The sequence below is a fragment of the Nocardia sp. NPDC005825 genome (assembly GCF_040630175.1).
Lineage (GTDB): Bacteria > Actinomycetota > Actinomycetes > Mycobacteriales > Mycobacteriaceae > Nocardia.
The window spans coordinates 112,941-226,166 of record NZ_JBEXXC010000006.1; the positions used below are offsets into that span (position 1 = coordinate 112,941).

A 113,226-nucleotide genomic window follows, 5' to 3' on the forward strand; every position below is an offset into this window, starting at 1 on the left:
TGGTGGCGTCCCAGCGGCCGCCCAGTCCGGTCTCCACCACGGCCACGTCCACCGGCGCTTCGGCGAAGGCCGCGTAGGCCATTCCGGTGAGCACCTCGAACTTCGACATGGCCGGGCCGCCCGCGGCTTTGGACTGCGCGTCGATCATCTCGATGTACGGCAGCAGCTCCCGGTACGTCTCGACGTAGCGACCCGGCGTGATGGGCGCGTTGTCGATCGCGATGCGCTCGGTGGCCAGCTGCAGGTGCGGGCTGGTGATCCGCCCGGTGCGCCGGTGCAGCGCGGTGAGCAGCGAGTCGATCATCCGGGTGACCGAGGTCTTGCCGTTGGTGCCGGCGATGTGGATGGCCGGATAGGACTGCTGGGGCGAGCCCAGCAGGTCCATCAGCGTCGCGATCCGGGACAGCGACGGCTCGATCTTGGTCTCCGGCCAGCGCTGGTCGAGTTCGGCCTCGACCAGCGCCATCTCGGCGAGATCCACCGGCGAGGTGCCGTGGGACAGCGGGCCCTCCGCGTACTGACGCTCCGGTTCGTCGTTCACTTGGCGGCCAGCTTGGCGATCTCGGCCAGGCGTGCGGTGACGCGCTCGACGTCGCCCTCGGCGATCTCCTTGCGCGCCTTGATCTTCGCGACCACCTCGTCGGGGGCCTTGGCCAGGAAGGCCTCGTTGCCGAGCTTGCCGTTGGTGCCGGCGAGCTCCTTCTGCGCGGCGGCGAGGTCCTTCTCCAGGCGGCGGCGCTCGGCGTCGAGGTCGACGGTGCCGGAGGTGTCGATCTCGACGGTCACGGTGGCGGCGGACAGGCGCACCTCCAGCGACGCGGTGGCGGCGAAGTCGTCACCGGCGGCGGTGAGCTTGGCCAGGTTGGCGATGCCGGCTTCCTGGGCGAGCAGGTCGACGGTGTCGATGCCGATCAGCTTGGCCGCCACCTTCTGGCTGTCGGACAGGCCCTGGTCGGCGCGGAAGCGGCGGATCTCGGTGATCAGCTTCTGGGTGTCGGCGACGCGGCGGGCGGCCGCGGCGTCGGCGGTCGCGCCGGAGACGGCCGGCCAGGAGGAGATGACGATGGACTCGCCCTCCGCGCCGTCGGTGAGGGCCTGCCACAGGGTCTCGGTGACGAACGGGACGGCCGGGTGCAGCAGGCGCAGCACGGCGTCGAGGACGGTGCCGAGCACGACGCGGGTGCTGGCGGCGCGCTCCTCGGAGTCGGCGAACTGAACCTTCGCCAATTCCAGGTACCAGCTGCAGAATTCGTCCCACGCGAAGTGGTACAGCCCTTCGAGCGCCTTGCTGAACTCGTAGCGGTCCAGGGCGCCGTCGACCTCGGCGATGACCTCGTCGAGGCGGTCCAGGATCCACAGGTCGCTGTCGGTGAGGGTGTCGCGGGCGGGCAGTTCGCCCGGCTGCGCACCGTTCATGAGCGCGAACTTGGTGGCGTTGAACAGCTTGGTGATGAAGCTGCGCGAGGCGGTGACGTGCGCGGTGCCGACCGAGAGGTCGCCGCCGGGCTGGGCGCCGCGGGCCAGGGTGAAGCGGGTGGCGTCGGCGCCGTACTCCTCGATCCAGTCCAGCGGGTCGATGCCGTTGCCGCGCGACTTCGACATCTTCTTGCCGTGCTCGTCGCGAATCAGGCCGTGCAGGAACACATCCTGGAACGGGACCTGCTTGGCGTCCTTGCCCGCGGTGAGCACCGGATCGTCGGAGACGAACATGCCGAACATCATCATCCGGGCGACCCAGAAGAAGAGGATGTCGTAGCCGGTGACCAGCACGCTGGTCGGGTAGAACTTGCGCAGTTCCTCGGTGGAGTCGGGCCAGCCCATGGTGGAGAAGGGCCACAGGCCCGAGGAGAACCAGGTGTCGAGCACGTCGGGGTCCTGGACGTAGCCCTCGGGGGCCTGCTCGTCGGGGCCGACGCAGACGATCTCGCCCTCGGGGCCGTACCAGATCGGGATGCGGTGGCCCCACCACAGCTGACGGGAGATGTTCCAGTCGTGCATGTTGTCGACCCACTCGAACCAGCGCGGTTCCTGGCTGGCCGGGTGGATCTGCACGTCGCCGTTGCGGACAGCGTCGCCGGCGGCCTTGGCGATGCCCTCGACCTTGACCCACCACTGCATGGACAGGCGGGGTTCGATGGGTTCGCCGGAGCGCTCGGAGTGGCCGACCTGGTGGATGTAGGGGTACTTGCGGCCGACCACGCGGCCCTCCGACTCGAGCCGCTCGCGGATCTTGACCCGGGCCTCGAAGCGGTCCATGCCGTCGAATTCGGTTCCGCTGTCGGCGATCTTGCCGGTGACGTCCATGATGGTCGGCATGGGCAGGTTGTGGCGCAGGCCGAGCTCGAAGTCGTTGGGGTCGTGCGCCGGGGTGATCTTGACCGCGCCGGAGCCGAACTCGGGGTCCACGTAGTCGTCGGCCACGATCGGGATCTGACGGCCGGTGATCGGGTGGTACACGGTGGTGCCGATGAGTGCCTGGTAGCGCTCGTCGTCGGGGTGCACCGCGACGGCGGTGTCGCCGAGCATGGTCTCCACGCGGGTGGTGGCGACGATCACGTGCGGCTCGTCGTCGTTCAGGGAGCCGTAGCGCAGCGAGACGAGCTCGCCCTCGACTTCCTTGTGGTCCACCTCGAGGTCGGAGATGCCGGTCTTGAGCACCGGCGACCAGTTCACCAGGCGTTCGGCGCGGTAGATGAGGCCCGCGTCGTAGAGGCGCTTGAAGATGGTCTGCACGGCGCGGGACAGCCCGTCGTCCATGGTGAAGCGGTCGCGGCTCCAGTCGACGCCGTCGCCGAGGCGGCGCATCTGGCCCTGGATCTGGCCGCCGGATTCGCGCTTCCAGTCCCAGACCTTGTCGACGAACAGTTCGCGGCCGAAGTCTTCCTTGGTCTTGCCGTCGACGGCGAGTTGCTTCTCCACCACGGTCTGGGTGGCGATGCCGGCGTGGTCCATGCCGGGCAGCCACAGCACCTCGAAGCCCTGCATGCGCTTGCGGCGGGTCAGCAGGTCCATGAGGGTGTGGTCGAGGGCGTGGCCCATGTGCAGGGTGCCGGTGACGTTCGGCGGAGGCAGCACGATGGAGTACGCGGGCTTGGCGCTGCCCGGGTCGGCGGTGAAGTAACCGGCGCCTACCCAGCGCTCGTACAGGTCGGCCTCGACGTCGCTGGGGTTCCAGCTCTTGGGGAGGGCATCGGCACGATTACGCGGGTTCTCAGAGGCTGCGCTGGTCACCGTGTGATTCTAAGGGCTGGGATTATCGCCCAACGACCGGGTTTTTCCCAGGGGTGATTTTGGATAGCCGAAGGGCGGGGCTCTCGGTGGATGAGGGACACCGAAAGCCCCGCCCTCGATGGCCAGCCTACCGTCGTTTCGGCGCATTCCCCCGGATCCTTGGCCAATTCTCAGGTTCTCACCCAAATGGGCCAGGGTAGACCAGGTTTCGTTGCATTCACGTTGTGTCGGACACATTGTTCCCGCGTCGTGACCGGAGTCGTTGCCGTGTCGTCACACGGCCTTTTCGAGGCAACCGACCGGTAGCCTGAAATCCATGAATCCGATTGTCACACGGTTGATGTCGACGGTCGCCGGCCAGCTGGGCCACCCCAGCGGCCTCCTCGGAAAGGGGGTCGCCCGCATGCTCAACCGCAGCAACCGCCCCCTGATCGAAGGCGCGGTCACCGCCGCCGAGGTCACCCCCACCGACGCGGCCGCCGATATCGGCTTCGGCGGCGGTCTCGGCCTCACGCTGCTGCTGGGCCGGGTCGGCACCACCGGCACCGTGACCGGCGTCGAACTCTCCGCGGACATGCTGTCCCGGGCCCGCGCCGAGTACTCGGCCGACGTGTCCTCCAACCGATTGCGCCTGGTCGAAGGATCGCTGACCCAGCTCCCCCTGGCCGACGACTCACTGGACGCCGTAATCACCTGCAACACCATCTATTTCGTGCCCGAGCTGGACGCGGCCTGCGCCGAGCTGGCTCGCGTCCTGAAGCCCAAGGGCCGCTTGGTGATCGGCATCGGCGACCCGGACGCAATGGCGAAAATGCCGTTCACTTCTTACGGATTCACGCTGCGCCCGGTCGCCGAGATCCGTGCGGCCCTGGAGCGGGCCGGCCTCACGGTCGATCAGCGCGAGGTCACCAACAGGCCGATGACGGGCTACCTGCTCATCGCCCGCCCGGCCTGAATACGACTGGCGCCCCACGCCTTTCGACGTGGGGCACCAGTGTGCACGGTTCAGGGGACGAGGACGTCCAGTACACCGGGGTGGGCGCGAAAGAGCGCCGGGAGGAGACCGGCCGGGTCGCCGTCCGCGGTGGCGGGTGCGCCGGGGGCGGTGAGGCGGATCTCACGGGCCTGGTACTGGACCGCGGCCGGGTGGTCGATGCGCTTGCCGGAGGACAGGGTGGGGAGCAGGCGCAGCATGTCCAGGCGGGACATGGCGCCGACGACGGTGAGGTCGAGCAGGCCGTCGTCGATCTTCGCGTCGGGGGTGATGAGCATGCCGCCGCCGTAGGTGCGGGTGTTGCCGACCGCCACCATGACCGCGTCGAGTTCGAGGACCGTGCCGTCCGGGTGGTCGGGAGAACCGGTCAGTTCGATGCGGTACGGCACCGCGAGCTTGCCCGCGAGTTCGAGCAGGGCGGCGACGGTGTAGCGCATCGGGCCGTTGGGCCAGCGCAAGGCGTTGGCGCGCAGGGTGACCCGGGCGTCCAGGCCGGTGCCGGTGACGGTGGCGAACCAGATGGCCCGGCCCGACTCCTCGGTCTCGACGGTGCCGAGGTCGATGGCGCGGGTGCGGCCGTCCAGGATGGTGGCCACCGCGGCGGCGGTGTCGTCGGGGACGCCGAGTTCGCGGGCCAGGTCGTTGCCGGTGCCGCCGGGGATCAGACCCAGCGGGACGCCGGTGCCGACCAGGGCCTGCAGCACCACGCCGACCAGTCCGTCACCGCCCGCGGCGACGACGGCGTCGGGGCGGGCGTCCGGGTCGGCCAGGGCCTTGCGGACCAGCCGCTCGCTGTCGGCGGCGGAGTCGCCGAGGATCTCGGTGACCTGGACGCCGAACTCGGCGAACCGGTTGGCCGCCTCGACGGCGACCGTGGCGCCCTTGCCGTGCCCGGACAGCGGGTTGGTCACCAGGGCGATGGAGCGGATGGTTCTCACGGAATCAGCTTCCCAGGGTTGAGGATTCCGGTGGGGTCGACGGCCTGCTTGACCGCGCGCAGCACCTGGACGCCCAGGTCACCGACCTCGTCGGTCATCCACGGGCGGTGATCCGCGCCGACGGCGTGGTGGTGGGTGATGGTGCCGCCGGCGGCCACGATGGCGTCGCCCGCGGCCTTCTTGGCCACGGCCCAGCCCGCGATCGGGTCCTCGGCCTGCTTGGCGACGATGGTGAAGTACAGCGAGGCGCCGGTCGGGTAGGTGTGCGAGATGTGGCACATGACCAGGGCCGGCTGTCCGAGCGCGTCGACCAGCGCCGTGGTCACCCGCTCCTTCAGGTTGGCGAGATTGCTCCAGGTGGTGGCGGTTTCCAGGGTCTCGCACAGCACGCCCACGTCCAGCAGCGCGTCCCGCAGGTAGGGGGCGGCGAAGCGGCCGTGCTCCCATTCCTCGGCCGGGCTCTCGCCCAGCGCGGTGCCGCCGGCGGCGGCCAGCAGGGCGGCGGCCTCGGTGCTGCGGGCGGTCACGTGCGCGGCGGTGCCCTCGAAGGTGGTGACGGCGAGGCAGCCGCCGACGGCCGCGCCGCCGATGTTCCCGGCGCGCGCCAGGTTCAGGCCGGTCTCGGCCTCGTCGGACAGCCGCATGACGGTCGGGGCGGCCCCGGCCTGGATGACCGCGCGCAGGGCGTTGGCGCCGGTGGTGAAGTCGGGGAAGGACCAGGCCTGGTAGCCGGTGGTCTCGGGGATCGGGTGCACGCGCAGGGTGACCTCGGTGATGATGCCGAGCGCGCCCTCGGAGCCGGAGAACAGTTCGCGCAGATCGGGTCCGGCGGCGGAGGCGGGGGCGCGGCCCAGGTCGAGATCGCCCGCGGGGGTGGCGATCCGGAGGCGCTGGATCATGTCGTCGAAGCGCCCGTACCCGGCGGAGGCCTGGCCCGAGGACCGGGTGGCCGCGAAGCCGCCGATGGTGGCGTATTCGAAGCTCTGCGGGAAGTGGCCGAGCGAAAGGCCGTGGCGGGCAAGCAGTTCCTCGGCCTGCGGACCGGACAGGCCCGCGCCGAGGGTGGCGGTGCCGCTGATCGGGTCGACGTCGGTGAGGGTGTCGAGGCGGCGCAGGTCGAGGGCGAGGACGGCGCCGAAGCCGCCGCGCGCGGGGTCGAGGCCGCCGACGACGCTGGTGCCGCCACCGAAGGGGACGACCGCGATGGCATTGGCGGCGCAGTACCGCAGGACCGCGAGGACCTGGTCGTGATCGGCGGGGAAGACGACGGCGTCGGGCGCGTCCTGTTCCCCGTCGGCGCGGCGGCGCAGCAGGTCGGGGGTGGATTTGCCGCCGGCGCGGAGCAGCCGGTCGCGGTGGTCGATGGAGAGGTGCTCGGCTCCGACCACCGCGACGAGCCCGGCGTGCTGGTCCGGGGTGAGCGCGGAGGCGCGCAGCGGCACGTCGCCCTCATCGCGACGGGTCACCGGTTCGCCGGACACCCCGAAAACCTGCGTGAGCAGTCCCCGGATCTGCTCGGACAGTGGTTTGTGTCCGGCCGGGGAGCCCCAGGCGTCCCACACCATACTCGGGCGGAGCTGCGGCTCGCCCGGGTTCGCAGTGGATGCGGAAGCTGCTTGTGTGTCGACCATGCGTTACAGTGTGACATAGAATGTCAAGCAGTAACGGCAACTACTCTCCCATGGTGGCAACCATGAGCTCTACCGAACCATCTTCCGCCGTCGACCGGGCGATCCTGGACGCGGCGCGCGCCTGCGTGGCCGAATTCGGGGTCCGGCGCACCACCCTGACCGAGGTGGCCCGCCGCGCGGGCGTCAGCCGGCCCACCGTCTACCGGCGCTGGGCAGACACCGGTTCCCTGGTGGCCGACCTGCTGGTGCGGGAGCTGCGCGAGATCATCGCCGACACCGCCCCCAGCACCGGCACCGGCCGCGAGCGCCTGGTCGGCGCGATCGTCGGCGGCGGCTCCATGATCCGGCGGAACCCGCTGTTCGCCAAGATCTTCCGCGCCGACGCCGACGTCATGCAGACCTACGTCTTCGAACGCCTGGGCCGCAACCAGCGCGCCCTGATCGACCTGTTCGCCGGAGGCATCCGGGAAGGCCAGGCCGACAACTCGATTCGCGACGGCGATCCGGCGCACCTGGCCGCCATGCTCCTGCTCATCGCCCAATCCGCGGTCCAGTCCGCGTCCGCCTTCGCCGTGGTGGTCGACAGCGACCACCTCGACGCCGAACTGACCCACGCCCTGCACGGCTACCTCGCACCCGCCCCCGGCGACTCCGGACCGCGATAACGCGTCCGGCGATCGACACCGCATCGAAAGGCCCTGATATGACCAGCAATCCGGCTCCGTCCCATTCCGCGCTCAATCGCGAGCGACGGCAGCGGGAGCTGACCGCGCTGGGCGACGGGTCCGCGATCGACCTGCTGGTGATCGGCGGCGGCATCACCGGTGTCGGTGTGGCGCTGGACGCGGCGGCGCGCGGGCTGCGCACGGTCCTGGTGGAGAAGCACGACTTCGCGTTCGGCACCAGCCGCTGGAGTTCCAAGCTGGTGCACGGCGGGCTGCGGTATCTGGCCAGCGGCGGCGTCGGGATCGCGCACGAGAGCGCGGTCGAACGCGACATCCTGCTCACCCGCACCGCCCCGCACCTGACCCGGGCGCTGCCGCAGGTGGTGCCGCTGCTGCCGAGTATCGGCACGGCGCAGAAGCTGCTGGTGCGCACCGGATTCCTGGCCGGTGACGTGCTGCGCCGGACCGCCGGGACGCCGGCGGCGGTGCTGCCGCGCTCGCGACGGGTGGCGGCCGCGGAGGCGCTGCGGCTGGCCCCGACGGTGCGGCGGTCCGGGCTGCGCGGCGGATTGCTGGCCTGGGACGGGCAATTGGTGGACGACGCGCGACTGGTGGTGGCCATCGCCCGCACCGCGGCGCGGGAGGGCGCGACGGTGCTGACCCGGGTCGAGGCCGTCGACGTCACCGGCACCTCGGCCACGCTGCGGGACACGCTGACCGGTGAAACCCTGTCCGTGACAGCGCGTTCGGTGGTGAACGCCACCGGCGTGTGGGCCGATCAGGTGGATCCGAGCATCGAGTTGCGGCCCTCGCGCGGCACCCACCTGGTGTTCGACGCGGCCGCGTTCGGCGGCCTGACCGCCTCGCTGACCGTGCCGATCCCGGGCAGCACCAGCCGTTTCATCTTCGCGTTCCCGGCCGCGCACAACCGCGTGTACCTGGGCCTCACCGACGAGGAGGCGCCCGGCCCGGTGCCGGACGTCCCGCACGCCACCGACGGCGAGATCGACTTCCTGCTCGACACCGTCAACACCGTGCTGCGGGAGCCGTTGCGCCGCAGCGATATCCGCGGCAGCTTCGCGGGCCTGCGGCCGCTGCTGCGCACCGGCGACGACAGCACCGCCGACATCTCCCGCGAGCACGCGGTGCTGACCTCCCCCACCGGCGTGATCACCGTGGTCGGCGGCAAGCTCACCACCTACCGGAAGATGGCCGAGGACGCCGTGGACGCGGCCGTCGGGCACGCGCGGCTCGCCGCCGGGCCGTGCCGCACGCGCGCGCTGCCGCTGGTGGGCGCGGTCTCCGGTGCGGCGCGCGACGCCATCGAGGCCCCGCCGCGGCTGGTCGAGCGCTACGGCAGCGAGGCGGCCGCGGTGCTGGAATTGTCGCGGCAGCATCCGACACTGGCGGCGGAGGTCGCCCCCGGCATGGATGTCACCGGGGCCGAATTCGCTTACGCGGTCAGCCATGAGGGCGCGCTGGACGAATCCGATCTGCTCGACCGCCGCACCCGGATCGGCCTGGTCGACACCGACCGCAAGGCCGCCGAACCGGCCGCGCTGGCCGCCGTCCTGTAGTTCCCGGCCGCCGTCCGGCGCGGCGATCAGCCGGTGACGGCGCAGCCCGAGCCCGTCGGCAGTCCGGTGCCCACCTGGATGTCGACGTAGGGGAAGACGTCCGGGGACCCGGCGTGGCGCTGCCAGATCTGGAGCCGGTGCGGTCCGGGCGTGGTGGGCGTCCAGCGGGCCTGTGCCAGCGAGCCGGAGGGGTTGGCGACGGCGAAGGGAACGCTGTTGTCGTAGAACACGACCGGGGTGACCGGGTCGTCGACGATCCCGTCGATGTCGTAGGAGCAACCGGTCCCGTAGTTGGTGGCCGGGCCGAAGCTGATGCCCGGATCGATGCCGACCCGGGTGCCGGTGGCCGCGGCGGGGGCGGCCAGTGCGGCGAGCGCGGCGACGGTGGCGAGGGTGGCCGCGGAGGCGGTGGTGGTCCTGATGATCGAGCCCGTCATGGTTCGGTCCTCATCGGGTGCCGCCGGGGCCGACTGCCCCGGCACGATGCCTCGATCCTGGCCCCCGGATTGCCGCTTCGGGCCGCATTGCCGCGATCCGCCCGATCACGTGTCGCCGCGAGCGGGCTGTGGAGCTGCCGGATACGCGGCTGTGGTCCGGCCATAGGCACGAGTGCGGAACGGTCATATGCTTGGCTGCGATGTTCCGAGCGCGGGGAGAGGCGCGGGCAGAGGGAGGCGCGGATGGGTCGGATTCCGATGAGGGTCGGGGTGATACCTGGGGCCGGACTGGTCGCCCGGTTCGGAAACGTGGTGATCGTCCTGCACGGCGAGAGCCCGTCCATGGACCGCATCCTCGGCGCGGCCGAGACCGCCGCGGGCGCGGCCGACCCCGGCATGGCCATCGCCCAGCGCCTGGCCGCCACCGTCTTCACCAGCAGCACCGCCCAGCCCCCGGCCTTCGGCGTGGTCGCCCCCACCGCGGGCGGCATCCTGATCCTGCTGCGCGGCTCGGTCACCGCCACCGTCGACGGCCCCGAGGGTCATCGCGTCCTCTCCGGCCAACGCGCCATGACCTGGGCCGACGAGATCATTCAGGACCCGGTCCGCCGCCTCACCCTGTCCGCCGACGGCGCGACGGGCGAGATCCCGCACAGCGACCTGCGCGCGGGCGTCGTGCCCGGCGGCGGCGTGGTCCTGCACGCGCCCGCCTCCGGACTTCCTTCCCAGCGCGGCGACTCACCCGCGAAGGCGGCGCACGCTCCCGCACCGGACTCCGCTCCCCCGCACAACCGCGCCCCCGATCAGCGTCCCCCGGCCACATCCGGCCCGGCGACACAACACCCGTCGGGTCCGTTCGTCGCGTCCGGTCCGGCGGCACCTCCTGCCATCCAGCACGGGTCCACACCGCCTCCCACCCAGCACGCCGCCGCGCCACCCACCCCGCACGCGCAGGGGCCAGGTCCAGGACCGAATGTGGACGTGACCCGACGTGTCACACCCACGCAGTCGCAGACCGGTTCCACCCCCGCCCCCTCCGCGGGCGTGGAAGCCGATCGCGGGCAGGCGGTTTCCCCGCCGGCGGCCGATTCGATGCCCACATCCGGGCCGATCCACCCCCGGAATGCGGCGACGACTCCGCGAGCCGGCGGCCCGGACATGACGAAGAAGCCCGCGGCCCCGTCGCAGCCCGCCGAGCGGCGGGACGATCGCCCGGTTCCGGAAGAGCAGCCGCCGACGGCGGCCTACGTGCCGGAGCCCGAGGTCGCCGAGACGCGGGCGGCGGGCGGTCCGCCGTCCACGTCCACGCTGGCGGGTCCGGGCGCGTCGCTCACGAGCGCGGAGGGTGAGACCTATCCGCTGGATCGCCCCTATGTGATCGGGCGCGATCCGATGATCGACGAGGCGGTGCGGCGAGCGGTGGCCTCGCCCATCGTGATCGCGCGCGACCGGCATGTGTCCCGGGTGCACGCGCGCGTGTTCGTCGAGAAGGGCCAGGTGTTCGTGCGCGACGCGGGCACACCGGGCGGCACCTATGTGGCGGCGCCCGGTGCGGCGGACTGGGTTCGGGTGGGTCAGCAGCCGATGGAGTTGAAGGTGGGCTGGAGCCTGCGGATCGGCGAGCGGGTTCTCACCTACCGCACGGCGTGAATCTCATTGCAGCGCTGACCAGTCCCCGCGCTGGAGGGCGTTGCGGGCGTTCGGCGGGATCGCGAGGCGGGCACGGACGGCCTGTTGGGCGGCGGCCACGTCGGTCGGGTGGTGGCCGAGGACGATCGCGCCGACCACCCGGCCCTGGGACAGGATCAGGCGCCGGTAGGAGGGCCGCGGCGACCCGTCGACGACGATCACCTCGTCGTGCTGCTCGGGTTCGACCCGGCCGATGCCGAACAGTTCCAGGCCGACGCCTTTGAGGATGGTCGCGGGTGTCTCCGCGGTGAGCACCTGCTGTCCGCCGAGCGCGTTGACGGCGGCGGCCTGCGCCTGTTCGGCCGCGATGGGCCACAGGCCCAGGACGCGGTCGCGGTGTTCGGCGACGTCCCCGGCGGCGTACACGTTGGGCGCGGCGGTACGCATCCGGTCGTCCACGAGAATGCCTCGACGGCAAGGGATTCCGGCTCGCACGGCTAGATCGGTGTTGGGTTTGATGCCGGTGGCGGCGAGGAAGACCTCGCAGGGCAGGACGGTGCCGTCTTTCAGAACGACACCGCGTACCGGGGCCGCCCGGTGCCGGTCGGCCGCGGATCCACTCGAGCCGCGGGTCCCACTGGTACTGGAATCTCCTGTCAGCGAGGCTGTTTCGGCCCGGTACCGGACTTCGATCTGCGCCCGGGTGAGGTGGTCGGCGACCATGGCGGAGGCGCGCGCGTCGAGCTGCTTGCTCAGCAGGCGGGAACCGCGCTCCAGCACGGTGACCCGCAAGCCCAGCTGGTGCAGCGCGTACGCCGCCTCGAGTCCGAGCAGGCCGCCGCCCGCGACCACGGCACGGGTACACGACCGCTGCTGGGCATAGGCCCGGATGTCGAGCGCGTCCCCGGCTTCCCGAAGCACGAAACTGCCCGGCCGGTGCAGGCCCTCGATCCCGGGCAGCGCGGCGGACGCGCCGGTGGCCAGGATCAGCCGGTCGTAGGGCAGCACATCACCGGTACCGAGGTGCACTCGTTGCGCACGCGGATCCAGGTGTGTGACAAGGGTATTGAGCCACGGCGTGATCCGGTGATCCTCGTACCACTGCTCGGGTTGCAGGTACAGCCCCTGCATGGCGGAGCGGCCGGGGATGAGCCGGGAGATGCCCATGCGGTTGTAGAAGTCGTGGGATTCCCGCCCGACCAGGTGGATCTCGCAGTCCGGGTGGCCGCGGCGCAGGAAGTCGGCGGCGGTGACGCCCGCGATGCCGGTGCCGATGACGACCAGGCTCACCAGGGAGCGGTCGAAATGGGCGGGCCGGTCGCCGGTGGCGCGGCCGGGCTGCGGGGTGAGCGAGACGCGCACTCCGCCTTCGGTGATCCGCGCGCAGCAGGCCATGCGGGTGTTGTCGGCGAATCCCAGTCGGCGCAGGGTGTTCTGCTCGTCACCGGTCGGTGCGCACAGTTTCTCGCCGCCCTCGAGGATGGCGACCGGGTCCGCGCCGCAGACGCCCATGCGGCAGCCCGACTCCAGCGGCAGGTTCGCCTTCTCGGCCAGATCGAGCAGGCTGACACCGATCTCGGCGGCCACGGCGCGGCCGTCGAACTCCACCGAAGCGCCTGGGGCCGTTGCCTTCTCGGCCTCGCGCGGGCGCGGGAACGGCAGCAGCACCGGTGCGGTGCGCGCCCCGGTGGTGAGTGCGTACTGGAGTTCACCGACCCGGGCGCGAGCCAGGAACAGCAGCGTCGCCGCCAGGACGAAGAGGCTGATCGGCCAGTGCAGCCAGGCCACGCCCCCGATACCGGTGACGGTGGTGAACGCCCCGAGCAGCACCGGCCCCGCGAACCAGTAGAAGCCGTTCAACGCGATCGCCGCGTACACCGCCGACAGCACGGCCGCGCTCACCCCGGTCAGCGCCTCGACCGCGAAGTAGACGCCCACCGCGACCAGCACGGCCGCCCCGAGCGCCAGATACCGTTGCGGCACAGCGACACCCGGATACCCGGCCAGCACCATGAATCCGAGGACGAATCCGGGCAGCGCGGCGGCGAACAGTTTGCGCGGCGCGCTCCAGCCGGGATCCGGGTCGGCCATGTCGGCCTGGTAGGCGGCGCGCGGTTTGAAGTCGAAGCAGTTCTTGGCGCAGCCCAGGCACGGCCGGCAGTGGTTGTTGGCGATGGTGACGAACGGCGTCTGCCCGTAGGCGCGCTGCAAGGGGAACAGCGGGCAGATGCTGGAGCACCACCCGCTCTTGCCCTTGAACGCGATGCCGCCGGTGAACGCGGCCAGCAGCACCGTGGAAAGCACTATGCCGGTGGCGATTCCGCTGCGATCGAGTCCGGCCACCCGGGATCCGGCGATGCCGAAGAACAGGGCGACCGCGATCAGATACCCGCGCTGCTGCAACCAGGCCGGTGCCGTGGCCCCGCGGGTGAAGCGCAGCAGCCGGGGCAGCTGATTGGTGGCGGCGAGCGGACAGGTGTTGCGCCACAACCCCGGTGCGATCAGGAACAGCCCCGGCAGCAGCGGCACCACGATCTTGAAGAAGACGAACAGCCCGCCCGCCGGCCGCACGAACAGCGTGACGATCAACGCCAGGTACGCGGTGATGCTCAGCACGCGCACGCCCTGCCAGACCCGCAGCGGGATCCGGCTGGGCAGTTCGGTGAAGGCGGGGAACAGGTTCCGCTGCCCGGTCGGGTCGAGGCCGAGGACCCGGTTGGCGACCGCCACCCAGCCGGGCGGCGGGGTGGGTTCCGCGCCGGGCGGCCGGGGAATCACGCCGGAGGGCCCGAGCACGGTCTCGGATCCGTCGAAGCCGTCGGGTTCGGCGGTGGGCATGTGCAGCACCAGGATCTCGCAGCGTCCCAGCCGCACCACGTCGCCGGTCATCAGTTCGCGCCGCCCGGTCAACGCCACCCCGTTGACGGTGGTGCCGTTGCGGCTTCCCAGGTCGACCACCGACAGCGCGGTCGGTGTGGGCACCAGCCGCAGGTGCTGCCGGGACACCCCGCCGTCGGCGAGCACCTCGTGGCTGCCGTCTCGTCCGAACACGATGGGCCCGTCCAGCATGCGCCGCCGCGCGGGCCGTCCCCATTCGCGGATCTCGATGACCGGCCGACCAGCCATGCTCCCACCCCTTCCCCGGCGCGGCCACCGATCGCGCCGCGCTCGTGTCTATATCGCCGATTTCCGGGCTCACCATTACCGTCGGGGCGGTATGTCATTGCCGCCGCGGCGCTGTCGTCATCAGCCGCCCCGGCGCTGTGTCCCGCGCCCGCGCCTGTTCGCGCCGGTCCGCGCCCGTCAGGCGCGCTCCCGTAGTCGCTGCACCCGCACGTAGCGGTACCGCTTCCCGACCCGCCGGCATCCGGTCGCGAGCGCCAGTCCCGTCGCCGCACCGCCTGCGGCACAGGCGATCACGCTGAGCAGCGTGGGTTCCCGCCCGAGCAGCACCCACGCCGCACCGACGGCCGCCACCCCCAGCAGTCCCATACTGATGGCCAGTCCGACGGTCGACGCGAACCGGGCGCTCCCGCGCCGCAGCGTCCGCGCGTTCGATTCGGCGTAGGCCGCCGCGAACAACAGCAGCAACGCCAGCCCGACCCCGGTGGCCGTGGTGGTCGCGGGCTGCCGTGTCCGCACCCCGAACCGGTAGGCCGCCGTCTGAGACCCATTGCGGGACAATGACAATTCCCCGGTCAGCCGTCCGGCGAGCACATACCGGTGCACCGGCGCGGCCACCTCCCCCGCGCCTCCGGCCAGCGTCGTCTCCCCGCCTCCGGCCCGCAGCCCGAGCACATTCACCGACAGCTTCGCGCCGTCGGCCGCCCCACCCGACACCGTGATCGGCACCGGCTCGGACAGATCCAGCACCACCGTCCCGGCGGCCGGATCGACCCCGCCGATCCGCACCATCCCCACCGGCGGCGCGTCCCGCCCGACGGCCCCGATCCCGAGCACCGCGGCCCCGCCGGTCACCACGGCCAGCAGCCCCGCCACCAGGAACGGAACCCGCGGCGACGGCAAGGTCACCACCTGCTGCACCGGCACCAGATCCGCCCGCGCCACCTCCACCAACCGCACGCCACCGTGCTGGATCGGCTCCCGAGGCCGCACCCGTTCCATCGGCAGCGTCGATCCGGGCCCGAACCCGAGACCCGCGGCCCCGCGGCCGTCCGTCCGTCCGCCACCTCCCGGCCCGGGAACCGGTCCCCCGGGCCTCGGCCCGCCATGACCTGCGGGAGGAACCCCTCCGGGCGCGGGTCCTGGGCCCTGCCCGGCCCGCATCGTGGGCGCGGAGCGTCGGTCGGCGTCGGACCGGTGCGGTGACCGAATCGGCTGCGGCCCAGGCGTTATCGGGCCGGATCCGGAGGCGCGCGTCGGCGCGTTCGGCGGCGGGTTCCCGGGTCCGGGTCGCGCAGCTCGCGGTGGCGTCATCGGGCCGGGCGCTGATCCCGTGCCGGGCGTGGTCCCCGGACCGGTTCGCATCCCCGGACCGGTCGGCATCCGGTCGCCGGGCGGTGGGGTGAGGGGGCCGTGGGGGCCGTGGGGGCCGTGGGGGCCGCGCATCGGAGGCGGGGTGTGGGGCGCGGGCCCCGAACGGGGGGTGCCGGTGGCCGCGGCGACGATGGTGTCGGCGCCGATGACGGGGATGCCCACGGGGGTGAGCCAATTCGTGCCCCACAAGTGGGCGGCGGTTTCGGCGATGGCGATGCCGAAGGTCTCGGCGGTGTCGTAGCGTTCGGCCGGGTCGGAGGCGAGGCCGCGCATGACGGCTTCGGCGATGGGGTGGGGGACGAAGGGGGCGACCTCGGTGAGGGGGACGGGGTCGGAGTAGGCGTGGGCGAAGAGCAGGGCCAGCGCGTCGGATCCGGTCGGGAAGGGCAGGACGCCGGAGAGGAGCTGGTAGAGCATGGTGGCCAGGGCGTAGACGTCGGTGGCCGGGGAGAGCCCTTGGCCGCGAACCTGTTCGGGGGCGATGTAGGAGGGGGTGCCGATGATCTCCCCGGCCTTGGTGACCAGGGTGTCCTCGCCGCCGACGATCTTGGCGATGCCGAAGTCGGTGAGTTTGAGCGCACCGTTGGCCGCGAACATCAGGTTGGAGGGTTTGACGTCGCGGTGCAGGATACCGATGCGGTGCGCGGCGTCCAGTCCGGCCGCGCAGGACAGGGCGACCGCGACCGCGGCGGTGGCCTCGAATCCCGCGGTGACGAACCGGTTCTCGACGGTCCCGCCGGGCAGGTATTCGAGGACCAGCAGGCACAGGTCGTCGTGTTCGACGTAGTCGTAGACCGGCACCACGTGCGGGTGGTCGAGCGCCGCCATCACCCGCGCCTCGTCGACGAAGCGCCGCCGCACCTGCATGTCGTCGGCGAAGTGCGGCGGAATCTGTTTGATGGCGACCCGCCGGTGCAGTCCGCGATGCACCCCCGCCAGCACCACCCCGCATCCGCCGCGCCCGATCTGCCCGCCGATCTCGTACCCGGGCAGCGCGGCCCGCACGCGCGCCACATCGGCGTCGCTGAGATTCCCCGCGCTCATCTCCCCGCGCCCTCCGGCCGGAATCCGCTCCCGCCGGGATCACCGCGTAGCGTCGGCTCGTCGTCGGGATCGGGCGTGCCGGGTCGTTGCACACCCGCCGGATACCCGGCGGTCTGCTCGCCGGTTCCGGCCGGACCCGTCCCGCCACCGGGGTCGCCGACGGCGGGCGCCCCGCCCGAGGGCAGCAGCGTCTCCGCGCCGACCTCCGGCCGCCCACCCGACCGCGGGGAATGCACCGTGGTGGTGGCGTTTTCGCCGGTGTCGGGCAGCATGGCGGATGCCAGTGGCCCGCCGCCCGGGTACGCGCCGCCGAATCCGGACTTCGAGATGCGGGTCGTCTCCCCGCTCCGGAACGCGGCGGGATCGGGCGTGGGCGCCGGGGCGGGACCTCCCGGGAAGACACGCATCGACCCGGGCGGCGCACCCGGTCCGGGCGGCGCCGCCGTGCCGGAACCGGCCGGCCCGTAGGGCACGAATTCCGTTGCCGCACTGGGCGGCTGGTTCCGGACATCGAGGTCGGGATAGGTGCCGCCCGGCCCGACCGGCCTCAGGTCGCGGAACGTGCCGCCGTAGGGCGGATTCGGGCCCACCGGCACGGCCTCGTGCGCCGGTTCGACCGGGCCGGGGAACGGCATCGGCGCGCCGCTCGCCTGGGGTGTGCCCATCCCGGGCTGCCCGCCGAACGGCACGCCCAAGCCGCGTGGCGCCCCGCCCTGCGGCGCGCCGAGCCCGACAGGCGCTCCGATACCGAGGGGTGAGCCGGACCCGGCGGGGAAGCCGCGGGCATCGAGTTCCTGTGCGGCGGCGAGATCTTCGGGATCCAGCCCGAGATCATCGGATTGCCGTGGCGTGGGCGAGAGGTACCCGGCCAGGAAGAACACGGCCGCCAGCACCCCGGCCAGCGACAACCACAGCACGGTCCCCGGCACCCACCACCGGGCCACCGACCCGGTGAACCCGATCATCAGCCCGATGCCGATGCCGGGCGCGAGCAGCCGCAGCCCGCGCTGCCAGCGATTGGCCGAGAGCCGGTGGCGCGCAACGGTCAAGGCCGCGTCGGCTATAGCGAGACCGGTCAGTACCGCGATGATGATCCCGAACAGTCCGTACACCGAAGCCAGGGACCCGCGCACGTCGACGACGGTGTGCAGGGAGGCCAACGGCTTGCCGTCCTGGCCGATCAGGGTCAGGTCGGAGCCGATCAGCCCGGTCGCCTGCCCGTCCAGTCCGGCCGGATCCAGCCGGTAGGTGAGCTTCTCGGTCTTGCCCGCCCCCACCGTCAATTCGACTGTCGTGGAATAGGAGTAGAAGTTCAGTCCCAGCACGTGCCCGGCGAGGTCGACCCGCCGGATCGACACCGAACCGGACGACTTGTTGGTCACCTCGACGACGACCAGGGACACCTTCTCGGGATCCAGCCGCACCGGATTCCCGGCGTCCGCGCCGCCGATGGCCCGCCCGTCCAGCGTGGCCGTCGCGCTGACCCCGCCCGCCGCGCTCGCGGGCGGGGCCGCGAACAGTAGTGCGGCGACGGCGAAGACGACCGCGGCCAGCCCGGCGTACACCGCCCGGCCCGGTCCCCGCATGCTTCGGGCACCGCGCGCGGTGAGCGGCGGTGCGGTGCGTTCGTTCATCGGGGCCTCCGTGCCGGGAGATGGGAGATCATCCGGTGGCCGTAGAACCAGCCGCCGATGAGCAGGAAGAACACCAGCACCGTCATGGTCGCCGCGCCGCCGCCGACCTGACTGACCAGCACGATGTCCAGGGGCGCGGCCAGTTTCTTGCCGCACTCGGCGGTGACCTCGTGCTGACCGATCTCGGTGCCGCCGGTGGTGAGCGTGGCCTGGAACCCGCCGTCCGCGCCGGCGGTGGTGTCGGCCGCGGCGGCCCCGCCGATCGAAAGCCGCACCGCCGCACCGGGATCACAGCCGCTGCCACTGGCCACCACGGGCGCGCCGGGCGGGACCGCGGGCGGATTCAGCTGCAATCCGGAAACCTGCGGGGCCACAGGCGGCTTGGTCTCGGTGGTCGGCGGTGTGGTGTCGGTCGTCGGCGGCGGTGTGGTGGTTGTCGTGGGCGGCGGCGGTACGGCGGTCGTCACCGAGGTGATCGGCGGCGGATTGCCGCCACCGGTAGCGCATTGACCGTTCGGGGGCTTGACCGAACCGTCGGGACATCGCGGTGGCTGGGTGGTCGGGCAGTCGCCGTTCGCAGGTTTGACCGATCCGTCCGAGCACGTGATCGGTGGATTCGTGGTGGGACAGTCACGATTCGGGGGTTTGGTCGAACCGTCCTTGCATGTCACCGGTGGCGGACAGGTGCTCCCGGCGGGCTTGGTCGTGCCGTCCGAACATTTCTCGATTGCCGGACACGACCCGCCCGCGGGCTTCCAGGAACCGTCCGGGCACTTGGTCGGGCACTCCCCGCCGGCGGGCTTCGTCGAACCGTCCGGGCACTTCGTCGGGCAGTCCCCGGTCGCGGGCTTCTGCGAACCATCCGGGCAGGTCGGGCGTTTAGGGCACTCGCCGCTCGGCGGCTGCACCGAACCGTCCCAGCAGTACACGATCGGCTTAGACGGGCATACGCCCGACGCGGGTTTCAAGGTGCCGTCATCGCAGTACACGGGCTTGTTGCAGTCGGTGCCGCAGCCGTCGCGGGTGCCGGTGTCGTCGCAGCTGTGGCCGCATTGCTGCTTCTTGGTGTCGCCGCCGCAGTTCTCGGCGACGGCGCATCTCGGTGGATTCGTCGTGGTAGGTGCGACTTTCACCGGCGGGCCGCCCTGGGGTGCGGGCTGCGGGACGGTGGTGGTGATCGGCGCCGGGGCGCTGATTCCCGGGTTGGCCCAACCGATTCCGGCCGGGAGCCCGAGCGCCAGGAGCGCTGCGAGCAGGAGAACAAGGTGTAAGGTCCGGGGTGAAAATCTCACCGCGCGGGCCAGTTTCGCGTGCCGGTCCCCACCAGCACGCCGAGTGGAATTCAGTGAAGTATTCATTCGGCGTGACCTCGCTTGTTCGATGGTAAGGCCAACCGCGCCCCCGCCGCCCTGTCTATCGCTGTGGCGATCACACCCGTTCACACTCGGGACCGACCGGTCCGCTGGGTCTCGGGTACCGCGCCCTACGATGGCGATGACCGACTGGGACGCTCCATCGCGCCGAGAGGACAATCGTCACCATGCATCGAGCCGCGCCTGTGAGCGATATCGACGAGTCCGCGCTCCAGGTCACCGCTCCGAAGACCGAGGCGGCCGGAGTCAAGGCGGTCACCGTCGCGCTGGAGCGCGCGGTCGAGGAGATGGGCGTGGTGCGCACGGCGCGCACGCTGGCCCGGCTGAATCAGCGCCACGGCTTCGACTGTCCGGGATGCGCCTGGCCGGAACCGACCGGTCGGCGTCGCCCCGCCGAGTTCTGCGAGAACGGCGCGAAGGCCGTCGCCGAGGAGGCGACCCTGCGCACGGTCACCCCCGAATTCTTCGCCACCCACTCGGTCGCCGACCTGGCCGCCAAGTCCGGCTACTGGCTCGGCCAGCAGGGCCGCCTCACCCATCCGATGGTGCTGCGCGAGGGCGACACCCACTACTCCCCCATCGCCTGGGACGACGCCTACCGCCTGATCGCCGACGCCCTGCGCGACCTGGACTCCCCCGACGAGGCCGTCTTCTACACCTCCGGCCGCACCGCCAACGAGACCGCCTTCCTCTACCAGCTGCTGGTCCGCGCCTACGGCACCAACAATCTGCCCGACTGCTCGAACATGTGCCACGAATCCTCGGGCACCGCCCTGGTCAGCTCGATCGGCATCGGCAAGGGCTCGGTCACCATCGACGACTTCACCAAGGCCGACCTGATCATCGTGGCCGGCCAGAACCCGGGCACCAACCACCCGCGCATGCTGTCGGCGCTGGGTGAGGCGAAGGCGCACGGCGCGACCGTGATCGCGGTCAACCCGCTGCCCGAGACCGGCCTCATCGGATTCAAGGACCCGCAGACCGTCAAGGGCTTCACCGGCGGCATCAGCATCGCCGACGACTTCCTGCAGATCCGCCTGGGCGGCGATATGGCCCTGTTCCAGGGCCTGGCCAAGCTGCTGTTCGACGCCGAGGACCGCGCCCCCGGCACCGTGGTGGACCGCGCCTTCGTGGACGCGCACACCGCGGGCTTCGCCGACTACGAGAAGCACATGCGCGCCGTCGATCTCGACACGGTCGTCGAAGCCACCGGGCTGACCCGCGAAGACCTCGACCGCACCGCGACCCTGCTGGCCGAGTCGAAGTCGACCATCATCTGCTGGGCCATGGGACTGACCCAGCAGGTGCACGGCGTCGCCACCATCGAGGAAGCCACCAATCTCCTGCTGCTGCGCGGCATGATCGGCAAGCCCGGCGCGGGCGTGTGCCCGGTGCGCGGCCACTCCAATGTGCAGGGCGACCGCACCATGGGCATCTGGGAGAAGATGCCCGAACCGTTCCTGGCCGCCCTGGACCGCGAATTCGGCATCACCAGCCCCCGCACCCACGGCCTCGACACCGTGAACGCCATCCGCGCCATGCGCGACGGCCGCGGCAAGGTGTTCTTCGGCATGGGCGGCAATTTCGTCTCCGCCACCCCCGACACCGAGGTCACCGAGGCCGCGCTGCGCACCTGCGCGCTCACCGTGCAGGTTTCGACGAAACTCAACCGCAGCCATGTGGTGCACGGACGCACCGCACTGATCCTGCCGACCCTGGGCCGCACCGACGAGGACGTCCAGGGCGGTGTGCGCCAACAGGTTTCGGTCGAGGACTCCATGTCCATGGTGCACCTGTCGACCGGCCGCCTGACCCCGGTCGGTGACCAGCTGCGCAGCGAGGTCGCCATCGTGTGCGAGCTCGCCCAGGAGCTGTTCGGACCCGAGCACGCGATCCCGTGGGGCGCGTTCCGCCGCGACTACGACCGGATCCGCGACGCCATCGCGCGGGTCGTGCCCGGCTGCGCCGACTACAACGCGAAGGTGCGCGGCCGCAACGGATTCCAGCTCCCGCACCCGCCCCGCGACGCCCGCGAGTTCCGCACCACCACCGGCAAGGCCAATTTCGCGGTCAACGACCTGCACTGGCTACCCGTCCCCGCGGACCGCCTCATCCTGCAGACCCTGCGCAGCCACGACCAGTACAACACCACCATCTACGGCCTCGACGACCGCTACCGCGGCATCCACAACGGCCGCCGGGTGGTGCTGGTCAACCCCGCCGACATCACCGCGCTCGGATTCGCCGAGGGCGACCTGGTGGACGTCGTCTCCGAGTTCGAGGACGGCACCGAGCGCAGCGTCGCCGGGTTCCGGCTGGTCGGCTACCCGACCCCGCGCGGCAATGCCGCCGCCTACTATCCGGAGACCAACCCCCTGATCCCCCTGGACCACGTGGCGAAACGCTCCAACACGCCCGTCTCCAAGGCCGTCACCGTCTGTTTCGAACCGCACACCCACGTCACCGCATGAACCGGGGCCCCGCATGAGCCGAGTCACCGCACGCCGCCGCACGCTGCGCATCTCCCCGAACGGCACCATCACCCGGCCCGACACCCTGGCCGTCGAGGAGCCCCTGGAGATCCGCACCGGCGGGCAGTCACTGACGGTCACCATGCGGACCCCGGGCGCGGACATCGATCTGGTGCACGGCTTCCTCTACGCCGAGGGCGTCATCGACACGGCCGAGGACATCGTCAGCGCCCGCTACTGCGCGGGCACCGACGAGAACGGACAGAACACCTACAACGTCCTCGACATCCAGCTGCGCAATCCGGTTCCGATCCAGCCCAGGCCGTTCCTGACCAACAGTTCGTGCGGCCTGTGCGGGAAGACGGCCCTGGACGAGGTCCGGACCCGGATCCGCCACGAGATCCCGGCGGGCGCGCCCCGCATCGACGTGCACACCCTGGCCAAGCTCCCGGCCGAACTCCGTTCCCGCCAGCAGGTTTTCGACGCCACCGGCGGCCTGCACGGCGCGGGCCTGTTCACCGCGGACGGCGAGGCCGTGGCGGTGCGCGAGGACATCGGCCGGCACAATGCCGTGGACAAGCTGGTCGGCTGGGCCCTGCGCGAGAATCGGCTCCCCGCAAGCGATCTCATCCTGATGGTGAGCGGCCGCGCCTCCTTCGAACTGATCCAGAAGGCCGTGATGGCGGGTATTCCGGTGCTGGGCGCGGTGTCGGCCCCCAGCTCGCTGGCGGTGGATCTGGCCGCCGATTCCGGCCTGACCCTGGTCGGTTTCCTGCGCGGGGAAACCATGAACATCTACACCGGCGAGGACCGCATCGCACTGTGATGCCCGCGGTGTTCCACAGGGTGAGGCAGCGGGGTCCTTTCCGCCGCTCCGGCTGCTAGTCTCCGCAATAGAACACGTTTCAATTCTGATGGGAGAACCCCTATGGCAGCGCAGCCCCGGGATGTCGTGGAGCAGTACGTCAAGCTGGTCGCGACCGGCCCGACCTCGGCGATCCTCGACCTGTACGCCGAGGACGCCGTGATCGAGGACCCGATCGGCAGCCCCGAACGTCGTGGCCACGAGGCCATCGGCGAGCTGTACAAGGCGCTGGAGAACCTCGAGCGCGAGACCGAGCTGCACACCGTCAAGGTGGCCGGCAACCACGTCGCGGCCCACTTCACCCTGGTCACCGTGTCCAACGGGCACCGCATGACCCTGGCGCCCATCGACGTGATGGAGCTGAACGACGAAGGCAAGATCATCAAGATGCGCGCCTACTGGGGTCAGGACGACCTGAAGATGGAGCAGATCTAGCCACGGGCTTGCCCCTCACCCCCGCCCGAATTACGGTGACAGCACAGTGATTCGGCGAGGGTGGGAGGGCCTGTGCGGATCTCGTTGCGCGGCACCGGTGACGGGGTGCGGATCAGCATGCGGCTGGAGATCAACCGGCGGCGCTGGATCGCCCTGCTCATCATGCTGGGGGTGCTCACCGCGACCGGCCTGATCACCGGACTGTGGGCGGTGATCGCCCCCGAATCGTTCTACGACAGCTATCCGGGATTCGGGCTGCACTGGGTGCGCGCCGACGGTCCCTACAACCACCATCTGGCCGCCGACGTGGGGGCCTTCTTCCTCGCGCTGGGCGCCGTCTCCGCCGCCGCGCTCTACTACCGCGACAGCGTCATCGCCCGGGTCTCCGGACTGGGCTGGCTGGTCTTCGGCCTGCCGCACTTCCTGTACCACGCCTTCCACCGGCCGGACGCGCTCAGCGGCCTCAGCTACGGGCTGTCGCTCTTCGCGGCCCTGCTGCTCCCGGCGCTCGGCCTGGCCGTCCTGCTGGTCGCCCCGCGCGAGCGGTTCCCGGTCCCGGAACCGGCCCCCTTCACGTTCAAATTCCCCCGCCGCGGCAACACCGCCCAGCGATGAATTCCCCGTGGTCGCGTCGTCGTAACAGGTGACCCGAACGCACCGATTTTCGGAGTAGCGGAGTAAAGGTTCAACGGCGAACCACGGAGGATCAACGGCGATTCTCGACACGGGCACAGTCGGCTCACCCCGACCGTCACCGACTCCACGGCGATCCGGAAACGGACGAGCCCACAGTAGAAAACACCAACGAACGGTCGGTCACCCAGTTCGTCCCCGTGGACGGCGCCTGCCAGGCCCTGGATGCACCGGAGGAAGTTCCGAGCGGGGGTTCGCGCACGGCGGCTGGTCAGCGCCCGGCGCAGCGACCTACGACGACTTCTCCGCCGACCGACCCATAGCGGCACAAAAGAACCGGCTCCGCGAGAGGAATCTCGCGGAGCCGGTTTCGTTCGGGTCGGGCTACGCCGACTTCTCGCGACGCTCCGGGGCGGAGCGCTTGCGCGGCACGATGGTCGGCAGCACGTTGTCGTTCACCGTGTCGGCGTTGACGACCACCTTGGCCACGTCATCCCGGCTGGGGATGTCGTACATGACCGGGAGGAGGACCTCCTCCATGATGGCGCGCAGACCGCGGGCGCCGGTGCCGCGCAGGATCGCCTGATCCGCAACGGCTTCCAGGGCGTCCTGGGTGAACTCCAGATCCACGCCGTCCATCTCGAACAGGCGCACGTACTGCTTCACCAGGGCGTTCTTCGGCTCGGCCAGAATCCGGACCAGGGATTCCTTGTCCAGGTTGGTGACCGAGGCGACGACGGGCAGACGGCCGATGAACTCGGGGATCAGACCGAACTTGATCAGATCCTCGGGCATGACCTCGGCGAAGTGGTCGGCGGTGTCGATCTCGGCCTTGGACCGGACCTCCGCGCCGAAACCGATGCCGCGCTTGCCGACCCGGTCCTGCACGATGCGCTCCAGGCCCGCGAACGCGCCCGCCACGATGAACAGCACGTTCGTGGTGTCGATCTGGATGAATTCCTGGTGCGGGTGCTTGCGGCCGCCCTGCGGCGGCACCGAGGCCTGGGTGCCTTCCAGGATCTTCAGCAGTGCCTGCTGCACGCCCTCACCGGAGACGTCACGGGTGATGGACGGGTTCTCCGACTTGCGGGCGATCTTGTCGACCTCGTCGATGTAGATGATGCCCGTCTCGGCGCGCTTGACGTCGTAGTCGGCGGCCTGGATCAGCTTGAGCAGGATGTTCTCGACATCCTCACCGACATAGCCGGCCTCGGTCAGCGCGGTGGCGTCGGCGATGGCGAACGGCACGTTCAGCATCTTCGCCAGCGTCTGCGCCAGGTAGGTCTTGCCGCAGCCGGTGGGGCCGAGCATCAGGATGTTGGACTTGGCCAGCTCGACCGGTTCACCCCGCGAGTCGCGGCCCTTGTCGCCGGCCTGAATACGCTTGTAGTGGTTGTAGACCGCCACCGCCAGCGTCCGCTTCGCGGAATCCTGCCCGATCACGTACTGCTCCAGGAAGTCCCGGATTTCCGCGGGCTTGGGCAGTTCGTCGAGCTTGACCTCGCTGGACTCGGCGAGCTCTTCCTCGATGATCTCGTTGCACAGGTCGATGCACTCGTCGCAGATGTACACCCCCGGTCCCGCAATGAGCTTCTTGACCTGCTTCTGGCTCTTTCCGCAGAACGAGCACTTCAACAGATCGCCGCCATCACCGATGCGCGCCATCTCCTGGGTCCCTACTTCCTTGTCCGCGTGCAACCATCTGTCCCCGGTTGCCGGCGAGCTGCCTTCTTCGAGCGTATGCCGCGACCCCTGAATTTGCGGATCCGGCAATTCGGCTGTGTATCCAAGTTCGAACCAAAAGCAGAGCCGACAACCACGAGCAAAGGTCCCTAGAGTGACCGTACCCGTTTCGCGTGACCGAGGTCGACAACTTGGGCACGTTTCTCGCCGGACATGTGCGTGGACTCACCTCTGCCCGGGTGGCGGGGACGTTCGCGGCACGCCGCGACCCCGCCACCCGCCCAGCTCACTTCTGGGCGCTGAGCTTGCGGTACTCGAACACCGTGTCCACGATCCCGTAGCCCTTCGCCTCTTCGGCGGTGAGGATCTTGTCGCGGTCGGTGTCCTTGCGGATGACGTCCGAGTCCTTGCCGGTGTGGCGAGCCAGCGTGGTCTCCATGAGGCGACGCATGCGCTCGATCTCGGCGGCCTGGATCTCCAGGTCGGAGACCTGGCCCTGGATGCCGCCCGAGGTGGACGGCTGGTGGATCAGGATGCGGGCGTTGGGCAGTGCGGCGCGCTTGCCGGGGGCGCCGGCCGCGAGGATGACCGCGGCGGCCGAGGCGGCCTGGCCCAGGCAGACGGTCGCGACGTCGGCGCGCACGTACTGCATGGTGTCGTAGATGGCCATCAGCGCGGTGAACGAGCCGCCGGGCGAGTTGATGTACATGGTGATGTCGCGGTCCGGGTCCTGGGACTCGAGCACCAGCAGCTGCGCCATGATGTCGTTGGCGGAGACATCGTCGACCTGGTTGCCCAGGAAGATGATTCGCTCCTCGAACAGCTTGTTGTACGGGTCGGAGGTCTTGACGCCGAAGCTCGTCTGCTCGGTGAACTGCGGCAGGATGTAGCGCGACTGCGGCAGGTTACCGGCGGCGGCGAAGGTGATGCCCGCGGCCCGCGGATCGATCATGTTGGACATAAACGTCTCTCCAAAGTCTGTGTGGTGGGCTGCGGAACTACTTGCTGCTGCTGCCGTTCGCCTGGCTGGCGTGGGTGACCACATGGTCGATGAAGCCGTAGTCGAGCGCCTCGGCGGCGGTGAACCAGCGGTCGCGGTCGGCATCGGCGGTGACCTGCTCGATGGACTTGCCGGTGTGCTGGGACTGCAGCTCGTTCAGCTCACGCTTGGTGTAGGCGAACTGCTCGGCCTGGATCGCGATGTCGGCGGCCGAACCACCGAGACCGGCCGACGGCTGGTGCATCATGATCCGCGCGTGCGGCAGCGCGTAGCGCTTGCCCTTGGTGCCCGCGGCGAGCAGGAACTGGCCCATGGAGGCGGCCAGGCCCATGCCGACGGTGCGGATGTCGCATTCGGCGAACTGCATGGTGTCGTAGATGGCCATGCCGGCGGTCACCGAACCACCCGGGGAGTTGATGTAGAGCGAGATGTCCTTGGTCGGGTCCTCGGCCGTCAGCAGCAGGATCTGCGCGCACAGCTTGTTGGCGATGTCGTCGTCGACCTGAGTGCCCAGGAAGATGATGCGCTCGCGCAGCAGGCGCTCGTACACCGAATCACTGAGGTTCAGACCAGCAGTCGCGGATGTCATGCGCACCCCTGCCTGATGAATTGTCACGGATACCTGCCCTCTCTCAACGGCTCGGTTAACAAGCCCCTACTGATTCGCTGACACAAACCCTAACGAAGCAGGGCGGTACCGAACTCCCGGTACCGCCCTGCTTCGCTCACAGCGCAAACTTACGTCAACGCTTCGCGTTCCGGTGTACGGGGGTTCTCGGGGGTGTCACCCCGAGAACCCCCGTACACAGGGGTGAGATGAAATTCTTTACTTGGCCTCGGCCTCGGCGGCCTCGGTGGCGTCGGCGACGGTCGCCAGCTCCTCGGCGGAGACCTCCTCGGCCTCTTCGGCCGGGTTGCCGAACATCTCGGCGGTGTCCACGGTGTTGCCGGCGGTGTCGGTGACGGCGGCCTGGACCACGACACCGGCGAGGGCCTTGCCGCGACGCACGTCGGCGAAGACGGCGCCGAGCTGACCGGCCTGCTGGATCTGCTGGATGAACTGGTCCGGGCTCATGCCGTAGCGCTGCGCCTGGAAGATGATCCGCTCGTACAGCTCGTCCTGGCCGACCTGGGTGTTCTCGGCCTCGGCGACGGCGTCCAGCAGCAGCTGGGTCTTGACCGACTTCTCGGCGGCCTGCTTGGTGTCGGCCTTGAACTCCTCGAGCGAGGAGCCCTGCGCCTCGAGCGCCTCGGCCAGCTTGGCCTCGTCGTGGTCGAAGCCGTGGACGGCGTCGTGCTCGACGGCGTCGATCTCGGCCTTGACGACGCCCTCGGGCAGCGGGATCTCGACGGTCTCGAGCAGCTGCTCGAGCACCTTGTCGCGGATCTCGCCGGCCTGGGTGACCTTCTTGACGCGCTCGACGCGGGTCTTGAGGTCTTCCTTCAGCTCGTCGATGGTGTCGAACTCGCTGGCCAGCTGGGCGAACTCGTCGTCGGCCTCGGGCAGCTCGCGCTCCTTGACCGACTGCACGGTCACGGTGATGACGGCTTCCTTGCCCGCGTGCTCACCGGCGACCAGCTTGGAAGTGAAGTCCTTGGACTCGCTCTCCTTGAGGCCGATCAGGGTCTCGTCCAGGCCCTCGATGAGCTGGCCGGAGCCGACCTCGTGGGACAGGCCGGTGGTGGAGGCCTCCTCGACGGCCTCGCCGTCGACGGTGGCGGACAGGTCGATGGAGACGAAGTCGCCGTTCTCGATGGCCCGCTCGACCGCGGTCAGGGTGCCGAAGCGCTGACGCAGCGACTGCAGCTGCTCGTCGATGTCGGCGTCGGTGATCTCGATCGGGTCGACGGTGACGGCGACGGCCGAGAAGTCCGGCAGAGTGATCTCCGGGCGGATGTCGACCTCGGCGGTGAAGGCCAGCTCCTGGCCGTCCTCGATCTTGGTGATCTCGATCTCCGGCTGACCGATGACCTTCACCTCGGTCTCGATCACGGCTTCGCTGTAGCGCTTGGGCAGCACGTCGTTGACGACCTGCTCCAGCACGGCGCCACGGCCGACGCGGGCCTCGAGAAGCTTGGCCGGCGCCTTGCCCGGACGGAAGCCGGGGATACGGATCTGCTGCGCGAGAGCCTTGTAGGCGCGGTCGAAGTCCGGCTTGAGCTCCTCGAAGGGCACCTCGACATTGATGCGGACCCGAGTCGGGCTCAGCTGCTCGACGGTGCTCTTCACGGACATGCTCCTTGTTCGTTGTTCATGGTTGACGTCTAGGTTCCCCCCGAACGCATCCCGACCAGGTTAGTTGACGGCCCGGGGGGCCGTGTAACCGGTCGTCGCGCAGGGGGTGCCCGATTACTGCGCAGGGCACCGGGACGGCCGGTCGGTGGACCGGTCGCCCTGGTACTCGGGGTTTTGTGTCAGCTACCGACCTTGACGGCGTCGGTCACGAAGACCAGCGTCTCGCCCGGCTTCATGCCGCTCGGCGGGCGGTCGCCGTAGCCGAGGGCGGGCGGGATGATGAGCAGCCGGCGGCTGCCCTCCTGGATCCCGACCAGGCCCTGGTCCCAGCCCTTGATGACCTGGCCCGCGCCCAGCGTGAGGGGCAGCGGCTTGCCGCGGTCGAAGGAGCTGTCAAGCTTCTTCTGGTTGGACCAGGTGATCAGCGTGTAGTTGGTGCTCAGCTTGTCCCCGGCCTTGGCCTCGGGGCCACTGCCCACGACCAGGTCCTTGGTGATGAGCTCCTTGGGCGGATCGCAGTCGGCGGGCAGCGTGATGGTCGGCGCGGTGCCGAAGCCGCCGTCCACCTTGATGTCCTCGGCGGTGCACTCGCGGCCCTTGCTCGCGGCCGTGGTGGCGGCCGCGCTGGTCGAGGCAGCGGCGGCGGTCGTCGTCGTGGTCGACGACGCCTTGTTGTCGCTGCTGCCGCCGCAACCGGCCGCCAGCATCGTGGCGGCCGCGACCGCACCGATCACACCGACCTTGCCCACCAAGCGCATTCCCGCTCCTGTCCGTCAGTCCGGTTGTCGCACAGATTGCGACGCCGCGCCGAACCTACACGGCTTCGGGCGGTCGAGCCGGTCGGGGCGCGCCCGCAAGGCTTTCGGCGGCGCGCCGGGCGCGGTCAGCGGGCGCTGACGAGGACGGAGTACTGGGCCGCGGCCATGTGGTGGACGGCCGATTCGCTGGGGCCGGACACCGTAGCCAGATAGCGACCGTCCAGTACAAGGCAGGTGTATGCGGTGCTCGACTCGGCATCGGCATCGGCATCGCGCAGGCAGACAGCTTCCGGAACGCCGTCGGGCGCGGATACGACGGTTCGGGTGGCGGTCGGCTCCGAGAGCCGCTGAAAGGCGTGCCGTGCGCTGACCGCGTCGGAAAAACGCAGCAGCCGTGTGGAATCCGTGACGGCCGCGGCCTGCACCGCGAGGCTGTTCTCACCGGGACGGTCGATCAGCAGCCCGGCGACGACCGGGCCGTAGACGACTCCGGTGGCGCGCCGCGGCCCGCCCCAGCCCGCGATGAGGCCGTATTCGTCCTGGAACAGCCTGGGATACGGCCAGTGTCCGGGCTCGGCGGGCAGCAGCCGCGACAGCATGCCGTCCGGGTCGAGGGTCAGCGCCGGGAGCGCTTCGGGCGCGGTGGCCGTGAAGGCGTCCAGCCGTGGGAGTTCCGCGTCGAAGGCGCGAGTGGCGAGGGTCTTCATGGCGGCGCGGTCGGTGGCCGGATCGACGATGAAGAGGCTCACGACGTACGGGCCGTGGGCGAGCGTCACGGCCATGGTCGGAACCCTCGGACGCCAATGCCCGTGTGTCGCGAAGTATTCGGTGAACGGGACCGTGACATTGTCGCGGTTGACCGCGGCGTCGGCGGCGTCGATCTCGCGGGCGGTGTCGATGGCCGCCATCGGGTCGCGCATGCGCAGCACCGTGATCCGCAGTCCGGTGGCCGCGCCCTCGGTCGGGCTGCCGCTCGGGTCGTCGGTGCCGCCGATGCTGAATCCGGCCAGCATGCCGTGCGCGGTGAGGGTCGGCCGGGTCGCCTCGGCGAGGATGCCGACCGCGTCCGTCGGCGTCGGCACCGGGATGGCCGAGAGCCGGGACAGGACGGGGTCGATGTCGCGCGGCGAGACGACGGCGTCGGCCATGCGCACCGATTCCAGCAGCCGCGCATAGGTTTCGCCGGTATCCCGGGGCGCCGCCAGTGGCCGTCCGCTGTAGCCGCCCAGATCCAGGGAGCGCAGTTCCGGTGTGGCCGCGCGCGGTGCGCCCGCGATGGCGCAGGCGCTGACCAGCACCGCGACGGACACCAGTGGAATTCGCCCGGCCTTCCCCCGCCGGTTCGCCGGATCACCTCGGTGCATACCGCCACCCCCGTAGCCGCTTGATTTCCGAGTGTGGGCGCACCGATTACCCGCGGCAACCGGTTATCGGGACATCGCGACCGGTCCGTGACAATTCGGGCCCGCCGCAACGGCTTCCGTAGACGGAAAATTGTTTGCGACCACCCCTGGCCTACGGGAGCATCTCAGGATGCTGTTGACGATCTCTTGTACGCGCCCCACGGGAGCCGAGTGGCCCGCCACCGATCTGGGGTACCTGCTGCACAAGAATCCTTCGCGCAGACAGACTTTCGAGCAGTCCTACGGTGTCGCGCACGTCCTCTACCCGGAGGCGAGCGACGACCGTTGCACCGCGGCGCTCCTGCTGGAGATCGACCCGGTTCGGTTGGTTCGCGGAAAAACCAAGGGCACACCGGACTTCAGCCTCGGCCAGTACGTCAACGACCGGCCGTACGCGGCGTCGTCGCTGCTGTCCGTGGCGATCTCGACCGTGTTCGGCACCGCGCTGCACGGCCGCTGCGCCCAGCGCCCCGAGCTGGCCGAGACGCCTCTGGACCTGCGGCTCGAACTTCCGGCGGTCCCGTGCAAGGGCGGACCCGAGTACGCCGAGCGTGTCTTCGCGCCGCTCGGCTGGACGGTCGTGGCCACTCCCCTGCCGTTGGATCCGGCCTTTCCGGAGTGGGGCGACTCCCACTACGTCCGTATCGAACTCACCGGCACGCTGCGCCTGGCGGACGCGCTGGCCCATCTGTACGTCCTGCTCCCCGTCCTCGACGGCAGCAAGCACTACTGGCTGGACGCCGCCGAGATCGACAAACTCCTGCGCTTCGGCGAGGGCTGGCTCACCGGCCACCCGGAACGCGAGTGGATCACCCGCCGGTATCTGACGCGCCGCCACACCCTGGTCCGCACCGCCTTGGCCCGTCTGGCCGAACTCGACGACGCGGCCCCGGAAGAGCTCGACGCGATCGAGACGGACGACGACGCGGCCGAGGCGGACTCCGCGGCCGAAGCGCCGAGCGATGCCGCCGCCGGAATCGGTGACGCCGCGACCGCTGCCGAATCAGCCGAGGCCGGGGAGCGCGCCCCGTCGCTGGCGGTGCTGCGACGCGCCGCCGTGCATCGGGCCGTGCTGGCGACCGGGGCGAGCCGGGTGCTCGATCTCGGATGCGGTCAGGGTGCGCTGCTGCTGGAGCTGGCGGCGGATCGGGCGTTCGGCGAGATCGTCGGCATCGATGTGTCGATGCGGGAGTTGAAGATCGCGGCACGACGGGTGCGGCGGCTGCCGGAGTGGCAGGCGCGGCGGGTCACGGTCCGGCAGGGCGCGCTGACCTACACCGACGCCTCCCTGCACGGGTACGACGCGGCGGTGCTCATGGAGGTGATCGAGCATGTGGACGCGACCCGGTTGCGGGCGCTGGAGCAGGCGGTGTTCGGGGCGGCGGCCCCGGGCGCGGTGGTCGTGACCACGCCGAACAGCGAGTTCAATGTCCGCTACGACGGTCTGGCCGCGGGTGCGTTCCGGCATTCGGATCACCGATTCGAGTGGACCAGGGCAGAATTCGCGGACTGGGCACACCGGGTCGGTGCGGCGCACGGGTACGCCGTGCGCTTCGAGCCGGTGGGACCCGTGGATGCGGAAGTGGGGGCCTCGACACAGATGGCTGTGTTCACCAGGAACAACGGGTTCACCGAGAACCACGGCGGCGACGAGAGGGGAGCCGCGTAATGGCGGAACTGTCCATCCCGGCGCTGTCGCTGGTCGTCTTGATCGGCAGCAGCGGTTCGGGCAAGTCCACGTTCGCGCACAAGCATTTCCGGTCGACGGCGGTGCTGTCCTCGGACGCCTATCGCGGTCTGGTCAGCGATGACGAGGCCGATCAGTCGGCCACCGCGGCCGCGTTCGAGTTGCTGCACCATGTGGCGGGCGTACGGTTGCGGCGCGGGCTGCGCACGGTCATCGACGCCACCAATGTGCAGCCCAAGGCGCGGCAGTCGCTGGTGGAGCTGGCGCGCGCCCACGACGTGCTGCCGGTGGCGATCGTGCTGGATGTGCCCGAGAACGTCTGCGTGCAGCGCAATGCCCAGCGCGTGGATCGCGCGGATCTGGGCCCGCACGTGGTCGGCCGCCACCAGCGGGATCTGAAACGCTCGCTGAAGTTCCTGGAGCGCGAGGGTTTCCGCACCGTGCACGTGCTGCGCGGCGTGGCGGAGGTCGAGGCGGCGACCATCCGCGACGAACGGCTGTGGAACGACAAGACCGATCTCACCGGCCCGTTCGACGTGATCGGCGACGTGCACGGCTGCCGGAGCGAACTGGAGACGCTGCTCGGCGAGCTCGGCTACGTCCTGACCCGCGACGACGCGGATCGCCCGGTGGACGCCCGCCACCCCGACGGCCGCACCGCGGTGTTCGTCGGCGACCTGGTCGACCGCGGACCCGACACCCCGGGCGTGCTGCGCCTGGTGATGGGCATGGTGGCGTCCGGGAACGCCCTGTGCGTCACCGGCAACCACGAGTTCAAACTGGTGCGCGCCCTCGACGGCCGCCGCGTCAGCGTGCAGCACGGCCTGGCCGAGTCGCTGGCGCAGCTGGAGGCCGAGGATGCCGAATTCCGCAAGGCCGCACAGGAGTTCATGCGCGGTCTGGTCAGCCACTATGTGCTCGACGGCGGCGACCTGGTGGTCGCGCACGCCGGTCTGAAGGAGGAGTATCAGGGCCGCACCTCCGGCCGAGTGCGCGAGTTCGCCATGTACGGCGAATCCACCGGCGAGACCGACGAATACGGGCTGCCGGTGCGCTACCCGTGGGCCAACGACTACCGCGGCAAGGCGCTGGTGCTCTACGGCCACACGCCGATGACCGAACTGGTGTGGGTGAACAACACCCTGTGCCTGGACACCGGCGCCGTGTTCGGCGGCCGGCTGACCGCGCTGCGCTACCCGGAGCGGGAACCGGTATCGGTTGCCGCCGAACAGGTCTGGTTCGAGCCGGTGCGCCCGTTGCAGGCCGCGACCTTCGCCACGGGCGAGGCCGTGGTGCGGCGGGATCCGGGCGTGCTGGACCTGGACGACGTGCTGGGCCGCCGGGTGGTGGAGACCCGCCACCTGGGCCGGGTCACCGTGCGGGAGGACGCCGCGAGCGCCGCGCTCGAGGTGATGAGCCGCTTCGCCGTGGATCCGCGCTGGCTGGTGTACCTGCCGCCGACCATGTCCCCGTGCGCCACCTCCACCCTGGACGGCTTTCTCGAGCACCCGGCCCAGGCCTTCGAGTACTACCGCTCCGAGGGCGTGGACACCGTGGTGTGCGAGGAGAAGCACATGGGTTCGCGTGCGGTGGTGGCGGTTTCGCGGTCGGCCCGGGCGGCCCGGGACCGGTTCGGGGTGGAGGACGGCAGCACGGGCGCGGTGTACACCCGCACCGGCCGCCCCTTCTTCGACGATCCGGAGCGGACCGAGACCCTGCTCGCCCGGGTGCGCGCGGCGGCCGAAACCGCCGGGCTGTTCGAGGAATTGGGCACCGACTGGCTGCTGCTGGACACCGAGCTGCTGCCGTGGTCGGCCAAGGCGCTGGGGCTGTTGCGCTCCCAGTACGCGGCGGTCGGCGCGGCGGCCCGCGCCTCCCTCGCCGACGCTGCGTCCGTCTTGGCGGCCGCGGCCGAAAGAGGCGTGGAGGTAGGCGATCTCGCCGCGCGCACCACCGCGCGCCTCGAGGACGCCGACGCCTTCACCGCCGCCTACGGCCGCTACTGCTGGCCCACCGACGGCCTGGAGGGCGTGCGTCTGGCCCCGTTCCAGCTGCTGGCCGCCTCCGGCGCGAATTACGCCGGGCGCGAACACACCTGGCACCTGGAGCGCATCGACCGCCTGATCGCGGCCGACCCGGAGTTCTTCACCGCGACGGCCCGCCGCGTGGTGGATCTGTCCGCCCCGGAGGCCGAGGCCGCCGCGACGGCCTGGTGGACAGAGATGACCGCGGCCGGCGGCGAGGGCATGGTGGTCAAGCCGCTGGGCTCGCTGGTGTCCGGCGCCGGCACCCGCAGCGGCAGGCCGGTGCAGCCGGGCGTGAAATGCCGTGGGCCGGAATACCTCCGGATCATCTACGGCCCGGAGTACCTGCGCCCGGATCAGCTGGACCGGCTGCGGCAGCGCGGGCTCGGCGGCAAGCGGTCCATGGCCCTGCGTGAGTACGCGCTGGGTCTGGAGGCCCTGGACCGGTTCGTCGCCCGGGAGCCGCTGTGGCGGGTCCACGAGGCGGTGTTCGCGATCCTCGCGCTCGAGACCGAGCCGGTCGACCCGCGACTGTGAGTGGCGTCGCGTGGCACGCATCCGCGTGCCACGCGACGTGCTCAGCCGAGTTGGTCGCGCAGGCGGTCCAGGTAGGGCCGCTGCCCCTTGCCGAGTTTCTCGTGCGCGGTGTCGAGGTCGAACCAGTCGGCGCGGTCGATCTCCGGGAATTCCGCCATGCGCCCGGAGCGCGGGGGCCATTCCATTTCGAAAGTCCCGGGCACGACCCGCGCCGGGTCGAGATCGGCTTCCACGGCCCAGACCGTCAGTTGTTTCTTGCCCCGGCCACTCCCGTATTCCACGTCGCCGAGGGCGATCCACTCACCGTCGGGCACCGGTAATCCGAGTTCTTCGTCGAATTCGCGCCCGGCGGCCTCGCGCGCGGATTCCTCGTCGGGCTCGTATTCGCCCTTGGGGATGGACCAGGCGGAGGCGTCCTTCTTCGCCCACAGCGGGCCGCCCATGTGCCCGAGCAGCACTTCGAGGCCGGTGGTGCGGCGGAAGAGCAGGACTCCGGCGCTGTATCTGAGGCTCATGCAGACGAGTTTGCCGAATCGGCGGCGCGGGCACACTTCGGGCACTGTGTCGGGCACACTTCGGGCACTATGTTGAGCCACATTGCGGCAATCCGGATGTTAGGGATCATTTCCCGATAACGGACGAATAATTCGCAGCGTGGCTTCTTGCGCCCGAAACCTGCTCGGCACCATCGAATTCCATTAAGCTCCTGGGTTCGTATCGCCCTACATCTGTTGACGGATTGGATACCGCATGCAGTTCCGTACCGCCGCCGCGGCTACCACCCTGGTGATCGGAGCTTTTGCCACCCCGGCAGTCCTACCCCTGGCAACCGTCCCGGCGAACGCCCAGCCCGCCGACGCCCTCGGCCTCTCCTACTCGACCAAGCTGGTGAACGGCGCGGTGGTCACCACCCTCAAGGGCGGCACCTTCGAGCTGACTCAGAGTCCGGACGTCGTGACCGTGAAGGACGGCGACGGCACAGTGCTGCTGACGCTGCCCCTGGCATTCCATCTGGGGCAGACCGATATCCCGGTCAAGCCGGAGGTGCAGAAGGACGGCACCGTCCTGTCCCTCACCCCCGACAAGCCCGCCGGAGTGTCGCTGTCGCAGCCGCTGGCCGTGAAACCCGTTGCCTCGCAACTGGAGAACGACCGCGCCATGAACAACTTCAGCAGCCAGTTCGGCCTGGCCACCACCATCGGCGCCTTCGTCGGCACCGCCATCGGCGCGACCATCGGCTGCGTGGCCACCCTGTGGGCGGGCTGTCTCCCGGGCTTCATGACCGGCGCGACCGTGGGCGGCATCATCGGCTCGATCGCCGTGGGCGGCCCCGTCCTCATCGCCGACGGCATCGACCTGCTCACCACCATGCAGGCGGCCGACGGCACCACCAAGTGGGCCGACAAGACCATGCCCGCACCGACTCCGGCCCAGCCCGCCGAGCCCACCCAACCCGCCAACTGACCGTCCGGCCGGGAAGGCCGATACCGCCGTCCGTCGACGGGGTGCGTGACTAGACCCGCAGCCCGTCGACCAGGGCCAGCACCGCGGGTTCGGTTCGGGCGCGGGCGGATTCGGGGTCGTCGGAGTTGGCGATGAACATGGCGGCCTCGCCGAGGGCGGACAGGATCATCAGCGACAGCGGCCGGATGTCGAGGTCGGCGCGCAGCTGCCCGGCCTGGATGCCGGATTGCAGGCCCGCGACGATCAAGCCGAGGCCGTACTTCTCGTCGACCTCACGCCACTCCTGCCAGCCCAGCACCGCGGGGGCGTCGATGAGGGTGATGCGGACGCGTTCGGGGTCGACGCAGGAGAGCAGGAAGTTGTGCAGGCCCGCCTCGAGCACAGCCATGGCGTCGGTGGGCGGAGCCTCGGCCATGGTCTCGGCGATCTGTTGCAGGATCGCCTGCTGTTCCTGCTCGTAGACCGCGCGGAACAGGTCCTTCTTGTCCTTGAACTGGTGGTACAGCGCGCCGCGGGAGCTGCCCGCCCGCTCCACGATCTCGGGCGTGCCGACCGCGGCGTACCCGCGTTCGGCGAACAGTTCGCGCGCCGCGGCCATCAGGTTCGCGCGGGTCGACTCGGATCGTTCGGCTTGCCTGATCATCGACGCCTTTCTGAGCGGGGTAGGTGGATCGTAACGCCGAACCATTGAAAACAGGCAGCCTGTTTGTTAGTTTGAAAAGGTCTTCACCATCTCCACTCCAGAGGGAGTCCTACAGATGACGAACACCTTCTCCCCCCAATCCCCCGCGGCCTGGCGCGATCCGGCACTGGGCGCCCGCCGCGAACTCGCGCTCCCGCAGGGCACGCTGCCCGTCTTCGACAGCGGCAGTGGCGATCCCATCGTTTTCGTGCACGGACTGCTGGTCAACGCCAACCTGTGGCGCAAGATCATCCCCGCCTTCTCCGGCGAATACCGCTGCGTGGCAATCGATCTCCCGTTCGGCTCACACACCACGCCCATGCCCGACGCGGACCTGACCCCGCCCGGCCTGGCCGAACTGGTCATCGCCGCCATCGAGGAGCTCGATCTGGGCCCGGTCACCCTGGTGGGCAACGACTCCGGCGGCGCGGTCAGCCAGCTGGTGCTCGCCGCCCGCCCCGATCTCGTCGCCCGGCTGGTGCTGACCTCCTGCGACGCGTACGAGAACTTCCCGCCGTCGTTCTTCGACTACCTGGGCCTGGCGGCCCGCACCCCGGGCGCGCTCACCTCGCTGGCCGCGACCATGCGGCTGCGGCCCATCCGCCGCCTGCCCATCGCCTACGGCTGGCTGGCCCGCCGCCCGATCGACCGCGCGGCCAGCGACTCCTACGCGCTACCGGTCGGTGCGAAGGGCATTCGCGCGGACGTCCGGCGCGCGATCACCGGTCTTGATCGCCGGTACACCCTGTCCGCCGCACGGACTTTCGCGGACTTCAAGAACCCGGTGCTGCTGGCCTGGTCGGCGGGTGACCGCTTCTTCCCGGAGCGGTACGCCGAGCGGATGGCCGTCGACTTCCCGGACGCGCGGATCGAGTGGATCCACGATTCGGGCACCTACTCGCCCGAGGATCAGCCCGAACAGCTGATCCAGGCGATCCGGATCTTCCTGAACGATCAGAAGTCGCCGCCGTCGAATCCGCCGAAGTCGCCGAAATCGGTGCCGCCGCCGAAGTCCTGACCACCGAAGTCCTGGGTGCCGGGGTCGTAACCGCCCTGGTCATAGCCACCCTGGTCGTAGGAGCCCTGATCCGAGCCGCCGTCGGCATATCCGCCGTCGGCGGCGTCGAGGCCGTCCTGATAGCCGTCGCCGTAACCGCTTTCGAAGGCGGCCGCGTCATAACCGACGCCGGACATGCCGCTGAACAGGGCATTGAACAGTAGTGCGGACCCGACGCCCCAGGCGCCGGCGACGAGGGCGGTCTTCCACCACGGTTCGGAGTACCAACCGGCAGGTACCGGCCGGCCCGCGACCCGGCCACCCGGGTAATAGTTCGGCGTGGCCGGCGACGGCGTGGGCGAGGCCTCGACCCGGCGCCCCTCGAATTCGATGGCCCGATCCTCGGTCACCCGGCCGGCCGTGCGCTGCCCGTCCAGTTCGGGCACGGCCGGGCCCGGATCCATTCCCATGGCGGTGCGGGCCGCGCGCACGTAGTAGAGCCCTTCGAGCGCCGTCTCTTTCGCGAGCCGCGCCTGCGCGGCGGTCCCGGCCTGCTCGATCTGCGCGCCCGCGGCGTTGAACCGCTCCCCCGCGTCGGCGAGCGCCTGCTTGGACGCGTCGTCACCGCCGGTGAGGTTGTAGACCTGGCCGCCGAGGCGCTCGATCACCCGGCGCGCGTCCGCCTTGGCGTCGGCCAGCTCGGTCCCGGCCCGCGAGCGTTGCCCGCGATTGACCGCGACCACGGCCAGCAGCACGACGACGATGATCAGGAGAAGAACGGCGACGGTAGACACGCGACCAGCCTACGCGGCGAAATTCGCCAGCTAGTTGCTACTCGCTGGCGTTCGCCGAATCTTCGGCCCTATCCGGCTACCGCGGCGAAACGGGTCGTATGACCGGCTGGATCAACCTCCTCTTCGTCCGGCTCCGACACCGCGAACTGTCGTTTGCCAGCGGTTTTCGCCGAGTACATGGCGCGATCCGCACTACGCAGCAGGTCCGAGAAATCGCACTCGCGACCGGGCGGGCAGAACGCGGTGCCGACACTCGCCGACGCGGGCACGAATCCGGCGGCCGTGGGCACCGGCTCACACAGCGCGGCCAGCACCCGCATGGCCAGCTCACTGAGCGAATTGCGGCGCGCGGGCAGCGCCACCACGAACTCGTCGCCGCCGTAGCGGGAGATCACCGTCTCCGGCGGGCACGCCGCCCGCAGCCGCTGCGCGATACTGACCAGCACCTCGTCGCCGACGGTGTGGCCGTAGTTGTCATTGATCGCCTTGAAATCGTCCAGGTCGATGAGCAGCAGCCCGACACCGCGCGCCGGATCGGCGGCCATCACCCGCACCCGCTCCTGCAACAGCGAGCGGTTGGCCAGATCGGTGAGCGCGTCGTGGGTGGCCTCATGCCGCAGCCGGGTCTGCAGGGCCGCGATCTCCTGCACCCGCACCGACACCGCCTCGGACAGGCTGCGCTCCTGCTGGACCAGGGCGCGCTGCTGCAGCGCCTCGGCATAGGCGTCGATGGCCTGACTGGCGATGAACGACCAGCGGGTGGCGATCAGCGACCCGCGCACGCCCGGCGCGAGCCCGAGCAGCGCGCGGCTGGCGGGGGCGAGCATGCGGGTGCGCTCGAACGGGGCGTCGGCCAGGCTCCGGCCGATCCGGCGGGCCGAGCGCACCGGAAACGGTTCGGAGCCCGCCAATTCCAGCAGTTCGTCGATGACGCCGCCGAAGATGCGCTCGAGGTCAGCGGAGGGAACGCTGGGCGCCTGGCCCAGTGCGGCGCTGCTCGCGCCGGGGTGCACCGACCGCACCCATTCCCGGATGGTCGCCGCCACGATGGCGGAGGTTCGGGTATCGAGACGGATGGGCATGCGCGCTCACCCTGCGTACGTGATGCCAGGACCGGCGTGCGCGCCGGTCACGCCCTTCGGATCGAACTCACTACTTCGCGGTCGGCCACACCAGTGGTGCATGCTCACCGCCCCCTTTCCAGATACCCCCGTCCGGACAAAAAGGATCCTAGCAAGCCACCCGACATCGAAAACCCCTGATTCAGAACAGGTTCCCACTGTCTCGCGAATGGCGATCGGATGTCTCATCGCTGGCCGAGCTCCGGTGTTACACCCGATTTCGGCATGTTTTCCGCGACGCGCCGGAGGCCGGTCCCGACCGGCCGCGACGTGCGCAGACGCGACCTGATTGGCATTCCGGGAGTGAGGTTCGGTACAGTGCTGACGCACACGGCATCCACGGATGCGGTGACTGCGGGTGTAGTTCAATGGTAGAACCTCAGCCTTCCAAGCTGATGGTGCGGGTTCGATTCCCGTCACCCGCTCTTTCCCGTTCTGCGGGAGCGTCGATCCGACGCGCAACGGGGTGTAGCGCAGCTTGGTAGCGCATCCGCTTTGGGAGCGGAGGGTCGCAGGTTCAAATCCTGTCACCCCGACCATCTTTCGAGCCGCCCCACCCCGATTTCACTGGTGGAAGCGGACAATTCACTCCACTCGCACGGCGATCGTGGCGCGTCGCGCGTCCGCGGTCGCGGCTGTGTCCTATCTCTCTCATCGCTCGGGTGTGTCGAGTCACCCGGAAGCCGGATTCCGGTAACCGGATGTTGTGCCTCCGTTTGCACTGTGTTATCGATTTACGGTGCTGGTCGACGACAAGATGAACGTTCCCGGCTCGGCGCTGTCCGGCCGCGAGACCCGTTCTCGACTCGTCCCGGCCGCCGGGCTGGGTGTCGCGGTGCTTTTGCTGGCCATCGCGCAGGCATGGGCCTCGGCCCACGGCGTGATGGGACCGCTGCGCAGCCTGGTCGACGACTACTTCGCCAATCCGCAGTCGGCGGCGGTGTCGTGGGCGGGACTCGGGCTCGCCTGCATCGGGGTGCCCGCGCGCACGCGCGTGATCGCACTGGTTGCCGCGGGAGTGCTGGACCTGCTGACTTTGGGGCTGCAGGTGGCCTGCGGCTGGCATGTGTCGATCGGGACCGGGCCGACTCTCGCGCTCACCGCGCTGACAGTGGTCGCGCTCCGATGGGAGGGTGAGCGTCGCCGGACCGCCTTGCAGGCCATCGCGTTCGGCGTGTTGCTCGTCATGGCGTCCAAACTCGCCGACACCTGGCTGATGGTGAGCATCGTCGCCGGGCCGCGGGTGCTCGATCAGTACGTGCAGCTCGCGGATCGGGCGCTGGGGGAACCGGCGTGGGTGGTCGGGCGGCTGCTGGACACGCTCGGCCCGATCCCCTCGCATGTACTGCATGTCGTCTATATCCAATTGCCGGTGGCGGCGGTGGTCGTGGCCGTGTGGCAGTTGCGTCACGTGTCGACGAGTTCGTGGCCACGGCACCACCTGGTGCGAACGTTCTTGCTGCTGGGCGTGATCGGGCCGCTCGGGTACGTGCTGTTCCCGGTGGTCGGGCCGGTGTTCGCGTACGGGCCGCTCGGGCACGGGCTGGAGATCGGGGACTGGCCGCAGGTGTGGCCGGCGTTCACCACCGATCCGCAGCCGATGCTGTTCGACTCGGAGACGGCCCGCAACTGCATGCCGTCCATGCACACCGCGTGGGCGACCGCGCTGTTCATCCACTCCCGCCGCGGGCCGCGGTGGCTGCGCTGGGCGGGCACGTTCTGGCTGGTGTGCACGCTGCTGGCGACGCTCGGATTCGGATACCACTACGGCAGTGATCTGGTGGCGGGCGCGGTGCTGTGCATGACCGTGGAGTCGGCGCTGCGCGATCCCGAACGCGGGTGGGAACATCCGCGTGTCCGCATGGTGTCGCTCGGCGCGGCGGTACTCGCCGGATTGTTGCTGGCCTACCGGTTCCTAGCCAACACCATGGCCGCGTATCCGATCGTCGCGGGGGCGTTGGTGCTGGGCTCACTGGCGGCCGTATCGTTCCTCTTCTACGCGACCTGGTTCGCGCGTCCGGGCAGCCGGTTGGCGCACTGGGGAGGCCGAACACCCATCGACGGATTTGCCGTCGATTAACCACTCCCCCAACGCAATCCGGACATCTTTGCCCGAACCTTGAAAGGGTTACCCTCTCCCTGATGATCACTACGCGGGCGGGGCAACAGAGCTTGCTGCGCACTCTCAAGTCTGACGGCCGCGCGGGCCTGCCTCGCATTCCGATCGTGATCGGGATTCTGCTGACGCTGGCGATCACGGCGATCATCTCCGCCATGCACGGTTTCCTCGACCTGCAGGTGTATCGCATCGACACCCGCGGCTGGCTCGAGCACGGCACCCTCTACGGCCCGACCCTTCCCGTCGCCGGCCACACCGACCTGCCGTTCACCTATCCGCCGTCGGCCGCGGTCCTGATGATCCCGCTGGCGATCGTCCCGCTCTGGCTGGCCGAACTCCTGGTGACCGCCAGCTCGCTGGCCTGTCTCGGCGTCACCCTCTGGCTGGTCATGTCCCGCGTCCGCCCCGACCTGGACTCCCGCCTCAAACTGACCCTCACGGTGTCCGCCGTGGTGCTGATGCTGGCCGTCGAACCGGTTCGAACCACCTTGTGGTTCGGCCAGATCAACCTGGTCCTGATGGCCGCCGTCGCGCTGGACTGCCTCACGGAGAAGCCCCGGTGGCCCCGCGGCGTCCTGATCGGCATCGCCGCGGTCACCAAACTGACGCCCGCCGCGTTCATCCTCTTCTTCGTGATTCGCCGTGACTGGAAGGCCGCCGCCACCGCGACCGGCACCGCTGTGGGCGCCGTGGCCGCCGGATTCGTCGTGCTCCCCACGGAATCCCGCGACTACTGGTTCCACGCCGTCATCGACACCAACCGCATCGGCTCCCCCGACTACGTCGGCAACCAGTCCCTCAAGGGCATGGTCTTCCGCCTCCTGGGCCTGTCGTCCCCCGCCGCCACCGTGGTCTGGCTGAGCCTCGCCCTGCTGGTGGTCGCGGCGGGCGCGTACCTCATGCACCACCTGACCGGAATCGAGCGCAGGGACGCCGCCGAAGCGGGCGTCCCCACCCCCGCCCCCATGACGGTCCTCACGGTCGCCACCCTCCTGGTGAACGCCGCCGTTCTCCTCCTGATCTCCCCGGTGTCCTGGACCCACCACTGGGTCTGGGCGGCCCCCGCCCTGGTCGCGGCCATCGCCTGGACCACCACCCGCCCAGCCCCCGCCACCTACGCCCTCATCGCCACCTTCGCCCTCTTCTTCCTCATCGGCCCAGGCATAGTCCCCAACGGCAGACACCAAGAGCTCCACTGGCGCTGGTGGCAACACCTCCCCGGCGATATCTACATCCTCGCCACCGCCACCCTCCTCACCCTCGCCCTCACCCAACTCCTCAAACGCCGCAGTCCGGCCGTTTCCTAGGATCGGGCGAACTGGTAGGTGTGGAATGCCAGGCCGGTACCCAGCTTTCGGGTGTCGGCCAGGTGTAGCGGCTTCTTGTCGCCGGGCTTGTCGAAGATGCGCAGGCCGGTTCCGAGCACGATCGGGAAGACGACCAGGCGGAGTTCGTCGGCCAGGTCGTGTTCCAGCAGGGTGCGGACGAGCTGGTAGCTGCCGTAGACCAGGATTTCGCCGGTCACCGTGCGCTTCAGCTCCGAAATCTCCTGTGCCGCGTCGCCGGTGAGGATCGTGGTGTTGTTCCAGCGGGGCGGTTCGGGGGTAGACGACACGATGTGCTTGGGGAGACTGCTCATTCGGTCGGCCCACTCGGGGCTCACGCGGGCGGCCGCGACGCCGCTGGGTCGCAGCCGGGATTCGAACCATTCACCGGTCCGTCTGCCCAGCAGGAGCGCATCGACACTCCGCAGCTCCTGCGTTTCGCGGGCGGCCCAGGCTTCGAGGTCCTCGCGTCCCACGGATTGGTGGAACCAGCCGCCGTGCTCGAAGCCTTCCTCGCCGTCCGGGTCCTGGACCACTCCGTCGAGGGTGATGTTCGAGCTGATGATGATCTTTCCCATTTCCTGCTCCTCGGACAATGTTGTCGGTTGTCACAGGTGTGGACGTTGGGGCGTTGGCGAAGGAGGCGCTGCGCGGCCGCCCCTTTCGCGCACCGGCCGACGTCCGTACAGGATGGAATTGCCTACACGGAATGAGGTGGCGGGAGTGGATTCGGTGCGAACGGACCTGCTGTCGAGGGCGCGGGCCGGGGACGGGGAGGCGTTCCGGGCGCTGACCGAGCCGCATCGTCGCGAGCTGCAGGTGCACTGTTATCGGATGCTCGGGTCGTTCCAGGATGCCGAGGACGCTTTGCAGGACACGATGCTTGCGGCGTGGCGCGGGCTCGAACGGTTCGATGGGCGCGCGTCGATTCGCACCTGGCTGTACCGGATCGCCACCAATCGGTGCCTCGATGTGCTGCGCTCCGCGCGCCGGCGTCCCGCGAAGCAGTGGGATGTCCAGGGAATCGATCTGCCGGAACCCAGTGGGCTCGGCGAAATCCACTGGCTCGAGCCTTATCCCGATGCCCTGTTGGACGGCGCGATCAGCGTGCCGCTCGGTCCGGAGGCACGCTACGAGCAGACCGAATCCATTTCCCTGGCTTTCGTGACCGCCCTGCAGATCCTGCCGCCGCGTCAGCTCGCCGTCCTCATCCTGCGCGACGTCCTCGGCTTCCACGCGAACGAGGTGGCCGACATGCTCGACACGACAGTCGAATCGGTCAAGAGCGCCCTCAAACGCGCGCGGGCCGGAATGCAGCACCGCCTGCCGCCGACCACCGACCCGCGGCCGCCCGCCGCCGACTCACCCGCCGAGGACGCGATCGTGGCGAAGTTCGTCAGCGCCTACGCATCCGCCGACATCGACGCCCTGGTCGCGCTGCTGACCGACGACGTCTTCATGTCGATGCCCCCGATTCCGCTGGAGTACCGGGGACGAGACCACGTGGCCCGCTTCCTCGCCCTCATCTTCGGCTCGGCACAGCGATTCGACCTGTCGCCGACCCGAGCCAACGGCCAACCGGCCTTCGCGGTCTACCGCCACCCCTCCCTCGGCACCCACGGATCCGGCCTGTTCGTCCTCACCCTCGCCGGCGACCGCATCAGCGCCATGACCCGATTCGAGAACACGGTCCTCCCGGCCTTCGACCTGCCGCAATCCCTCCCCGGTGCGTGAGCATCGTCGCCGATCATGAGGTGTAGGCGGCAAGCACCAGCACACTTCCTGAAACTTGAAGGTAGGCACGGGTTTTGAACTCGGGAGTGACGAACTCCGCATCGAGCTCAGGACTCGTCCGGAATTCGCCGCCGGGCAGCGATGGTGCGAGCTGCACGCGGAGCCCGGGAACCGGATTCGCCGCAGCCGGGACGGGTGCGTCAATGGCGGTTCGCGTGCGAAGAGATTCGGCCACAGCGGGGTCGAGGGTGATGATGGCCTGGAGCCAGTAGTCCGACGGACCGGGGACATCGATCCGCGAGGGCGTGGTCTCCATACCCATGACGCCCGCGGCCCAGGTCGCGGACACGGGTTGCGCGAGGGCGGGGCCACCGGGATGTCAGGGGCTCGAGGTCGTGCCGGACCGCTTGGGCAGGCGCGGGCTCCGCCGGCGGGTTCGTGCAGGCCGACACCGCGGCCACCAAGGTCGTTCCGGCGACCAGCCTCAGCAGCCGCCGTCTCGTTCTGAGCATGTCGCCCAACATAATTCACTGGCCGGAGCCGGAAGGCACTCGATACGTTGCGTTTCGCGCGACCAGAGTCGAGACACAACGGACTGGAGACGGAAAGACGGCTGAATTGATCAGCGTGGGCTCTTATCTGAAAGACTCCGGCGGCGCGTTCGTGCCACTGGACGAGGTCGACTTCATCCCTTCGAATCCTCGATATGTGGAGGGCGCCATCGAGTTGACCATCAATCGCGTCCCGATTCTCGACAAGGCATTGTGGGACGAGCATCCCGGAGAACCAGCTCGTGTACGAGGCCACGATGGCTTTGATCCCGGATAGCTAACACGGCAGGTCCTTGGGCAGACTGACCGTATGAGCGCATACGTCAGGCGGGCTGTTCTCGACCGGCGGAGTGTGCCGTCCTTCGACGATTACCCGTTCTCGCTGCCGGTGGTGAGCGGGTTGTCGGAGTTGGAGTTGCATCCGCGGGTGACGTTCATCGTGGGTGAGAACGGGAGCGGGAAGTCGACGTTGCTGGAGGCGGTCGCCGCCACCTGGGGATTCAATCCTGAAGGCGGTACGAAGAATTTCAACTTCTCGACCCGTGGATCGCACTCGGAGTTGCACGAGTATCTGCGGTTGGTGAAGGCGGTGGAGCGGCCTCGGGACGGGTTCTTCCTGCGCGCGGAGAGCTTCTTCAATGTCGCCACGAATATCGAGGATCTGGATCGCGAGGGCCTCGGACGGCGGGTGATCGATTCCTACGGCGGACTGTCGTTGCACGAGCAGTCCCATGGTGAGGCGTTCTTCGCGCTGATGATGCACCGGTTCGGCGGACACGGATTCTATGTGCTGGACGAGCCGGAAGCCGCGTTGTCGCCGAGCCGTCAGCTGGCGATGATGGCCCGGATGCACGAACTCGTGCGGGCGCGATCGCAGTTCCTGATCGCGACGCACTCCCCGATCCTGATGTCCTATCCGGATGCCTGGATCTATCAGATCGGTGCGGACGGCTATGAACTCGTCGAGTACGAGGACACCGAGCACTATCGCGTGACGCGCACGTTCCTCGAGAACCCCGGCAAGTACCTGGACGAGCTGCTCGACTGACTCACGCAGGCGTTCAGGCGGCCTGGCAGGTGGGGCACCAGAAGAGGTTGCGGCCTTCCATCACCGCGTGGACGACGGTGGAGCCGCAGAGGCGGCAGGGTTCACCGAGTCGGCGGTAGACGTAGGTGCGGGGGCGGTCCGCGGCGTAGGAGGGTGCGCCGTCGTCGTGTTCGGGGCGCACGACGTGCATGAAGCCGCGGCGGACGCCGACCTTCATGAGCTCAACCAGGTCGGACCAGAGCGCGTCCCATTCGGTGCGGCTCAGGGACTTTCCGGGCCGGTGCGGTGAGATGTTGTGGCGGAACAACACTTCCGCGCGGTACACGTTGCCCACTCCGGCCAGGACCTTCTGGTCCATGAGGAGGGCGCCGAGGGGGCGCTGGGAGCGCTGGATTCGCGCGAACGCCCGGTCGGGGTCGGCGTCGCGGCGCAGCGGGTCGGGGCCGAGGCGGGCGGTGAGGGCGGCCACCTCCGGGTCGTGCAGGATTTCGCAGGCGGCGGGGCCGCGCAGGTCGGTGCCGTGCGCTTCACCGGAACGGCCCGCGCCGATCAGGCGCATGCGGACCTCGCCGACGGGAGCGTCCATGGGCACGGCGGATTCGGTGAATTTGCCGTACAAACCCAAATGGACGTGCAGGGTGACGCCCGAATCGTAGTGGTGGAGCAGGTGTTTGCCCCACGCTTCGGCGCGGGTGAGGACGCGGCCGTCGATGAGAGCCGCGCCGTCGGCGAAGCGGCCCTGGGGGCTCGAGACTCGGACCTGACCGCCGGCGAAGCGCTGGTCGTGCAGCTTCGCCAGGCGGTGCAGCGTATGGCCTTCCGGCACAGGTCAGTTCGGCAGCGCGGGGGCGACGCCGGTCTTCTCGTACTCGGCGAGGATGTCGATGCGGCGCTGGTGGCGCGGCTCGTCCGACCACTCGGTGGTCATGAAGGCGTCGACGATGGCGAGGGCTTCCTCGGTGGAGTGCATGCGGCCGCCGATACCGAGCAGCTGGGCGTTGTTGTGCTGGCGGGCGAGCTGCGCGGTCTCCACGCTCCAGCCGAGGGCGCAACGCGCGCCGGGCACCTTGTTGGCGGCGATCTGCTCGCCGTTGCCGGAGCCACCGAAGACGAAGCCCAGCGAGCCGGGCTCGGCGACGACGCGGCGGGCCGCCTCGATGCAGAAGGCCGGATAGTCGTCGAGGGCATCGTATTCCAGCGCGCCGCAGTCGACGACGTCGTGGCCCTGGCCCTCCAGGTGGGCCTTGACGTGGTTCTTCAGTTCGAAGCCGGCATGGTCGGCACCCAGGTATACGCGCATGGCTGCGATTCTGTCAGCCCCCGCGCGACCGCCCGCGCAGGGGGCTGTCACCGGCGGAATACGAGGTGTGAGCCACTCGTGGCGAGCACGACCCGCCGACGCGCGCGAACGTACTATCCAGGCATGACGTCCGACGACAGTTCATCCACGCCGAACGCCTACGGGGGGCAATCCGCTGACGGCGATCCGGGGCAGCCGCCGAGCGGCGAACAGCCCCAGCCGACGACTTCCTACCCCACCGCACAGCCCGCCGGCGCCCAGCCCGCGTGGAATCCCGTCACCGGCATGTCCGGCTGGGATCCGCGGGTGGGCCCGCCGGGATGGGCTCCGCAGCAACCGTATTCGCCGCCGCCCCCGCCGGTGGTGCAGACCGGCAGCCGCGGCCTGTCCCCGTTCGGGATGCCCGCGCGGCACAGCTGGGAGATCCCGCTGCTGGTGATCGTGATCATCGCCACCGTGCTGGCGTACCTGGTGGCGCTACTCGCACTGGTGTCGGGTAGCTCCAACCAGATCGTGCTGGTCCTGGCGTTCGCGCCGCTGCTGGTCTACCTCGGCCGCGGTATGAACTACGCCGCGCAGCGGGTGAACGGCGTGAAGATGTCGCCGACCCAGTTCCCCGACGGCTTCCGCATGGTGCAGGAGGCGGCGGCCCGCTTCGGCATGACCCAGGTCCCGGACGCCTACGTGGTCACCGGCAACGGCCAGATCAACGCCTTCGCCTCCGGGCACGGCTTCCGCCGCTACGTGGTCGTCTACAGCGACCTGTTCGAGATCAGCGGCGCGGCACGCAATCCCGAGGCGCTGGCCTTCATCATCGGCCACGAGGTCGGGCACATCGCGGCCGGCCACGTCTCGTACTGGCGGCAGCTGGGCATGTTCCTCGCCCCGTTCCTGCCGATCCTGGGCAGTTCGCTGATCCGCTCGCAGGAGTACACGGCCGACAATCACGGCTTCTGCAACCGCCCGCAGGGCGCGCCGACGGCCATGCAGACGCTGGCGGCGGGCAAGTACCTGAACAATCTGGTCAGTTTCGACGAGATGGCCGACCGCGCGCCGCGGGAGAAGGGCTTCTTCGTCTGGATGACCAATGCCATGGCCAGCCACCCGGTGCTGACCTGGCGCATGTGGGCGCTGCGCGATCGCAGCCGCCACGGCAAGATGTTCTGGCGTCCCGACGCCCCGCAGCGGCCCCCGGTGGCCGGACCCTACGGCCAACCGCAGCCGTACGGCGGCCCGCCACCCCAGTACGGCGAGACCGCCACGTACCACGAGTACCGGCCGCACTGATCACCCGAATCGGGCGGGGTCCGTTCCACGGACCCCGCCCGATCTGCGTCTCTATCGCCGAAAGCGCTGGGACTCAGTCGAAGGCCGGGTCCTCGGTGCGGGTCCGCTTCAGCTCGAAGAAGTGCGGGTAGGAGGCCAGCGCGACCGCACCGTCCCACACCTTGCCCGCCACCTCACCGCGCGGAATCCGCGAGAGCACCGGGCCGAAGAAGGCCACGCCGTTGATGTGGATGGTCGGCGTGCCGACATCCTGGCCGACCTTGTCCATGCCCGCGTGGTGCGAGGCCTTCAGCTCTTCGTCGTATTCGACGGAGGTGGCCGCGGCGGCCAGCTCGGCCGGCAGCCCGACCTCGGCCAGCGACTCGGCGATGATGACCTCGATCAGGTCGGCGCGCGGCCCGTCCTGCTCGTACTCGGCGCGACGGTTGTGGAAGCGCGTGCCCATGGCGGTGTACAGCGGCGCCAGCACCTTGTCACCGTGGTCGCGGGCGGCGGCGATGGCGACCCGGACCGGGCCCCACGCGGTGCGCAGCAGCTCCACGTACTCGGGCGGCAGGCCCTCGCGGCCGTCGTTGAGCACGCCCAGGCTCATGACATGGAAGTTGACGTCGATATCGCGGACCTGCTCGACCTCGAGGATCCAGCGGGAGGTGATCCAGCACCAGGGGCACATCGGATCGAACCAGAAGTCGACCCGGTCCTTTTTGGTGTCGCTCACAAGGAAGTCCTTTCACAGTCGACGGCCGACACACGACCGTTCCTCTAACGCAACAACTCGGATCGTTGCCGATATTTCCGCTCCGCCCGACTCACCCGGGTTTAGGGTCGAAATATCGGCCTCGCCGGGAGAACGGCCATATCCGGTGCAGCGATCCCGGCCGCGTGAGCAGGGAGGTTTCGTATGACCAGTTCCAGGTTCGTCATCGCGGGAGGCGGGCTCGCCGCGGCGAAGCTCGCGGAAGCCTTGCGGGCCAATGACTTCGACGGCGCGGTGACCCTGGTCAGCGCCGAGGAGCATCTGCCGTACGAGCGTCCGCCGCTGTCCAAGGAGCATCTGCTGGGCAAGAAGTCGCTGTCCGACTTCACCGTGGACCCGTCGCAGTGGTACCGCGACCATCACATCGAGCTGATGCCCGGCACCACCGTGACCGGACTGGACCGCGGCGCCAAAACCGTTGCGCTGCCGGACGGTACGACGCTGCCCTACGACAAACTGGCGCTGGCCACCGGGTCGCGCCCGCGCATGCTGCGCATGCCCGGGACGGACGTGCGGGGCGTGCACGTGCTGCGCACCATCGAGGACTCCGACGCCCTGCTGGCCATGTTCGGCGAGGTCCAGCGGCTGGCGGTGATCGGTGCGGGCTGGATCGGACTCGAGGTGACGGCGGCCGCGCGGGCGGCGGGCGTGGAAGTGACTGTGCTGGAAGCGGACTCGGTCCCGTTGCGGGCCGCGCTCGGCACCGAGATGGGCGAGGTGTTCGCGGGCCTGCACCGCGCGCACGGCGTGGATCTGCGCACGGACGTGAAGGTCAGCGAGATCACCACCGCCGACGGCCGCGCGACCGGTGTGCTCCTGGACGACGGCACCCGCGTCGAGGCGGACGCGGTGCTGGTCGCGGTGGGTGCGCGACCCAATATCGAGCTGGCCGCCGATGCCGGACTGGCCGTCGATGGCGGCGTCCTGGTCGACGAGAGTCTGGCCACCTCGGACCCCGATATCGTCGCGGTCGGCGATATCGCCGATCAGCGGCATCCGGTACTGGGTCGGCGAATCCGGGTGGAGCACTGGGCGAACGCGCTCAATCAGCCCGCCGTGGCGGCCCTGACCATGCTCGGCAGGCCCGCCGTGTACGACCGGCTGCCGTACTTCTTCACCGATCAGTACGACCTGGGGATGGAGTACACCGGCTACGTCTCCCCCGAGCAGCAGGCGCGCGTGGTGGTGCGCGGCGATCTGGCCGGACGCGAGTTCGTGGCGTACTGGCTCGATCCGAACAATCGAGTGCTGGCCGGGATGAACGTGAACGTGTGGGATGTCAGCGACAAGATCAAGGAGCTGATCCTGAGCGGCCGGGCCGTCGACCCGGCCGCACTGTGACCACCGTCACACACATTGGGCTGCGCGATACGTCGATCCGGCGTGCGGGGCTTCGACCTGTATGCGAGAGCGCCACCGCGGCGCACCGACGAAGGAGCCGACCATGAAGTACATGCTGATCAAGACCTACACCCCCGCCGCCTTCTGCGACACCCCGATCCACCAGTGGGCGCCCGAGGAGATCCAGGCGCACATCGACTTCCAGCGCACCCTGGGCGAGGAGCTGGCCAAGTCCGGCGAACTGGTCGAAGCCCAGGGCCTCGCCGACCCGGGTCAGGCGATCACCGTCAGTTCCGACGGGCGGTCCGCGCCGGTCGTCACCGACGGCCCGTTCCCCGAGACCAAGGAACTCCTGGCCGGGTACTGGATCATCGATGTCGACACCCCCGACCGGGCCGTCGAGATCGCCGCGCAGGCCTCGGCCGCGCCCGGCCCCGGCGGCAAGCCGATCGGCGAGTACATCGAGGTCCGTCAGATCATGTGCGCCCCCGCCGCCGAACTCTGATGCCGCACACCGCGATCGAGGACCTGCTGCGCGAACTCGCCCCGCAGGTCCTCGGCGCGCTCGTCCGCCGCTACGGCGATTTCGACGCCGCCGAGGACGCCCTCCAGGAAGCCCTGCTCGCCGCCGCCACCCAGTGGCCCGCCGACGGCCTGCCCGACAATCCGCGCGGCTGGCTCATCCAGGTCGGTGCGCGTCGCATGGTCGACGCCATCCGCGCCGACTCCGCCCGACGCAACCGCGAGACCGCCGACGCGATCCGCGACCCGGAACGCCTGGGCACGGCCACACCCGATCCGGCCGACGCGGTGATCGCGGCGCTGTCGGAGACCGGACTCGACCAGCTCGCCGAGGACCGGGACGACACGCTCACCCTGTTCTTCCTGTGCTGTCATCCCGCACTGTCGCCCGCGAGCGCGATCGCCCTGACCCTGCGCGCGGTCGGCGGACTCACCACCGAGGAGATCGCCCGGGCCTTCCTGCTGCCGGAACGCACCATGGCGCAACGGATCACCCGCGCCAAGAAGCGCATCGCGGAGGAGGACCGCCCCTTCGCCCTGCCTGCGGAGTCGAACGGTCAACGCGGGGAATGGAATACGCGCCTCGACAGCGTGCTGAGGGTGCTGTACCTGATCTTCACCGAGGGCCACACCAGCGGCGGTGAGCGACTGCGCCGCGGCGACTTGTCGAGTGAGGCCATTCGCCTGGCACGGGCGCTGAACCGGGTGCTGCCGGACAATCCCGAGGTCACCGGCCTGCTGGCCCTCATGCTGCTCACCGATGCCCGGCGCGCCGCCCGGACCGGGGAGCACGGCGAACTGGTCCCGCTCGCCGACCAGGATCGCGGACTGTGGGACCGCGAAATGCTCATCGAGGGCGTGCGATTGGCGACCGCCGCGGTGCGGAGCGGGTTGATCGGCCCGTATCAGATCCAGGCCGCCATCGCCGCCCTGCACGCCCAGGCGCTGCGGCCCGAGGACACCGACTGGCCGCGAATCCTCCTGCTGTACAACGCCCTCGAACGCCAGTCCCCGAACCCCATGGTCACTTTGAACCGGGCCGTCGCCACGGCCATGGTGCACGGTCCGCAGGCCGGACTGGACCTGACCGACACCCTCACGGAGTCGCTGGCGGGCAATCATCGTCTCGACGCGGTGCGCGGCCATCTGTACGAAATGGCCGGAGACCCAGAGGAAGCCATCGCGGCCTACACCGCCGCCGCCCGCCGGACCACCAGCCTGCCCGAACGCGACTACCTCACGATTCGGGCCGCCGGCCTGCGCCGCGGCTGACACGCCACCTCAGGCGGCGGCGGTCCGGAAGGCGGTCGGGCTGACGCCGCGGTGGCGTTTGAAGGCGGCCGAGAACCCGAACGGATCGGCGTAGCCGACGGATCGGGCGATGGTGGCGATGGTCAGGTCGGTGTCGGTGAGCAGTTCCTCGGCCTCGTCCATCCGTGATTCGGTGAGATAGGCCAGCGGCGGCTGCCCCATGACGGCGCTGAACCGTTTGGCGAACAGCGCCCGGGAGACACCGGCTTCGGCGGCCAGCGCGGCCACGGTCCACGACGTCCCGGGCACGGTGTGAATGGCGTGCAGCGCGGGCGCGACGACCGGATCGGCCAGGCCGCGGAACCAGGTGGGGGCCTCGGATCCGGCCCGGTCGAACCAGGTGCGCAGGGTGCAGACCAGGCTCCAGTCGAGCAGCCGGTCCATCATGGCCTGCGAGCCCGCGCTCTGCGCGACGGCGGACACGGCGGCCGATTCGAGCCAGTCGCAGGAGTCGGCGTCCTCGCGGACCACCAATACCGGTGGGAGCGTACGCAACAGGCGCTCGTGGCGGCGGAAGGTGGCGCGGTAGGCCCCGACGATCAGTGCGGTGGCTTCGGCGTCACTGCCCCAGTGGATTCCGCCGAGTTCCTCGACCGAGCATTCGGAATCGCTGGTGAAGCAGGAGATCTCGTATTCGGTCGGCGCGGGAGCACGATTCGATCCCCGGGCCGTGTGGGCATCGAGATCACCTGATACGAGCCGGAATTCGCCCGGGCCGCGCACCAGCGCCGTGTCCCCGGCCTCGAGCCGCCAGGTGGCACCACCGGGCAGCAGGAGCGTGCCGCCGCCCCGCATCACGGTGACCATCGTCAGCGGCGCGCGGTCGGCGAATCGAATCGTCCACGGCGCGGGCATGACCGCGTGCGTGACCACCGAGCCTTCGGCTCGAATGCCGCTCAGCAGTTTGCTCAGAGGATCCACTCGACCGAGGGTAGACGAATTCCTATCGGAAGGAGCGTTCCACCCATGGATCGTCTACGCCGGGGCGGGTGTACTGGGTTCACAGCAGGAACAACCGCCCCGATCCAGGAGGAATCCCTTGTCGCACGACATGCTCGACCGGCACACCCGCACCGCCCTGGTCGTGGTCGCCCACCACCGATCCGATTCCCTCACCGCACATCTGGCCGCCCGCGCGGTCGCCCGGCTGGAGACCGACGGCTACCGCGTCGACCTACTGGATCTGCGGGCCGAGGGCTTCGATCCCCGCATGATCGAGGCCGACCAACCGGACTGGGGCGATCGCGAGAAGATCTACTCCCCCGAGGTCCACGAGCACATGGACCGCATCCTCGCCGCCGACGTGGTGATCGCGGTCTTCCCCGTCTACTGGGCGAGCGTGCCCGCGCTGCTCAAGGGCTGGATCGACCGCGTGTGGAACTACGGATTCGCCTACGGCCGCAGCAAGCCTCGCCTGGCGGGCAAGCGCATCCTGTGGCTCGGCCTGGCCGGGATGGCCGCGGGCGATCCGCTGGTGGACTTCCTCCAGCAGTCGCTGGAGGGCCAGCTCAATATGGGAATCGCCTACTACTGCGGCTTCTCCCACTCCACCGTCGGCCTGCTGCCCGACGCCGAGGAACGCCGTCAGCGGCTCGACGCCGGCGGGCGACTGCTCTTCGACCCGGCCACCGTCGGCGCCGAACGCGTGGCCCAGTACGCCGAACTGGAGCGCCGGGCCGACGAGTTCGTCACGAACTTCCTTGCCGCCGAGGCGGTTCCGGCCTAGACGCCGGTCCAGGGGTTGCCGGTGATGAGTTCGTAGGCCTGCTTGTACTTCTGGCGGGTCACGTCGATGATGTCGGCCGGAATCTCGGGGCCCGGGTACTCCTTGTTCCACCCGGTGGAGGTGGACCAGTCGCGCACGAACTGCTTGTCGAACGACTTCTGCGGGCGGCCCGGCTCGTAGTCGTCGGCGGGCCAGAAGCGGGAGGAGTCCGAGGTCAGGACCTCGTCGCCGACGGTGAGAACGTCACCGTCCCAGCCGAGTTCGATCTTCGTGTCGGCGATGATGACACCATTGGCGGCGGCGTGGTCCGCGCCGCGCGAGTACATCTCGAGGGTCAGGTCGCGCAGCTTCTCGGCGACCTCCTTGCCCTCCTGGTTCACCACGTCTGCGAAGCTGATCGGCTCGTCGTGGCCCTCGTCGGCCTTGGTGGTGGGGGTGAAGATGGGTTCGGGCAGCTTGTCGCCGTCGCGCAGGCCCGGCGGCAGCGCGATGCCGGACACGGTGCCGGTGCGGTTGTACTCGGCCAGGCCGCCGCCGGTCAGGTAGCCGCGCGCGATGCACTCCACCTTCACCATCTTCAGCGGCTTGACGCGCACGCCGCGGCCCGCGAACTCGGCGGGCACGTCGGTGGTGGACAGAATGTGGTTGGGCACATCGGAGAAGAAGCCGAACCACCAGTTCGACAGCTGGGTGAGCAGCGCGCCCTTGTCCGGGATCGGGGTCGGCAGCACCACGTCGTACACCGACACCCGGTCGGATGCGACCAGGATCAGCGAATCGCCGTCCTCGTACAGGTCGCGCACCTTACCGGCGTGGATGTGCTTCAACGGTCCTCCTCGTGCTGGGCGATAGCTGCCGCCGCCCAGCCTAGTGGGTGGCCGTCGTCGCATCGGACACGCCCAACCGCCCGACCCCGGGCATGGCAAGCTGGCTACTGCCGCACAGTTCTCCGAGAGCTAAGGAGCCTCCTTGTCCGCACCGAATCTCACCCGCGAGCAGGCCATCGAACGCGCCGCCACGGTCCAGGTGGAGAACTACAAGGTCGAGCTGGACCTCACCGGCCAGCCCACCAGCGCCGACGCGCCTCGCAGTGAGACGTTCCACTCGAAGGCGACGGTGACCTTCACCGCGACGCCGGGTGCGCAGACCTTCATCGACTTCGTGGGCGCGGGCCTGCGCTCGGCCGTGCTCAACGGCGTCGACCTGGACGTGAGCGGCTACGACGAGGAGCAGGGCCTCACCCTGCCCGGCCTGGCCGCGACCAACGAACTGGTGATCGAGGCCGACGGCGAGTACTCCAACACCGGTGAGGGCCTGCACCGTTTCGTCGACCCCACCGACGACAAGATCTACCTGTACTCGCAGTTCGAGACCGCCGACTGCAAGCGCATGTTCGCCTGCTTCGACCAGCCCGACCTCAAGGCCACCTACGACATGGTCGTGACCGCGCCCGAGGACTGGGAGGTCATCTCCAACGGGGCCGTCGCCGACACCCACCGGCTCGGCGCCGTCGTCCGCCACACCTTCGCCACCACCCCGCGCATGAGCACCTACCTGGTCGCGCTCATCGCCGGGCCGTACGCGAAATGGACCGACTCCTACCAGGATTCGCACGGCGAGATCCCGCTCGGCATCTACTGCCGCGCCTCGCTGGCCGCGTTCATGGACCACGAGCGGCTCTTCACCGAGACCAAGCAGGGCTTCGGCTTCTACCACGCCAACTTCGGTGTGCCCTACGCCTTCGGCAAGTACGACCAGCTGTTCGTGCCCGAATTCAACGCGGGCGCCATGGAGAACGCCGGCGCCGTCACCTTCCTCGAGGACTACGTCTTCCGGTCCAAGGTGACCCGCGCGTCCTACGAGCGCCGCTGCGAGACCGTGCTGCACGAGATGGCGCACATGTGGTTCGGCGACCTGGTCACCATGAAGTGGTGGGACGACCTGTGGCTGAACGAGTCGTTCGCCACCTTCGCGTCGGTGCTGTGCCAGGTCGGCGCGACCGAATACACCAACGCCTGGACCACTTTCGCCAATGTCGAGAAGTCGTGGGCGTACCGGCAGGACCAGCTGCCCTCGACCCACCCGATCGCCGCCGACATCCCGGACCTGGCCGCCGTCGAGGTCAACTTCGACGGAATCACCTACGCCAAGGGCGCTTCCGTGCTCAAGCAGCTGGTGGCCTACGTCGGCGAGGAGCCGTTCCTGGCCGGCCTGCGCGACTACTTCACCGAACACGCCTACGGCAACGCCACTTTCGACGATCTGGTGGGAGCGCTGGAGAAGGCGTCGGGCCGCGACCTGTCCGACTGGGGCGCGCAGTGGCTCAAGACCACCGGCCTCAACATCCTGCGCCCCGACTTCACCGTGGACGCGGACGGCAACTTCACCTCCTTCGCGGTCGTGCAGGACGGCGCCGAGCCCGGCGCGGGTGAACGGCGCGTGCACCGGCTCGCCATCGGCATCTACGACGACCAGGACGGAAAGCTGGTGCGCACCAAGCGCGTCGAGCTCGACGTGGACGCCGCCGACCGCACCGACGTGCCCGAGCTGATCGGCGTCGGCCGCGGCAAACTGGTGCTGGTCAACGACGACGACCTCACCTACTGCTCGGTCCGCCTCGACGCCGACTCGCTCGACACCGTGGTGGCGCGCATCGCCGACATCGCCGAACCGCTGCCCCGCACCCTGGCCTGGTCCGCGGCCTGGGAGATGACCCGCCAGGCCGAGATGAAGGCGCGCGACTTCGTGGCGCTGGTGCAGCGCGGCGTCGGCGCGGAAACCGAGATCGGCGTCGTGCAGCGGCTTCTCATGCAGGCGAGCACCGCGCTCAGCGCCTACGCCGACCCGGAGTGGGCGCGCACCGAGGGCTGGGCCGCCTACGCCGACCGGCTGCTGGAACTGGCCCGCGCCGCCGGTGCGGGCTCGGACCACCAGCTGGCGTTCGTCAACGCGCTCACCGGAGCGCTGCTGTCCGAACAGCACATCCAGGTGCTGCGCCAGCTGCGCGCGGGCGACCCGGAGGGCGTGGACCTGCCGGGCCTGACCGTCGACACCGACCTGCGCTGGCGGATCACCCAGGCGCTGGCCGCCGCCGGAGCGATCGACTCCGACGGCATCGAAACCCCGGTCATCGACTCCGAACTCGCCCGCGACGACACCGCCGCGGGCCGCCGGCAGGCCGCCGCCGCCTCCACCGCCCGCCCGCAGGCGGCGGTCAAGGAATCGGCGTGGGACACCGTCATGGGTGACGACACGGTGGCCAACATCACCGCGCGCGCCATCGTCGCGGGCTTCGCGCCCGCGGGCCAGTCCGAGCTGCTCAGCCCGTACGTGGAGCGCTACTTCGCCGATATCGCCGGGGTGTGGGACCGCCGGTCCAGCGAGGTCGCCCAGACCGTCGTGGTCGGCCTCTACCCGCACTGGGCCGTCAGCGAGGAAGCCGTCGCCGTGGCCGACAAGTTCCTCGGCGGCGACCACCCGCCGGCGCTGCGCCGCCTGGTGGTCGAGGGCAAGGCGGGCATCGAACGCTCGCTGCGCGCCCGCGCCTTCGATCGCGGCTAGAAAGCACTGCCCGGCAAGATATTTCGACAACGGCCCCCTCTCGGAACTTCCGGAAGGGGGCCGCTTCTTTTTGTCGTCGCCCGGTGAACGCTGCTGTGAGCGGATCTGCTCACGGCAGCGTGGCAGGACTTCGCGGGCTGGGCTGCGGCACCGTGAAGGCATGGCAGACAACAAGACTCCGATGTTCAACTGGAGCACCAGGGAACAGCTCTTCGCCCGGCGAGTCCTGGTGCTGGACGGCGGGCTCGACGACGACAACGGCACGTTGCTCATGACCCAGCTGCTGACGCTGGCCGCGGAGGACCCGGAGGCGCCGATCTCGCTGTGGATCCACTCGCCCGGCGGTTCGGTGCCCGCCATGCTCGCCATCCGCGACGTGATGCGCCTGGTGCCCTGCCCGGTCTCCACCCTCGCGCTCGGATTGTCCTGCAGCGCCGGGCAATTCCTGCTCTCCGCCGGGACCCCCGGCCACCGCTACGCCCTGCCGCACGCCCGCATCCTCATGCATCAGGGCTCGGCGGGCATCGGCGGCAGCGCCGTCGAGGTGGAAGTCCAGGCCGACGACCTGCGCTACACGGTGCAGACCGTGCTCGGCCTGATCGCCGAGGACACCGGCCAGCCCTACGACCAGATCTTCGAGGACTCGCTCCACGACCGCTGGTTCACCGCGGAACAGGCCCGCGACTACGGCTTCATCGACCACATCGTGGACTCCTTCCACCAGGTGGTCCCCGCGCGACAGAAACTGGGGATCTCGGCATGAGCACCTACACGATTCCGAACGTCATCACCCGCGACCCGCGCGGCGAACGGATCATGGACGTCTACTCGCATCTGCTCAGCGAGCGCATCGTCTACCTCGGCACCCCCATCGACTCCGGCGTCGCCAACGCCCTCATCGCCCAACTCCTGCACCTGGACGCGGAGAGCCCCGGGCAGGACATCAACCTCTACATCAATTGCGAGGGCGGCGAACTGCCCGCCATGCTCGCCATCTACGACACCATGCAGCACATCTCGTCGCCCGTCGTCACCACCTGCGTCGGCCAGGCCATCGCCGTCGGCGCGGTCCTGCTCGCCGGTGGCGCGAAAGGCCGCCGCAACGTCCTCCCCCATTCCCGAATCGTCCTGCACCAGCCCGCGATCCGAGGCCAGGGCACCATCCCCGACCTCATCCTGCAAGCCGACGAAATCGTCCGCATGCGCGCCCAGATCGAAGCCATCCTCACCACCCACACCGGCCAAACCCCGGAAACCCTCCGCCGCGACACCGACCGCGACCGCGTCTTCACCGCCGCAACCGCCATCGACTACGGCCTCGCCGACCAACTCCTCGGCCCCCGTTGAAATCCGAGCGCCCGCGTCGACATGTCGACGCGGGCGCGATGCGGATCCGGCGCGCGGGTCAGGCGGCCAGCGACAGCATGACCTGACCGGCGTAGCGGTGCGGCACCGCGGGCGGCGCGGTGGGGGTCAGGCGGGTGCGCAGGAGTTCCTCGGCGACCTGGCGGGTGAGTCCGCCGACGCTGATGCCGAGGGCGCCGGCGAGGGCGGCGATCATCTCGCTCGAGGGTTCCTTGCGGCCGCGTTCGATCTCGGAGAGGTACTGCGGTGAGATACCGGCTCGCCCAGCGGTTTCGGTGAGCTTCTCGCCGAGGTCCAGCCGCAGCGAGCGCAAGCGCTCGCCGAGCGCCTCGCGCCACAGGGGTTCCCGGTCCGCGCGCTCGCGGGCGGGCGCGGGTGATGGTGTGGGGCGTACCGACCGGCCCGCTCGATCCAGACCACCGGGAAGCGCCTTCAGGCGCGGATGCTCGGACATACACCGAGCGTAAAGTGCCTGGCCCGGCCGTCGCGCATCGATCTGCTGAGAGCGAACTCCCCCATGACGCCCCGGCCGACACGAAAGGACGCCCGGGGCTCGAGCCCCGGGCGTCCGTCGTCAGATCGGAACCGGCTAGACGCGGCCGATGGCGGCGGCCATCACGCGCACCGCGGAGACCAGGCCGTCGATCAGCTCACCCTGACGGAAGGAGCTGGTGGCGGCGGTCGCGCCGAGCTGGCAGACGCGGTCGTTGGCGCGCTCGGCGATCTCGTGGCCGGAGCGGACCTCGACGGAGCTGGTGTTCGGGTCCACCGCGATCAGGACCGAGCGGGCGGCCTCCGGGGTGGCCGGGAACAGCGCGTCCACGCCGGCGGCGGAGTCGGCGCCCAGGTCGCCGATGTAGACGTTGAAGCGCACCTTGGTGGCGCGGGTGGCGTCGGTGAGGGCATTGTCCATGAGCAGCCGCTCACGGTCGCTGAACGGCGCTTCCTTGAAGACGTCGCCGGCCTCGTGCACGCCGGAGACGCGTCCGCTGGAGGTGAGGGCGTAACCGTGGGGTAGGTCGGCCTCGTTCACCGCGGGCCAATTAGAACTTGCCACTTGCCCGGCCTCCGATCAGCTCCGCGTTGGCGGTCTCGATAGCCGCATGATGTCCATGCGAATCAGCAGTGTCGTGGTGGCCGGAGCCGGTCACCTCGTCGGTCGCGCTCCACAGCACCGGAGGCTGGGTCCACTTCGCACCGAGTTCGTAGTGTTCCGGCTTCTCGCCGGGCAGCGGCTTGCCGAGGAACGACAATCCGGCGATCGCCAGATAGATCGCGACCGGGATGCCGACGTAGATCAGCACTGTCTGGAGAATGCTCACGGGCCAACGGTAGTCGATCGCGCCACGACTACTACGACCGGTAAGGGTTAGTGCGGCCGTGTCGTGACATTCACCTTTCGGACCGGCCGGAACCTCGCCGATCAGACCAACCAGGCCGTCGAGTTCGCCGGAAGTTTGCGATCGGCCAGCGGCGCGCTGGTCAGCAACACCTCCCCCGCCGGCAGCGGAATCGGCGAGTCGGTGGCATTGAGCACGCACAACAGCCCGCCCTCGCGCCGGAACGCCAGACAGCCCGGCGGGCTCCCGAACCACTCGAAACCCGACCCGGCGAATTCCGGACGGACGGCCCGCAATTCGATCGCCATCCGGTACAGCGACAGCATGGAATCCAGCCGTTCCAGTTGCCGCTCCACGCTCAGTCCCGCCCACTCCCGCGGCATCGGCAACCACGGCTCACCCGCCGTGAACCCGAACGGCGGCCGCGCGCCCTCCCACGGCAGCGGCACCCGGCAGCCGTCGCGCCCGCGCACGGTGTGACCGGACCGCTCCCAGGTGGGGTCGCGCAGCGCCGACTCCGGCAGATCGTCCACATTGGCCAGGCCCAATTCGGCTCCGTTGTAGACGAATACGGCACCCGGCAGCGCCAGCTCGAGCATGATCATGGCCCGCGCCCGGGCCTGCCCGACCGGGCCGTCACCGTAGCGGGTGACCTCGCGTTCGATGTCGTGATTGGACAGCGTCCAGGTCGGCGTCGCGCCGACGCCCGCCACCGCGTGCAGCGAATTGTCCACGGCCGTACGGATGTGGTCCGGGTCGAAGGGCGTCTGGGCGAGGCGGAAGTTGAAGGCCAGGTGCAGTTCGTCGGCGCGCACGTACTCACCGAAGCGGGCGTTGTCGTTGACCCACACCTCGCCGATGGCGACCGCGTGCGGATACTCGTCCATCACCTTGCGCACCCGACGGTGGATCTCGTGTACCCCGGCATTGTTGAACCGCGGATCGTCGTCCTCGAGGTGCAGCATGCGGGTGTCGATGCGCTCCATGTCCGGCAGGCCCGGGGGTTTGGCCATGCCGTGCGCGACATCGAGGCGGAAACCGTCCACGCCGCGATCCAGCCAGAACCGCAAGGTCTGCTCGAAATCGGTTGCGACCTCCTGGTTTTCCCAGTTCAGGTCCGGCTGCTCGGGCGCGAAGATGTGCAGGTACCACTGCCCGGGTCTGCCGTCGGGTTCACACACCCGGGTCCAGGCCGGGCCGCCGAAGATGCTCGGCCAATTGTTCGGCGGCAGTGCGCCATCCGGGCCGCGGCCGTCCCGGAACCAGTAGCGCGCCCGCTCCGGACTGCCCGGCCCGGCCGCCAGCGCCGCCTGGAACCACCGGTGCTGATCGCTGGTGTGATTCGGGACCAGGTCCATGGTCACCCGCATGCGCCGGTCGTGCGCCTCGGCGATGACCTCGTCCAGGGCGGCCGGACCGCCGAACAGCGGGTCGATGTCGCGTGGGTCGGACACGTCGTAACCGCCGTCGGCCATGGGCGAGCGCATCACCGGGCAGATCCACAGGGCGTCCACGCCGAGCAGCTCCAAATAGCCCAGCTTGTCCCGCAATCCGCCTAGATCGCCCACACCGTCGCCGTCGGAGTCCGCGAAGGAACGGGGATACACCTGGTAGAACACGGCCGATCGCCACCAGGGGTTTTCGGCGAGATTGTCCGTCACAGCGGTAATGGTGCCAAAGCACAGCGGCTTTCGCGGGTCCGTCGGAAGGACTTGTCCAGTTTCAGCAAATGATCAGCGGACAGCCACGACCGACCGGAATCCCCGCGGGAAGCTGCGACTTCTGCGGCGCGAAATCAGAAGGGCGAGTTCATGAGCGAATTGGCGGCCATCTCGAAGTAGTCGAGCAACTGCTTGCGATGCGCGTCGTCGAGCACCTCCGGCTCGATCTCCGCCACCGCGATGCGCATGGCCCGCAGCCAGGCATCCCGCTCGATCGGACCGACCTTGAACGGGTGGTGCCGCATCCGCAGCCGCGGGTGGCCACGCTCGTCGGAGTAGGTGCGCGGGCCACCCCAGTACTGCTCCAGGAACATCCGCAACCGACGCTCGGCGGGGCCGAGGTCCTCCTCCGGGTACAACGGCCGCAGCACCTCGTCCTCCGCCACCTCGCGGTAGAAGGCGGCCACGATCCGGTGGAACGTCGCCTGGCCGCCCACGGCCTCGAAGAAGGAAATCTGAGTCTGCTCGCCCGAAGTCACGCCCCCATTCTGCCGTGTCCGGTCCGGCCCGCACCCCGCCCGGGTCGGAATCCGCACCGTCCAGCTACCGGAAAATCCCCTGTCAACGCCCGGAAACCCCGGTCCGGGCGATTGTCACGCGGTGTTCATCCGAATGTGTCTGACAATGTGTCGAAAGAGATGGCATTGTGCGCCGTTCCATGGTCAACTGGGTGGCAGTCTGCCGAGATACCACACAATCGGACGAATACGAAACCGGGGTATGGCCCATGAAGCAGCGGCACGGCGCCCGTGAGGCGCGGACGCATCGACAACTCCAGCCCGCCGATGTCCACAATCGTGGGTCGGGGGCTACTCCGCTGCACTTACTGTCCGAACATTCTCATGCCGAGCATCATCCGGGCGCTCATCCCGAGCCCGCCCATCCGGGCGACCACCGCGAACACTCGCATCATCCACCCACCGCAGCACCCGTCCCCTCCTGGGCCAAACGCCGCGTGCTGCTGCTCAACGCCACGTACGAGCCACTCACCGCCCTGTCCGCGCGCCGCGCCATCGTGCTGCTGATCTGCGACAAGGCCGATACCGTGCACGACAATCCGGAAGGTCCGGTCGTGCATTCCGCCGGGACCTCGGTGTCGCTCCCCTCGGTCATCCGACTACGCAACTACGTGCGCGTTCCGTACCGGGCACGGGTACCCATGACCCGCGCCGCCCTCATGCATCGCGACCGCTATCGCTGCGCCTATTGCGGCGGCAAGGCCGAGACCATCGATCACGTCATTCCGCGCAGCCGCGGCGGAGCCCATTCGTGGGAGAACTGCGTGGCGTCCTGCGCGCCCTGCAATCACCGCAAAGCGGACAAGCTGCTGAGTGAACTGGGCTGGGCCCTGCACCATCCGATGGTCGCGCCCAAGGGCCCGCACTGGCGGCTGCTGTCGGCCAGCTCCGAACTGGACCCGACGTGGTTGCAGTACTTGGGCGAGGGCGCGGCCTAGCCGTCACTCGCCCGTCGGCAGCCCGGCGTCGGCGGCCAGTACGCCGAGCGCACGCTGTAATGCCGTGCGCTCGTGGGGCCGCAGTCCGGCGGTGAGCTCCGCGTCGAGCTCCCGCGCGGCCTCCTCACATGCCGCGAGCAGGGCATGTCCCTGTTCGGTGAGCGTGAGCACCTGCCGTCGGCGATCCGCGGGATCCCGCACGCGTTCGATCGCGCCCAGCCGTTCCAGGTGATCGGCCAGCGCCACCACCAGACTCGGCGCGACGCCGAGCCGGCCCGCCAACTCCTGCTGCGAGGCGGCTTCGCCGTGGCTCAGCGCGGTCATCAGGCCCGCGTGTTTGGGCTTGAGGTCGAGCGGTTCGATGCGTGCGGCGAAGCGGTCGGCGACCACCGCGCCGACGGTGCCGAGGCGGAACGCGACGGTCTTCGGGAGCCCGGTCGACTTCTTGACATCGTTCACGGGTCCGATGATACTTCTGCTCGAACCATTCAGAGTGTGAATGATTATTGGAGTGAACGACATGGACGCGTACACGGGAATCGCCATCGCCAATGGAGCGGTCGCCTTGATCTCCGGAATCTCCAGCGTGGTGGGCATGGCGCGGCCCGCCCTCGCGATGCCGGACGGCGGCCGGATCAACGCGGGGACAAGGTTTTTCGCCTACGGATATGGAGCCCGGGCGGTGCCGCTGAGCGTCGTGGTGCTGATCCTGCTCGCGGTCGGGGCGCGCGACGGACTCGCACCGGTTCTGGTGGTGGCCGGGCTCGCCCAGATCGGGGACGCGATCATCGGTGCGGGGCGGCGCAATTGGCCGATGGCCGCCACCTGCGTCGGGCTGGCGGCGGTGCATCTGCTGTCCGCCTGGTGGCTGGCGGTGCGGTGAAAACCCTGCGGCGCAGGGTTATTCGAGAATCAGCTGTATTCGCTGACGAGCAGCGCCCAGGTGCCCGGTTCGAGGGCTTCGAAGACGTGCGGCATATCGCCGGGGTAGCAGATGTAGTCACCCGGTTCGAGCTCGACCGGATCCTCCGCGGGACCGACCTTGGCGCGACCGGCGCACAGCACGATGTGTTCGACGACGCCGCGCGAGTGCGGGGCCGAGTCGCGAGGATGGCCGGGCTCGGCGGTGACGCGATATACGTCACGGCGCGCTGCGGGCGGGGAGGCCGCGAGCAGCGTGGTCCGGTACTCCGAGTGGGCCGAGGCGAGCACCGGGCCCTCGCCCGCGCGAATCACCTGCACCTGCGGCGTCGGCGGATCCAGCAGCCGCGAGAACTGGATGTCGAGCGCGATGCAGAGCGCCCACAGGGTTTCGATGCTCGGATTGCCCGCGCCCGATTCCAGCTGGGACAGCGTGGATTTCGCGATCCCGGCCCGCTTGGCGACCTCGGTCAGCGAGAGCCCGGAACGGGCGCGCTCCCGGCGCAGCGCGGCGGCGATCGTCTCCTGCGGAGACGGGGGGATCGCGTCGTGCGAGGACGCCGCGCCCCCCGCGGGAGACGCCGGTGCGGAGCGGTCGGGCTGCTGGGTCATGGTGGCGTTCACAGTACCGGCCCGGGCGGCCGCACCCTTTCCTCCGGCACGCCCCTTTGACGAACCCGGCCGGGTGTGTTCATTATAGAAAACATGCGTTCGGCATGGCGAACACTCGATCGGGGTGTGCTCACAGGAATCGCGGCGATCTGCCTGGCAGTCGCCATGATCGGCGTATCCTACGGCGCTACCGCGGTGACCTCGGGACTACCCGGCTGGCTGCCGGTTCTCCTGAGCGTGGCCGTGGTGGCCGGGGGCTCGGAATTCGTCTTCATCGGCATCCTCACCGCCGGTGGCGGGCTGGTCGCGGCGGTGCTGGCCGGACTACTGGTCAATGCGCGGCACGTGCCCTATGGGCTGTCCGTGCCCGATGTGGTCGGCACCGGCTGGCGGCGACTGCTCGGGACCCACGTCATGAACGACGAATCGGTCGCCATGGCGTTGGCCCAGCCCGACCGCGACCGGCGTCGCGCCGCCTACTGGCTGTGCGGACTGACTGTTCTGGCCGCGTGGCCGCTGGGCGCGGCCGTCGGCGCGATCCTCGGCTCGGTCGTGCCCGACCCGAACATCTTCGGATTGGACGCCGTCTTCCCGGCGGTGCTGTTCTCCCTCGTCCTCCCGGCCCTGCGCGACTCCCTCACGCGCACCGCCGCATTGGCCGGTGCGGCCGTGGCGGCCGCGACCACGCCGTTCCTCGGCGCGGGTCTGCCCGTGCTGCTCGCGCTGGGCGCGGTCCTGCTGGTCGCCCGCCGCGCCGGAACCGACGATGCCGAGGCCACCGCTGACGCGACCGTGAGCGCGGCCCGGTGACCAAGACGCTGTTGCTGGCCACCATGGCACTGGCCGTGGGCACCTTCGCGTTCCGGTTCGCCGGGCCGCTGTTGCGCAGCCGCATCCGGATCTCGCCGCGCACCATCCGACTGCTCGAGATCGCCTCGGTCGTGCTGCTCACGGCGCTGGCCGTGACCACGCTGATGCCTTCGGGCGGAAGTCAATTCGGGTGGGCGCTGCCCGCCGGGGTGCTGGTCGCGGCCGTGCTGGCCTGGCGGCGGGCGCCGCTGATCGTGGTGATCCTGTCGGCCGCGGTCGTCACCGCCGGGCTACGGATGCTCGGCGTGCACTGATCTCCCCTCGGGAACCTCAGCTCTCCACTCGGGAACTCAGCGACCGAGCAGGTCCGCGATGCGGGTCCAGGAATCCTCGGCGAGTTCGGCGCGGTACCAGTCGCGGCCCGGGTAGACGTAGCCGTGCGGGGCGTCCTCGTAGACCACGATCTCGTGCGGAATGTCATTGGCCGTCAAGGCTTCTTCGAGCTCGTCACGCGCCTCGGCGTCGATCAGCGGGTCCAGGCCGCCGAAGAACAGCAGGATGCGGCCGGTGATGCCGGGGGTGGCCTCGATGGTCGGCTCGGGGGTGGACAGCGGGATATCGGTGTTGGTGAGCCAGCCGGGATAGAAGGCGGCGGTGGCGGCCAGCGGGAGTTGCGTCGCGGCGTAGTAGGCGACATGGCCGCCCGCGCTGAAGCCGACCATGTTCAGGGAGGTGGCTTCCCGACCGCGCAGTTCGTCCAGGCAGGCGGAGATGTCCGAGAGCACGTCGGGACGGCTCAGCGTGCGCAGCAGTTCCAGCCCGCGCTCGCGACCCTCTCCCCCGAACTCCAGCTCGGCGCGCGGCTCCTCGCGATGGAACAGATCCGGCAGGATGGCGACCGCGCCGAGGGCCGCGATGCGCTCGGTGGCCTGCTTAGCGGTGGCGTGCAGGCCGTAGATCTCGTGTCCGACAACGACTCCCGGGTAGGCGCCGGGCTCGGCGGGGTGAGCCACATAAGCGCTCATCACGGTGTCTCCGACCTTCAGGTCGACCCACCCGGTCTCGATCGCGACAGCTGTCATATGCCAAACGTAGTGCGGCGAGCGGAGACACGGGCCATCGAACCGGCGATGTGTCCCATCGAACAGCCGATGGGACACATCATCTTTCGCAACTCGCCGGGCGGCTCAGTGCGTCAGCAGCGGCAGGGCGGGTCCGCGGCGGCGGGCCACCGATCCGTAGCGGGCGTCCAGGCGCAGCCAGGTGCGGGCCGCGCGGACCCGCACTATCTCGTCGACGGAGATGCGCCGGGAGTCGGTCTTCTCGCCGCCGTGCGGAATGAAATCCATGGCGGCCAGCGCGAACACCACTCGCATCGGCACCTCCACCCGCTCACCGGCATTGGAGACGGTGAGCACGGTCTGATCCAGCAGTGCGGCGGGCGGGCCGTGCTTCCCACCGTGCTCCTGCGCGACCTCCGCGCCGCGCTCGGCCAATTCCACGAGCATGCGCGCGGGCACATCCTCCACGTGGACGAACCCGTTCTCCGGCGGCAGGGCCCCGTGCCAGGCCGAATCCATGGCGAAGCCCAGCCCGAACGCGGCGCTCGCGCCGGGCCCGTGCAGCCCGGCGAGGACGGCGTCCGCGCTCACGGTCACATCGTCCATCCCGAGTTCGGCGACCACGGTGCGTACGGCCAGCGCCTCGAATCCGGTGGCAGCCCAGGCGGAGACGAAGCGGTCCCCGCGCCGGCGCAGGCGGATGACCGCGGCCGGGTCGAGCCGGACGGCGTGGGTGAGGAAGGTGGCCAGGTTCTCGCGTTCCGCGGGATCCGGAACGTGCAGGGTCAGCTGTCCCGACAAGACGGTTCTCGGGTCAGTCGGCCAGCCACAGCGACAGGTAGTCGCGTTCCTCGGTGGTGAGGCGGCGTAGGCGCTGGGTGTCGATGTCGAAGGCGGCGAGCTGGGTGGACGCGACCACCGCCGGCGGGGAGTCCGGGGCCGCGCCCGCGGCGCGCACCTCGTAGCCGACGGTGAAGTCCACGGCTCGCAGCCGCTCGATCCACATGGAGACGTCCAGCGGCGAATCCTCGTGGCGCAGCTGGCCCTTGTACTGCACCCGCAGGTCGGCCAGCACACAGCCGGCCCGCAGCTTGACGGTCGGTCGCTCGTCCAGGAACAGCCACGGAATCCGGGCTTCCTCCAGCAGGGTCACCATGCGGGCATGGTTGATGTGCTGGAAGGCGTCCATATCCGACCAGCGCACCTCCACCGGGGTGTGGAAGCGGCCGGGTGTGGCCGTGTCCGTCACACCCGAGCCTGCTGCTAGGTCGTTCAGCGAACCGATCGTCAACGCGGTACCTCCGATTGCGCACCCACCCCACTCACCATGCTGCGCACCTGCCGCGCCGCAACCGACAGCGTGGCCAGGTCGTGGGTTCCGGACTCGAAAAGTTCCGACAGGGCCGAGCGTGCGCGGCCCAATCGGGACTGATTCTTCGACTCCCAGTATGCAATCTTCTCCTCGGCGGTCTCTTCCGGGTCGCCGGCGGAGAGCACATCGAGGGTGAGCGAGCGCAGCGACCCGTACATGTCGTCGCGCAGCGCGAGCCGGGCCAGCGCGTGCCAGCGGTCGCCGCGTTCCAGGTGACTGACCGCCTGCAACAGCCAATCGATCTTCAGGTGGTCGTTGAGCGCGTAGTACAGCGCGCCCACCTCCTCACCGCCGCGATCGGTGATGTCGGCGATATCGAGCACGTCCAGCAGCGGGAACTGGTTCAGCAGCCCGAACACCGTGGTGGCCAGCTCGGCGGGCACGCCTTGCTCGGCGATGGCCTGCGACTGCTCGTTGAGCGTGTCGATGTGGTGTCCGCGCAGCCAGCTCGGCACCTTCGGCGCGAGCGTGCGCACGCCCTGCGAGTAGCGGTGGATCTCCGCGCCCACCGCGACCGGCTGTGGGCGGTTGTTGAGCAGCCAGCGCGAAGCCCGGTCCAGGGTGCGCTTGGTCTCCAGCTCCAGCGCGTCCTTCATCCCCGTGGAGACGTCCGCGTCGCGGATGGTCTTCCACACCGTGTGCAGATCGAAGATCTGGGTGGCGGCGGTGAAGGCGCGCACCGCGTCGGAGGCCGACGCCCCGATCTCCTCACCCAGCCGGAAGGCATAGGTGATGCCGCCCAGATCGACCACCTCGTTCACCAGCATGGTGCTGGTGATCTCGCGGCGCAGGCGGTGCCGCTTGATGGCCGTGCCGAACCGGGTGCGCAGCGGGGTCGGGAAGTACTGCGACACCCGCGCCGCGAAGTATGCGGTATCGGGCAGGTCGCTGGCCAGCAGGTCGGCCTTGAGCGAGAGCTTCACGTGCGCCATCAGATTCGACAGTTCCGGCGACGTCAGGCCCGCACCCTCCTCGATGCGCTGCTTCAGCTCCGTGTCCGCGGGCAGGGCCTCGAGCTCGCGGTCCAGGCCGCGGCGGTCCTCGAGATCCTCGATGAGCCGCTGGTGCACATTCAGCATGCGCGGGGCCTCGGCACGGGACATACCCATCAGATAGTTCTGGGACACGTTGTCCTGCAATACGAGCGCCGACACCTCGTCGGTCATCGACGCCAGCAGCGGATTGCGTTCGGCCTGGGACAGCTCGCCCGCCGAGACCACACCGTCGAGCAGGACCTTGATATTGACCTCGTGGTCGGAGCAGTCCACACCGGCGGAGTTGTCGAGCGCGTCGGTGTTCATCTTGCCGCCGTGCTTGCAGAACTCGATGCGGCCGTGCGCGGTGACGCCCAGGTTGCCGCCCTCGCCGATCACAGTGACGCGCAGCGCGTTCGCGTTCACCCGGACCGCGTCATTGGACTTGTCGCCCACCTCGGCATTGGTCTCCGTGGAGGCCTTGATGTAGGTGCCGATGCCGCCGTTCCACAGCAGCTGGGCCGGGGACAGCAGGATGGCGCGGATCATCTCCGGCGGGGACAGCGAGGTGATGTCGGCGGCCAGGCCCAAAGCCTCACGCACCTGCTCGCTGACCGGGATCGACTTGACCGTGCGGTCGTAGACGCCGCCGCCGGTACTGATCAGCAACCTGTCGTAGTCGGCCCACGACGAGCGCGGCAGGGCGAACATGCGCTCGCGCTCGGCGAACGAGGTGGCGGCGTCGGGATTCGGGTCCAGGAAGATGTGCCGGTGGTCGAAGGCCGCGAGCAGGCGGATGTGCCGCGAGAGCAGCATGCCGTTGCCGAACACGTCCCCGGACATGTCGCCGACCCCGACCACCGTGAAGTCCTCGGACTGGGTGTCGATGTCCATCTCGGCGAAATGCCGTTTCACGCTCTCCCACGCGCCCTTGGCGGTGATGCCCATGGCCTTGTGGTCGTAGCCCACCGAACCGCCCGAGGCGAAGGCGTCGCCGAGCCAGAAACCGTACTGCTGGGCAACGTCATTGGCGATATCGGAGAAGGTGGCGGTGCCCTTGTCGGCGGCGACCACCAGGTAGGTGTCATCGGCGTCGCGGCGCAGCACCCGGGCCGGGGGCAGCACCGCGCCGGTCGCGCGATCGACATTGTCGGTGACGTCGAGCAGGCCGGAGATGAAGGTGCGGTAGCAGGCGATGCCCTCGGCCTGCAGCGCCTGGCGGTCGGCGACGGGGTCGGCGGTGGCGGCCGGGGGCTGCTTCACCACGAAGCCACCCTTCGCGCCGACCGGCACGATCACCGCGTTCTTCACCGCCTGTGCCTTGACCAGGCCCAGGATCTCGGTGCGGAAGTCCTCCAGGCGGTCCGACCAGCGCAGACCGCCGCGCGCCACCGGCCCGAAGCGCAGGTGCACGCCCTCGACCCGCGGCGAGTAGACGAAGATCTCGAATTGCGGACGGGGCTTGGGCAATTCGGTGATCTCGCGCGGTTCCACCTTGAACGACAGGTAGTCCCGCGGCCGGCCCTCGGCGTCGAGGACGTAGTAGTTGGTGCGCAAGGTGGCTCGGATCAGGCCGAGGATGGCGCGCAGGATCCGGTCGGCGTCCATGCTCACCACGTCGTCGATCCGGCGGCGGACCGCGGCCTCCAGCTCCGCGGCATGCTCGGCATTGGCCGAATCGGGATCGAAGAGCGCGGAGAACAGGTCGACGAACATGCTCGCCGCCTCCGGGTACGCCAGCAGCACGCGGGTGATCGCGGCCTGGCTGTACGGGAATCCGGCCTGCTGCAAGTACTTCGAGTACGCGCGCAGGATGGAGACGGCACGCCAGTTCAGGCCGCCGCGCAGCACCAGCTCATTGAGACCGTCGGCCTCGGCGCGGCCGTACCAGAGCGCCTCGAACGCCTCGGTGAAGCGTTCGCGCATCCCGCGCACCTGGGCGTCGAGCACATCGAGGCGGCCCACGGACTCCACCAGCTCGGCGTCCATGTTGCGGTCCAGGGCGCTGCGCAGCAGTTCCGGGCGAGCCAGCAGGCCGAAGTCGTAGATCCACTGTTCCGGGCCGTGGTCACCGTCGACCTGGTGCGGGCGCTCGTCGATCACCTCGACGCCGAGGCTCTGCAGCAACGGCAGCACCTGGCTCAGCGAGATGCCGCCACCTCCGACATAGAGCGTGAAACGCCATGAGCCCGGGGCGGAATCGGGCCAGCGGTACAGGTGTTGATCGATGCCGCCCTCGGCCAGACCCTGCAGACGCAGAATGTCGGCCATGGCGCGGGTGGGATCGAAGTCCTCCTTGTAGCTCTCCGGCAGGGACTCCGCGTAGCGCTGCGCCACAGCCGGATCCAGCACCGACGACGTGGCCACCTCGTCACGCAGGTGGTCGTCCCAGGTCCGGCTGGCCTCGGACAGCAGGTGCTGGATACGCAGGCGATTGGTCTCGGTGGTGTCGACCGCGGTGCCCTGATCGGGCAGGCGGACGGTGAAATACACACTGGCGAGGTCGCTTTCGGAGACCCGCGCCGAGTAGTCGATGGAGACGCCGCCCAGTTCGCGCACCAGGATGTCCTGCATCTCCAGGCGCACGCGGGTGGTGTAGCGGTCACGTGGCAGGTACACCATGCAGGCCACGAAGCGGCCGTAGCCGTCCAGGCGCATGAACAAGCGGACCTGGCGGCGCATGCCGACGTTCAGCACCGCGCTGGCGGTGCGGCGCAGCGCGTCGCCGTGCGAGGAGAACAGCTCCGTGCGCGGGAAGGACTGGATGACCTCGAGCATCTCCTGGCCCGAGAACGAGTCCAGGTCGAAGCCGCTGGATTCGATGATGGACTTCACCCGGCGGCGGATGATCGGGATGTCGAGCACGTTCTCGTGCAGGGCGGTGACGGTGAAGACACCGATGAACAGGTGTTCACCGGTGACCGCACCCGATTCGTCCATCTCGGCGACGCCGACGAAGTACGGGTAGACCGCGCGGTGCACGGTGGCCGGGACCAGGCCCTGGGTCAGCATGAGCAGCGGCTGGTCACCGCTGTTGTCCGGGACGCGGAAGTCGGTGCCGACATTGGGGCGCAGCACGCCCAGGCTGGTCTCCGGGACGATGATCGACTTGGCCTGGCCGTCCACGGTGCTGCGTTCGTAGCGGGCATAGCCGAGCACGGTGAAATGGCCGTCGGCCAGCCAGCGCAGCAGGTCGGCGCACTCGGTGAGATCGGTTGCCGGGAAGCCCGATCTACCGGCGGCCGCGGCGCTGTCGAGTTCACCGGCGACCCGCTCGTGGGCCTGGCGCATGGCCTCGGTGTCCTCGATGACGCGGCGCACGTCGGTGAGCACGTCGGGCAGCGCGGACTCGATGCGCTCGAGCTGGGCGCGGCTGGTGGCCGGGTGCAACTGCACGTGCATCCAGGATTCGCGCAGACCGGTCGCGCCATTGCCGTCGACCTCGTGCGGCACCGCGGTCTCCAGGCGACCCGTGGCGTCTCGGGTGACCTCGAAGATGGGGTGCACGACCTCGCTGACACTGACGCCGATACGGCTCAGGAAAGCGGTGACGGACTCGACGAGCAGTGGCATGTCGTCGGTGACCAACTGGATGGCGACGCCGAGCCCGGCCTCGTCATCCGCCTGGTACACATGGACATTCGCGGTGCCGGGGGTGCGCTGCACGGCCAGATCGACGTGGCAGCGGAAGATGTGGGTGGAGGTCGCGGGAATGGCGCAGTCCGCGTCGCCGGCGTCGACGTGACGGAAATATGCCTCCTCGAGGGACACGAGGTTGCCGCCCAGCGACTTGGGCAAACTCGCGGCCCAGGCCTTGCTGGACAATTCGGACGAGACCGTCATTTCGCCAACTCCTCGGATTCGGTTCCGTAACAAAGTGACGCCGATGCGAGAGTAGCTGGACACGACAGGTACCGGGTCGGATTCCTGTCAATGCCACGCCGCGTCCCACAATACCGACAAACCGGACGGTTCGATGAGTGAGATGTTCGCCCGATATCGCCAGGTCGTCTCCGACAAACCTTGCACCAAAACAGTTTTCACGCACTAGTGCGAATGCGAAACCGCTGAGTTCGCTGTTCGATAACCGTTCACTTCCGCGGCCACCGCCCGCCATCCAGCGAACCGTAAACCGTCCAGCAAACATCGTCGAGCCAGGCAAAAGTGACCAACCGACCGCTCGCCCACGGGCCGGATCGGGACCCGAGCCTGCGGTAGCCGGCCGATGACGGCGCGGTCCGGCTACCCCACCCGGATCTCCGGGTGGGGGCGAGCGGTGAATTCGGTTGGGGTGGTGCGCTTATCCGCGGGTGAGCTTGCGGTGGGTCACCCGGTGCGGACGGGCCGCTTCCGGGCCGAGGCGCTCGATCTTGTTGGCCTCGTAGGCCTCGAAGTTGCCCTCGAACCAGAACCACGCGGCCGGGTTGTCCTCGGTGCCCTCCCACGCCAGGATGTGCGTGCAGGTGCGGTCCAGGAACCAGCGGTCGTGGGAGATGACCACCGAGCAGCCCGCGAAGTTCTCCAGCGCGTTCTCGAGCGAGCTCAGGGTCTCGACGTCGAGGTCGTTGGTGGGCTCGTCGAGCAGGATCAGGTTGCCGCCCTGCTTGAGGGTCAGCGCCAGGTTCAGGCGGTTGCGCTCACCACCGGAGAGCACGCCGGCCGGCTTCTGCTGGTCCGGGCCCTTGAACCCGAAGGCCGAAACATAAGCGCGGGAAGGCATTTCCACCTGGCCGACCTGGATGTGGTCCAGACCGTCGGAAACGACCTGCCAGACCGTCTTCTTCGGGTCGATGCCGCCGCGGTTCTGGTCGACGTAGCTCAGCTTGACCGTGTCGCCGACGCGCACATTGCCGCTGTCCGCGTTCTCCAGGCCGACGATGGTCTTGAACAGCGTCGACTTACCGACACCGTTCGGGCCGATGACGCCGACGATGCCGTTGCGCGGCAGGGTGAACGACAGATCCTTGATGAGCTGGCGGTCGCCGAAGCCCTTGTCCAGGTTCTCGACCTCGACGACCACATTGCCCAGGCGCGGACCAGCCGGGATCTGGATCTCCTCGAAGTCCAACTTGCGCATCTTCTCGGCCTCGGCGGCCATTTCCTCGTACCGGCCCAGACGCGCCTTGTTCTTGGCCTGACGCGCCTTGGCGCCGGAGCGGACCCACGCCAGCTCCTCCTTGAGGCGCTTCTGCAGCTTCTGGTCCTTCTTGCCCTGCACCTCGAGGCGCTCGGCCTTCTTCTCCAGGTAGGTGGAGTAGTTGCCCTCGTAGGGGAAGGTACGGCCGCGGTCCAGCTCGAGGATCCACTCCGCGACATTGTCGAGGAAGTACCGGTCGTGGGTGACGGCCAGCACGGCGCCCGGGTAGGAGGCGAGGAACTGCTCGAGCCACAGTACCGACTCGGCGTCGAGGTGGTTGGTGGGCTCGTCGAGCAGCAGCAGGTCGGGCTTGCTCAGCAGCAGCTTGCACAACGCGACGCGACGGCGCTCACCACCGGAGAGGTTGGTGACCGGCTCGTCCGGCGGCGGGCAGCGCAGCGCGTCCATGGCCTGCTCGAGCTGGGAGTCGACATCCCACGCGTCGGCGTGGTCCAGCTCCTCCTGGAGCTTGCCCATCTCCTCCATCAGCTCATCGGAGTAGTCGGTCGCCATGAGCTCGGCGATCTCGTTGAAGCGGTCCAGCTTCACCTTGATCTCGCCGAGGCCCTCCTCGACGTTCCCACGCACGGTCTTCTCTTCGTTGAGCGGCGGCTCCTGCATGAGGATGCCGACCGTCGCGCCCGGCGCGAGCCAGGCATCACCGTTGTTCGGCTGGTCCAGTCCCGCCATGATCTTCAGCACACTGGACTTACCCGCGCCGTTCGGGCCGACGACACCGATCTTCGCGCCGGGAAGGAAGTTCAAGGTCACATTGTCGAGCACGACCTTGTCGCCATGCGCCTTTCGCACCTTCACCATCTGGTAAATGAACTCAGCCATATCGGCAAGCCTAACTGTGTGTAGTAGCGGGTTCTCCGGCAGTGTCCGCATCGGCGGACGGCCGTTCCACGGGGTCGGTCCGGTCGGGTCGAGCGAAGGTTTTGCGCACCACCGGGGCGGTGCAACGACCCAGGTCGGGACCCACTGCCAGGGCCCGCATCTCGAGGTCGGTGCGCTCCGCGCCGTCTCGGGTGGTGTACTCGTTCGAGCGCAGCTGCCCGTACGCGATGACCGGGTCACCTCGCTGCAGCGACGCTTCGACTCCCTCGATGATCCCCCGTCGCCAACAGCTTACGGTGAGGTACAACGTGCCACCGTCCACCCAGTCCCCGGCGGCCTGATCGTAGCGGCGGGCGGTACTGGCCATCCGGAAGCTCAGCAGCTGATCGCCGTTCTGCAGCGCGCGCAGCACCGGTTGGGTGACGACCCGGCCGATCACCGCGGTATTCGCCTCGTACATCGCGCTCCCCCTTGTCGATTCGAGCCCGTCGCCGCGAGCCCTGCGTTCGGTCCGGCTTCCAGCTTCGCCGGGGAGCACGCACGAGGGCAGACCCCGCCTCGGCGAGTGTGGACAACTCACGGGGTGGGGATGACTTTCGCGATGGACTACAGGGTCGCCAGGTCGGTGTTGGCCCCGCACAAGACGATTACCGGCCGCTCCCCCGGGCCCGGCACGTACGCCCCGCACTGGATCGCGGCCACCGCGGTCGCGCCCGCGGGCTCCACCACGATCCGGAACTCGCGCCACAGGTACTCCCGGGCCATCACGATCGCGTCATCGGTGACCAGCGCCGATCGCACCGCGTAGCGCTGCGCCACCTCCATGGCGATCTCGCCGATCCGGTTCGCGCCCAAGGAATCCGAGGTCACGCTGGACACGTCGACATCCACCGGGTGCCCGGCCGCCAGCGCCGCGTGCAGGGTCGGCGCGCCCACCGGCTCGACCCCGACCACCCGGCCGCGCAGCCCCAGCGACACCGCGACCCCGGCCACCAGGCCACCGCCGCCGACCGCGGCCAGCACCGTCGGTCTGCCGCGCACCTGCTCCTCGATCTCCAGCCCGACCACGCCCGCCCCGGCCACGATCTCGGGCAGGTCGTAGGCGTGCAGCGGCATGGCGCCGCGCTCGGCGGCGAGCTGACGGGCGTACTTGTGCGCCTCGGCGTAAGTGGTTCCGTGCCACAGCACTTCGGCCCCGTGCGACCACATGGCCGCCACCTTGGTGTGCGAGGCCGACTCCGGAACCACCACCGTGCACGACATTCCACGCACCGCGCTGGCCAGCGCCGCCGCGATCCCGGCATTGCCGGCCGAGGCCAGCACCACCTGGGTCTGATCGCCGCGCGCCTGCAACAGCGCGTTGAGGCAGCCGCGCACCTTGAAGGTGCCGCCGTGCTGGAGATGCTCGAGTTTCAACGTCACCGGGACCGGGCCGTGCGGGCCCAGGATCTCGGTGTGGAAGACCGGCGTCTTGCGGGTGTGCCCGCGCAGCAGCCGGCGGGCCTGACGCACGTCGGATCTGTACAGCCGCTTCACTTTCCGGGTCGCCATGGCGACATCCTTCACTTGCGCACCTCTCCGTCGCGCCGAGCGAGCTCGGCGTACATGGCGTTGTGCGCGGTCAGGTCCGCGTCGTCGTCACGCTCGGCCTTGCGGTCGAGCCGGTTCGCCAGCCGTTGGTCGCTGCGCGACCACTGGATGAGCAGCGCCAGCATCACCACGACCAGAGGCACCTCACCGCTGGCCCAGGCGAGGCTACCGCCGGTGTGCTGATCGCCGAGCAGGTCCTTGTTCCAGGACAGGCCCAGACCGCGGTAGAACCAGCCGCCCATCACGGTGTTCATGCTCATCAGCGCGATGCCGAAGAAGGCGTGGAACGGCAGCGAGCCGAAGACCATGCCCAGCTTGGTGAGCGGCTCCACCGGGCGCGGCTTGGGATCGATCCCGATGACCACCCAGTAGAAGAGGTATCCGCTGAGCAGGAAGTGCACATTCATCAGAATGTGGGCGCCGTGCGTGCCGACGTACTTGTCGAAGATGCCGCCCAGGTAGAGGGCGTAGAAGCCGCCGACGAACAGTACCGAGGCGACGACCGGCTGGGTCAGGAAGCGCGACACCGGGTTGTGCACGGCCGCCAGGATCCATTCGCGCACGCCGGGCGGCTGATTCCGACCGGCGGGCTGGACCGCGCGCAGCGCCAGCAGCACCGGACCGCCCAGCGCGAACAGGATCGGGGCCAGCATCGACAGCATCATGTGCTGGGCCATGTGCACGCTGAACATGGCCGGCGCGTACCGGCCCACGCCCGAGCTGGTGGCGAGCAGCAGCGTCAGGCAGCCCGCGAGCCAGGCGATGGTCCGGCCGATCGGCCAGTCGTCGCCGCGCTTGCGCAGCCGCAGCACGCCGCGCAGGTACAACCCGGCCATGACCAGGGCGAGGGTGCCGAAGATCAGGTCGAAGCGCCAGTCGAACAGCAGCCGCGCCACGGTCGGCGGGCCGGCCAGGTTGTAGCCGATCTCGACCTCGGTCGGGGTCGGCACGGTCCGCTGGTCCGGCGGCGGGGTGCGGCCCAGGCCGACGGCGAGACCGACGGTGGCCGCGAAGATGAGCGCCTCGACACCGGCGAGGCGGATGAGCGCGCCGCGATCCTGCGGGTCCTTCTCCAGGTCCGGGATCGCGTTGCGGCGCTGCAGGTAGCCCATGACGCCGAGCAGGATCAGCGCCGCGGTCTTGGCGAGCACGAGCTTGCCGTAGGTGGTTCCGAGCAGTTCCGAGACGGGCAGCCGGACCAGGGCGTTGATCACACCGCTGATCGCGATCACCACGAACGAGACGGTCGCCACGATCGAGAACCGGCGCACGGCCAGTGCCGTGTATTTGCCGTCGCGCAGCGCGTAGGCCAGCACCGCGAACAGTCCGCCCACCCAGAAGCAGGCCGACAGCAGGTGCAGGATCAGGCTGTTGGTGGCCAGGTCGTGGGCGCCGCCCGAGGACGAATGCCCGGTCAGCGCCACCGGCAGCAGCGAGAGCACCGACAGCAGGAGCAGCACCGGCGTCCAGCCCCAGCGCAGCGCCACCCGGGCCGCGACGGCCAGCGCCAGCACCACGAACACGGTGAACCGCCAGGACCCCGCGACCTCGACCTGGTCGGCGGCGCGCCACACCTGCTCGGGTCGCAGCGAGTTCAGCAGCGGTTGCCCGGTGGTGTCCGACAGCGTCAACGGCACCAGCAGCGCCGCCGATCCGGCCCACACCACCGCCGCGTTCCCGGCCCGCCGCAGCGCCCGATACCCTCCGACGTCCAGCACTCCGCTCTCCTGCGGCGGCACGAAGAACGCCGCGAACAGCAGCGACCCGATGGTCAGCGCCGCCGAGAAATCCGCCACCGCGCGCACCGCGGGCAGCCCGTACGTGGTCAGCGGACCAGGATCGGGAATCCCCAGCAAGGTCAAGGCCTGCGCCGCCGACAACGCCACGACCAGCGCCGCCACCAACGCGGCCGCCGCCCCACCCAGTGCCGTGACCGCAGCGAACGTCACCCCCGAACCCGACCGATTCCCCGAAACATCCGATCCTGCGGGCGGGTCCTGCACTGACGACATACGCCCAGCGTAGTTCGGAGCGCCCATCCAGACTCCCCTGGGGTTTCCGGTCCTCCGGTCTGCACAACCGCCCCGACGCGCCGAACAGTTGCTAAGCGAGGAAGCATTACTAACCTGGACGCTCGCTATACTCAACCCGCTGGACACCGAGATCGATTTGGGTCAAGGTGTTTGGAGCCCGCATCACCGCCGATGCCCGCACTGCCTCCGTAGCTCAGTTGGATAGAGCAAGGGCCTTCTAATCCCTAGGTCGCAGGTTCGATTCCTGCCGGGGGCGCAAAGTGTGACTGACCAGCGAAAACGCTGGCAGTTACACCAATACCCATACCCCACAACGCTCAAACGCCAAGGGATTTACAAGATTAGACTCGTGAGATGGGGCAGGATCTCGACGCCATCCCCGAGCTTCTCGAGGACTTCATCACCGAACTACGGCGCGCCAACCGGTCAAAGGGCACCATCGACACGTACTCCCGCGATGTGGGCTACTTCGTCGACTTCCTCCGTGCCCAGTCCCCTCCGATCGAACCCGATGCCGAGGCCCTGACCCGCGACAACATCGGCGCCTACATCATCGACACGCTGAACCGAACCAACCGCCGCACCGGCAAGCCGATCACCCCGGAGTACGCCCATCGCCAATACCGCAGCCTCCAGCAGTTCTGTTGCTACCTGGAGTCTGAGGGCATCCTCGACATCAACCCCTTCGACAAGATGAGCCCACCGAACGTCCCCGAGAAGCCCATCCCGGTCCCACCGATCGAAGACCTCCGCAAGCTACTCACTGAGTGCGAGGGCACCGACTTCGAATCTCGCCGGGACACGGCGATCGTCCGCCTCCTCGCCGACATCGGCCCCCGCATCGGCGAGATCGCCGCACTGGACATCGACGCCCTGGACTTTCAAGAGAACACAGCCCTCGTGGTCGGCAAGGGCGGTCGCCCGCGAGTCCTACCGTTCGGCGACAAAACCCGCATAGCCCTCCGCCGCTACCTTCGAATCCGAGCCCGCCACCCCAAGGCCGCCAACGACAATCCTGCCCTCTGGCTCGGCAAACGAGGCCAGATGACCAGCTGGGGCATCTACCGAATGCTGACCCGACGCGCTGAAGCCGCGGGCATCAAACACCTTCACCCCCATCAGCTCCGCCACTTCTTCGCCCACAACTGGCTCGCGAACGGCGGCCAGGAACAAGACCTCATGATGCTGGCCGGCTGGCGCTCCCGTCAGATGATCGGCCGCTACGCCCGAGCCACCGCCGAAACCCGAGCCCGCGACGCCCACCGCAAAGCCCGCCTCGGCGACAAGTTGTAGCCACCCGCACTTACATTGCCAAACGCGCCACCGACGGGCTACTCAGTTTGAGCCACGTACGCGATGGCGATAGCGGCAGACATTCATTGGCACAAGGGCAGCATTCCGATCGGAATTTCGACAGCTCACGACACAAACTCACAGACCGAGCCTGTGTTCAAAGTAACCATCTAGAAACGGGCCTGTCGTCATCACTGTGTACGCGTCAAGATCAGTATGTGATCGTTCGACGCTGCGCTAGATAACCGGTGACGACAACCATGTCGGTACCCGAGATCCCAGCACCACCGGCCGCTACAGCCGGGAAGCTGCGACCTGTCGCCCACCCCGACCTTTCGCCGATCCTCACGCACTTCGTCACCCGAGGCCGTCCTCCTAGCAAAGACGTTCCCGCCCACATCCTCGCCATGCCCCCTAAAGCGCGTCTCGAATCAATCCTTTGGCAAGGCAGCATCTCCGCTTTCGTCACTTTCTCTGGCGGCAACCCCGCCGTCTGCATGACCGAAACCAAATTCGACGGCCTCAAGTTCCTTATCCGCGACCGAGGCTACGAACCCTGGGGGCTGGTATTCAGCCGCCAAGGCGTCTACGACGCAGGAGGCGGCCCGGTCTGGTACACCCGCCCCGCCGAATACGCCCAACTGAGCCCTGCTCAGCGCTCCTGGGCCGTACGACTCGACCCCGGCTCAGACTGGCTCGAAGAACGCGAATGGCGGGTACCTAGACCGCCCCGACTCGACAACGAGCCGCCCAAGATTCCTTTGATCAGCTTGGGGCTGGAAGCACTCATCGTCGCCGACCGCACCTGGAACTGCACTCGCCTGTTCCCCTTCGGCACCAAAGACGGTCAACCAGCGGGCTTGTACCAGCCCTTGAACTTCCACCGCATTCCGCGATTCTGGTGGAACCCAACCAGCCAGGAGTTCCGCTTGGTCAGGTTGTCCGGTAGCAGTCGCAGTGGGTTGCCCGGCGGAGAGGAGGACCGGTAGGACGGACAAGACGGTGAGCGTGCATCTGGTGGTCATGCTGAAGTCCTTGGTCGACCGTGGATCACCTGCGCGGCACCGAATTCCGGTACCGGCGGTGAGGACGGCGGAGGCCGACAAACCACAACACACGATGGTCAGCTGAGCACCGCCGAACCCACCTGCCAGTAGGTCATGCCCTTGCGGTGATCATGTTGTGAGCCCGAGCCTACTCAGAACCCGTTGTCCCACAATCAGTCATCGCCACGTTGGCACACCTCGGCACAGCGCTAACCCTGAATGGCATACCCCCAGGATTCCGGAAGTCCCAGGGGGCCGGTTCACCTGGGGGAGCCAATTCCCGGCGATGACTGTGCAATTCCGACTCTACCGGCGGTGAAATGCCTTGCTGCTGTGTCAATCGCCGTCGATGGCTGGTCCAAAACCTTTAAGGCGGTGTGCAGTCCGCGGGTGCCATGCATCGGCTTTTTCATCGCCCGCTGAACATCGGGATGGTTCAGCCCTTGAGTTCCTGGCGTGTTGGCGTCGACACCGTTCGCCAAGTCGACGATAAGCATGTCTTGACCGAGCCACTGATGCAGCCTGAAGCCTGTAATTGTCGACCAAGGGAGAAACACGCGATCTGCGGGTGCATCAAGACTCATATCGAGCCCGGCGGCAGACAGGCGCATTGCTACCGACGGAACGCCGTGATCGAGCCAAGCCTTCCGGAGATTTTGCACCTTTCGTAGTCGGCGCACAGCGTCCCATAAGATAATTGCAAATGTCGAAAGCGCGACAATGCCAACCGGCCAGTACAAGAACAGCAGTACAAAGGCGAACACCCCGACTGCGGTCGCGCAAAGCAACTGAAAAATGCTGCCAAATTGTAGAACTCGGAGGGTTCGTCCTCGTGATTGCTGTACCACGTCGGCATTAAATCCCACGACGAAGTCTGCTGGACTTGTCATTTCACTTATCCGATCACTGACCACGAGGCGGTTCCATCGAAACGGGTGGCATCGGAGAATGAATCGGTGTTAGCACCTGGCCATTTACCTCCGGGGAAGGCTGAATTGTCAGTCAAGCCGGACTGCATCGCCGCGAGCTGAGACACCTGAGCTCCGATCAGAGCTGTGAGGCCCGTGACCAAAGTCCAGATCGTCACAGGCTGACTGACCGCTTCTTCGAAGACAAGACAAACACCGGCCCAGCTGAACACTCCGGATCCAAGGGCCGCGATTGCCGCTGCTGTCGCCTCGATTCCCTTTGCGAACGACGCGAGAACTGCGGCATAGAATACCGCGCCTCCCGCGGCACATGCAGCTAGAGCCGTGGCCGTCTTTTCGGCGATTTCACCAACTCGCTTTGCCGCGTCCTTCTGCGTGGTAGATGTTGTTTTGTAGTTCGTGGCGGCCTGCCCCTTCCACTCGCGCAGTGCTTTGGATTGGTCAGGGTTGATATCGGCCTGACACTGAGTCACGGTCCCGCGAACCTCATACCAATCCCATGCGGCCATAGCCATGTATACGGGCGCGGCAATTCCTTTAAGGAGGTCTTTGATCGTACTCAGTAGCCATGAGCCGAATTCAACAATCTTCCTACCGACCATTTTGATGAAGGACTCGATGTCATCGGTGACGTACCAATGGTCAGTGGCCTTGGCGACAACCGACGGTACGTCGTCCAACTTACTTTGGAGGGAAGGGATCAGTTCTTCGAACTTTTTCACGATCCGTTCGAACTCTTCGAGATTGAAATCCATTTACCGGCCTCAGATGATTGGGTTGCGTTTACCAGAGATTTTCGAATTGCTCGCGGTTGTTCTGCTCTTCGGTCTCATAGGTGTCGGCAGCGGCCTTGAGTGTTGTCGAGATGTTGTTGAATTCGGTAGCGCCCTCATTTGTGCGGTCCGTCGAGAAATCCACAATATCGTCGTGTTTACCAACGATGCCTTGAAAAAGGCCAGCTTCGGTTCGGTTGAACTTTAATCCTGCTATTTTTGTAGAAACGCCATGCATGGTCCCGGACTCTTGGGACCAGATTCCGGACTCTCCGCGAAGATCATTGATGGCGACCTTGATTAGTTGATCCGATGGCCTTGCCATAGAGAGTGAACCCCCTGAAACGAATTATTCGGCTAGTGAGGACAGTATTTCGAGCGCCTCGGCAATAGACGGAGTCGATTTCGCTCGCGTGGAGGATTGGGAAGTGCGTGCCAGGTTCGACGCTTCATCGCAGGCCATCTTGATCGAACTCGCAATCAAGTAAGCTGGTACTGACGTTGCCCACCAAGTATCGATGTCGCACGCTAATATTTCGGCGCTAGTCCGAACTATCCGAACGCGCACATCCGCTGAGTCTGGATGTGCTTCGCCAGTGAATTTTGCGAGGCCTGAGCTCTCGTTCAATAGTCGCTCTGTTTCGGAAAGCGAATCGTCTAAGACGCGCGAAACATTCGCGATAGAGCTGGTGGAAATTGCCTCAGGCTGTATCGGAAGCGGCTGAAAGTCATCAATTGAGATTCTATCGAGCTTACCCGCCGCGCCATTTGCGATTGCTGCTTTCATCATCGCATTGGCAAGGCGTCCACGGGCATGCTGGAAAGCGGTCAAGAAGGCGGATCCGAGCTGGCCGGGGCTTAGGTAACCTTGCCAATCATCATTGATGAACACGGTGCGTACTTCCCCGGAACGGCCTACCGTGACTTCGACCATCCGAGAGTGGTCGTTCCCCTTGACCTCGTGCGGGGCTGCCTGCTCTACCTGGCTGACGACTTCAGACATGGCTTGAGCGTAGGCGGCAAACTGTGCGATTCCGGCCAACAGGTCTTCAGTGTTTAGAGGCTCGGGAGATTTAGGAATCGACGGTCGGTTCGACGGCGCTGGGCTCGGTTCCGGATCCCAATCATCGTGAAAATTTCCGAAGTTCATCGTTCGAATCGTCATAGGCCGCCACCGCCCAGCCGACGGATCCAGGCTCGGCTGGCGGTGATCCCGATTGCCCTTCGGAACTTCGCCGATGATCTGTACATACCTGGTGCGCGGAGAGCATCCCCACCCCGACTGCAAGCTCGCATGTCGGCAGACAGTACCAGAGTTCCTGAAGGGAAGCCGATCGCCGAATGCTGGCGTGTAGCAGGGGGTCTACCTGCTGTGGGGTGGGAGTGCGCGTACGAGGCGGGCAGACTCGGCCTGCCCGCTTATCGCCCGCCATAGGTGCCGCAGTAACTCCCGATTCCAGGGGACGCGCCGACCGAATTTCCGGTATCAGGCCGCACGGTAATCGCCATGGCGGGAGCGGAAATTCGGTCGAGTGGGCGCGCGGACCCTGGAATCGTTGGAGGGGCGGCACCTGTAGCATTACGCGCTCCCACCCCACTGAACAGACGGAGCGGGGCAATCCAAGGCTGGCTGGATACCGGGACGAAAGCGTTCCCAGCTTGCGACATGCCGGGCAGCACCGCGGAATCCGAACGGCATAACCATGGTCGAGGACCGGCAGGAGATGGTGTCCTCGGCGCTCGAAAACCAGAAAAACGACGAACACCTCGACATGTGATCAACAAACGATGGTCGTCGGTGTTCGTCGTTGTACAGGCGAGTCGCACGCCGTCCCACCCTCTGACCAGCGGTGATCTGCTTCATGCTCAGAGGACAGCAATAACACCCATCAGTGCGTTATTGCTGTCCTCTGAGCATGAAGCAGAAGATAAGAAGGAGGGCGGGAAGGCGAGAAACTGTGAGTAACAAGAAAATTCAATAGAGAAGAAGGATAAGTAGCATTGGGTGAGAATCGGTGAAGTTGGGTGCGTGGTAGTGGTGTGTGACGAAGGTAAATGACCGGCGGTCGGGTAGGCGGTTGCGTCCGGCAGCGTGGTGGTGTCCGGTGCGATAGTTGCGGCACACGTTGTCCGGCCCGGTGTGAGCAGTGGCGGTTCCGAGCCCGGCGAAACCCACTGCCACTGCGACTGAACCGGTTTCGGAATCGCTGGGCACGCGCCGCAGTGTACGGGCAGCGCCCCTCCAGCGATTCCAGGGTCCGCGCGCCCGCTCGACCGAATTTCCGCCTGCGGCATGGCGATCACCATCCTGTCGGGTACGGGAAATTCGGTCGGCGCGTCCCCTGGAATCGGGAGTTACTGCGCTGCCCAGGGGAGGCGGTGAGGGCAGGCCGCGGGGCCTGCCCCTCGGAGAGCGCGGCGCGCGCCCAGGGATTTCCACGCTCTCCGAGGTTCCCATTCCCATTGACACGTACGTGTCAAAACCATTGGGCCGCTGGTTGACACGTACGTGTCAAGCATTCGGAAGGAACCGGAGATCATGACCGACTCCGACACCATCACCGGCCTGCTCGTCTCCGCAGTGGAACGCGCCTGGGCTGCTATCCGATCCCGCCACCCGGACGTACCTGAGGTGGTGCTGACTGTAGGTTCGGGATCGATCGGCAGTGACCTCACCCTGGGGCATTTCGCGCCGAATCGGTGGGTGCGTGGTGAATATGAACTCCACGAACTATTCATCGGCGGCGAAGGACTCCGGCGAGGCGGGGCCGGGGTGCTCGGCACTCTGCTCCACGAGGCCGCTCACGGCGTCGCGGTCACGCGCGGGATCAAGGACACCAGCCGCCAAGGCCGCTGGCACAACGAGCGATTCCGCGCCCTCGGCGAAGAACTCGGACTCACTCTGGAGCATCACGACAAGATCGGATGGTCGCTCACCACTGTGCCGGACAAGACCCGCGAGCTGTATCGAGCCGAACTGGAGGAGCTCGCGTTCGCGTTGGTCGCCTACCGTCGTCACGAACCGGGCCGACGCGGCGGTCGCAAGTCCAACAACAACGGCCTGTCCGCAGTGTGCGATTGCGGCCGGAAGATCCGAGTCTCCCGCAGCGTCTACGAGGCCGGATCGATCTCCTGCGGGCTCTGCGGAAGCATCTTCGAAGCAGAAGAGTAGGCAGCGGTCAGGTCACAAGTAGGTCAGAACAGCAGAAAGGCCCGGTGGAAACCGGGCCTCATCTGGTCGAACTGTGGTGCGCGATACTGGAATTGAACCAGTATCGCACTTTGAAGAGCCGAGCCATTCGTGTGTGTTCACGCACCTGAAGTTGGCGCTATCCCGCCATAGAACTGCCGTTGGGCCTCCATCACATACTGTTCACGTCGCTTGCGGAGGTCATCTGAATATTGCTTCGCTTCGAGGTTGCACTGAGCCTTTGGCTGCGGCCTGTGGCCGGCCCACCAGGTGTCGATATGCTCCGCATACTGCAGGATGGCCGCGTCAAGGCTGTCCATCCGCTTCACAAGCTCAGCAGGACCTGCGATCGTGGCGGGCCCTTTTGCCTTGATGAAGCACATCCATGCTTCCTCGCAAGCTGACCGCAGGATTGGCTTCTGGTCTTCGTTTCCTTCGCAGAGCGCTGTCCGGAGAGCCGTCGCGCGGTCGTAGAAGACGTCGACCCGCATCAGATACTCCACATGCGCAGCAATCATGCGATCGTTCAACGCCTGGCCGCGAGTAACAGCTGTCTGCAGGCGCTGGGCCCTCGCAGTTAGCCAGTTCGCAGCGAACGTCACGCCGCCTCCGACCAAGGCACCGATCATAGCGTAGATTCCAGACGTTGCTGCTGTCCCCACGACGACACACAGTACAATCGATTATGTTCTCCCACAGCCGAATCCAGCCGACTGCAGCTCGGAGGATGCGTTCCGAAGATGTGCGCCCGCTAAACCACTGTATCGATACACCTGATCGACGTCGACCTTGCTATACGCTTGATCTTCAAGATCAGCCGAGATGGTTCGATTCACCTAGGAACTTTGCAGTTTTACTTGCCCGTTAGATGCATCTATGCAGGTCAGGACAGTGTCTGGAGGGGAGGAACTTCTAATCCCTAGGTCGCAGGTTCGATTCCTGCCGGGGGCGCACAAGGGTGACTGACCAGCGACAACGCTGGCAGTACCACCAATACCCGAGCTGGGCGGGGCTCAAACACCCGAGCAACTTGTAGTCGCTACACGGACGGCCGGTGCCCGTATGGGCACCGGCCGTTCGCGGGTCATTGCTGCCACAGGCCCGCGGAGTTCGCCGTCGACGCGACAGGGTGGCCGCCGCCGTACCCATCGGGGCGTCGGGTGGCCAAATACCGCTGGTGGAGGGGGTGGCGGGGCAGAATGTGGCGCCATGCAGACATTTGCCCGAGTGTTGCAAGCTGTGGTGGTCGGTGCTGTGGTGGTGGCTGGGAGTCAGGGGGTGGGGGCTGCGCCGGTGCGGGCCGCGCCACAGATTTCGTTGCCGTTCCTGAATGGGGAGCCGGAGGGGGTGCAGGCTCAGGGGGCGGCGTTGGCGGATGGGTTCACTGGGACGTTGTTGTGGTCTCGGGAAGCCAATACGCCGGTGCCGATCGCCAGTATCGCGAAGGTGATGACGGCGATGGTGGTGATCAATGCGAATAGTTTGGATCGGGCCGTCACCGTTCCCGCCGAGGCGATTTCGTATTGCTCGCGGAATGACGGGAGTACGGCGGGGCTGGGTGCGGGAGAGGTGCTCAGTACTCGGCAGTTGTTGTATGCGCTGATGCTGCCTTCGGGGTGCGATGCGGCGTACACGCTGGCCGAGGCCTATGGGCCGGGTCAGGATGTGTTTCTGGGGAGGATGAACGACACGGCTCGGCAGATGGGGTTGGGGGCAACGTATTTCGCCGATCCGAGCGGGTTGCCGGTGCCCGAGGACGGGTCGACGTTCTCGACGCCGGCCGATCTGATCGCGCTCGGGCTGCGGGCCATGGGGCACCCGGTGTTCCGGGAGGTCGCGGGGACCCGGAGCTATCACGTGCCGGCGGCGGCGGGGAATCGGGATCATGTGTGGGAGAGCACGAATCAGCTGTTGAAGGAGTATCCGGGCGCGATCGGGATCAAGACCGGGTCGACCGACGCCGCGGGGGCGTGCCTGTTGTTCGAGACGGTGCGGGCGGGGATTCCGATGATCGGCGTGGTGCTGCACAGCTCGGCGTGGAGCGGGGCGGTCGCCAAGGATGACGCCTCACGCATGCTGAACTGGGCTTACCGGCCGATCACGGCCATCGTTCCGGGCAGCTAGCGCTGAGCCGGGTCCCGACCCTCGATCACGATCGGGGCGTCGGGACCGAAGGCCATGCCGAAGCGTGGGCGGCCGTCGGGACCGAAGTTCATGGGCTGGACGCGGACGCTGCGGCCCTCCCAGCCGGTGCCGGGTTCCAAGCGGGCGTGGTAGGTGATCCACGGGTGGCCGTCGATGGTGAGGAATCCGTTGTGGCCCGGCGCGATCGCTCCCGGGCCGCCCGGCAGGAGGGGGCCACCGGATTTGGTCCAGGCCGCCGGGTTCATGGGATCACCGCCCTTCGCCAGTTCGAGCAGGCCGATCCGGTAGGTGTCGTCGAAACTGGCGTTGGCGGAGAAGGTTACGAACAGTCGGCCGTCGGGGGCGATGAGCGCCTCGGGCGCCTCGTTGATCTTCAGATCGGCGTCGTTCGGCACCGTCTCCCACTCCGCGGTCGGCGTCGCGATACTGACCCGCTCACCTACCGGCGTCATCGGATCCGACATCCGTACCGCGCAAATGTCCTGCACCCGTGTGTCTTCCGGGTCGCGCAGACACGACCACAGGTAGTACCCGGCGTTCTGATACTGCATGTACGTGCCGTCGATCGCCCATCCCCCAGGCAGATTCATCTTCCCGAGGTACTCGTAGGGCCCGGCCGGATCATCCCCCACCGACCGCAACGCGTACATCCGATGCGTCTCATTGCGGTCGTCCTCCTGCCCCGCGAAATAGATCCACCACCGATCCCCGATGTGCTGCAACTCCGGCGCCCAGATCTTCGTGCACGCCTCCCCCGGGCACTCCCCGTGCTCCCACACCACCTTCGGCTCGCTCTTCCCGAGCCCGCCGAGCGTGTCCGAGGTCCGGATGACGACATTGTCGTCGTTGTAGAAGTCCCCCTGCACCAGATAGAACCGGCCTTGGTAGTAGGCCATGCTCGGGTCGGCGCCCGCGGCGACCACTGGGTTGGCGAATTCCTCGCTATGCGGTCCGGACCCGCGCTCGTCGGCCGTTCCCACCCCCGCGACCGCGGTTCCGAGTCCCACGGTCAGGATGCTCACCAGCCCGAGCGCTCTCCGCCAACCCACCAGCCTCACCTCCAGCGACAGTCGAGAGTCAAGTGTCGACGCCGCCGCCCCCGAGTTCAATCAACGCCCGCAAAACCCCAGCACCGCACAGCGATTCGCAGGGCATCAGGCGGCGGCCCAGGCGAAGCCGTCGGGGTCGGCGAAGGCGCCGAAGGGGCCGTTGACGACGAGGCCGTGGGAGCCGGAGCCGGTGATGGGGACGCCGGCTTCCTTGGCGGCGGCCTTGCGGGGGTAGAGGGCGAGCTTGATCGGGGAGTTCGGGAGGTCGAATTCGGCGTACTTGCCGCCGAAGCTCTTGGAGACGGTCAGGCCGCGGTCGACGTAGAACTGCTTGCTGGCCTTCACATCCTCGACGCCGAGGAGCAGGACGATGCTGTCGACATCGCGGGTGACGGGGGCGGTGTCCTTCTTCTGGGAGGTGGCGATCTTCCAGATGGCGCCGTCGGGGCCCTGGATGACGCCGCTGTAGCCCCAGAGGCTCTTCTTGGCGGGCTTCAGGACGGTGAAGCCGTTCTGCAGGGCGGTGGCGATGAGGCTGTCGACGGTGCCTGGCTGGGCCACGACCAGCGACAGGATGAAGCCGCGGAAGCCCTCGGACGCGGCCGACACGGGTGCGAAGGCGAGCTGGTCGCCGAGACCGAAGGCGGACGCGTAGGAGGTGGCGATGACAGCGGGGTCGGCGACCTCGAGGGTCACGTTGATGGCGGTGGAAGCGGCGGCGGAAGCGGTGTTCGTCATGGCTATAACGCTAAATTTCGCGCAGGCCACGGACATCCGTGGTGACTACGGAACCCACCACGGAAAGCACCCACGGACCCCTACCGACGCGCCCCCGGCAGACGGGTGATCGCAGCGACCACCACACGGTAGGCGAGGTAGGCCGGGACTCCTACCAGCACGATCATGCGCAATCCCGTCAGGATCGCGGAGAGGGCGAGGTAGCCGGGGCCGAGCCCGTCGGGCGAACCGAATCCGTGCCGCGCCGACACCAGCGCCAGGACGGGCCGCAGCACGAGGTACAGGACCACCGGGATCAGCGGGATGCGGACAAGCCGCCACACCTCGGCCAGCCATGCGGGGATTCTCATCGCGCCAGCTCCGGCCCGGAGGTGAGGAAGGCCAGCAGCAGGGCGTTGCCGATGGCTCCGGCGTTCGTGAACCGCAATCGGCCACCGCTGCGCATCGGCAGGCCCGCCAGGTCGGCGGTGCGGAAGACCCGGGTGAACACGTCATGGTTCCTGAAGGCGCGGGCCGGGGCAAGCGCGAAAGCGGTTGCCGAGACCGAGATTCCGAGGATCACCGGACCGCTGTCGATGTCGCCCGGACCGGATGACCCGCCGCCGTATTCGTGGATGGCTCCGAAGCCCAGGACGCTGCGCTCCTCACGAAACAAGCCGGTCGCCAGGCCCCGGGCGAGCGCGCGGTCCGCGAAGCCCGCGAAGTAGGCCGCGAGTCCGGTGCCCGAGGCACGCGGGGCGTCGTGTGCGCGGCCGTCGGAGCCCATGCGCTGCCACACCAGGCCGGTGGCCGGATCGATCTGGACCGCACGGACCTGCCGGGCCCAGTGCGCGAGGACCGCACTGTGGTCGACGCCGGTGGCGCGGCCGTGCACGGCGATCGCGGCGGCGACGGCGGCCACGTCGGTCGGGTAGGCCTCGCCGGGGAAGGTGTCGATCAGGCCGGTCGGGGCTGCGAGCAGCCGCCGTTCGTAGGCGGTGACCAGCGCGTCCTGCGCGGCGGCGAGGTCGGGCGGGAAGGCCGGGTCGACCAGGCGGGCCATGCCGAGGGCGAGCGCGGGATAGGAGAGGTAGGCGTGGCCGTGCGGGCTGTCGGGGACCGTGACACCGTCCTCGCCGTGCCAGCCCACGGTGAAGACCGATCGCATCTCGGGGCGCAGCGTCTTGGCGGCCGCGCGGGTGGCGACGGGGGCGTAGCGGGCACGCCATTCGGGGTGGTCCAGGGAGATCTGCGCCAGGCCGAGGGCGGTCATCTGGTGGGCGAGCAGGCCCCACATGTCGGTGAGCTCCCCGCCCGAGCCGGTGGCGCGCTGCTGGTCGTCGGCGGCTTCGAAGGCCAGCAATTCCTCGGCCAGGCCGTGCACCCGCCCGGGATCCCCGCGGAACCAGGCGTCCGCGTCGCGGCCGCACCACCAGCCCGGCAGTAGCCCGGCGACGGTCACCGCCGCTACGAGACCGGCGACCACCGCGAGTGGACGGCGAAACCTGCGTGATCGACGCCCCACGTCGTCCGGACTCCCCATCCCTCGAACGTACAGTGCCCGATCTCGGAACGAACGGCCCCGGATCTCGGAAACAGCAGCGCCGGATCCCCGGACGAACGGCGCCGGGCGCACCAGATGCCCTGCGCGGCGGCCGCTTTCATTTCCCTGAATAGGGGGCTGACAATTTGTCTCCCGCGCGGAGTTCGAGTTTTCCGGCAATTGCTCTCGCGTAGCCCCGTCAGCAGGTGCATTCTGGAGAGAAGACAGGAATTTCCGCTGCTCGAGGGAGGTAGGGACATGGTCAGGGTGACGGCGGTCGAAGCCAACGGCGAACACTGGCATCCGCATCCCGGCGACGCTATCGAGGATCCGCGGGAAGGGCCGGCGCTGATTATGTGCCTGCTCGGAATCGCGGCGCTCGGGATGACGATCGTGGCGGCCGCGTCCAAGTTCTACGGCTGGACCATAATCGGGGCGATTGTCGCTGCGGTGCTTATCGTTTCGGGCTTGCTGTGGATTCGGTTCGAATACTTCCGCGAATTCCGGCGGGAACAGAAGAGCGGACGGCACGGGCACAATCCCCTGGTCCACGGTGAGTGGCGGGGACGCCAGCTCAGCTCGTGGCAGGTCCGCAAGGGCGAGGGCCTCGAGAGCCTGGAGTCGTGACCGGCTGACCGGCCACGACCCCACGGTCCTCGGGTCCCGGGCTACTTCGCCGGGGACTGAGCCGGGGTGAACGGCTGGTTGATGGTGGTGAAGTACTGGATCGCGGCGGCGATGGCGACCGGCGCGGTCACCAGGAGCAGGCCGCCGACCGCGCCGAGCGCGCCCATGGCGGCGGCGCCCGCGAGGCAGCCCACGACCGCGCCCGGCAGGAAGCTGAACAGACCGCCGATGATGCCGGTGGCCAGCGTGGCGCCGCCGCCGACCGCGATGCCGCCCAGGGCGCAGCCCACGGCCGCGCCACCGATGCCGCCGACCATGGTGCCGATGGTGGCGCCGACGGAGATGGTGTCCTTCATGCGGTTCCACGCCGCCTGCTCGCGGTCGTAGGGCGTCTTCCAGGGCGCGGTGTCCTCGTACGGCAGCGCGACCGGGCGATATGCCGCGTGACCCATGTCGAGCAGCGGTGTCAGAGTGGCTGTGTGGTCCCGGATTTCAGTCGCGATCGGGAAGACGAAATCGTCGACCCGGAAATTCAGTTCGGTTCCGGCCACGACCGTGCCATCGGGTGCTTTGATCTTGAATACACCGTCCTTGGCATCCATCGATCCGATATCGGTGGAAATGGTCGCCGACCGGTCGGTGGCCGATGCGGTGTAGTGAATGGCCCCCACGTCACCCGTTTCGGGCTGGGCATTTGCCGTACCTGCAGTGATTGCCGCGACAGTGGCCACCATTGCGGTGACGGCCGCGATTCCGCTCTTGCGCATGTGATTTCCCTCGATTGAGTATGCCCGCGGAAAAAAACTCATCGCAGGATCAGTAACTGACAAGCAGACTCTAAGTCGGTTCTCAGCGCAGCGGCAATGCATATTTGCCATAAGTGACTTGTTACACAAACGAGATGTCCCGTTGTGTGCCAAGGTTTTCCGCTATTCACCTGAATGGATTCAAAATGGCCGGGAGGTGAACAGGGCACGGTCAGGCCATTGATGACCGACCGGGCGGGCCGTCGAACGGCCCGTACAGCGGCCGGCGCGGGACCTCCGCGACCGGCCGGTTTCCGTCAGAGCTCGTCGAGCTCCGGGATCGGGGGCAGGACCGGCTCGGGCCACTCCTCCAGGGTCGCCACCTGCAGGTGGATGAAGGCCGCGATGCGGTGGCGGGCCGAGGACGGGAGTCGCTCGATGTCGGCCGCGCTGAGAACGTGTGCACCGAAGGAGTGGGGCTGTGGCGCTTCGGAGTCGGGTGTTTCGGGAACAACCTCTAGCTTTGGCCGCGCAGCAGTAGCCGGGATGACAGGCTCATCCGGGTCTGCGGCAGCGGCGGCGGTTCGCACCATTCCGTGACCATAACCCTTTGGTAACACGCGCGGGAGCCGTTGGCGCACTTGTGTCTTCGCGCTGCGAATTCAGCGAAGCCATTGTAAAGGGAGTTTGAATGTGCAGGCAGACATGGCCCTCCGGAAATCCGGTTCGCCTGCGCCGGAACATTAAGGTGATCGGCGTCACTCTGTCAACACTTCGGACAAAACTCCCCGAAGTGACAGGGAAACTCCCCTGAATGCTTCAGATCGGTCGGCTCGCAATGACATACAAGTCACGCGCCGGGCCGGTCGGCTTCTGGCCGATCGGCCATACCGCTCGCAACTGCCGTTCCAAATCCAGACCGGCCACCCCGGGCGAAACCAGAATGCCCTCGGCCAATTCGGTCGCGACCGCCAGCGAACTGAGCACCGCGGGCGCGAGACCGTCGGCGACCGCGGTCTTGATGGCGGTGGTGGAGGACAACTCCAGTGCGATCTCCGGCCGCCACCCCGGAACACCCGCGGTCATGGCGCGCTCGAACGACGTGCGGGTGCCCGAGCCGGGCTCGCGGTAGATGAGCGGGGTGCGGGCCAGTTCGGCGGCGTCGATCTCCGGTCGCCGCGCCCACGGGTGGCCGGGCGCGACCACCACGACCAGTCGATCCCGCGCCACCACATGGCTTTCCAGCTCGCGGGGCAGGTGCGGGCTCTCGACGAATCCGATCCCGGCCCGGCCGTCGAGCACCGCCTTGGCCACCTCGGTCGAATTGCCCGATTCCAGGGCGATGGAGGTGTCCGGCATCCGCGTGCGCAGGGCCATCAGCCATTTGGGGAACAGGTACTCCGCCACGGTCTGACTGGCCGAGACTCGCAACCGCGAATCCCGCTGCGCGCGCAGGCTGTCGATCCCGGCGTCCAGGCGCGCGGCCGCGTCCACCACGTCCCGGGCCCACTCCGCGATCAGCGCCCCCGCCGCGGTGGGCCGCGATCCGAGCGTGGTCCGCTCCAGCACCGGAACGCCGACCAACTGCTCGAGGTAGCGGATCCGTGAGCTGGCCGACGGCTGGCTGATCCCGTGCGCCTTGGCCGCCCGCCCGAGACTGCCGAGCTCGATCACCGAGAGCAGCAGGTCGAGCGCGGACAGATCCGGGACGCGGGGAGACAACGGCATAGATCGAGTCTATGCACAGACCTCACCGGGGCCGGACGGGCTGGGAGAGGTCGAGCGAACGGGTCAGCGGGTGGCGGCGACGCGCTCGATGACCGGCAGCCAGGAGTCGAGCGGCTGCACGGTCAGCCCGACGACCTTGCCCGCGTCGTCGGCACGGCGCAGCGCGATGGCCGCCGCGAAATCGGGGTCGTGCTCGAATGCGGCGATCTCGGCCGCGGTCATCGGACCGCCCTGCGCGATCAAGGTGCGCCGACTGGACTCCGACAAGCCCGCGGCGTGGGCCGAATCCGTCGCTGCCAGATACCGTTTCGCGATCACGTGCAGCGCGACCAACCGTGCGACGCGATCACCCAGCAGGCCGCGGACGGCCGCGGCGCCATGCTCCCCGTGGCCCGCGTCGTCGCCGGGCACCAGCTTGTGCCCGATGTCGTGCACCAGCCCGGCGACCTGGAGTTCCTCATCGGCGGGATGGTCGCGACGCAGCAGTTCGGCGCACTGCCGGTCGTGGTCGAGGATGTCGACCGGATCCCCGCTGCGGTCGGGCATGTCCCAGGCGTCGTGGCAGTCGGCGAGCAGTGCCATGAGGTCGGCGACGGTGTCGAGCGGGGCGGCGGGCGCGCGGTTCACGGCCCGCACCCTACGGCGCGGCGCCGGGGCTCGCCACCGCAGCCGGCCGGGTGCGGGTCCGGGCGTATCCGGAACGCATTGGACAATATTCAGCAAACCAACTGTGTGTGACCGGCGAGCGGGTCACCGTGCCTGCGCGCCGGATCCTTCGGAAGGAGCCCTCCCATGCACGACCTGTCCGGCAAGACGATCCTGATCACCGGCGCGGCCCGCGGCATCGGCGCCGAGACCGCGCGGCAGGCGGTCGGGGCCGGGGCCAATGTCGTGATCGCGGACGTCCTCGACGAGGACGGCAAGGCCCTCGCGGCCGAGCTCGGCGCACAGGCCGTCCACCAGCACCTCGACGTCACCTCCGAGCCCGATTGGGCGGCCGCGCTCGCGGCCGCCCGCGCCGTCTTCGGCGGGACCGTGAACGGCCTGGTCAACAATGCCGGGATCTCCACCGGCGAGCTGCTGGCGAACGAGTCGGTCGAGCATTTCCGCAAGGTCATCGACATCAACCTGGTCGGCGTCTTCCTCGGTATGCGGACCTTCATTCCGGCGCTGAAGGAGGCGGGCGGCGGGTCGATCGTCAATATCTCCTCCGCGGCCGGGCTCATGGGTCTCGCGCTCACCGGCAGCTACGGCGCGTCCAAGTGGGCGGTGCGCGGCATGTCCAAGGTGGCCGCCATCGAGAACGGCGTCGACCGCATCCGGGTGAACTCGGTGCACCCCGGCATGACGTACACGCCGATGACCGCGCAGGTCGGCATCCAGCAGGGTGAGGGCGGCTACCCGAATACTCCGATGGGCCGGGTCGGTGAGGCCGACGAGATCGCGGCGGCCATCGTCTTCCTGCTCTCGGACGCGGCCTCCTACGTCACCGGCGCGGAACTGGCCGTGGACGGCGGCTGGACGGCCGGGCCGACCGTGAAATACGTGATGGGCCAATAGGTCCGGGCGTCAGCGCTTCTCGATCCGGCCGCCCGGCGGGGCGACGGCGCCGCGGGTCCGCAGGTACGCCTCCAGGGCGTCGAGATCGATGGGCCCGACCAGGGTTTCGGTGTTCTGCGTGAACACCGAGAAGCCGTCGCCGCCGGCGGCGAGGAAGCTGTTGGTCGACACCCGGTAGACCGCGACCGGATTCAACGGCTCCCCCGCCACCCGGACGCTGCCGTCGATCACCTTGTGCCCCTTGGGCGCGGCGTCGGAATACGAGTAGGTGATGCCCGCGACCGACAGCACGCCGGGCTTGCTCACATTGTCCCATTGCTGCTCCAGCAGATTCAGGATCTGCTGCCCGGTCAGCGTCACGGCCACCACCTGATTGCCGAACGGCTGCACCGTATATGCCTGCGCGTAGGTGATGTTCCCGCCGGGCAGGCCCGCGCGGACGCCGCCGGGGTTCATGAACGCGGCCACCGCCCGCACCGAGGCCATGGCGTCGAGCATGGAGTCGGCGATGACGTCGCCGAGCGGGGAGTCCCCGGCGGGCGCGGGTTCGGCGGGCAGGGGCGCGGCCGCGGAGCCGATGACGCGTTCGGCGCGCGGTTTCGATTGCGCGGCGAAGAAGTCCACCAGTTTCGCGGTGGCGGCGTCGGGGGTGATGTCGCGGGTGACGACCCGGTTGACGGCCGAGGCCTGCACCTTGCCGTCGTGGAAGCGCAGGGTGACGTCGGTGATCAGGCGGCCGAAGGAGGCGGCCTGGGTGACCACTTTGCCGTCGAGGGTGCAGTTGTAGGCCTGGTGACTGTGCGCGGTGAGCATCACCGAGACGGCGGCATCGGTCTTGTGCGCCAGGGTTTTCACACCCGCCGAGATGCCGTCGCAGCCGTTGTAGTCCAGGGGCCGGCCCTGGGTCTGCTGGGCCCCGCCGTCGTGCAGCAGCGCCACCACGGTTTCCGCGCCCGCGGCCTTCATCGCGGGCACGTACTTGTTGATGGCGTCGGCCTCGTCACCGAAGCGGTAGCCGCGAATGCCTTCCGGCATCACGATGTTCGCGGTGTCGGGGGTGACGACGCCGACCACACCGATCTTGTGCCCGCCCAGTTCCAGCATGGTCCACGGCTTCAAGCCCGACGGCTGTTGCCCGTCGGCGTCGGTGACGTTGGCGGCCAGGTACGCGAACTTCGCGCCGGTGAACGGCTCGCCCGGTCCGCACCCGTCCGGCGCGCAGCCGCCCTGCTGTAGCCGGCGCAATTCGACGACGCCGTGGTCGAATTCGTGATTCCCGACCGAGGAGGCCGCGACGCCGACCGAATTGAGGAACTCGATGGTCGGCTCGTCGTGGAACAGCGCCGAAATGAGCGGGCTCGCGCCGACGTCGTCCCCGGACGCGAGGACCGCGCTGTCCGGATAGGCCGCCTTCAACCGGTCCAGGTGCGCGGCCAGATACACCGCGCCCCCGGCCTGATACGCGCCCACCTTGCCATTGGACCCGTCGGGCGGTTGGAGATTGCCGTGCAGGTCGTTGAGGCCGAACAGGTGTACCTCACCGGGTTTCGCCTGCGGCAGATCCGAGGTCGAGACCAGGGGCACGGCACCCGGGGTCGCGGGCGCGGTGTGCTCCGCTCCCCCGCACCCCGCCACCAGGGCCAGGCTCAGCACCGTCGCGCACACACCGAGAACACGCCGACCGCTCATGGTTGTCGACTGTGTCAGACGCCGTCGACGCACGCACGACGGCGGGGTGAATTCCGCCGTCACCGACCGGCGCGCCCACGCCGACGGCCGCACACCGCTCGGTCGGGCGGCCGTCGAGACGAACGGTCTAGCTGCTGGACGCGCTCGCGAACGGGGTGGCGGCGGGGGCGGCCGGACGCCGGATCGGGTGCCGCCACAGTCCCTTTCGCTCCAGGATGGGCAGCACGCCCTCACCGAACCAGTACGCCTCCTCCAGGTGCGGGTAGCCCGAGAGCACGAAGTGGGAGATGCCCGCCTTCGAGTACTCGACGAGCCGCTCGGCCACCTCTTCGTGTGAGCCGACCAGGGCGGTGCCCGCGCCGCCGCGGACCAGGCCGACGCCCGCCCACAGGTTGGGGGCGATCTCGAGCCGGTCGGTGCTGCCGTTGTGCAGTTCCGACATGCGGCGCTGCCCCTCGGATTCGCTCTGCGCCAGGGCAGCCTGGACGCGTTCGATATCGGCGGGGTCGATACCGGCGAGCAGCTTGTCGGCGACCGCCCACGCCTCCTCGGCGGTGTCGCGGGTGATGACGTGGATGCGCAGCCCGTAGTCGAGCTTGCGGCCCGCGTCGACGGCCAGCCCGCGGATCCAGTCCAGTTTGCGGCTCACCGCGAGGACCGGTTCGCCCCAGGTCAGGTAGGTGTCGGCGTAGCGGGCCGCGACCGGTCCGGCCGGGCCCGAGGACCCGCCGAAGAAGATCGGCGGCACCGGGTCGGGCCGGTTGCTCAGCAGTGCGTTCTCGACGCGAATGTGCTCGCCGTGGAAGGTGACGGGCTCATGCGAATTCCACAGCGACCGCACCACATCCAGAAACTCGCCGGTCCGCGCGTAGCGGGACTCCTTGTCGGCGAAGTCGCCGTAGGCGGCCTGCTCGCGTGGTTCGCCGCCGGTCACCACATTGATGAACAGCCGTCCGGCCGAATGCCGTTGGAAGGTGCCCGCCATCTGCGCGGCCAGGGTCGGGCTCATCAGGCCGGGCCGCAGCGCGACCAGGAACTTCAGCGTCTCGGTGGTCTCGACCAGCATGGCGGTGGTCAGCCAGGCGTCCTCGCACCAGGAGCCGGTGGGGGTGAGCACGGCCTCGAAGCCGTTGCTCTCGGCGGCGGCGGCGATCTGGTTCAGGTAGTGCAGCGAGGCGGGCCGGTCCCCGGACATGGGGGTGCCGTGCCCGCCGACCACCAGGCCGCGGGAGTCGCCGGAGGTGGGCAGGAACCAATGGAACGACAAGCTCATGCGGGGACTCCTAGGAGGTGAATCGGTCGTTGAAACGGGTGTCGATGAAGTCGGCGATCCGGACCTTGCCGGGGATCAGCTTGGCGTCGGCGAAGCCGTCGGCCACTTGCTGTTCCGCGGCGATCGTCGCCTCATCGAGCGGATGGTCCTGGTAGTTGGCGCGATTCACGGCCAGCAGGGTGACGTCGTAGGGCACGCCGGTGATGCCGGAGGACTGCTTGGCCCACTCCTCGCGGTGCCCGGTGATCCACACGTGCGCGCGCCGCAGCCGTTCCAGCAGATCCCGCACCGCGGCGGCATTCGCCTTGTTCTGCAACGTCTTCGAGCCGGCGACGTAGAAGCTGTCCGGCTTCACGTAGCCGGTGCCGTCGACCAGCACGCGGGCCCCGCCGATCTCGGCCTGCGCGGCGTAGGGGTCCCACACCGTCCAGGCGTCGACGCGGCCGGTGGACAGGGCCGCGAGCGCGTCGGCGGGCTGCAGGTACTGCGGCTCGATATCGCCGAAGCCGAGCCCGTTCTTGGTCAGCACCGACAGCAGGTGGTAGTGCGCGGAGCTGCCCTTCGTGACGGCGATCTTCTTGCCGCGCAGGTCCTTCGGGTCCTTGATGGCCGAATCCTTGGGCACGATCACGGCATTCCCGGCGACGCCGGAATCGTAGGAGCCTACGATCTTGATCTGCGATTTGGCGGCCGCCGCGAACACCGGCGGCGCGTCGCCCACGCCACCGAAGTCGACCGACCCGGAGTTGATGCCTTCCAGCAGTGGCGGACCGGCGGTGAACGTCGACCACTCGATCTTGTACGGCAGGTTCTTGCTCTCCCCCGACACCTCCAGCTGGGCTTGCAGCGCCAGGCCCTTCTGATCACCGACGTGCAGGGTCACCTGGGACAGATCCACCGAACCGTCCGCGTTCACGCCCTTGGTGTCGTCATTGCCCGAGGAGCACGCCGCGCCCGCGAGGGTCGCGGCGACCGCCAGGGCGGCGAACAGGCGCTTGGTCTTCATTCGGTGGTTCCTTCCGGGGTGACGCCCAGCTCGGCGAGCAGTTCCGCGCGCAGAGCCTGGAATTCGGGGTGGTCGCGCCGCCGGGGGCGCGGCAGGTCGATGGGCAGCTCGCGGCCGATGCGCCCGCCGTCGAGCACCAGGGCACGGTCGGCCAGCAGCAACGCCTCGTCCACGTCGTGGGTGACCAGCAGGACGCCGGGCCGGTGCCGGGCCCACAGGTCCAGCACCAGGCCGTGAATCGTGATGCGGGTCAGGGCATCCAGGGCGCTGAAGGGCTCGTCGAGCAACAGCAGGTCCGGCTCCCGGACCAGGGCGCGGGCCAGCGAGGCGCGCTGGGCCTCGCCGCCGGAGAGGGTCAGCGGCCAGGCCTCGCCGCGCTCGGCGAGTCCGACCTCGGCCAGCGCGGCCACGGCCGCCGCCTTGGAGTCGGTGCGGCGCAGGCCGAGGATCACGTTGTCGCGCACCCGCTTCCACGGGATCAGCCGCGGTTCCTGGAAGGCGACGGCGACCTCGCCGGTGACGGAGAGCTCGCCCCCGGTCTCGTGATCGAGGCCCGCCAGGGCCCGCAGCAGGGTGGATTTGCCGGACCCGCTGCGGCCCAGCAGGGCCACGAACTCGCCGGGTCGGATGTCGAGATCCAGGCCGTGCAGCACACGGCGTGCGCCGAAGTCCTTGACCAGACCGCGAATTCGCACGACCGGGGTCGCGGTCGCCGGGGTTTCGACGGCCGCGGGAGCCTCCGCCCGGACGGTCTCCTCCAGTCCGGCCAGGGTCTCGGCGATGACCGAATCGGTCAGTGTGCCAGGAAGCCGCGTCGCCATGACAGCGCTCTCCTCTCGATCGAACGGACGAGTGCGTCGGTGAGCAGCCCGAGCACGCTGTAGACGAGCAGCCCGACCACGATCACGTCGGTGCGCAGGAATTCGCGGGCGTCGTTGATCATGAAGCCCAGGCCCGCATCGGCATTCACCTGTTCGGCCACGATCAGCGCCAGCCAGGCCACACCCAGCGACTGCCGCAACCCGACCAGGGTCTGGGGCAACGCGCCCGGCAGCACGATGTGCCGGATCAGTCCCGCGCGGCTGAGCCGCTGCACCCGCGCGAGCTCGGCCAGCTTGCCGTCCACGCTGCGGATGCCCGCGAAGGTGTTGAGGTACAGGGGAATCGCGACGCCGAAGGCGACCAGCACGATCTTGGGCAGTTCACCGATGCCGAACCAGAGAATGAACAGCGGGATCAGGCCGTAGAACGGCAACGTCCGCAGCATCTGCAGGAGCGGGTCGACGAGGTACTCCCCCGCGCGGCTCAGTCCGGCCGCCAGCGCCAGCGCGATTCCCGCGGCCGCGCCGATGGCGAAGCCCAGCGCGGCCCGGCCCAGCGACACCGAGACGGCTTCGGTCAGCGTGCCGTCCTGGATCAAGTCCACCGCCGTCTCGGCGACCGTCACCGGGGAGGCGAGCAGTCGCTCGGGCAGCACCCCGGTCGCGCTGGCCAGCTGCCAGGCCACGATCACCAGCAGCGGCGTGACGAAGCGAGCCAGGACGGAAACGTTCGGCAGGCGTGGCCGACCCACGACGGGCTGGGCCTGCACGGCAATGGAGGACACGAAGCACCCCTCGGGCGAACGGGACGGGGACCGTGGCGGCCGAGGGCCTGTCGAGCGCCACCTGTCCGACTGTGCCGTTCCGAGCCCGGCCGGTCACCGGTTGGAATCCCCGTGATTCTGGGATCCCGAGGGCCTGGGAGAGCTGTGTGTCAGTTGCTGCGGGTCAAAAAAGGGGTGGTGCCGGGTTCCCTCCGCAGCTGGGAACCCGGCACCCGGTCGGCACCGGTGTGGGCGGTGGCCGACGTCTAGTGACCGTCGCGGACGATCTCCACGGCGCGGGCGAGAATGCCCAGTCCGTGGGTGATCTCGTCATCGCTGACGGTCAAGGGCGGGAGCAGCTTCACGACCTGCTCGGTGGCTCCGGAGGTCTCGACCAGCAGGCCGAGTTCGAAGGCGACCTGGCAGACCTTCTCGGCCTGCGAGGCGTCCTCGAAGACCAGGCCGTGGACCAGACCGCGGCCGCGGGTGGTGATGCCGCCGAAGGATTCGGTGAGCGTGACCAGCTGGTCGTGGATGCGGGCGCCCTTGGCCAGGGTGGACTGTTCGAGGGCGTCGTCGGACCAGTACTCGCGCAGCGCGACCTCGGCGGTCACGAAGGCGGTGTTGTGGCCGCGGAAGGTGCCGTTGTGTTCGCCGGGCGCCCACTGGTCCAGCTCCCGGCGCATGAGCACCAGCGCCATGGGCAGGCCGTAGCCGCTGATGGACTTGGACACCGCGACGATGTCGGGGGTGATGCCGGCGATCTCGAAGGAGAAGAACGGGCCGGTGCGGCCGCAACCCATCTGCACGTCGTCGACGATGAGCAGAATGCCGCGGGCCGAGCACAATTCGGACAGGGTGCGCAGCCATTCGGCGCGGGCCACATTGACCCCGCCCTCGCCCTGCACGGTCTCGACGATGACGGCGGCGGGCTTGTCGAGTCCCGACGAGGTGTCGTCGAGCGCGCGGCGCATCCACGAGAAGTCCTCGGGCTCATCCAGATAGCCGTCGAAGGGCATCGGCGTCGCGTGCACCAGGGGGACGCCCGCGGCGGCGCGCTTGGCGGCGTTGCCGGTGACCGACAGCGCGCCCAGCGTCATGCCGTGGAAGGCGTTGGTGAAGTTCAGGACGGTGGTGCGACCGGTGACCTTGCGGGCCAGCTTGAGGGCGGCCTCGACGGCATTGGCGCCGGTCGGGCCGGGGAACTGGACCTTGTAGTCGAGGCCGCGCGGGGTGAACACCAGATCGCGCATGGTCTCGAGCAGGCGGCGCTTGGCGACGGTGGACATGTCCAGGGCATGGGTGATGCCGTCGGCCATGATGTAGTCGACCAGGGCCTTCTTGAAGACCGGATTGTTGTGACCGTAGTTGAGGGTGCCGGCGCCGGCGAAGAAGTCCAGGAACTCCTTGCCGTTCTCGTCGGTCAGCCACGCGCCGCGGGCGGTGTCGAAAACGGTCGGCCAGGAACGGCAGTAGCCACGCACATTGGATTCGAGCGCCTCGAAAACGGTCGTCCCTGCAATGGTCATCGTGTGGTTCCTAGCGTCGCAACTAAGTGAAACGCTGTTGTTTCTATCACATGGGCGCCGAAGCGAAATCATTTTCTTTCGAATCGGGCGGCCATACCCGCTGCCTATGACCACGTGACGCACACCGCAACAGACCGGCACAGAGCATAACTCGTTGCGGGACACCGGCCACGTCCGTAGGGTCACACCACTGTGCGCAGCGACGTGGGGGTCTACTGGCAGCTGGTCAAGGCAGGGTTTCGCAGACAATCGCACTATCGGCTGGCGATGGCGGCGGGCCTGCTCACCAATCTCGTGTTCGGCTTCGTCCGCGCGGCCGTACTGATGACGGCCGTCCGCGAGAACGACGGCTTCGGCGGTTACGACCGCGGCACCATCGGGGCCTACATCTGGCTCTCCCAGGGACTGCTGGGGGCCATCGCCTTCTGGACGCTGCCCGACATCGTGGAACGCATCCGCACCGGCGACGTCGCCATCGACTTCCTGCGGCCCGTCGACATCCAGTTCGCGCACCTCGCGGAATACCTGGGACGCGCGGGGTTCTCACTGCTGCCGCGCGGGCTGCCCAGCATCCTGGCCGGGGCGCTCACCTTCGGACTCGCCTTCCCGGCCACGCCCGGCCCGTACGCACTGGGCGCGATCAGCCTGCTGCTGGCCATGGTCCTGTCGTTCCTGTCCATGTTCGCGGTCAGCCTGGCCGGGTTCTGGCTCATCGAGACGCGCGGACTGCGGTCCCTCCACATGATCTGCGGGACCTTCCTGGCCGGACTGTTCGCGCCGGTCCACCTGTTCCCGGGCTGGCTGCGCGGTGTCGCCTACGCCACCCCATTCCCGTCCATGCTGCAATGGCCGGTCGATCTGCTGTCCGGCCGCACCACCGGGTGGGCTGCGGTGGAAATCGTTGCCGTGCAATGCTTCTGGTTGGTGGTTCTGGTCGGGCTCGGGCAACTGCTGCTGCGGGCCGGACGCCGCAAGCTGGAGGTGCAGGGTGGGTGAGGCGATCCCCTCACGTCTGATGCCCTATCGCGCGGTCCTCGGATCCCGGCTGCGCGCGCAACGCGCGTACCCGCTGTCCTTCGCCACGGATGTGCTGAGCGCCTTCCTGATCGGGCTGATGGAATTCGCCGAAATGTGGGTGATCTTCCACAATGTGCGGCAACTGGGCGGGCTCGACCTGAACGGCATGCTGCTGCTGTTCGGCATGAGCAATACCTGTTTCGCCATCGCCGACATGGTGGTCGGGCACGCCGACACGCTGCCCACCTATATCCGGATGGGCACCCTCGACGCGTACTACCTGCGGCCGCAACCGCTGCTGCTGCAGCTCATGACCAGCGATGTGCAATTGCGGCGGCTGGCGCGCATCGCGGTGGCCGCCACCGTGCTCGCGTTCGGACTGGTGCGCAACGACATCGAGTGGTCCGCGGCGCACCTGGTGCTGTTCGTGGTCACCGTGGCCTCCGGAATCGCCATCTTCGCCGGGCTTTTCGTGTGCGCGGCCGGGGTGCAGTTCTTTCTGATCGACGGTGCGGAGCTGACGAATTCCTTCACCTACGGCGGCTCCTACGCCTCGATGCAACCGACCTCGGTGTTCCCCACGCCGATGAAACTCGTATTCGGATTTCTGATTCCGGTCGCCTTCACCTCCTATCTGCCCGCCATCGCGCTGCTCGGATTGCCCGGGCCCGCACCGCTGCCGGGCTGGCTGGCGTGGGCGGCCCCGGTGGCGGCGGCCTGGGTGTGGGCGGTGGCGCTGTTCCTGTGGCGGCTGGGGACCCGGCACTATCAAGGAGGCGGCGGATGAGCGAGACCCTGACCGGCGAGCGGGCCATCATCGAGATCGAGGGCCTGACACGGACTTTCACGGTCAGCAAGAAGGAGGGCCGCTGGCGACGGCGGCGCGAGGTGCTGACCGCGGTGGACGATATGAGCTTCCGGGTGGAGCCCGGCGCGGCGGTCGGGTATATCGGCGCGAACGGCGCGGGCAAGTCCACCACCATCAAGATGATCACCGGCATCCTGGTGCCCTCGGCCGGACGGTTGCTGACCTGTGGCCTGGACCCGGTGCGGCAGCGCCGCGAACTGGCCTCACGGATCGGGGTGGTGTTCGGACAGCGCTCACAGCTGTGGTGGGATCTGCCACTGCGCGAATCGTTCTCGATCCTGGCGGCCATCCACCGGCTCGAACCGGCCGCCGCGCGGGCCCGCACCGCCGAGCTCATCACGCAGCTGGAGATGGGCGGCACCCTCGACACCCCGGTGCGACAGCTGTCGCTGGGGCAGCGCATGCGCGCGGAAGTCGCGGCGGCGCTGCTGCATTCGCCGGAACTGGTCATCCTCGACGAGCCGACCATCGGCCTGGACGTGTTGTCCAAGCAGCGATTACGCGAATTCCTGCGGCACGAGCGCACCCAGCGCGGCACCACCCTGCTGCTCACCACCCACGACATGGGCGATATCGAGCGGCTGTGCGAGCGGGTGCTGGTCGTCGATCACGGGCGGCTGATCTACGACGGCACCCTGACCGGGCTCGGCGCGACCGTCGGCGCGCAGCGCGTGCTCACCGTCGATCTCGCCGAGCCGACCGCGGACCTCGACGACCTGCCCGGGGCGAAACTGCTCGACAGCGCGGGCGCGGGCATGCGGCAGCGGCTGGCCTTCGATACCGAGGCCACCACCGCCGCGCAGTTGCTCGCGGCCGTGTCGGCGCGCGCCGAGGTCCGCGACCTGTCCATCGAGGAACCCGATATCGAGGACGTGGTGCGGCGGCTCTACGAGGCCGCGGCGTCGGGCTCCCTCGCACCCTGATCGAGCCGGAACGGCGGATAGACGTCGGTCATGAGCGAGGCGTAGGCGCGCACCCGCAACGACCAGCGGTTGATGCCCATCAGGAAGTCGTACAGGCCCTGCGGGTAGACGCCGGTGAACAGCAGCGCGATCACAGCGACCAGCACGAGAATCGCCATGGGCGCGAACGAGTTCCGGCCGCCGTACACCAGCGCCGCCACGATCAGATACTGCGGAATTGCGAGCAGCCACCATTTGATCAGGACCAGGCCGCGGCTGAACCGCTCGGGATAGTCGACCTCCAGGTCCGCCGGATATGCCGGGTCAGCTTCCAAACTGAACGGTGGGTATTTATCGGTGCCCAGCTGAGAGAGGGCATAGAAACGCACCCGCCAACTCCAGCGCAGCACGCCGACATTGAAATCGAACAGCGCTCTCGGATACTGCTCGGTAATGAGGATGGCGAAGAAGGCGACGATACTGACCGCGAGATAGGCGATGCTCAGAAAGAGCAGAACGATCAGGTGTGGAATAGCAAGTATCCACTTGACTATCCACAGCCAGCGGGAGACCGCGGGATCGAGATCCCCCCGTACGCGAACCGGATAAACAGGACTTGGCTGCATGGCCGTCACTCCTCTCGAGCGGCGGCGCCCACCTGGCGACCACCGCGCGAACAGCGGTGAGCCGTTGTTCACCCCATTGTTTCCCCTGCGACGCGAAGATCACATCTGCTTCTCACACATTGTGACCAGATTCGTAATAGCGCGCGCGACGGCGAGTTCCGCACACCACATCGGCATCGTTCGAATTGCGGACCAGGGTCGGGTGTGCGACGTTGCTGACTATTCTCCATGTGCTCGGCCCGGGTCGGCACGCCAGCTGATAATCGGGAGACGGAGTGAAGGTGGGTTCGGCGAAAATGTTGCCACCGGGTAACGTGAAGCTCACGCCGCCACGGGAATTGATCCGGCCGCGCACCATCGCGGCGCGCCTGCGGCGCATCCTGATCTTCTCCGTCGCGCTGGTGCTGGCCCTGCTGACCGTCATCATCACCCACCAGGTCAACGGTTTCCGCGACACCGGCGAGACCGCGCGGGCGGTACGCCTCGCCCTGGACGTCCAGGACCTGGTGCACGAGATCCAGCGCGAACGCGGCCTCACCAACGGCATGCTCGGCGGCGACGCCGCGGCCCGGCCCGCCATCGGCAATCAGCGCCTGGCCACCGATACCGCACTGCAGCAGCTGAATCAGACCCTGAGTGATCAGCCGCCGGGCGCGGATCAGGTCCGCTCGGGGCTGTCCCAGTTCTCCGGCGTCACCGCCAATCGCGCCGACGTCGACGCCGGGCGCGCCGACCGCGCCGCGTCGTTCACCTTCTACACCAATGCCATCGCCGCGCTGAACCAGGCGCGGCCCGGCCTCGACCACGCACCCGACCCGCAGCTGTGGCGGGGCCTGCAGTCGCTGCACGACCTCGGCGACGTCAAGGAGTTCACCGCCCAGGAGCGCGGCTTCCTCGCCGGCGTCTTCGCCGCGGGCGAGTTCGGCCCCGGCGAGTACGTGAAGTTCCTCGACATCCGCGCCGCCAAGCAGGCCGCCGTCACCGGATTCGAACGCGACGCCACCCCCGCGCAGCGGTCGAAGCTGTACGCCGCCATGCAGACCGACGAGTCCATCCGGGTGAACACCGCCGAGGCCGTCGCCATCGCCTCCACCCGTGGACCCCTCACCGAAGCGGTGAACCCGGCCGACTGGTGGCGCGAGATGAGCTCGGTCATCGACGGCGAACGCGCCGTGCAGCGCAGCCTCGGCGGCGAGATCACCGGCCGGGCGAGCGACCTGCGCCGCGACGCCACCCTGGTGCTCGCGCTGTACCTGCTGGCCGCCGCGCTCGCCATCGCCGCCCAGGTGTGGCTGGTGGTGGCCACCGTGCGCGCCATCGTGCGACCGCTCGCCGACCTCGCCGAAGAAGCCGACGTGGTGGCCGGGCGGCGACTGCCGCAGCTCATCGAGGCCTGGCAGAACTCCGACGACGCCGACCCGGAACCGCCCGAACCGGTCCGCGCCGACGAGAGCGCCGGCGCCGAGATCGCGTCCGTGGCCACAGCCCTGGACCGGGTGCAGACCACCGCCTACGAACTCGCCTCCGCCCAGGCCCGGCTGCGGCGCAACTCCACCGAATCCATGGCCAACCTGGCCCGGCGCAACCAGAACCTGGTGCGCCGCCAGCTCGGCCTGATCAGCGATTTCGAGCGCGAGGAACTCGACCCCAACGCGCTGTCCAACCTCTTCGAACTCGACCACCTGGCCACCCGCATGCGCCGCAATGCCGAGAGCCTGCTGGTGCTGGTCGGCGAATCCAGCCCGCGCCGCTGGTCCAAGCCCATCCCGCTGACCGACGTCATCCGGGCCGGACTGTCCGAGGTCGACGACTACCGGCGGGTGGTGCTGCGCCGGGTGGACGACACCGCCATCGCGGGCGCGCACGTCAGTGAGGTCGCGCACATGCTCGCCGAACTCATCGAGAACGGGCTGTCGTTCTCCCCGCCCGACCTCGAGGTGGAGATCTACGGCCGCCGCCTGGGCTCGCGCTACATGATCGCGGTCGTCGACCACGGCGTCGGCATGCCGCCCGACCAGCTCGCCACCGCCAATGCCCGGCTGCGCGGCGAGGCCGACTTCCTGGTCGCGCCCACCCGGTTCCTCGGGCACTACGTGGTGGGCCGGCTGGCGCGGCGGCTCGGCGTCGAGGTCGAGCTGACGGTGTCGCCGACCAGCGGTGTGGTGGCCCGCATGCTGCTGCCGACCGAGCTGCTCGGCGACCCCGCCGCCGATCGGCCCGCCGCGCCGCAGGACTCGAAACACGCGGCGGGAGCGCAGCTTCCGACCGTGGTGGACACCATGCCCGAGTCCAAGCCCGGCCGCCACAGCTCCACGCCCGCGGTGATACCGGCCGCCCTCGCGGAGACACCGGTGGACGAGGCGCAGCCCCCGGCTCCCGCGGCCACCGACCCCGTCTACGACACGGCCACCGCGTTCGCGGCCCTCACCGAGATCATCGGCGACATGGGCTCCGCGACCCCGAGCGAACCCGACGGCGGCAATGGTTCGCCGGTCCGCCCCAATACGATCAAGCTCGTTCCGCTGCCGGACAAGGATCAGCAGGCCCCCGCCCCGACGCCCACGGTCTCGCGGCCCGCGCCGACCGGCCCGGCCACCGATTCCGCCGCGCTGCCGCCTGTTCCGGCACCGCCGATCACCACACCCGCTTCCGCCGGCGCACCGCGGGCAACCGGCTCCGCGGGCGCGACGTCCGCGACCGAGAACCCCGGCACGGCTTCGGCGACCACCGTGAAGCCCGCCGGGACGGATGCCGGCACCGCGGCAGCCGCGCCGAAGGCCGCTGCCGTGGAGCAGGTTTCGCCGGGCTCACCGGCGGCGGGGCCGGACGTTTCGGGAGCCGTCCCGGAGGTGCAACGTACGCGAAACGGTCTCGTCAAGCGCAACCGGAAGACTCGCGAGCACACGGGCGCCACTCCGGGTGGCGCTCAACCGGCAGCCGGGCGGCCGACCCCGACGCCGGTCGCGGACCGTTCACCCGACGAGATACGCAGCATATTGGCCGGATTCCGATCCGGACATCAGCGCGGGCAGGGCGGCGAACCGCCCCGACCCGGATCGCGAGCATAGGAGGACACCGGGTGACCACCCACTACACCGATACCGATCCGCACACCTTCAACTGGCTGCTGGCCGATTTCGTGCGCACTACCGACGGCGTCCGCGACGCCGTCGCGGTGTCCTCCGACGGGCTGCTCATGGCCATGTCCCAGGGCTTGGACCGCAATGGCGCCGACCGGCTGGCCGCCATCGTCTCCGGCCTCACCAGCCTGGGCCGAAGCGCCTCGCGCAGTTACGATTTCGACGGCTTGCGGCTGGTCATGATCGAGATGGGACGCGGGTTCCTGCTGGTGTCGGCCATGGCCAACGGCAGCTGCATCGGCGTCATCGCCGACCACAACGCCGATGTCGGGCTGGTCGGCTACCAGATGGCGGTGCTCGCCGACCGGGCCGGCGCACTGCTCACCCCGGCGCTGATCAGTGAACTGCGAGAATCGTTGAGCCGATGAATGATTCGCATCGGCTGCCGGACGCGCGCATGATCGCACCGACCCGCCCCAGTGGCTGGTCCGGCGCGACCGCGGCCGCGCCCGGCGCCCGGCCGACAGGAATTCACGACCCCGACGAACCGGTGGTGCGCCCCTTCATGATCACCTCCGGACGCACGACTCCCGTCGTCGACGGGCTGCGCATCGAGGCTCTGGTACGCGCCACCCCGGCGGCATTGTCCGCACCGCTACGCTTCGAACTCGAACGGGTGGCCCGACTGTGCCAGCGCCCGCATTCCATCGCCGAAATCGGTGCGGCCCTACGGGTACCGATCGGGGTGGCGCGGGTGCTGGTCAGTGATCTGGTGTCGGCCGGGCACGTGTCGGTGGGACGCACCGACGAACTCTCCACCGCTGCTCTGGAAAGGATCCGGGACCTTGTTCGGAACCTCTGAAGTATCCGGCGATCCGCTGCCGCTGGCCTCCTCGGTGAAGGTGGTGACCAGCGGCGGATTCGGGGTCGGGAAGACCACTTTCATCGGGGCGATATCCGAGATCGAACCGCTGTCCACCGAAGCCGCCATGACCGAAGTGTCGGTGGGACTGGACGATCCGGGTCTGGCCACCGGCAAGACCACCACCACGGTCGCGCTGGACTTCGGACGCATCACCCTCGACGCCGGCCTGGTGCTCTACCTGTTCGGCACGCCCGGGCAGGAACGCTTCGAATTCCTCTGGGACGATCTGCTCGACGGCGCGCTGGGCGGCATCGTGCTGGTCGACACCGGCCGGGTCGAGGACTGCTACCCGGTGCTGGACTTCTTCGAGCAGCGCGGGACGCCGTTCGTGGTGGCGGTCAACCGATTCGAGTCCGGGTCACGCTTCGAGCTGAACGAGGTCCGCGAGGCGCTGGACCTGTCCCCCGCCATCCACCTCATGGACTGCGACGCCCGCGATCGGGAGTCGGTGAAGCTGGTGCTGGTGGCGCTGCTGGAGCAGATCCTGCGAACGCGCCGCGCCCCGGCGCTGGCCGGCTGAACCGGCCACTGGACCGGAACAAAAATCGCCCCGGGTGCGAACGCACCCGGGGCGATTGCCCGAAAACCCTTCGCGGAAATGCGAATCAGCGGCCGAACGAACCCGTCCACAGCGTGTTCAGCAGACCGCCCAGGGCGGCGCTGCCGGTGTCCAGCACGCCGTTCAGAGCAGCGGAACCAGTGTTGATGATAACCGGGATCATTTTTCAGCCTCTCTACTGTTGGTCGCCGCCGTCCGGGATTTCCGTCCGGCGACCGGACCCACACTGCCGAGGGAGACTTAGGCGAACCTTGCCTATCGCTGAGAGGTAGCTGAGACGGCCTGTGTCACCCATCACAGAGAGAGGACCGTCCAGTTCCTACTGTGGCGGTGTGACGCCCGCCGAGTACAGGCTGATCTCGCCGTCCTCGCCGAGAAACGCGTTGACCAGCATTGTTCCGCTGGAACGCAATTCGTCGGGCTCCGGCGCGGCGGTCGTGATGGCGATCTGCGGCAGTGCGGACCAGTTCACGACAAACCGATCGGGCGGTCCGTTGTCGTCGGACAGATGCGCGAGCCGGAACACCGACACCGTTCGGCGAACGATCAGATTCCGGACGACTTCGG

General features: G+C 68.7%; 104 protein-coding genes and 3 tRNA genes (2 of these 107 running past the window's edge). 45 read left to right on the plus strand and 62 right to left on the minus strand.

Annotation, left to right across the window (positions count from 1 at the left end; all coding sequences use genetic code 11):
• Window positions 1-466, minus strand: partial view of a folylpolyglutamate synthase/dihydrofolate synthase family protein gene (locus tag ABZ382_RS18350; protein WP_357090727.1) — the 5' portion only. It extends 905 nt beyond the left edge of the window; 466 of the gene's 1,371 nt are visible here — the first part of the coding sequence; its start codon is at window positions 464-466; its stop codon lies beyond the left edge, outside the window.
• A gap of 71 nt (window positions 467-537) precedes the next feature.
• On the minus strand, window positions 538-3,231 hold the full coding sequence (locus ABZ382_RS18355; RefSeq protein WP_357090210.1) for a valine--tRNA ligase: 2,694 nt from the start codon (window positions 3,229-3,231) through the stop codon (window positions 538-540).
• Window positions 3,232-3,547: 316 nt separating this feature from the next.
• Between ABZ382_RS18355 and ABZ382_RS18360 the strand changes: the two genes are divergently transcribed.
• Window positions 3,548-4,186 (plus strand): class I SAM-dependent methyltransferase, encoded by a 639-nt coding sequence (locus tag ABZ382_RS18360; RefSeq protein ID WP_357090211.1) that lies wholly within the window; start codon window positions 3,548-3,550, stop codon window positions 4,184-4,186.
• A gap of 50 nt (window positions 4,187-4,236) precedes the next feature.
• On the opposite strand, the gene ABZ382_RS18365 is transcribed toward ABZ382_RS18360, so the two are convergent.
• Window positions 4,237-5,163 carry a YegS/Rv2252/BmrU family lipid kinase gene (locus ABZ382_RS18365; RefSeq protein ID WP_357090213.1) on the minus strand — a complete coding sequence of 309 codons (927 nt, stop codon included), beginning with the start codon at window positions 5,161-5,163 and terminating at the stop codon, window positions 4,237-4,239.
• Entirely contained in the window at window positions 5,160-6,728 is a 1,569-nt protein-coding gene (locus tag ABZ382_RS18370) for an FAD-binding oxidoreductase (protein WP_357090729.1), read from the minus strand. Before ABZ382_RS18370 ends, ABZ382_RS18365 begins: the two co-directional genes overlap by 4 nt.
• 128 nt (window positions 6,729-6,856) lie before the next feature.
• Here ABZ382_RS18370 and ABZ382_RS18375 point away from each other — a divergent pair, with 128 nt between their 5' ends.
• Both ABZ382_RS18375 and ABZ382_RS18380 read left to right on the plus strand, forming a co-directional pair.
• A complete protein-coding gene (locus ABZ382_RS18375) occupies window positions 6,857-7,459 on the plus strand; it encodes a TetR/AcrR family transcriptional regulator (RefSeq protein ID WP_357090215.1) in 603 nt (200 codons plus the stop codon).
• 38 nt (window positions 7,460-7,497) lie between these two features.
• On the plus strand, window positions 7,498-9,036 hold the full coding sequence (locus ABZ382_RS18380; protein ID WP_357090217.1) for a glycerol-3-phosphate dehydrogenase/oxidase: 1,539 nt from the start codon (window positions 7,498-7,500) through the stop codon (window positions 9,034-9,036).
• A 26-nt stretch (window positions 9,037-9,062) separates the two neighbouring features.
• Here the strand turns inward: ABZ382_RS18380 and ABZ382_RS18385 are convergent, their stop codons facing one another.
• Window positions 9,063-9,473 carry a hypothetical protein gene (locus ABZ382_RS18385; protein ID WP_357090219.1) on the minus strand — a complete coding sequence of 137 codons (411 nt, stop codon included), beginning with the start codon at window positions 9,471-9,473 and terminating at the stop codon, window positions 9,063-9,065.
• Between the two features lie 243 nt (window positions 9,474-9,716).
• Between ABZ382_RS18385 and ABZ382_RS18390 the strand changes: the two genes are divergently transcribed.
• Window positions 9,717-11,123 (plus strand): FHA domain-containing protein, encoded by a 1,407-nt coding sequence (locus ABZ382_RS18390; RefSeq protein ID WP_357090221.1) that lies wholly within the window; start codon window positions 9,717-9,719, stop codon window positions 11,121-11,123.
• 3 nt (window positions 11,124-11,126) lie between these two features.
• On the opposite strand, the gene ABZ382_RS18395 is transcribed toward ABZ382_RS18390, so the two are convergent.
• From ABZ382_RS18395 to ABZ382_RS18410, 4 genes are all read right to left on the minus strand, one after another.
• Window positions 11,127-14,228: an FAD-dependent oxidoreductase gene (locus ABZ382_RS18395; protein ID WP_357090223.1), complete on the minus strand. Its 3,102-nt coding sequence runs from the start codon at window positions 14,226-14,228 to the stop codon at window positions 11,127-11,129.
• Between the two features lie 177 nt (window positions 14,229-14,405).
• Window positions 14,406-16,643 carry a serine/threonine-protein kinase gene (locus ABZ382_RS18400; RefSeq protein WP_357090225.1) on the minus strand — a complete coding sequence of 746 codons (2,238 nt, stop codon included), beginning with the start codon at window positions 16,641-16,643 and terminating at the stop codon, window positions 14,406-14,408.
• Window positions 16,640-18,277, minus strand: a complete 1,638-nt coding sequence (locus ABZ382_RS18405; protein WP_357090227.1) for a hypothetical protein — start codon at window positions 18,275-18,277, stop codon at window positions 16,640-16,642. Before ABZ382_RS18405 ends, ABZ382_RS18400 begins: the two co-directional genes overlap by 4 nt.
• Window positions 18,274-18,744, minus strand: coding sequence for a hypothetical protein (locus ABZ382_RS18410; protein WP_357090229.1), 471 nt, complete (start codon window positions 18,742-18,744; stop codon window positions 18,274-18,276). The genes ABZ382_RS18405 and ABZ382_RS18410 overlap by 4 nt, the downstream gene beginning before the upstream one ends.
• 1,073 nt (window positions 18,745-19,817) lie before the next feature.
• On the opposite strand from ABZ382_RS18410, the gene ABZ382_RS18415 reads away from it, so the two are divergent.
• The 4 genes from ABZ382_RS18415 (at window position 19,818) to ABZ382_RS18430 (ending at window position 24,036) form a co-directional block, all read left to right on the plus strand.
• Window positions 19,818-22,121, plus strand: coding sequence for an FdhF/YdeP family oxidoreductase (locus ABZ382_RS18415; protein ID WP_357090231.1), 2,304 nt, complete (start codon window positions 19,818-19,820; stop codon window positions 22,119-22,121).
• 13 nt (window positions 22,122-22,134) lie between these two features.
• Window positions 22,135-22,947 (plus strand): formate dehydrogenase accessory sulfurtransferase FdhD, encoded by an 813-nt coding sequence (gene fdhD / locus ABZ382_RS18420; protein ID WP_357090233.1) that lies wholly within the window; start codon window positions 22,135-22,137, stop codon window positions 22,945-22,947.
• A 102-nt stretch (window positions 22,948-23,049) separates the two neighbouring features.
• On the plus strand, window positions 23,050-23,421 hold the full coding sequence (locus ABZ382_RS18425; protein WP_357090235.1) for a nuclear transport factor 2 family protein: 372 nt from the start codon (window positions 23,050-23,052) through the stop codon (window positions 23,419-23,421).
• Window positions 23,422-23,493: 72 nt separating this feature from the next.
• The gene (locus tag ABZ382_RS18430) at window positions 23,494-24,036 is read left to right on the plus strand and encodes a hypothetical protein (RefSeq protein WP_357090237.1); all 543 of its coding nucleotides are present in this window, start codon (window positions 23,494-23,496) and stop codon (window positions 24,034-24,036) included.
• Window positions 24,037-24,438: 402 nt separating this feature from the next.
• Here ABZ382_RS18430 and clpX read toward each other — a convergent pair whose 3' ends face one another.
• The 6 genes from clpX to ABZ382_RS18460 form a co-directional block, all read right to left on the minus strand.
• Complete coding sequence (gene clpX / locus ABZ382_RS18435) at window positions 24,439-25,719, minus strand: ATP-dependent Clp protease ATP-binding subunit ClpX (RefSeq protein WP_357090239.1); 1,281 nt, start codon at window positions 25,717-25,719, stop codon at window positions 24,439-24,441.
• A 304-nt stretch (window positions 25,720-26,023) separates the two neighbouring features.
• The gene (locus ABZ382_RS18440; RefSeq protein WP_357090241.1) at window positions 26,024-26,698 is read right to left on the minus strand and encodes an ATP-dependent Clp protease proteolytic subunit; all 675 of its coding nucleotides are present in this window, start codon (window positions 26,696-26,698) and stop codon (window positions 26,024-26,026) included.
• 37 nt (window positions 26,699-26,735) lie between these two features.
• Window positions 26,736-27,326 carry an ATP-dependent Clp protease proteolytic subunit gene (locus ABZ382_RS18445; RefSeq protein WP_357090243.1) on the minus strand — a complete coding sequence of 197 codons (591 nt, stop codon included), beginning with the start codon at window positions 27,324-27,326 and terminating at the stop codon, window positions 26,736-26,738.
• A gap of 237 nt (window positions 27,327-27,563) precedes the next feature.
• Complete coding sequence (gene tig / locus ABZ382_RS18450) at window positions 27,564-28,967, minus strand: trigger factor (RefSeq protein ID WP_357090245.1); 1,404 nt, start codon at window positions 28,965-28,967, stop codon at window positions 27,564-27,566.
• Between the two features lie 185 nt (window positions 28,968-29,152).
• Entirely contained in the window at window positions 29,153-29,731 is a 579-nt protein-coding gene (locus tag ABZ382_RS18455; RefSeq protein ID WP_357090247.1) for an FKBP-type peptidyl-prolyl cis-trans isomerase, read from the minus strand.
• Between the two features lie 125 nt (window positions 29,732-29,856).
• Window positions 29,857-31,095 carry a hypothetical protein gene (locus tag ABZ382_RS18460; protein WP_357090249.1) on the minus strand — a complete coding sequence of 413 codons (1,239 nt, stop codon included), beginning with the start codon at window positions 31,093-31,095 and terminating at the stop codon, window positions 29,857-29,859.
• Between the two features lie 169 nt (window positions 31,096-31,264).
• On the opposite strand from ABZ382_RS18460, the gene ABZ382_RS18465 reads away from it, so the two are divergent.
• A complete protein-coding gene (locus ABZ382_RS18465) occupies window positions 31,265-32,803 on the plus strand; it encodes a 3' terminal RNA ribose 2'-O-methyltransferase Hen1 (RefSeq protein ID WP_357090251.1) in 1,539 nt (512 codons plus the stop codon).
• Complete coding sequence (locus tag ABZ382_RS18470) at window positions 32,803-35,382, plus strand: polynucleotide kinase-phosphatase (protein WP_357090253.1); 2,580 nt, start codon at window positions 32,803-32,805, stop codon at window positions 35,380-35,382. Before ABZ382_RS18465 ends, ABZ382_RS18470 begins: the two co-directional genes overlap by 1 nt.
• Before the next feature lie 41 nt (window positions 35,383-35,423).
• Here the strand turns inward: ABZ382_RS18470 and ABZ382_RS18475 are convergent, their stop codons facing one another.
• Window positions 35,424-35,897 carry an NUDIX domain-containing protein gene (locus ABZ382_RS18475; protein WP_357090255.1) on the minus strand — a complete coding sequence of 158 codons (474 nt, stop codon included), beginning with the start codon at window positions 35,895-35,897 and terminating at the stop codon, window positions 35,424-35,426.
• Window positions 35,898-36,132: 235 nt separating this feature from the next.
• Between ABZ382_RS18475 and ABZ382_RS18480 the strand changes: the two genes are divergently transcribed.
• Window positions 36,133-36,846 (plus strand): hypothetical protein, encoded by a 714-nt coding sequence (locus ABZ382_RS18480; protein WP_357090257.1) that lies wholly within the window; start codon window positions 36,133-36,135, stop codon window positions 36,844-36,846.
• Window positions 36,847-36,895: 49 nt separating this feature from the next.
• Here ABZ382_RS18480 and ABZ382_RS18485 read toward each other — a convergent pair whose 3' ends face one another.
• Window positions 36,896-37,489, minus strand: a complete 594-nt coding sequence (locus tag ABZ382_RS18485; protein WP_357090259.1) for a TetR/AcrR family transcriptional regulator — start codon at window positions 37,487-37,489, stop codon at window positions 36,896-36,898.
• A gap of 115 nt (window positions 37,490-37,604) precedes the next feature.
• Here ABZ382_RS18485 and ABZ382_RS18490 point away from each other — a divergent pair, with 115 nt between their 5' ends.
• The gene (locus ABZ382_RS18490) at window positions 37,605-38,546 is read left to right on the plus strand and encodes an alpha/beta hydrolase (RefSeq protein WP_357090261.1); all 942 of its coding nucleotides are present in this window, start codon (window positions 37,605-37,607) and stop codon (window positions 38,544-38,546) included.
• On the opposite strand, the gene ABZ382_RS18495 is transcribed toward ABZ382_RS18490, so the two are convergent.
• Entirely contained in the window at window positions 38,483-39,319 is an 837-nt protein-coding gene (locus tag ABZ382_RS18495) for a DUF1542 domain-containing protein (RefSeq protein WP_357090263.1), read from the minus strand. The genes ABZ382_RS18490 and ABZ382_RS18495 overlap by 64 nt on opposite strands.
• A gap of 68 nt (window positions 39,320-39,387) precedes the next feature.
• Window positions 39,388-40,401 (minus strand): GGDEF domain-containing protein, encoded by a 1,014-nt coding sequence (locus tag ABZ382_RS18500; protein WP_357090265.1) that lies wholly within the window; start codon window positions 40,399-40,401, stop codon window positions 39,388-39,390.
• A 393-nt stretch (window positions 40,402-40,794) separates the two neighbouring features.
• Here ABZ382_RS18500 and ABZ382_RS18505 point away from each other — a divergent pair.
• The 4 genes from ABZ382_RS18505 (at window position 40,795) to ABZ382_RS18520 (ending at window position 43,866) form a co-directional block, all read left to right on the plus strand.
• Window positions 40,795-40,865, plus strand: a tRNA-Gly gene (locus tag ABZ382_RS18505).
• A 37-nt stretch (window positions 40,866-40,902) separates the two neighbouring features.
• A tRNA-Pro gene (locus tag ABZ382_RS18510) sits at window positions 40,903-40,979 on the plus strand.
• 218 nt (window positions 40,980-41,197) lie between these two features.
• On the plus strand, window positions 41,198-42,520 hold the full coding sequence (locus ABZ382_RS18515) for a phosphatase PAP2 family protein (RefSeq protein WP_357090731.1): 1,323 nt from the start codon (window positions 41,198-41,200) through the stop codon (window positions 42,518-42,520).
• A gap of 62 nt (window positions 42,521-42,582) precedes the next feature.
• Window positions 42,583-43,866: a glycosyltransferase family 87 protein gene (locus ABZ382_RS18520; RefSeq protein ID WP_357090267.1), complete on the plus strand. Its 1,284-nt coding sequence runs from the start codon at window positions 42,583-42,585 to the stop codon at window positions 43,864-43,866.
• On the opposite strand, the gene ABZ382_RS18525 is transcribed toward ABZ382_RS18520, so the two are convergent.
• Window positions 43,863-44,462 carry a dihydrofolate reductase family protein gene (locus tag ABZ382_RS18525; protein ID WP_357090269.1) on the minus strand — a complete coding sequence of 200 codons (600 nt, stop codon included), beginning with the start codon at window positions 44,460-44,462 and terminating at the stop codon, window positions 43,863-43,865. The two genes, ABZ382_RS18520 and ABZ382_RS18525, sit on opposite strands and share 4 nt — an antisense overlap.
• 145 nt (window positions 44,463-44,607) lie before the next feature.
• Between ABZ382_RS18525 and ABZ382_RS18530 the strand changes: the two genes are divergently transcribed.
• Complete coding sequence (locus tag ABZ382_RS18530) at window positions 44,608-45,618, plus strand: sigma-70 family RNA polymerase sigma factor (protein ID WP_357090271.1); 1,011 nt, start codon at window positions 44,608-44,610, stop codon at window positions 45,616-45,618.
• 13 nt (window positions 45,619-45,631) lie between these two features.
• On the opposite strand, the gene ABZ382_RS18535 is transcribed toward ABZ382_RS18530, so the two are convergent.
• A complete protein-coding gene (locus ABZ382_RS18535) occupies window positions 45,632-45,934 on the minus strand; it encodes a hypothetical protein (protein ID WP_357090272.1) in 303 nt (100 codons plus the stop codon).
• A gap of 122 nt (window positions 45,935-46,056) precedes the next feature.
• Here ABZ382_RS18535 and ABZ382_RS18540 point away from each other — a divergent pair, with 122 nt between their 5' ends.
• On the plus strand, window positions 46,057-46,446 hold the full coding sequence (locus tag ABZ382_RS18540) for a hypothetical protein (protein WP_357090274.1): 390 nt from the start codon (window positions 46,057-46,059) through the stop codon (window positions 46,444-46,446).
• A 33-nt stretch (window positions 46,447-46,479) separates the two neighbouring features.
• Window positions 46,480-47,217, plus strand: a complete 738-nt coding sequence (locus ABZ382_RS18545; protein WP_357090276.1) for an AAA family ATPase — start codon at window positions 46,480-46,482, stop codon at window positions 47,215-47,217.
• A 13-nt stretch (window positions 47,218-47,230) separates the two neighbouring features.
• Here ABZ382_RS18545 and ABZ382_RS18550 read toward each other — a convergent pair whose 3' ends face one another.
• Window positions 47,231-48,043 carry a DNA-formamidopyrimidine glycosylase family protein gene (locus ABZ382_RS18550; RefSeq protein WP_357090278.1) on the minus strand — a complete coding sequence of 271 codons (813 nt, stop codon included), beginning with the start codon at window positions 48,041-48,043 and terminating at the stop codon, window positions 47,231-47,233.
• Between the two features lie 3 nt (window positions 48,044-48,046).
• Complete coding sequence (locus ABZ382_RS18555; protein WP_357090280.1) at window positions 48,047-48,517, minus strand: ribose-5-phosphate isomerase; 471 nt, start codon at window positions 48,515-48,517, stop codon at window positions 48,047-48,049.
• A gap of 123 nt (window positions 48,518-48,640) precedes the next feature.
• Between ABZ382_RS18555 and ABZ382_RS18560 the strand changes: the two genes are divergently transcribed.
• Window positions 48,641-49,804, plus strand: coding sequence for a M48 family metallopeptidase (locus tag ABZ382_RS18560; RefSeq protein WP_357090282.1), 1,164 nt, complete (start codon window positions 48,641-48,643; stop codon window positions 49,802-49,804).
• A gap of 73 nt (window positions 49,805-49,877) precedes the next feature.
• On the opposite strand, the gene ABZ382_RS18565 is transcribed toward ABZ382_RS18560, so the two are convergent.
• The gene (locus tag ABZ382_RS18565) at window positions 49,878-50,522 is read right to left on the minus strand and encodes a DsbA family protein (RefSeq protein WP_357090284.1); all 645 of its coding nucleotides are present in this window, start codon (window positions 50,520-50,522) and stop codon (window positions 49,878-49,880) included.
• 183 nt (window positions 50,523-50,705) lie between these two features.
• Between ABZ382_RS18565 and ABZ382_RS18570 the strand changes: the two genes are divergently transcribed.
• The 3 genes from ABZ382_RS18570 to ABZ382_RS18580 all read left to right on the plus strand — a co-directional run bounded on the left by ABZ382_RS18570 (window position 50,706) and on the right by ABZ382_RS18580 (window position 53,696).
• Window positions 50,706-51,902 (plus strand): FAD-dependent oxidoreductase, encoded by a 1,197-nt coding sequence (locus ABZ382_RS18570; RefSeq protein ID WP_357090286.1) that lies wholly within the window; start codon window positions 50,706-50,708, stop codon window positions 51,900-51,902.
• Window positions 51,903-52,005: 103 nt separating this feature from the next.
• Window positions 52,006-52,407 (plus strand): YciI family protein, encoded by a 402-nt coding sequence (locus tag ABZ382_RS18575; RefSeq protein WP_357090288.1) that lies wholly within the window; start codon window positions 52,006-52,008, stop codon window positions 52,405-52,407.
• Complete coding sequence (locus ABZ382_RS18580) at window positions 52,407-53,696, plus strand: DUF6596 domain-containing protein (RefSeq protein WP_357090290.1); 1,290 nt, start codon at window positions 52,407-52,409, stop codon at window positions 53,694-53,696. The genes ABZ382_RS18575 and ABZ382_RS18580 overlap by 1 nt, the downstream gene beginning before the upstream one ends.
• 9 nt (window positions 53,697-53,705) lie before the next feature.
• Here the strand turns inward: ABZ382_RS18580 and ABZ382_RS18585 are convergent, their stop codons facing one another.
• Window positions 53,706-54,656 (minus strand): AraC family transcriptional regulator, encoded by a 951-nt coding sequence (locus ABZ382_RS18585; RefSeq protein WP_357090292.1) that lies wholly within the window; start codon window positions 54,654-54,656, stop codon window positions 53,706-53,708.
• A 118-nt stretch (window positions 54,657-54,774) separates the two neighbouring features.
• On the opposite strand from ABZ382_RS18585, the gene ABZ382_RS18590 reads away from it, so the two are divergent.
• Window positions 54,775-55,461, plus strand: coding sequence for an NAD(P)H oxidoreductase (locus ABZ382_RS18590; protein ID WP_357090294.1), 687 nt, complete (start codon window positions 54,775-54,777; stop codon window positions 55,459-55,461).
• Here the strand turns inward: ABZ382_RS18590 and ABZ382_RS18595 are convergent.
• Entirely contained in the window at window positions 55,458-56,288 is an 831-nt protein-coding gene (locus ABZ382_RS18595; RefSeq protein WP_357090296.1) for a phosphoribosylaminoimidazolesuccinocarboxamide synthase, read from the minus strand. The two genes, ABZ382_RS18590 and ABZ382_RS18595, sit on opposite strands and share 4 nt — an antisense overlap.
• Before the next feature lie 142 nt (window positions 56,289-56,430).
• Here ABZ382_RS18595 and pepN point away from each other — a divergent pair, with 142 nt between their 5' ends.
• From pepN to ABZ382_RS18610, 3 genes are all read left to right on the plus strand, one after another.
• Entirely contained in the window at window positions 56,431-59,022 is a 2,592-nt protein-coding gene (pepN, locus tag ABZ382_RS18600) for an aminopeptidase N (RefSeq protein WP_357090298.1), read from the plus strand.
• 160 nt (window positions 59,023-59,182) lie between these two features.
• A complete protein-coding gene (locus tag ABZ382_RS18605; protein WP_357090299.1) occupies window positions 59,183-59,785 on the plus strand; it encodes an ATP-dependent Clp protease proteolytic subunit in 603 nt (200 codons plus the stop codon).
• Window positions 59,782-60,369, plus strand: a complete 588-nt coding sequence (locus ABZ382_RS18610) for an ATP-dependent Clp protease proteolytic subunit (RefSeq protein ID WP_357090301.1) — start codon at window positions 59,782-59,784, stop codon at window positions 60,367-60,369. The genes ABZ382_RS18605 and ABZ382_RS18610 overlap by 4 nt, the downstream gene beginning before the upstream one ends.
• Before the next feature lie 58 nt (window positions 60,370-60,427).
• Here the strand turns inward: ABZ382_RS18610 and ABZ382_RS18615 are convergent, their stop codons facing one another.
• The 5 genes from ABZ382_RS18615 to ABZ382_RS18635 all read right to left on the minus strand — a co-directional run bounded on the left by ABZ382_RS18615 (window position 60,428) and on the right by ABZ382_RS18635 (window position 63,927).
• The gene (locus ABZ382_RS18615; RefSeq protein WP_357090303.1) at window positions 60,428-60,841 is read right to left on the minus strand and encodes a helix-turn-helix transcriptional regulator; all 414 of its coding nucleotides are present in this window, start codon (window positions 60,839-60,841) and stop codon (window positions 60,428-60,430) included.
• A 135-nt stretch (window positions 60,842-60,976) separates the two neighbouring features.
• Window positions 60,977-61,444, minus strand: coding sequence for a DUF5130 domain-containing protein (locus tag ABZ382_RS18620; RefSeq protein ID WP_357090305.1), 468 nt, complete (start codon window positions 61,442-61,444; stop codon window positions 60,977-60,979).
• Window positions 61,431-61,709 (minus strand): hypothetical protein, encoded by a 279-nt coding sequence (locus ABZ382_RS18625; protein WP_357090307.1) that lies wholly within the window; start codon window positions 61,707-61,709, stop codon window positions 61,431-61,433. The genes ABZ382_RS18620 and ABZ382_RS18625 overlap by 14 nt, the downstream gene beginning before the upstream one ends.
• Before the next feature lie 101 nt (window positions 61,710-61,810).
• Complete coding sequence (locus ABZ382_RS18630) at window positions 61,811-63,388, minus strand: glycoside hydrolase family 13 protein (protein ID WP_357090308.1); 1,578 nt, start codon at window positions 63,386-63,388, stop codon at window positions 61,811-61,813.
• Window positions 63,389-63,522: 134 nt separating this feature from the next.
• Window positions 63,523-63,927: a globin gene (locus tag ABZ382_RS18635; RefSeq protein WP_213557400.1), complete on the minus strand. Its 405-nt coding sequence runs from the start codon at window positions 63,925-63,927 to the stop codon at window positions 63,523-63,525.
• A gap of 248 nt (window positions 63,928-64,175) precedes the next feature.
• Here ABZ382_RS18635 and ABZ382_RS18640 point away from each other — a divergent pair, with 248 nt between their 5' ends.
• A complete protein-coding gene (locus ABZ382_RS18640) occupies window positions 64,176-64,904 on the plus strand; it encodes an HNH endonuclease (protein ID WP_357090310.1) in 729 nt (242 codons plus the stop codon).
• A gap of 3 nt (window positions 64,905-64,907) precedes the next feature.
• On the opposite strand, the gene ABZ382_RS18645 is transcribed toward ABZ382_RS18640, so the two are convergent.
• A complete protein-coding gene (locus ABZ382_RS18645; protein WP_357090312.1) occupies window positions 64,908-65,363 on the minus strand; it encodes a MarR family winged helix-turn-helix transcriptional regulator in 456 nt (151 codons plus the stop codon).
• A 52-nt stretch (window positions 65,364-65,415) separates the two neighbouring features.
• On the opposite strand from ABZ382_RS18645, the gene ABZ382_RS18650 reads away from it, so the two are divergent.
• Window positions 65,416-65,787 carry a hypothetical protein gene (locus ABZ382_RS18650; protein WP_357090314.1) on the plus strand — a complete coding sequence of 124 codons (372 nt, stop codon included), beginning with the start codon at window positions 65,416-65,418 and terminating at the stop codon, window positions 65,785-65,787.
• A 29-nt stretch (window positions 65,788-65,816) separates the two neighbouring features.
• On the opposite strand, the gene ABZ382_RS18655 is transcribed toward ABZ382_RS18650, so the two are convergent.
• Window positions 65,817-66,437, minus strand: coding sequence for an XRE family transcriptional regulator (locus ABZ382_RS18655; protein ID WP_357090316.1), 621 nt, complete (start codon window positions 66,435-66,437; stop codon window positions 65,817-65,819).
• 93 nt (window positions 66,438-66,530) lie between these two features.
• On the opposite strand from ABZ382_RS18655, the gene ABZ382_RS18660 reads away from it, so the two are divergent.
• Together ABZ382_RS18660 and ABZ382_RS18665 are read left to right on the plus strand one after the other, a co-directional pair.
• Window positions 66,531-67,247: an AzlC family ABC transporter permease gene (locus tag ABZ382_RS18660; RefSeq protein ID WP_357090318.1), complete on the plus strand. Its 717-nt coding sequence runs from the start codon at window positions 66,531-66,533 to the stop codon at window positions 67,245-67,247.
• A gap of 23 nt (window positions 67,248-67,270) precedes the next feature.
• Complete coding sequence (locus tag ABZ382_RS18665; RefSeq protein ID WP_357090733.1) at window positions 67,271-67,561, plus strand: AzlD domain-containing protein; 291 nt, start codon at window positions 67,271-67,273, stop codon at window positions 67,559-67,561.
• A gap of 36 nt (window positions 67,562-67,597) precedes the next feature.
• Here ABZ382_RS18665 and ABZ382_RS18670 read toward each other — a convergent pair whose 3' ends face one another.
• The 8 genes from ABZ382_RS18670 to ABZ382_RS18705 form a co-directional block, all read right to left on the minus strand.
• Window positions 67,598-68,329, minus strand: coding sequence for a dienelactone hydrolase family protein (locus tag ABZ382_RS18670; RefSeq protein WP_357090320.1), 732 nt, complete (start codon window positions 68,327-68,329; stop codon window positions 67,598-67,600).
• Between the two features lie 105 nt (window positions 68,330-68,434).
• Window positions 68,435-69,109: a hypothetical protein gene (locus ABZ382_RS18675; RefSeq protein ID WP_357090322.1), complete on the minus strand. Its 675-nt coding sequence runs from the start codon at window positions 69,107-69,109 to the stop codon at window positions 68,435-68,437.
• Between the two features lie 13 nt (window positions 69,110-69,122).
• Complete coding sequence (locus ABZ382_RS18680) at window positions 69,123-69,557, minus strand: thioesterase family protein (RefSeq protein ID WP_357090324.1); 435 nt, start codon at window positions 69,555-69,557, stop codon at window positions 69,123-69,125.
• Window positions 69,558-69,595: 38 nt separating this feature from the next.
• Window positions 69,596-74,497 carry an NAD-glutamate dehydrogenase gene (locus tag ABZ382_RS18685; protein WP_357090326.1) on the minus strand — a complete coding sequence of 1,634 codons (4,902 nt, stop codon included), beginning with the start codon at window positions 74,495-74,497 and terminating at the stop codon, window positions 69,596-69,598.
• A gap of 457 nt (window positions 74,498-74,954) precedes the next feature.
• Window positions 74,955-76,631, minus strand: coding sequence for an energy-dependent translational throttle protein EttA (ettA, locus tag ABZ382_RS18690; RefSeq protein ID WP_357090328.1), 1,677 nt, complete (start codon window positions 76,629-76,631; stop codon window positions 74,955-74,957).
• Window positions 76,632-76,641: 10 nt separating this feature from the next.
• On the minus strand, window positions 76,642-77,091 hold the full coding sequence (locus ABZ382_RS18695) for a single-stranded DNA-binding protein (RefSeq protein ID WP_357090330.1): 450 nt from the start codon (window positions 77,089-77,091) through the stop codon (window positions 76,642-76,644).
• A gap of 146 nt (window positions 77,092-77,237) precedes the next feature.
• Window positions 77,238-78,182, minus strand: coding sequence for a threonine/serine dehydratase (locus ABZ382_RS18700; protein ID WP_357090332.1), 945 nt, complete (start codon window positions 78,180-78,182; stop codon window positions 77,238-77,240).
• A gap of 11 nt (window positions 78,183-78,193) precedes the next feature.
• Window positions 78,194-80,233, minus strand: coding sequence for a cytochrome c oxidase assembly protein (locus ABZ382_RS18705; RefSeq protein WP_357090334.1), 2,040 nt, complete (start codon window positions 80,231-80,233; stop codon window positions 78,194-78,196).
• A 203-nt stretch (window positions 80,234-80,436) separates the two neighbouring features.
• Here ABZ382_RS18705 and ABZ382_RS18710 point away from each other — a divergent pair.
• From ABZ382_RS18710 to ABZ382_RS18720, 3 genes are all read left to right on the plus strand, one after another.
• A tRNA-Arg gene (locus ABZ382_RS18710) sits at window positions 80,437-80,510 on the plus strand.
• Window positions 80,511-80,608: 98 nt separating this feature from the next.
• Window positions 80,609-81,547 (plus strand): tyrosine-type recombinase/integrase, encoded by a 939-nt coding sequence (locus tag ABZ382_RS18715; RefSeq protein WP_357090336.1) that lies wholly within the window; start codon window positions 80,609-80,611, stop codon window positions 81,545-81,547.
• Window positions 81,548-81,795: 248 nt separating this feature from the next.
• The gene (locus ABZ382_RS18720) at window positions 81,796-82,536 is read left to right on the plus strand and encodes a hypothetical protein (RefSeq protein WP_357090338.1); all 741 of its coding nucleotides are present in this window, start codon (window positions 81,796-81,798) and stop codon (window positions 82,534-82,536) included.
• A 317-nt stretch (window positions 82,537-82,853) separates the two neighbouring features.
• On the opposite strand, the gene ABZ382_RS18725 is transcribed toward ABZ382_RS18720, so the two are convergent.
• From ABZ382_RS18725 to ABZ382_RS18740, 4 genes are read right to left on the minus strand one after another with little or no spacing between them, the layout of a single operon-like run.
• On the minus strand, window positions 82,854-83,483 hold the full coding sequence (locus tag ABZ382_RS18725) for a hypothetical protein (protein ID WP_357090340.1): 630 nt from the start codon (window positions 83,481-83,483) through the stop codon (window positions 82,854-82,856).
• A 5-nt stretch (window positions 83,484-83,488) separates the two neighbouring features.
• Window positions 83,489-84,277 (minus strand): hypothetical protein, encoded by a 789-nt coding sequence (locus tag ABZ382_RS18730; RefSeq protein ID WP_357090342.1) that lies wholly within the window; start codon window positions 84,275-84,277, stop codon window positions 83,489-83,491.
• A 28-nt stretch (window positions 84,278-84,305) separates the two neighbouring features.
• Window positions 84,306-84,620 (minus strand): hypothetical protein, encoded by a 315-nt coding sequence (locus tag ABZ382_RS18735; protein WP_357090344.1) that lies wholly within the window; start codon window positions 84,618-84,620, stop codon window positions 84,306-84,308.
• A 24-nt stretch (window positions 84,621-84,644) separates the two neighbouring features.
• Window positions 84,645-85,460 carry a hypothetical protein gene (locus tag ABZ382_RS18740; protein ID WP_357090346.1) on the minus strand — a complete coding sequence of 272 codons (816 nt, stop codon included), beginning with the start codon at window positions 85,458-85,460 and terminating at the stop codon, window positions 84,645-84,647.
• 1,374 nt (window positions 85,461-86,834) lie between these two features.
• Here ABZ382_RS18740 and ABZ382_RS18745 point away from each other — a divergent pair.
• Window positions 86,835-87,467, plus strand: a complete 633-nt coding sequence (locus ABZ382_RS18745; RefSeq protein WP_357090348.1) for a hypothetical protein — start codon at window positions 86,835-86,837, stop codon at window positions 87,465-87,467.
• Window positions 87,468-87,604: 137 nt separating this feature from the next.
• Here the strand turns inward: ABZ382_RS18745 and ABZ382_RS18750 are convergent, their stop codons facing one another.
• Entirely contained in the window at window positions 87,605-88,114 is a 510-nt protein-coding gene (locus tag ABZ382_RS18750) for a hypothetical protein (protein WP_357090350.1), read from the minus strand.
• A gap of 580 nt (window positions 88,115-88,694) precedes the next feature.
• On the opposite strand from ABZ382_RS18750, the gene ABZ382_RS18755 reads away from it, so the two are divergent.
• Window positions 88,695-89,609, plus strand: coding sequence for a D-alanyl-D-alanine carboxypeptidase (locus ABZ382_RS18755; protein WP_357090352.1), 915 nt, complete (start codon window positions 88,695-88,697; stop codon window positions 89,607-89,609).
• Here ABZ382_RS18755 and ABZ382_RS18760 read toward each other — a convergent pair.
• The 4 genes from ABZ382_RS18760 to ABZ382_RS18775 form a co-directional block, all read right to left on the minus strand.
• On the minus strand, window positions 89,606-90,679 hold the full coding sequence (locus tag ABZ382_RS18760) for a glycoside hydrolase family 43 protein (protein ID WP_357090354.1): 1,074 nt from the start codon (window positions 90,677-90,679) through the stop codon (window positions 89,606-89,608). The genes ABZ382_RS18755 and ABZ382_RS18760 overlap by 4 nt on opposite strands.
• A 105-nt stretch (window positions 90,680-90,784) precedes the next feature.
• Window positions 90,785-91,417, minus strand: coding sequence for a glyoxalase (locus ABZ382_RS18765; protein WP_357090356.1), 633 nt, complete (start codon window positions 91,415-91,417; stop codon window positions 90,785-90,787).
• Between the two features lie 80 nt (window positions 91,418-91,497).
• Window positions 91,498-91,767 (minus strand): hypothetical protein, encoded by a 270-nt coding sequence (locus ABZ382_RS18770; protein ID WP_357090357.1) that lies wholly within the window; start codon window positions 91,765-91,767, stop codon window positions 91,498-91,500.
• Complete coding sequence (locus ABZ382_RS18775; RefSeq protein ID WP_357090359.1) at window positions 91,764-92,939, minus strand: hypothetical protein; 1,176 nt, start codon at window positions 92,937-92,939, stop codon at window positions 91,764-91,766. Before ABZ382_RS18775 ends, ABZ382_RS18770 begins: the two co-directional genes overlap by 4 nt.
• A 258-nt stretch (window positions 92,940-93,197) precedes the next feature.
• Between ABZ382_RS18775 and ABZ382_RS18780 the strand changes: the two genes are divergently transcribed.
• Window positions 93,198-93,566, plus strand: coding sequence for a hypothetical protein (locus ABZ382_RS18780; RefSeq protein WP_357090361.1), 369 nt, complete (start codon window positions 93,198-93,200; stop codon window positions 93,564-93,566).
• A 41-nt stretch (window positions 93,567-93,607) separates the two neighbouring features.
• Here the strand turns inward: ABZ382_RS18780 and ABZ382_RS18785 are convergent, their stop codons facing one another.
• The 4 genes from ABZ382_RS18785 to ABZ382_RS18800 all read right to left on the minus strand — a co-directional run bounded on the left by ABZ382_RS18785 (window position 93,608) and on the right by ABZ382_RS18800 (window position 96,667).
• Entirely contained in the window at window positions 93,608-94,333 is a 726-nt protein-coding gene (locus tag ABZ382_RS18785; protein ID WP_357090735.1) for a hypothetical protein, read from the minus strand.
• Window positions 94,334-94,629: 296 nt separating this feature from the next.
• On the minus strand, window positions 94,630-94,905 hold the full coding sequence (locus ABZ382_RS18790) for a hypothetical protein (RefSeq protein ID WP_357090363.1): 276 nt from the start codon (window positions 94,903-94,905) through the stop codon (window positions 94,630-94,632).
• Between the two features lie 226 nt (window positions 94,906-95,131).
• Window positions 95,132-96,040, minus strand: coding sequence for a LysR family transcriptional regulator (locus ABZ382_RS18795; protein ID WP_357090364.1), 909 nt, complete (start codon window positions 96,038-96,040; stop codon window positions 95,132-95,134).
• 63 nt (window positions 96,041-96,103) lie between these two features.
• Window positions 96,104-96,667 carry an HD domain-containing protein gene (locus ABZ382_RS18800; protein WP_357090366.1) on the minus strand — a complete coding sequence of 188 codons (564 nt, stop codon included), beginning with the start codon at window positions 96,665-96,667 and terminating at the stop codon, window positions 96,104-96,106.
• A 165-nt stretch (window positions 96,668-96,832) separates the two neighbouring features.
• On the opposite strand from ABZ382_RS18800, the gene ABZ382_RS18805 reads away from it, so the two are divergent.
• Window positions 96,833-97,600: a glucose 1-dehydrogenase gene (locus ABZ382_RS18805; protein ID WP_357090368.1), complete on the plus strand. Its 768-nt coding sequence runs from the start codon at window positions 96,833-96,835 to the stop codon at window positions 97,598-97,600.
• A 9-nt stretch (window positions 97,601-97,609) separates the two neighbouring features.
• On the opposite strand, the gene ABZ382_RS18810 is transcribed toward ABZ382_RS18805, so the two are convergent.
• The 6 genes from ABZ382_RS18810 to ectB form a co-directional block, all read right to left on the minus strand.
• On the minus strand, window positions 97,610-99,289 hold the full coding sequence (locus tag ABZ382_RS18810; protein ID WP_357090370.1) for a bifunctional metallophosphatase/5'-nucleotidase: 1,680 nt from the start codon (window positions 99,287-99,289) through the stop codon (window positions 97,610-97,612).
• Window positions 99,290-99,416: 127 nt separating this feature from the next.
• The gene (locus tag ABZ382_RS18815) at window positions 99,417-100,562 is read right to left on the minus strand and encodes an LLM class flavin-dependent oxidoreductase (protein WP_357090372.1); all 1,146 of its coding nucleotides are present in this window, start codon (window positions 100,560-100,562) and stop codon (window positions 99,417-99,419) included.
• A gap of 10 nt (window positions 100,563-100,572) precedes the next feature.
• On the minus strand, window positions 100,573-101,568 hold the full coding sequence (locus ABZ382_RS18820; RefSeq protein WP_357090374.1) for an ABC transporter substrate-binding protein: 996 nt from the start codon (window positions 101,566-101,568) through the stop codon (window positions 100,573-100,575).
• Window positions 101,565-102,389, minus strand: a complete 825-nt coding sequence (locus ABZ382_RS18825; RefSeq protein ID WP_357090376.1) for an ABC transporter ATP-binding protein — start codon at window positions 102,387-102,389, stop codon at window positions 101,565-101,567. Before ABZ382_RS18825 ends, ABZ382_RS18820 begins: the two co-directional genes overlap by 4 nt.
• Complete coding sequence (locus ABZ382_RS18830) at window positions 102,362-103,174, minus strand: ABC transporter permease (RefSeq protein WP_357090378.1); 813 nt, start codon at window positions 103,172-103,174, stop codon at window positions 102,362-102,364. Before ABZ382_RS18830 ends, ABZ382_RS18825 begins: the two co-directional genes overlap by 28 nt.
• A 245-nt stretch (window positions 103,175-103,419) precedes the next feature.
• Window positions 103,420-104,682, minus strand: coding sequence for a diaminobutyrate--2-oxoglutarate transaminase (gene ectB / locus ABZ382_RS18835; protein ID WP_357090380.1), 1,263 nt, complete (start codon window positions 104,680-104,682; stop codon window positions 103,420-103,422).
• Window positions 104,683-104,874: 192 nt separating this feature from the next.
• On the opposite strand from ectB, the gene ABZ382_RS18840 reads away from it, so the two are divergent.
• From ABZ382_RS18840 to ABZ382_RS18850, 3 genes are read left to right on the plus strand one after another with little or no spacing between them, the layout of a single operon-like run.
• On the plus strand, window positions 104,875-105,678 hold the full coding sequence (locus ABZ382_RS18840) for an ABC-2 family transporter protein (RefSeq protein ID WP_357090382.1): 804 nt from the start codon (window positions 104,875-104,877) through the stop codon (window positions 105,676-105,678).
• On the plus strand, window positions 105,671-106,486 hold the full coding sequence (locus ABZ382_RS18845; RefSeq protein ID WP_357090384.1) for an ABC-2 family transporter protein: 816 nt from the start codon (window positions 105,671-105,673) through the stop codon (window positions 106,484-106,486). Before ABZ382_RS18840 ends, ABZ382_RS18845 begins: the two co-directional genes overlap by 8 nt.
• Entirely contained in the window at window positions 106,483-107,490 is a 1,008-nt protein-coding gene (locus tag ABZ382_RS18850; protein ID WP_357090386.1) for an ATP-binding cassette domain-containing protein, read from the plus strand. Before ABZ382_RS18845 ends, ABZ382_RS18850 begins: the two co-directional genes overlap by 4 nt.
• Here ABZ382_RS18850 and ABZ382_RS18855 read toward each other — a convergent pair.
• Entirely contained in the window at window positions 107,454-108,095 is a 642-nt protein-coding gene (locus ABZ382_RS18855; RefSeq protein WP_357090388.1) for a DUF4389 domain-containing protein, read from the minus strand. The genes ABZ382_RS18850 and ABZ382_RS18855 overlap by 37 nt on opposite strands.
• 281 nt (window positions 108,096-108,376) lie before the next feature.
• Here ABZ382_RS18855 and ABZ382_RS18860 point away from each other — a divergent pair, with 281 nt between their 5' ends.
• From ABZ382_RS18860 to ABZ382_RS18875, 4 genes are read left to right on the plus strand one after another with little or no spacing between them, the layout of a single operon-like run.
• Window positions 108,377-111,163 carry a nitrate- and nitrite sensing domain-containing protein gene (locus tag ABZ382_RS18860; RefSeq protein WP_357090390.1) on the plus strand — a complete coding sequence of 929 codons (2,787 nt, stop codon included), beginning with the start codon at window positions 108,377-108,379 and terminating at the stop codon, window positions 111,161-111,163.
• 11 nt (window positions 111,164-111,174) lie between these two features.
• Window positions 111,175-111,603, plus strand: a complete 429-nt coding sequence (locus ABZ382_RS18865; protein WP_357090392.1) for a roadblock/LC7 domain-containing protein — start codon at window positions 111,175-111,177, stop codon at window positions 111,601-111,603.
• The gene (locus ABZ382_RS18870; RefSeq protein ID WP_357090394.1) at window positions 111,600-112,037 is read left to right on the plus strand and encodes a DUF742 domain-containing protein; all 438 of its coding nucleotides are present in this window, start codon (window positions 111,600-111,602) and stop codon (window positions 112,035-112,037) included. Before ABZ382_RS18865 ends, ABZ382_RS18870 begins: the two co-directional genes overlap by 4 nt.
• 22 nt (window positions 112,038-112,059) lie before the next feature.
• Window positions 112,060-112,620 (plus strand): ATP/GTP-binding protein, encoded by a 561-nt coding sequence (locus tag ABZ382_RS18875; RefSeq protein WP_357090737.1) that lies wholly within the window; start codon window positions 112,060-112,062, stop codon window positions 112,618-112,620.
• A gap of 358 nt (window positions 112,621-112,978) precedes the next feature.
• Here the strand turns inward: ABZ382_RS18875 and ABZ382_RS18880 are convergent, their stop codons facing one another.
• Window positions 112,979-113,226, minus strand: partial view of a hypothetical protein gene (locus ABZ382_RS18880; RefSeq protein WP_357090395.1) — the 3' portion only. Its footprint extends 124 nt past the window's final position; 248 of the gene's 372 nt are visible here — the last part of the coding sequence; its start codon lies off the right edge, out of view; the stop codon is at window positions 112,979-112,981.

Bases quoted from the DNA above. Each gene is read 5' to 3' on its own strand.
- ABZ382_RS18360 (WP_357090211.1), top strand. From the start codon at position 3,548: ATGAATCCGATTGTCACACGGTTGATGTCGACGGTCGCCGGCCAGCTG.
- ABZ382_RS18370 (WP_357090729.1), bottom strand. From the start codon at position 6,728: ATGGTGTGGGACGCCTGGGGCTCCCCGGCCGGACACAAACCACTGTCC.
- ABZ382_RS18375 (WP_357090215.1), top strand. From the start codon at position 6,857: ATGAGCTCTACCGAACCATCTTCCGCCGTCGACCGGGCGATCCTGGAC.
- ABZ382_RS18380 (WP_357090217.1), top strand. From the start codon at position 7,498: ATGACCAGCAATCCGGCTCCGTCCCATTCCGCGCTCAATCGCGAGCGA.
- ABZ382_RS18385 (WP_357090219.1), bottom strand. From the start codon at position 9,473: ATGACGGGCTCGATCATCAGGACCACCACCGCCTCCGCGGCCACCCTC.
- ABZ382_RS18390 (WP_357090221.1), top strand. From the start codon at position 9,717: ATGGGTCGGATTCCGATGAGGGTCGGGGTGATACCTGGGGCCGGACTG.
- ABZ382_RS18395 (WP_357090223.1), bottom strand. From the start codon at position 14,228: ATGGCTGGTCGGCCGGTCATCGAGATCCGCGAATGGGGACGGCCCGCG.
- ABZ382_RS18400 (WP_357090225.1), bottom strand. From the start codon at position 16,643: ATGAGCGCGGGGAATCTCAGCGACGCCGATGTGGCGCGCGTGCGGGCC.
- ABZ382_RS18405 (WP_357090227.1), bottom strand. From the start codon at position 18,277: ATGAACGAACGCACCGCACCGCCGCTCACCGCGCGCGGTGCCCGAAGC.
- ABZ382_RS18415 (WP_357090231.1), top strand. From the start codon at position 19,818: ATGCATCGAGCCGCGCCTGTGAGCGATATCGACGAGTCCGCGCTCCAG.
- fdhD (WP_357090233.1), top strand. From the start codon at position 22,135: ATGAGCCGAGTCACCGCACGCCGCCGCACGCTGCGCATCTCCCCGAAC.
- ABZ382_RS18425 (WP_357090235.1), top strand. From the start codon at position 23,050: ATGGCAGCGCAGCCCCGGGATGTCGTGGAGCAGTACGTCAAGCTGGTC.
- clpX (WP_357090239.1), bottom strand. From the start codon at position 25,719: ATGGCGCGCATCGGTGATGGCGGCGATCTGTTGAAGTGCTCGTTCTGC.
- ABZ382_RS18440 (WP_357090241.1), bottom strand. From the start codon at position 26,698: ATGTCCAACATGATCGATCCGCGGGCCGCGGGCATCACCTTCGCCGCC.
- ABZ382_RS18445 (WP_357090243.1), bottom strand. From the start codon at position 27,326: ATGACATCCGCGACTGCTGGTCTGAACCTCAGTGATTCGGTGTACGAG.
- ABZ382_RS18455 (WP_357090247.1), bottom strand. From the start codon at position 29,731: ATGCGCTTGGTGGGCAAGGTCGGTGTGATCGGTGCGGTCGCGGCCGCC.
- ABZ382_RS18460 (WP_357090249.1), bottom strand. From the start codon at position 31,095: ATGCACCGAGGTGATCCGGCGAACCGGCGGGGGAAGGCCGGGCGAATT.
- ABZ382_RS18465 (WP_357090251.1), top strand. From the start codon at position 31,265: ATGCTGTTGACGATCTCTTGTACGCGCCCCACGGGAGCCGAGTGGCCC.
- ABZ382_RS18470 (WP_357090253.1), top strand. From the start codon at position 32,803: ATGGCGGAACTGTCCATCCCGGCGCTGTCGCTGGTCGTCTTGATCGGC.
- ABZ382_RS18475 (WP_357090255.1), bottom strand. From the start codon at position 35,897: ATGAGCCTCAGATACAGCGCCGGAGTCCTGCTCTTCCGCCGCACCACC.
- ABZ382_RS18480 (WP_357090257.1), top strand. From the start codon at position 36,133: ATGCAGTTCCGTACCGCCGCCGCGGCTACCACCCTGGTGATCGGAGCT.
- ABZ382_RS18485 (WP_357090259.1), bottom strand. From the start codon at position 37,489: ATGATCAGGCAAGCCGAACGATCCGAGTCGACCCGCGCGAACCTGATG.
- ABZ382_RS18490 (WP_357090261.1), top strand. From the start codon at position 37,605: ATGACGAACACCTTCTCCCCCCAATCCCCCGCGGCCTGGCGCGATCCG.
- ABZ382_RS18500 (WP_357090265.1), bottom strand. From the start codon at position 40,401: ATGCCCATCCGTCTCGATACCCGAACCTCCGCCATCGTGGCGGCGACC.
- ABZ382_RS18515 (WP_357090731.1), top strand. From the start codon at position 41,198: ATGAACGTTCCCGGCTCGGCGCTGTCCGGCCGCGAGACCCGTTCTCGA.
- ABZ382_RS18520 (WP_357090267.1), top strand. From the start codon at position 42,583: ATGATCACTACGCGGGCGGGGCAACAGAGCTTGCTGCGCACTCTCAAG.
- ABZ382_RS18525 (WP_357090269.1), bottom strand. From the start codon at position 44,462: ATGGGAAAGATCATCATCAGCTCGAACATCACCCTCGACGGAGTGGTC.
- ABZ382_RS18535 (WP_357090272.1), bottom strand. From the start codon at position 45,934: ATGGAGACCACGCCCTCGCGGATCGATGTCCCCGGTCCGTCGGACTAC.
- ABZ382_RS18545 (WP_357090276.1), top strand. From the start codon at position 46,480: ATGAGCGCATACGTCAGGCGGGCTGTTCTCGACCGGCGGAGTGTGCCG.
- ABZ382_RS18555 (WP_357090280.1), bottom strand. From the start codon at position 48,517: ATGCGCGTATACCTGGGTGCCGACCATGCCGGCTTCGAACTGAAGAAC.
- ABZ382_RS18560 (WP_357090282.1), top strand. From the start codon at position 48,641: ATGACGTCCGACGACAGTTCATCCACGCCGAACGCCTACGGGGGGCAA.
- ABZ382_RS18570 (WP_357090286.1), top strand. From the start codon at position 50,706: ATGACCAGTTCCAGGTTCGTCATCGCGGGAGGCGGGCTCGCCGCGGCG.
- ABZ382_RS18575 (WP_357090288.1), top strand. From the start codon at position 52,006: ATGAAGTACATGCTGATCAAGACCTACACCCCCGCCGCCTTCTGCGAC.
- ABZ382_RS18580 (WP_357090290.1), top strand. From the start codon at position 52,407: ATGCCGCACACCGCGATCGAGGACCTGCTGCGCGAACTCGCCCCGCAG.
- ABZ382_RS18605 (WP_357090299.1), top strand. From the start codon at position 59,183: ATGGCAGACAACAAGACTCCGATGTTCAACTGGAGCACCAGGGAACAG.
- ABZ382_RS18610 (WP_357090301.1), top strand. From the start codon at position 59,782: ATGAGCACCTACACGATTCCGAACGTCATCACCCGCGACCCGCGCGGC.
- ABZ382_RS18615 (WP_357090303.1), bottom strand. From the start codon at position 60,841: ATGTCCGAGCATCCGCGCCTGAAGGCGCTTCCCGGTGGTCTGGATCGA.
- ABZ382_RS18640 (WP_357090310.1), top strand. From the start codon at position 64,176: ATGAAGCAGCGGCACGGCGCCCGTGAGGCGCGGACGCATCGACAACTC.
- ABZ382_RS18655 (WP_357090316.1), bottom strand. From the start codon at position 66,437: ATGACCCAGCAGCCCGACCGCTCCGCACCGGCGTCTCCCGCGGGGGGC.
- ABZ382_RS18660 (WP_357090318.1), top strand. From the start codon at position 66,531: ATGCGTTCGGCATGGCGAACACTCGATCGGGGTGTGCTCACAGGAATC.
- ABZ382_RS18665 (WP_357090733.1), top strand. From the start codon at position 67,271: ATGGCACTGGCCGTGGGCACCTTCGCGTTCCGGTTCGCCGGGCCGCTG.
- ABZ382_RS18670 (WP_357090320.1), bottom strand. From the start codon at position 68,329: ATGACAGCTGTCGCGATCGAGACCGGGTGGGTCGACCTGAAGGTCGGA.
- ABZ382_RS18685 (WP_357090326.1), bottom strand. From the start codon at position 74,497: ATGACGGTCTCGTCCGAATTGTCCAGCAAGGCCTGGGCCGCGAGTTTG.
- ettA (WP_357090328.1), bottom strand. From the start codon at position 76,631: ATGGCTGAGTTCATTTACCAGATGGTGAAGGTGCGAAAGGCGCATGGC.
- ABZ382_RS18695 (WP_357090330.1), bottom strand. From the start codon at position 77,091: ATGTACGAGGCGAATACCGCGGTGATCGGCCGGGTCGTCACCCAACCG.
- ABZ382_RS18700 (WP_357090332.1), bottom strand. From the start codon at position 78,182: ATGGCGACCCGGAAAGTGAAGCGGCTGTACAGATCCGACGTGCGTCAG.
- ABZ382_RS18705 (WP_357090334.1), bottom strand. From the start codon at position 80,233: ATGTCGTCAGTGCAGGACCCGCCCGCAGGATCGGATGTTTCGGGGAAT.
- ABZ382_RS18715 (WP_357090336.1), top strand. From the start codon at position 80,609: ATGGGGCAGGATCTCGACGCCATCCCCGAGCTTCTCGAGGACTTCATC.
- ABZ382_RS18725 (WP_357090340.1), bottom strand. From the start codon at position 83,483: ATGACAAGTCCAGCAGACTTCGTCGTGGGATTTAATGCCGACGTGGTA.
- ABZ382_RS18730 (WP_357090342.1), bottom strand. From the start codon at position 84,277: ATGGATTTCAATCTCGAAGAGTTCGAACGGATCGTGAAAAAGTTCGAA.
- ABZ382_RS18735 (WP_357090344.1), bottom strand. From the start codon at position 84,620: ATGGCAAGGCCATCGGATCAACTAATCAAGGTCGCCATCAATGATCTT.
- ABZ382_RS18740 (WP_357090346.1), bottom strand. From the start codon at position 85,460: ATGACGATTCGAACGATGAACTTCGGAAATTTTCACGATGATTGGGAT.
- ABZ382_RS18745 (WP_357090348.1), top strand. From the start codon at position 86,835: ATGACCGACTCCGACACCATCACCGGCCTGCTCGTCTCCGCAGTGGAA.
- ABZ382_RS18750 (WP_357090350.1), bottom strand. From the start codon at position 88,114: ATGATCGGTGCCTTGGTCGGAGGCGGCGTGACGTTCGCTGCGAACTGG.
- ABZ382_RS18755 (WP_357090352.1), top strand. From the start codon at position 88,695: ATGCAGACATTTGCCCGAGTGTTGCAAGCTGTGGTGGTCGGTGCTGTG.
- ABZ382_RS18765 (WP_357090356.1), bottom strand. From the start codon at position 91,417: ATGACGAACACCGCTTCCGCCGCCGCTTCCACCGCCATCAACGTGACC.
- ABZ382_RS18770 (WP_357090357.1), bottom strand. From the start codon at position 91,767: ATGAGAATCCCCGCATGGCTGGCCGAGGTGTGGCGGCTTGTCCGCATC.
- ABZ382_RS18775 (WP_357090359.1), bottom strand. From the start codon at position 92,939: ATGGGGAGTCCGGACGACGTGGGGCGTCGATCACGCAGGTTTCGCCGT.
- ABZ382_RS18780 (WP_357090361.1), top strand. From the start codon at position 93,198: ATGGTCAGGGTGACGGCGGTCGAAGCCAACGGCGAACACTGGCATCCG.
- ABZ382_RS18785 (WP_357090735.1), bottom strand. From the start codon at position 94,333: ATGCGCAAGAGCGGAATCGCGGCCGTCACCGCAATGGTGGCCACTGTC.
- ABZ382_RS18790 (WP_357090363.1), bottom strand. From the start codon at position 94,905: ATGGTGCGAACCGCCGCCGCTGCCGCAGACCCGGATGAGCCTGTCATC.
- ABZ382_RS18795 (WP_357090364.1), bottom strand. From the start codon at position 96,040: ATGCCGTTGTCTCCCCGCGTCCCGGATCTGTCCGCGCTCGACCTGCTG.
- ABZ382_RS18805 (WP_357090368.1), top strand. From the start codon at position 96,833: ATGCACGACCTGTCCGGCAAGACGATCCTGATCACCGGCGCGGCCCGC.
- ABZ382_RS18810 (WP_357090370.1), bottom strand. From the start codon at position 99,289: ATGAGCGGTCGGCGTGTTCTCGGTGTGTGCGCGACGGTGCTGAGCCTG.
- ABZ382_RS18815 (WP_357090372.1), bottom strand. From the start codon at position 100,562: ATGAGCTTGTCGTTCCATTGGTTCCTGCCCACCTCCGGCGACTCCCGC.
- ABZ382_RS18820 (WP_357090374.1), bottom strand. From the start codon at position 101,568: ATGAAGACCAAGCGCCTGTTCGCCGCCCTGGCGGTCGCCGCGACCCTC.
- ABZ382_RS18825 (WP_357090376.1), bottom strand. From the start codon at position 102,389: ATGGCGACGCGGCTTCCTGGCACACTGACCGATTCGGTCATCGCCGAG.
- ectB (WP_357090380.1), bottom strand. From the start codon at position 104,682: ATGACCATTGCAGGGACGACCGTTTTCGAGGCGCTCGAATCCAATGTG.
- ABZ382_RS18850 (WP_357090386.1), top strand. From the start codon at position 106,483: ATGAGCGAGACCCTGACCGGCGAGCGGGCCATCATCGAGATCGAGGGC.
- ABZ382_RS18855 (WP_357090388.1), bottom strand. From the start codon at position 108,095: ATGCAGCCAAGTCCTGTTTATCCGGTTCGCGTACGGGGGGATCTCGAT.
- ABZ382_RS18870 (WP_357090394.1), top strand. From the start codon at position 111,600: ATGAATGATTCGCATCGGCTGCCGGACGCGCGCATGATCGCACCGACC.